The sequence below is a fragment of the Acinetobacter sp. MYb191 genome (genome assembly GCF_037572605.1).
GTDB lineage: Bacteria > Pseudomonadota > Gammaproteobacteria > Pseudomonadales > Moraxellaceae > Acinetobacter > Acinetobacter johnsonii.
This window is the reverse complement of record NZ_JBBGZP010000016.1, coordinates 1-115,343: the sequence shown is the minus strand read 5'-3', so window position 1 is coordinate 115,343 and position 115,343 is coordinate 1. Positions and strand designations below refer to the sequence as shown.

The 115,343-nt window shown below is 40.1% G+C and carries 115 protein-coding genes, 2 tRNA genes and 3 pseudogenes (1 of these 120 running past the window's edge); 26 read left to right on the top strand and 94 right to left on the bottom strand.

Annotated features, from left to right (window positions below):
• The 3 genes in view from WH214_RS11825 to WH214_RS11815 are tightly spaced (at most 33 nt apart) and all read right to left on the bottom strand, a layout consistent with a single transcriptional unit that may run on beyond the window.
• Positions 1-50, bottom strand: the start of a protein-coding gene (locus WH214_RS11825) for a helix-turn-helix domain-containing protein (RefSeq protein WP_339420885.1). The gene continues 874 nt to the left of window position 1, outside the view; the window shows 50 of its 924 coding nt (coding positions 1-50); it begins with the start codon at positions 48-50; the stop codon falls past the left edge of the window.
• An 11-nt stretch (positions 51-61) separates the two neighbouring features.
• The gene (locus WH214_RS11820) at positions 62-511 is read right to left on the bottom strand and encodes a phage regulatory CII family protein (protein WP_339420887.1); all 450 of its coding nucleotides are present in this window, start codon (positions 509-511) and stop codon (positions 62-64) included.
• A gap of 33 nt (positions 512-544) precedes the next feature.
• Positions 545-784, bottom strand: coding sequence for a Cro/CI family transcriptional regulator (locus tag WH214_RS11815; protein WP_339420889.1), 240 nt, complete (start codon positions 782-784; stop codon positions 545-547).
• A gap of 108 nt (positions 785-892) precedes the next feature.
• On the opposite strand from WH214_RS11815, the pseudogene WH214_RS11810 reads away from it, so the two are divergent.
• Positions 893-1,120: pseudogene (locus WH214_RS11810) on the top strand (helix-turn-helix domain-containing protein); the annotation flags it as partial.
• Positions 1,121-1,442: 322 nt separating this feature from the next.
• Here the strand turns inward: WH214_RS11810 and WH214_RS11805 are convergent.
• From WH214_RS11805 to WH214_RS11790, 4 genes are read right to left on the bottom strand one after another with little or no spacing between them, the layout of a single operon-like run.
• Entirely contained in the window at positions 1,443-2,480 is a 1,038-nt protein-coding gene (locus WH214_RS11805) for a hypothetical protein (protein ID WP_339420891.1), read from the bottom strand.
• A 6-nt stretch (positions 2,481-2,486) separates the two neighbouring features.
• Positions 2,487-3,548 carry a DUF262 domain-containing protein gene (locus WH214_RS11800; RefSeq protein ID WP_339420893.1) on the bottom strand — a complete coding sequence of 354 codons (1,062 nt, stop codon included), beginning with the start codon at positions 3,546-3,548 and terminating at the stop codon, positions 2,487-2,489.
• A gap of 20 nt (positions 3,549-3,568) precedes the next feature.
• Positions 3,569-4,540 carry a BsuBI/PstI family type II restriction endonuclease gene (locus WH214_RS11795; RefSeq protein ID WP_339420895.1) on the bottom strand — a complete coding sequence of 324 codons (972 nt, stop codon included), beginning with the start codon at positions 4,538-4,540 and terminating at the stop codon, positions 3,569-3,571.
• A 6-nt stretch (positions 4,541-4,546) separates the two neighbouring features.
• On the bottom strand, positions 4,547-6,031 hold the full coding sequence (locus WH214_RS11790; protein ID WP_339420897.1) for an Eco57I restriction-modification methylase domain-containing protein: 1,485 nt from the start codon (positions 6,029-6,031) through the stop codon (positions 4,547-4,549).
• 271 nt (positions 6,032-6,302) lie between these two features.
• On the opposite strand from WH214_RS11790, the gene WH214_RS11785 reads away from it, so the two are divergent.
• From WH214_RS11785 to WH214_RS11765, 5 genes are all read left to right on the top strand, one after another.
• On the top strand, positions 6,303-6,488 hold the full coding sequence (locus WH214_RS11785; RefSeq protein ID WP_339420899.1) for a hypothetical protein: 186 nt from the start codon (positions 6,303-6,305) through the stop codon (positions 6,486-6,488).
• Between the two features lie 3 nt (positions 6,489-6,491).
• Positions 6,492-6,824, top strand: a complete 333-nt coding sequence (locus WH214_RS11780) for a hypothetical protein (RefSeq protein ID WP_339420901.1) — start codon at positions 6,492-6,494, stop codon at positions 6,822-6,824.
• A complete protein-coding gene (locus WH214_RS11775) occupies positions 6,814-7,080 on the top strand; it encodes a hypothetical protein (RefSeq protein ID WP_110974749.1) in 267 nt (88 codons plus the stop codon). Before WH214_RS11780 ends, WH214_RS11775 begins: the two co-directional genes overlap by 11 nt.
• Position 7,081: 1 nt before the next feature.
• On the top strand, positions 7,082-8,224 hold the full coding sequence (locus WH214_RS11770) for a tyrosine-type recombinase/integrase (RefSeq protein ID WP_339420903.1): 1,143 nt from the start codon (positions 7,082-7,084) through the stop codon (positions 8,222-8,224).
• Between the two features lie 149 nt (positions 8,225-8,373).
• Positions 8,374-9,390, top strand: coding sequence for an SEL1-like repeat protein (locus tag WH214_RS11765; RefSeq protein ID WP_339420905.1), 1,017 nt, complete (start codon positions 8,374-8,376; stop codon positions 9,388-9,390).
• 398 nt (positions 9,391-9,788) lie between these two features.
• Here WH214_RS11765 and WH214_RS11760 read toward each other — a convergent pair.
• The 8 genes from WH214_RS11760 to efp form a co-directional block, all read right to left on the bottom strand.
• A tRNA-Val gene (locus WH214_RS11760) sits at positions 9,789-9,865 on the bottom strand.
• A gap of 43 nt (positions 9,866-9,908) precedes the next feature.
• A complete protein-coding gene (locus tag WH214_RS11755) occupies positions 9,909-11,900 on the bottom strand; it encodes a transglutaminase family protein (protein ID WP_339420906.1) in 1,992 nt (663 codons plus the stop codon).
• 10 nt (positions 11,901-11,910) lie between these two features.
• Complete coding sequence (locus tag WH214_RS11750) at positions 11,911-12,810, bottom strand: DUF58 domain-containing protein (RefSeq protein WP_339993410.1); 900 nt, start codon at positions 12,808-12,810, stop codon at positions 11,911-11,913.
• 16 nt (positions 12,811-12,826) lie between these two features.
• Positions 12,827-13,783, bottom strand: a complete 957-nt coding sequence (locus WH214_RS11745; RefSeq protein ID WP_422614520.1) for an AAA family ATPase — start codon at positions 13,781-13,783, stop codon at positions 12,827-12,829.
• 120 nt (positions 13,784-13,903) lie between these two features.
• Entirely contained in the window at positions 13,904-14,923 is a 1,020-nt protein-coding gene (locus tag WH214_RS11740) for a 2-dehydropantoate 2-reductase (RefSeq protein ID WP_339420910.1), read from the bottom strand.
• A gap of 253 nt (positions 14,924-15,176) precedes the next feature.
• Positions 15,177-15,479: a YbdD/YjiX family protein gene (locus WH214_RS11735; protein ID WP_004693572.1), complete on the bottom strand. Its 303-nt coding sequence runs from the start codon at positions 15,477-15,479 to the stop codon at positions 15,177-15,179.
• A 10-nt stretch (positions 15,480-15,489) separates the two neighbouring features.
• The gene (locus tag WH214_RS11730) at positions 15,490-17,592 is read right to left on the bottom strand and encodes a carbon starvation CstA family protein (protein ID WP_087011009.1); all 2,103 of its coding nucleotides are present in this window, start codon (positions 17,590-17,592) and stop codon (positions 15,490-15,492) included.
• A gap of 168 nt (positions 17,593-17,760) precedes the next feature.
• Positions 17,761-18,330, bottom strand: coding sequence for an elongation factor P (gene efp, locus WH214_RS11725; protein ID WP_004693574.1), 570 nt, complete (start codon positions 18,328-18,330; stop codon positions 17,761-17,763).
• Between the two features lie 309 nt (positions 18,331-18,639).
• On the opposite strand from efp, the gene epmB reads away from it, so the two are divergent.
• From epmB to WH214_RS11710, 3 genes are read left to right on the top strand one after another with little or no spacing between them, the layout of a single operon-like run.
• Positions 18,640-19,656: an EF-P beta-lysylation protein EpmB gene (epmB, locus tag WH214_RS11720; protein WP_259234250.1), complete on the top strand. Its 1,017-nt coding sequence runs from the start codon at positions 18,640-18,642 to the stop codon at positions 19,654-19,656.
• Positions 19,657-19,673: 17 nt separating this feature from the next.
• On the top strand, positions 19,674-21,419 hold the full coding sequence (locus tag WH214_RS11715; RefSeq protein WP_339422930.1) for a GTPase: 1,746 nt from the start codon (positions 19,674-19,676) through the stop codon (positions 21,417-21,419).
• A complete protein-coding gene (locus WH214_RS11710) occupies positions 21,401-23,527 on the top strand; it encodes a sensor domain-containing phosphodiesterase (RefSeq protein ID WP_339420914.1) in 2,127 nt (708 codons plus the stop codon). The genes WH214_RS11715 and WH214_RS11710 overlap by 19 nt, the downstream gene beginning before the upstream one ends.
• Before the next feature lie 142 nt (positions 23,528-23,669).
• Here the strand turns inward: WH214_RS11710 and rpmE are convergent, their stop codons facing one another.
• From rpmE to WH214_RS11690, 4 genes are all read right to left on the bottom strand, one after another.
• Positions 23,670-23,897, bottom strand: a complete 228-nt coding sequence (gene rpmE, locus WH214_RS11705; protein WP_004693579.1) for a 50S ribosomal protein L31 — start codon at positions 23,895-23,897, stop codon at positions 23,670-23,672.
• A 205-nt stretch (positions 23,898-24,102) separates the two neighbouring features.
• Positions 24,103-25,083 carry a bile acid:sodium symporter family protein gene (locus WH214_RS11700; RefSeq protein ID WP_339420915.1) on the bottom strand — a complete coding sequence of 327 codons (981 nt, stop codon included), beginning with the start codon at positions 25,081-25,083 and terminating at the stop codon, positions 24,103-24,105.
• Positions 25,084-25,250: 167 nt separating this feature from the next.
• A complete protein-coding gene (gene gloA, locus WH214_RS11695) occupies positions 25,251-25,652 on the bottom strand; it encodes a lactoylglutathione lyase (RefSeq protein WP_004693583.1) in 402 nt (133 codons plus the stop codon).
• 123 nt (positions 25,653-25,775) lie between these two features.
• Complete coding sequence (locus WH214_RS11690; protein ID WP_279043815.1) at positions 25,776-27,917, bottom strand: AmpG family muropeptide MFS transporter; 2,142 nt, start codon at positions 27,915-27,917, stop codon at positions 25,776-25,778.
• Positions 27,918-28,098: 181 nt separating this feature from the next.
• On the opposite strand from WH214_RS11690, the gene WH214_RS11685 reads away from it, so the two are divergent.
• The gene (locus WH214_RS11685; protein WP_339993405.1) at positions 28,099-30,732 is read left to right on the top strand and encodes a Lon protease family protein; all 2,634 of its coding nucleotides are present in this window, start codon (positions 28,099-28,101) and stop codon (positions 30,730-30,732) included.
• Between the two features lie 56 nt (positions 30,733-30,788).
• On the opposite strand, the gene grxD is transcribed toward WH214_RS11685, so the two are convergent.
• Positions 30,789-31,130 carry a Grx4 family monothiol glutaredoxin gene (gene grxD / locus WH214_RS11680; protein WP_004693588.1) on the bottom strand — a complete coding sequence of 114 codons (342 nt, stop codon included), beginning with the start codon at positions 31,128-31,130 and terminating at the stop codon, positions 30,789-30,791.
• A 162-nt stretch (positions 31,131-31,292) separates the two neighbouring features.
• Here grxD and WH214_RS11675 point away from each other — a divergent pair, with 162 nt between their 5' ends.
• A complete protein-coding gene (locus WH214_RS11675; RefSeq protein WP_339420922.1) occupies positions 31,293-32,504 on the top strand; it encodes an aspartate aminotransferase family protein in 1,212 nt (403 codons plus the stop codon).
• A 79-nt stretch (positions 32,505-32,583) separates the two neighbouring features.
• Here the strand turns inward: WH214_RS11675 and sohB are convergent, their stop codons facing one another.
• The 7 genes and pseudogenes from sohB to WH214_RS11640 form a co-directional block, all read right to left on the bottom strand.
• The gene (gene sohB / locus WH214_RS11670) at positions 32,584-33,555 is read right to left on the bottom strand and encodes a protease SohB (RefSeq protein WP_289844555.1); all 972 of its coding nucleotides are present in this window, start codon (positions 33,553-33,555) and stop codon (positions 32,584-32,586) included.
• Between the two features lie 285 nt (positions 33,556-33,840).
• Positions 33,841-34,755 (bottom strand): phosphate ABC transporter ATP-binding protein PstB, encoded by a 915-nt coding sequence (gene pstB, locus WH214_RS11665; RefSeq protein ID WP_004693593.1) that lies wholly within the window; start codon positions 34,753-34,755, stop codon positions 33,841-33,843.
• Positions 34,756-34,768: 13 nt separating this feature from the next.
• The gene (gene pstA, locus WH214_RS11660; protein WP_004693595.1) at positions 34,769-36,157 is read right to left on the bottom strand and encodes a phosphate ABC transporter permease PstA; all 1,389 of its coding nucleotides are present in this window, start codon (positions 36,155-36,157) and stop codon (positions 34,769-34,771) included.
• Entirely contained in the window at positions 36,157-37,536 is a 1,380-nt protein-coding gene (gene pstC / locus WH214_RS11655; RefSeq protein ID WP_339993403.1) for a phosphate ABC transporter permease subunit PstC, read from the bottom strand. The genes pstA and pstC overlap by 1 nt, the downstream gene beginning before the upstream one ends.
• A gap of 104 nt (positions 37,537-37,640) precedes the next feature.
• On the bottom strand, positions 37,641-38,666 hold the full coding sequence (locus WH214_RS11650) for a substrate-binding domain-containing protein (protein WP_004693599.1): 1,026 nt from the start codon (positions 38,664-38,666) through the stop codon (positions 37,641-37,643).
• Between the two features lie 1,089 nt (positions 38,667-39,755).
• Positions 39,756-41,288: pseudogene (locus WH214_RS11645) on the bottom strand (pyridoxal phosphate-dependent decarboxylase family protein).
• Between the two features lie 2 nt (positions 41,289-41,290).
• A complete protein-coding gene (locus WH214_RS11640) occupies positions 41,291-42,664 on the bottom strand; it encodes a diaminobutyrate--2-oxoglutarate transaminase (RefSeq protein WP_004693606.1) in 1,374 nt (457 codons plus the stop codon).
• Between the two features lie 472 nt (positions 42,665-43,136).
• On the opposite strand from WH214_RS11640, the gene WH214_RS11635 reads away from it, so the two are divergent.
• The 3 genes from WH214_RS11635 to WH214_RS11625 all read left to right on the top strand — a co-directional run bounded on the left by WH214_RS11635 (position 43,137) and on the right by WH214_RS11625 (position 46,952).
• The gene (locus WH214_RS11635; RefSeq protein ID WP_339420925.1) at positions 43,137-43,838 is read left to right on the top strand and encodes an SIMPL domain-containing protein; all 702 of its coding nucleotides are present in this window, start codon (positions 43,137-43,139) and stop codon (positions 43,836-43,838) included.
• 193 nt (positions 43,839-44,031) lie between these two features.
• Positions 44,032-46,227, top strand: coding sequence for a TonB-dependent receptor family protein (locus WH214_RS11630; protein WP_339993400.1), 2,196 nt, complete (start codon positions 44,032-44,034; stop codon positions 46,225-46,227).
• Between the two features lie 128 nt (positions 46,228-46,355).
• Positions 46,356-46,952: a phosphatase PAP2 family protein gene (locus tag WH214_RS11625; protein WP_004693616.1), complete on the top strand. Its 597-nt coding sequence runs from the start codon at positions 46,356-46,358 to the stop codon at positions 46,950-46,952.
• Between the two features lie 58 nt (positions 46,953-47,010).
• Here WH214_RS11625 and proB read toward each other — a convergent pair whose 3' ends face one another.
• The 3 genes from proB to WH214_RS11610 form a co-directional block, all read right to left on the bottom strand.
• Positions 47,011-48,144, bottom strand: coding sequence for a glutamate 5-kinase (proB, locus tag WH214_RS11620; RefSeq protein ID WP_339993398.1), 1,134 nt, complete (start codon positions 48,142-48,144; stop codon positions 47,011-47,013).
• Positions 48,145-48,170: 26 nt separating this feature from the next.
• Positions 48,171-49,385 carry an Obg family GTPase CgtA gene (cgtA, locus tag WH214_RS11615; protein ID WP_004980365.1) on the bottom strand — a complete coding sequence of 405 codons (1,215 nt, stop codon included), beginning with the start codon at positions 49,383-49,385 and terminating at the stop codon, positions 48,171-48,173.
• A 403-nt stretch (positions 49,386-49,788) separates the two neighbouring features.
• On the bottom strand, positions 49,789-50,169 hold the full coding sequence (locus tag WH214_RS11610) for a winged helix-turn-helix transcriptional regulator (protein ID WP_004980366.1): 381 nt from the start codon (positions 50,167-50,169) through the stop codon (positions 49,789-49,791).
• 112 nt (positions 50,170-50,281) lie between these two features.
• Here WH214_RS11610 and WH214_RS11605 point away from each other — a divergent pair, with 112 nt between their 5' ends.
• Positions 50,282-51,133 carry an SDR family oxidoreductase gene (locus tag WH214_RS11605; protein WP_339420930.1) on the top strand — a complete coding sequence of 284 codons (852 nt, stop codon included), beginning with the start codon at positions 50,282-50,284 and terminating at the stop codon, positions 51,131-51,133.
• Between the two features lie 52 nt (positions 51,134-51,185).
• On the opposite strand, the gene WH214_RS11600 is transcribed toward WH214_RS11605, so the two are convergent.
• The 6 genes from WH214_RS11600 to uvrB form a co-directional block, all read right to left on the bottom strand.
• Positions 51,186-51,866, bottom strand: coding sequence for a hypothetical protein (locus WH214_RS11600; RefSeq protein WP_339420932.1), 681 nt, complete (start codon positions 51,864-51,866; stop codon positions 51,186-51,188).
• Positions 51,867-51,874: 8 nt separating this feature from the next.
• Positions 51,875-52,591, bottom strand: coding sequence for an MFS transporter (locus WH214_RS11595; protein ID WP_339420934.1), 717 nt, complete (start codon positions 52,589-52,591; stop codon positions 51,875-51,877).
• Positions 52,592-52,882: 291 nt separating this feature from the next.
• Positions 52,883-54,340, bottom strand: coding sequence for a glyceraldehyde-3-phosphate dehydrogenase (locus WH214_RS11590; protein ID WP_004980374.1), 1,458 nt, complete (start codon positions 54,338-54,340; stop codon positions 52,883-52,885).
• Between the two features lie 323 nt (positions 54,341-54,663).
• On the bottom strand, positions 54,664-55,599 hold the full coding sequence (gene rarD, locus WH214_RS11585) for an EamA family transporter RarD (RefSeq protein WP_339420937.1): 936 nt from the start codon (positions 55,597-55,599) through the stop codon (positions 54,664-54,666).
• 147 nt (positions 55,600-55,746) lie between these two features.
• Positions 55,747-56,331, bottom strand: coding sequence for a lipocalin family protein (locus WH214_RS11580; RefSeq protein WP_078389000.1), 585 nt, complete (start codon positions 56,329-56,331; stop codon positions 55,747-55,749).
• A 104-nt stretch (positions 56,332-56,435) separates the two neighbouring features.
• Positions 56,436-58,457, bottom strand: a complete 2,022-nt coding sequence (gene uvrB, locus WH214_RS11575; protein ID WP_087011130.1) for an excinuclease ABC subunit UvrB — start codon at positions 58,455-58,457, stop codon at positions 56,436-56,438.
• 175 nt (positions 58,458-58,632) lie between these two features.
• On the opposite strand from uvrB, the gene WH214_RS11570 reads away from it, so the two are divergent.
• The 3 genes from WH214_RS11570 to WH214_RS11560 all read left to right on the top strand — a co-directional run bounded on the left by WH214_RS11570 (position 58,633) and on the right by WH214_RS11560 (position 62,062).
• A complete protein-coding gene (locus tag WH214_RS11570) occupies positions 58,633-59,424 on the top strand; it encodes an A1S_2505 family phage non-structural protein (RefSeq protein WP_339420940.1) in 792 nt (263 codons plus the stop codon).
• A gap of 431 nt (positions 59,425-59,855) precedes the next feature.
• Positions 59,856-60,275 (top strand): hypothetical protein, encoded by a 420-nt coding sequence (locus tag WH214_RS11565; protein WP_339420941.1) that lies wholly within the window; start codon positions 59,856-59,858, stop codon positions 60,273-60,275.
• 320 nt (positions 60,276-60,595) lie between these two features.
• Complete coding sequence (locus tag WH214_RS11560; RefSeq protein ID WP_339420942.1) at positions 60,596-62,062, top strand: sensor domain-containing diguanylate cyclase; 1,467 nt, start codon at positions 60,596-60,598, stop codon at positions 62,060-62,062.
• A gap of 42 nt (positions 62,063-62,104) precedes the next feature.
• Here WH214_RS11560 and WH214_RS11555 read toward each other — a convergent pair whose 3' ends face one another.
• Positions 62,105-62,284, bottom strand: a complete 180-nt coding sequence (locus WH214_RS11555) for a hypothetical protein (RefSeq protein WP_004693646.1) — start codon at positions 62,282-62,284, stop codon at positions 62,105-62,107.
• Between the two features lie 217 nt (positions 62,285-62,501).
• Here WH214_RS11555 and WH214_RS11550 point away from each other — a divergent pair, with 217 nt between their 5' ends.
• Complete coding sequence (locus WH214_RS11550) at positions 62,502-63,728, top strand: pyridoxal phosphate-dependent aminotransferase (protein WP_339420943.1); 1,227 nt, start codon at positions 62,502-62,504, stop codon at positions 63,726-63,728.
• Between the two features lie 102 nt (positions 63,729-63,830).
• Here WH214_RS11550 and WH214_RS11545 read toward each other — a convergent pair whose 3' ends face one another.
• Positions 63,831-64,700: a DMT family transporter gene (locus WH214_RS11545; RefSeq protein ID WP_339420944.1), complete on the bottom strand. Its 870-nt coding sequence runs from the start codon at positions 64,698-64,700 to the stop codon at positions 63,831-63,833.
• Between the two features lie 128 nt (positions 64,701-64,828).
• Positions 64,829-65,251, bottom strand: a complete 423-nt coding sequence (locus WH214_RS11540; RefSeq protein ID WP_004693653.1) for a GFA family protein — start codon at positions 65,249-65,251, stop codon at positions 64,829-64,831.
• Positions 65,252-65,592: 341 nt separating this feature from the next.
• On the opposite strand from WH214_RS11540, the gene WH214_RS11535 reads away from it, so the two are divergent.
• Positions 65,593-66,027 carry a PaaI family thioesterase gene (locus WH214_RS11535; RefSeq protein ID WP_339420946.1) on the top strand — a complete coding sequence of 145 codons (435 nt, stop codon included), beginning with the start codon at positions 65,593-65,595 and terminating at the stop codon, positions 66,025-66,027.
• A 69-nt stretch (positions 66,028-66,096) separates the two neighbouring features.
• Here WH214_RS11535 and WH214_RS11530 read toward each other — a convergent pair whose 3' ends face one another.
• Entirely contained in the window at positions 66,097-66,555 is a 459-nt protein-coding gene (locus WH214_RS11530; protein ID WP_339420948.1) for a hypothetical protein, read from the bottom strand.
• A gap of 251 nt (positions 66,556-66,806) precedes the next feature.
• On the opposite strand from WH214_RS11530, the gene WH214_RS11525 reads away from it, so the two are divergent.
• A tRNA-Asn gene (locus tag WH214_RS11525) sits at positions 66,807-66,882 on the top strand.
• Positions 66,883-67,696: 814 nt separating this feature from the next.
• On the opposite strand, the gene WH214_RS11520 is transcribed toward WH214_RS11525, so the two are convergent.
• From WH214_RS11520 to lepA, 9 genes and pseudogenes are all read right to left on the bottom strand, one after another.
• On the bottom strand, positions 67,697-68,350 hold the full coding sequence (locus tag WH214_RS11520; RefSeq protein WP_339420950.1) for a tRNA-(ms[2]io[6]A)-hydroxylase: 654 nt from the start codon (positions 68,348-68,350) through the stop codon (positions 67,697-67,699).
• 24 nt (positions 68,351-68,374) lie between these two features.
• Positions 68,375-69,100, bottom strand: a pseudogene (gene pdxJ / locus WH214_RS11515) (pyridoxine 5'-phosphate synthase).
• Between the two features lie 13 nt (positions 69,101-69,113).
• On the bottom strand, positions 69,114-69,824 hold the full coding sequence (recO, locus tag WH214_RS11510) for a DNA repair protein RecO (protein ID WP_004980401.1): 711 nt from the start codon (positions 69,822-69,824) through the stop codon (positions 69,114-69,116).
• A gap of 10 nt (positions 69,825-69,834) precedes the next feature.
• Complete coding sequence (locus WH214_RS11505) at positions 69,835-70,032, bottom strand: NF038104 family lipoprotein (protein ID WP_004693662.1); 198 nt, start codon at positions 70,030-70,032, stop codon at positions 69,835-69,837.
• Between the two features lie 35 nt (positions 70,033-70,067).
• On the bottom strand, positions 70,068-71,096 hold the full coding sequence (gene era, locus WH214_RS11500; RefSeq protein ID WP_004693663.1) for a GTPase Era: 1,029 nt from the start codon (positions 71,094-71,096) through the stop codon (positions 70,068-70,070).
• A gap of 6 nt (positions 71,097-71,102) precedes the next feature.
• The gene (rnc, locus tag WH214_RS11495) at positions 71,103-71,795 is read right to left on the bottom strand and encodes a ribonuclease III (RefSeq protein ID WP_176537507.1); all 693 of its coding nucleotides are present in this window, start codon (positions 71,793-71,795) and stop codon (positions 71,103-71,105) included.
• Positions 71,767-72,141: a DUF4845 domain-containing protein gene (locus WH214_RS11490; protein ID WP_238893983.1), complete on the bottom strand. Its 375-nt coding sequence runs from the start codon at positions 72,139-72,141 to the stop codon at positions 71,767-71,769. Before WH214_RS11490 ends, rnc begins: the two co-directional genes overlap by 29 nt.
• A 21-nt stretch (positions 72,142-72,162) precedes the next feature.
• A complete protein-coding gene (lepB, locus tag WH214_RS11485; protein ID WP_151837137.1) occupies positions 72,163-72,990 on the bottom strand; it encodes a signal peptidase I in 828 nt (275 codons plus the stop codon).
• 20 nt (positions 72,991-73,010) lie between these two features.
• On the bottom strand, positions 73,011-74,828 hold the full coding sequence (lepA, locus tag WH214_RS11480) for a translation elongation factor 4 (RefSeq protein ID WP_004693672.1): 1,818 nt from the start codon (positions 74,826-74,828) through the stop codon (positions 73,011-73,013).
• A 278-nt stretch (positions 74,829-75,106) separates the two neighbouring features.
• Between lepA and WH214_RS11475 the strand changes: the two genes are divergently transcribed.
• Positions 75,107-75,376 (top strand): phage protein NinX family protein, encoded by a 270-nt coding sequence (locus WH214_RS11475; RefSeq protein ID WP_336955078.1) that lies wholly within the window; start codon positions 75,107-75,109, stop codon positions 75,374-75,376.
• A gap of 77 nt (positions 75,377-75,453) precedes the next feature.
• Here WH214_RS11475 and WH214_RS11470 read toward each other — a convergent pair whose 3' ends face one another.
• Positions 75,454-75,633, bottom strand: a complete 180-nt coding sequence (locus WH214_RS11470; protein ID WP_119062839.1) for a hypothetical protein — start codon at positions 75,631-75,633, stop codon at positions 75,454-75,456.
• A gap of 379 nt (positions 75,634-76,012) precedes the next feature.
• Here WH214_RS11470 and WH214_RS11465 point away from each other — a divergent pair, with 379 nt between their 5' ends.
• Entirely contained in the window at positions 76,013-76,483 is a 471-nt protein-coding gene (locus WH214_RS11465) for a hypothetical protein (RefSeq protein ID WP_339420960.1), read from the top strand.
• Between the two features lie 115 nt (positions 76,484-76,598).
• Here WH214_RS11465 and WH214_RS11460 read toward each other — a convergent pair whose 3' ends face one another.
• Entirely contained in the window at positions 76,599-76,784 is a 186-nt protein-coding gene (locus tag WH214_RS11460; protein WP_339420961.1) for a hypothetical protein, read from the bottom strand.
• Positions 76,785-77,271: 487 nt separating this feature from the next.
• Between WH214_RS11460 and WH214_RS11455 the strand changes: the two genes are divergently transcribed.
• Positions 77,272-77,592 carry a GrlR family regulatory protein gene (locus WH214_RS11455; RefSeq protein ID WP_339420962.1) on the top strand — a complete coding sequence of 107 codons (321 nt, stop codon included), beginning with the start codon at positions 77,272-77,274 and terminating at the stop codon, positions 77,590-77,592.
• A gap of 805 nt (positions 77,593-78,397) precedes the next feature.
• Here WH214_RS11455 and WH214_RS11450 read toward each other — a convergent pair.
• The 42 genes from WH214_RS11450 to WH214_RS11245 form a co-directional block, all read right to left on the bottom strand.
• Positions 78,398-78,595 carry a hypothetical protein gene (locus WH214_RS11450; protein ID WP_004693376.1) on the bottom strand — a complete coding sequence of 66 codons (198 nt, stop codon included), beginning with the start codon at positions 78,593-78,595 and terminating at the stop codon, positions 78,398-78,400.
• A gap of 44 nt (positions 78,596-78,639) precedes the next feature.
• Complete coding sequence (locus WH214_RS11445) at positions 78,640-78,867, bottom strand: hypothetical protein (protein WP_004693379.1); 228 nt, start codon at positions 78,865-78,867, stop codon at positions 78,640-78,642.
• A 106-nt stretch (positions 78,868-78,973) separates the two neighbouring features.
• On the bottom strand, positions 78,974-79,189 hold the full coding sequence (locus WH214_RS11440; protein WP_004693381.1) for a cold-shock protein: 216 nt from the start codon (positions 79,187-79,189) through the stop codon (positions 78,974-78,976).
• A 709-nt stretch (positions 79,190-79,898) separates the two neighbouring features.
• Positions 79,899-81,308, bottom strand: coding sequence for a DUF1254 domain-containing protein (locus WH214_RS11435; protein ID WP_339420964.1), 1,410 nt, complete (start codon positions 81,306-81,308; stop codon positions 79,899-79,901).
• 61 nt (positions 81,309-81,369) lie between these two features.
• Entirely contained in the window at positions 81,370-82,389 is a 1,020-nt protein-coding gene (locus WH214_RS11430) for a DUF1214 domain-containing protein (RefSeq protein ID WP_339420966.1), read from the bottom strand.
• Positions 82,390-82,439: 50 nt separating this feature from the next.
• Positions 82,440-83,255 carry a transporter gene (locus WH214_RS11425; RefSeq protein WP_339420968.1) on the bottom strand — a complete coding sequence of 272 codons (816 nt, stop codon included), beginning with the start codon at positions 83,253-83,255 and terminating at the stop codon, positions 82,440-82,442.
• A gap of 44 nt (positions 83,256-83,299) precedes the next feature.
• A complete protein-coding gene (locus WH214_RS11420; RefSeq protein ID WP_339420970.1) occupies positions 83,300-84,238 on the bottom strand; it encodes a SphA family protein in 939 nt (312 codons plus the stop codon).
• Between the two features lie 405 nt (positions 84,239-84,643).
• Entirely contained in the window at positions 84,644-85,222 is a 579-nt protein-coding gene (locus WH214_RS11415; RefSeq protein ID WP_339420972.1) for a lysozyme, read from the bottom strand.
• Positions 85,223-85,314: 92 nt separating this feature from the next.
• Positions 85,315-85,749: a glyoxalase gene (locus WH214_RS11410; RefSeq protein WP_336955085.1), complete on the bottom strand. Its 435-nt coding sequence runs from the start codon at positions 85,747-85,749 to the stop codon at positions 85,315-85,317.
• A gap of 97 nt (positions 85,750-85,846) precedes the next feature.
• Positions 85,847-86,233 (bottom strand): hypothetical protein, encoded by a 387-nt coding sequence (locus WH214_RS11405; RefSeq protein WP_339420974.1) that lies wholly within the window; start codon positions 86,231-86,233, stop codon positions 85,847-85,849.
• A 61-nt stretch (positions 86,234-86,294) separates the two neighbouring features.
• Positions 86,295-86,525, bottom strand: coding sequence for a hypothetical protein (locus WH214_RS11400; RefSeq protein ID WP_004980417.1), 231 nt, complete (start codon positions 86,523-86,525; stop codon positions 86,295-86,297).
• Positions 86,518-88,527 (bottom strand): hypothetical protein, encoded by a 2,010-nt coding sequence (locus tag WH214_RS11395; RefSeq protein WP_339420976.1) that lies wholly within the window; start codon positions 88,525-88,527, stop codon positions 86,518-86,520. The genes WH214_RS11400 and WH214_RS11395 overlap by 8 nt, the downstream gene beginning before the upstream one ends.
• A gap of 11 nt (positions 88,528-88,538) precedes the next feature.
• A complete protein-coding gene (locus WH214_RS11390) occupies positions 88,539-88,931 on the bottom strand; it encodes a hypothetical protein (protein ID WP_339420978.1) in 393 nt (130 codons plus the stop codon).
• Complete coding sequence (locus WH214_RS11385; protein ID WP_087010926.1) at positions 88,928-89,284, bottom strand: hypothetical protein; 357 nt, start codon at positions 89,282-89,284, stop codon at positions 88,928-88,930. The genes WH214_RS11390 and WH214_RS11385 overlap by 4 nt, the downstream gene beginning before the upstream one ends.
• Entirely contained in the window at positions 89,274-90,473 is a 1,200-nt protein-coding gene (locus tag WH214_RS11380; protein WP_339420981.1) for a hypothetical protein, read from the bottom strand. The genes WH214_RS11385 and WH214_RS11380 overlap by 11 nt, the downstream gene beginning before the upstream one ends.
• 52 nt (positions 90,474-90,525) lie before the next feature.
• Positions 90,526-94,137, bottom strand: a complete 3,612-nt coding sequence (locus WH214_RS11375; RefSeq protein ID WP_339420983.1) for a hypothetical protein — start codon at positions 94,135-94,137, stop codon at positions 90,526-90,528.
• The gene (locus tag WH214_RS11370) at positions 94,127-94,540 is read right to left on the bottom strand and encodes a hypothetical protein (RefSeq protein WP_339420985.1); all 414 of its coding nucleotides are present in this window, start codon (positions 94,538-94,540) and stop codon (positions 94,127-94,129) included. The genes WH214_RS11375 and WH214_RS11370 overlap by 11 nt, the downstream gene beginning before the upstream one ends.
• Positions 94,540-97,710 (bottom strand): tape measure protein, encoded by a 3,171-nt coding sequence (locus WH214_RS11365; RefSeq protein ID WP_339993383.1) that lies wholly within the window; start codon positions 97,708-97,710, stop codon positions 94,540-94,542. Before WH214_RS11365 ends, WH214_RS11370 begins: the two co-directional genes overlap by 1 nt.
• A gap of 26 nt (positions 97,711-97,736) precedes the next feature.
• Entirely contained in the window at positions 97,737-97,964 is a 228-nt protein-coding gene (locus WH214_RS11360) for a hypothetical protein (RefSeq protein ID WP_336955097.1), read from the bottom strand.
• A gap of 13 nt (positions 97,965-97,977) precedes the next feature.
• Complete coding sequence (locus WH214_RS11355; RefSeq protein ID WP_339420989.1) at positions 97,978-98,256, bottom strand: hypothetical protein; 279 nt, start codon at positions 98,254-98,256, stop codon at positions 97,978-97,980.
• Positions 98,257-98,326: 70 nt separating this feature from the next.
• The gene (locus WH214_RS11350) at positions 98,327-98,893 is read right to left on the bottom strand and encodes a hypothetical protein (RefSeq protein ID WP_339420991.1); all 567 of its coding nucleotides are present in this window, start codon (positions 98,891-98,893) and stop codon (positions 98,327-98,329) included.
• Positions 98,890-99,222: a hypothetical protein gene (locus WH214_RS11345; protein WP_339400679.1), complete on the bottom strand. Its 333-nt coding sequence runs from the start codon at positions 99,220-99,222 to the stop codon at positions 98,890-98,892. The genes WH214_RS11350 and WH214_RS11345 overlap by 4 nt, the downstream gene beginning before the upstream one ends.
• Positions 99,179-99,922: a phage tail tube protein gene (locus tag WH214_RS11340; RefSeq protein ID WP_339420993.1), complete on the bottom strand. Its 744-nt coding sequence runs from the start codon at positions 99,920-99,922 to the stop codon at positions 99,179-99,181. The genes WH214_RS11345 and WH214_RS11340 overlap by 44 nt, the downstream gene beginning before the upstream one ends.
• On the bottom strand, positions 99,915-100,094 hold the full coding sequence (locus tag WH214_RS11335; RefSeq protein ID WP_339420995.1) for a hypothetical protein: 180 nt from the start codon (positions 100,092-100,094) through the stop codon (positions 99,915-99,917). Before WH214_RS11335 ends, WH214_RS11340 begins: the two co-directional genes overlap by 8 nt.
• An 8-nt stretch (positions 100,095-100,102) precedes the next feature.
• Positions 100,103-100,555 carry a phage tail terminator protein gene (locus WH214_RS11330; RefSeq protein WP_339420997.1) on the bottom strand — a complete coding sequence of 151 codons (453 nt, stop codon included), beginning with the start codon at positions 100,553-100,555 and terminating at the stop codon, positions 100,103-100,105.
• The gene (locus WH214_RS11325; RefSeq protein ID WP_339420999.1) at positions 100,548-101,096 is read right to left on the bottom strand and encodes a phage virion morphogenesis protein; all 549 of its coding nucleotides are present in this window, start codon (positions 101,094-101,096) and stop codon (positions 100,548-100,550) included. Before WH214_RS11325 ends, WH214_RS11330 begins: the two co-directional genes overlap by 8 nt.
• Positions 101,097-101,104: 8 nt before the next feature.
• Complete coding sequence (locus WH214_RS11320; protein ID WP_339421001.1) at positions 101,105-101,560, bottom strand: gp436 family protein; 456 nt, start codon at positions 101,558-101,560, stop codon at positions 101,105-101,107.
• Between the two features lie 8 nt (positions 101,561-101,568).
• Positions 101,569-101,922: a hypothetical protein gene (locus WH214_RS11315; RefSeq protein WP_339421003.1), complete on the bottom strand. Its 354-nt coding sequence runs from the start codon at positions 101,920-101,922 to the stop codon at positions 101,569-101,571.
• Between the two features lie 10 nt (positions 101,923-101,932).
• On the bottom strand, positions 101,933-103,012 hold the full coding sequence (locus WH214_RS11310) for a major capsid protein (RefSeq protein WP_339421005.1): 1,080 nt from the start codon (positions 103,010-103,012) through the stop codon (positions 101,933-101,935).
• A gap of 3 nt (positions 103,013-103,015) precedes the next feature.
• Positions 103,016-103,381, bottom strand: a complete 366-nt coding sequence (locus WH214_RS11305; protein ID WP_339421007.1) for a hypothetical protein — start codon at positions 103,379-103,381, stop codon at positions 103,016-103,018.
• 3 nt (positions 103,382-103,384) lie between these two features.
• Complete coding sequence (locus WH214_RS11300; RefSeq protein WP_339421010.1) at positions 103,385-104,350, bottom strand: hypothetical protein; 966 nt, start codon at positions 104,348-104,350, stop codon at positions 103,385-103,387.
• Positions 104,351-104,404: 54 nt separating this feature from the next.
• A complete protein-coding gene (locus tag WH214_RS11295) occupies positions 104,405-104,836 on the bottom strand; it encodes a hypothetical protein (RefSeq protein ID WP_339421012.1) in 432 nt (143 codons plus the stop codon).
• A gap of 223 nt (positions 104,837-105,059) precedes the next feature.
• Entirely contained in the window at positions 105,060-106,265 is a 1,206-nt protein-coding gene (locus WH214_RS11290; protein ID WP_339421014.1) for a phage head morphogenesis protein, read from the bottom strand.
• Complete coding sequence (locus WH214_RS11285) at positions 106,266-107,723, bottom strand: phage portal protein family protein (RefSeq protein ID WP_339421016.1); 1,458 nt, start codon at positions 107,721-107,723, stop codon at positions 106,266-106,268.
• Positions 107,724-107,731: 8 nt separating this feature from the next.
• Positions 107,732-109,141, bottom strand: coding sequence for a phage terminase large subunit (terL, locus tag WH214_RS11280; RefSeq protein WP_339421018.1), 1,410 nt, complete (start codon positions 109,139-109,141; stop codon positions 107,732-107,734).
• Positions 109,131-109,595: a DUF2280 domain-containing protein gene (locus WH214_RS11275; RefSeq protein ID WP_339421020.1), complete on the bottom strand. Its 465-nt coding sequence runs from the start codon at positions 109,593-109,595 to the stop codon at positions 109,131-109,133. The genes terL and WH214_RS11275 overlap by 11 nt, the downstream gene beginning before the upstream one ends.
• 58 nt (positions 109,596-109,653) lie before the next feature.
• Entirely contained in the window at positions 109,654-110,295 is a 642-nt protein-coding gene (locus WH214_RS11270) for a putative metallopeptidase (RefSeq protein WP_339421022.1), read from the bottom strand.
• Complete coding sequence (locus tag WH214_RS11265; RefSeq protein WP_339421024.1) at positions 110,255-110,692, bottom strand: hypothetical protein; 438 nt, start codon at positions 110,690-110,692, stop codon at positions 110,255-110,257. Before WH214_RS11265 ends, WH214_RS11270 begins: the two co-directional genes overlap by 41 nt.
• Positions 110,693-110,727: 35 nt before the next feature.
• Positions 110,728-111,417: a DUF6988 family protein gene (locus WH214_RS11260; protein WP_339421026.1), complete on the bottom strand. Its 690-nt coding sequence runs from the start codon at positions 111,415-111,417 to the stop codon at positions 110,728-110,730.
• Between the two features lie 305 nt (positions 111,418-111,722).
• Positions 111,723-111,926: an acyl-CoA thioesterase gene (locus WH214_RS11255; RefSeq protein ID WP_339421028.1), complete on the bottom strand. Its 204-nt coding sequence runs from the start codon at positions 111,924-111,926 to the stop codon at positions 111,723-111,725.
• Positions 111,927-111,959: 33 nt separating this feature from the next.
• Entirely contained in the window at positions 111,960-112,229 is a 270-nt protein-coding gene (locus WH214_RS11250) for a hypothetical protein (protein ID WP_339421030.1), read from the bottom strand.
• A gap of 95 nt (positions 112,230-112,324) precedes the next feature.
• On the bottom strand, positions 112,325-112,552 hold the full coding sequence (locus WH214_RS11245; RefSeq protein WP_339421032.1) for a hypothetical protein: 228 nt from the start codon (positions 112,550-112,552) through the stop codon (positions 112,325-112,327).
• A 565-nt stretch (positions 112,553-113,117) separates the two neighbouring features.
• Between WH214_RS11245 and xseA the strand changes: the two genes are divergently transcribed.
• Together xseA and xseB are read left to right on the top strand one after the other, a co-directional pair.
• Positions 113,118-114,380: an exodeoxyribonuclease VII large subunit gene (gene xseA, locus WH214_RS11240; RefSeq protein ID WP_339421034.1), complete on the top strand. Its 1,263-nt coding sequence runs from the start codon at positions 113,118-113,120 to the stop codon at positions 114,378-114,380.
• Positions 114,373-114,567 (top strand): exodeoxyribonuclease VII small subunit, encoded by a 195-nt coding sequence (gene xseB, locus WH214_RS11235; RefSeq protein ID WP_234953523.1) that lies wholly within the window; start codon positions 114,373-114,375, stop codon positions 114,565-114,567. Before xseA ends, xseB begins: the two co-directional genes overlap by 8 nt.
• 53 nt (positions 114,568-114,620) lie before the next feature.
• Here xseB and WH214_RS11230 read toward each other — a convergent pair whose 3' ends face one another.
• Positions 114,621-115,316: an SLATT domain-containing protein gene (locus tag WH214_RS11230; protein WP_339421040.1), complete on the bottom strand. Its 696-nt coding sequence runs from the start codon at positions 115,314-115,316 to the stop codon at positions 114,621-114,623.
• Between the last annotated feature and the right edge of the window lie 27 nt (positions 115,317-115,343).

The window sequence follows — 115,343 nt, the reverse complement described above, 5'->3', positions numbered from 1 at the left end:
GAACTGTCTACATCCGCTCTCCAAGCCCAAATCGTTGCATCTAAACTCATATGGGTTACCTCTATTTGTCGTCTACGCACTGGTGTATTTGTGCATCCAGTTCGGCCAGTATTTCGTGTAGTCGGTGAATGACCTTAGACATGTCTATGGCTTCTCCGCGTGTGATGCGTCCGTCTGCCATCATTTCTTTAAATAGCGTGTAGACGTTTCCGCCTTTCATCCCAAAGCTCAGCACTAAGTCTGTGAGTGCTGTATCTCTGCATTCGGGTATGTCAGGCAGATTGATTGCGACTTTGCCGTGCTGGGCATTGAGGCTTTGCAGTATTCGGTAGTCGTTGGTTAGCGCCATCAGCTTGGTTGCTTCTACTAGCGTCAAGTGATGGGTGTCTGTATTTGGATTGACTTTGCTATTGAGCACGGCGGGACTTTTGATACCCATTCGGGGTGCAAGTGCATTTGCTCCACCTTTGTAGTCGTGCACGGTGTGATAAGCAGCATCTAATATGTTCATAACGGCTTCCTTTGAACGTGTTTATTAGATGGCTTACCTAATAATATTACTAGCTCTGGTCGGTTCTCTTAATTCAATCCAAATATCAACATATGTAACTGGAAAGATTTCTTTACGAGTACTAATTCCATTTTCTTCGGCAATTACAGCCAAACGAATTTTTCGGTCAGTAGGAATCGCCTTCCAACCACTAACTGAAGAAGGCTTTATTCCCAATAAACGAGCAACGGCATTACATCCACCCAAAGCTTCAATGAGTTGGTTATCTGTCATATCAAGCTCCTAATTTTCTAAACCAATTATTAGGTATTCCTTATTTTAAATCAATAGGAATACCTAATTTAATTCATGTTAGGATTACCTAACTATTTGGATCAGATTATGAAAACATTAGCTGAACGTCTCAGATATGCAATGGAAATTTTACCGCCTAAAAAAATAAAGGGGGTAGATCTTGCTCGTGCAGTTGGTGTTAAACCCCCATCAGTAAGTGATTGGCTTAGTGGTAAATCGAAAACTATGGAAGGGGAAAATTTATTAAGAGTAGCAAAATATTTAAATGTAAATCCTGTTTGGCTTGCAACAGGTAAAGACGATGTTAATTCAAATAATATCTTACTTAAATGTCAATCTGAGAACCTAAAATCATCATCACGTAGTCAATCACTTGAGAAACTAATAAATACACTTGATGAGTTAGAGCAAAAAAATTCTTTAAATCCTGAAACTATTGAAGTATTGCTAAGCATAGCCTTAATTCTAAGTCAAAATAAATCTAAATCGTAATTTATAAATATTTCATGAGAGCACTACAATCAATAAAAAAGCCTCCAAAAAACGAATAAATGGCGGCCTTTAATTTTTTACATTAATTTAGATGAAGTTATATTTTTTACTTTAATCTAAAAATCCACAATCAAACAAAATACTATCAACCCATTGATTTCGAATTTATAAATTCAAAAGTTAGATAATTAGCTCCTTTTGCATTCATACACTTAGTTACTATTTTTTCATCTAAATCAAAATCATCCAAATCATCAATAAAAATTTTATTCCTTTGAGTTTTTTGAATGTATTTTAAAAGCTTTGAATCTTTCTCCTCCAAAAGTAGAGTCAATATAATATGATATATATCAACATTACGAGGCATGACTTCCACCTCAGAAATATAATCCTTAAGGATTTTATTTAAATATTCTCCATGAGATATTCCATTTTCAGCTTTAGGATCATTTGAAATTTTAAGTATTTTAAAAACATTTTCAATTAATCTTTTTTTGTCTTTTGGTAAAGAGTCTTCTTGCCAATAGGTAGAAATCACATCAAAAATTTCTTTCAAATAATCAAATTCTATATGACTTTTCTGAATTTTTTCTGTATTTTCTAGCATTTGGGTAACATTATGAATTGTCAATTCTGCATTTTCTAATAGAGCTCTAGTTTGATAAGCAATTCTGGATGCTCCCCAATCTAAAAAATCTCCTTTATATATTAAATCATGAGTCGCAATTCCCCAAGCATGTTGTAGAAAAGTTTTTATTTGAACTTCAAACTCCAACCCTTCAAATTTATGATATTTTTCTTGTAAATGCTCAGGAATTTTAAGAGAACAATATAATCTTAGATCATCAAAAGAAAAATCATATGGTTGCAAGTGGGTAGAACCATCTAATTTTGGTTTTCTACGATTAATAGTCAAAAAACTCTCAATAGCTTGAATAGCTAAATTAATACTAGCGTAGTTCTCTACAACAAGTGTACATGCAAAAAAATCTTCTAAAATAAACTCTTTATGATTTCCACTCTCTAACTTTAAGCAGAAGGACTCTTCTGCTTTTAACCTTGACAAATAATGCCAACTCTTTTTTTTATGCTCTAGCATCCTCACATCTACTAATTTTCCTAACTCAGAAAATAATGCTAAATTTATTTCATATAATGATCTAATATTTCTTGATATTTTCATAGAAAATTAGCCCAAGTAACCGCTTAAGGCTTCTAGGCGGCCTCTCCTTTGATTAAGCTCTGTACTTGCACCTGTACTATTATCTTGATAGGACTTGATAAAGTTTATTTTATCATTATTGATATCACCTGAATTATCCTTTTGAACTTTTTCCATGAACTCGAGATATTGCTCAGAAAAATCAATCACATTTAAACTATCAAAATCTTTATTAATTAAATAATTCCAAATTGTATAAAAATTATTATTCGTAAAATATAATTTAATACAACCATTATGATTATTCACTTTAAATATAAAATCCCTAATTTTCGAAAATAATATAGAGAAGTCATCTTCACTGAAAACAATATTATTTTCCTCGAGAGAGCTTAAATCATCATAAAGAGCATAATATTCATCAATTTGATCTTGACTAAATCCTTGCGTATTTTTAGATATGGTCATAATCATTAGTTCAGAAATGAATTGAGTATCCATCATTCGCTTATTACGAGAAACACTTGATACTCCAAGGGAGTTCCAAACATCTCTAATTTCACCGATATTAGTCTGATCTTCTGAGAATTTATTAAACCATCCTGAATATTTAGCGTGCCTTAGCTCTTGAGAATTAAGTTTCTTAGAGTTTCTATTTAGTCGATCAAAGATATCATTAACAATAACAGTATCATCATCATTGAAATCTAATTGTTCTACAGAGAAACTATAATCCCAAAAATCAGCTCTGATTTTAGAGTCACTAATATCCATCCAACGCTTATTATCTAAACGATCATTACTATAGCTATCATCTAATCTAATTTTATTACTAATAAACTCAAATATAGTTAAAAGTCTTTGTTTTCCATCTATAACATTGTAGATAGCTTTACCATTTTCATCCGTGTTTTTATGCAAAAAAATTGGAGGACATGGATAGTTATTTAATACGGTATTTAAAAAATATTTTCTATCTTTTGAAGTCCACACACTTCTTCTTTGATATGGTGGTTCTAGATTTAGAAGATTTCTGTTGTAGAGATCATAAAACCAGGATAGATCTTGCGCATTTATCTTTCTATTCATACTCATTTTCCTTTAATAAATTAATTATGTGGCCCCAAAAACCTATCGCCATTGAAATGAATCATATGATCAGGATTATCTGCAATCCAAACTTCAGTCTCCCATGCAATATCAGCTGCATTTTTTCTAAACTCTGCTCTATGCGGAAATGCTGTTACATATACTTTTCCAACTATACAAGTCGATAACGCAGCCTCTAATTCCAACCATCTTTTTGGTGAGACTGGACCATGACTAGTAACAGCTTCAATTAAGAATAACCATTTTCTTTTATTATCATATACGACTACGTCGGGTAATTTATCATGAGACATAGGAGGAACTCCTAATTCTGCTAATCTTGCGGTTTCCAAAATCATGAGTTTACCACCCTCGGCTCGACTACTAGCAGTATCTCCAATATAAAGAACCTCTCCACCCTCACCTATAAATCTTGGACAAAATTCATGAACTATATCAGCATGAAGTTGATTATGTTTTCCTGGCGAGAGTTTGATTTCTATTCCATTAGGTAATTTAATTGGAATTTTTTCTTTATCTAAAACCTTGCTATATAAGACTTGTAAGTTTGGTAAATCCTTTTGGTATTCCTTAATTTTTTCTTGCCAATCACCATTAGGATATACATTCAAAATATCTAAAATGGATTCATTTAGTGAGTAGTTATTATCTTTACTATTTGTAGCTCTAGTCGGATCATCTCGATTCCGATCAACAATTCGAGCCTGTTCAAATTGATGTAAAGTTTGACGTCGAATGGTTTCACGAGAATTAGGTTTATAATCTTGACCATAAAATTGTCGGATGAACTGCATAATTTCAACAGTAGGTAGAAGCGGTGCCTTAGCTTGTGCCCAATCATCTTCTGGCCTCAAAGAAGCTAATGCCAGAAATACCCAAGCAGATCTATTATTATATTGAGCAGGCGGTAAACCTAAAGCTTCTAATAATGCCTTTGTTTGCTCTAATTTTTGTGCACCGCTATTTTCCATATCGTTTTAGGCCTTCAAAATATCTCTGATTACTTTATCTATTGTTTCTTGTGTAGGGTTCAGATTGCCTGTTTCCAAGAATACAGCACCTAATTGATTTATCACTTCTCGATTTGGCATTTTAATTAACCGAATCTCAGTAGCATTTACTTGGGTATTTCCAGATAAGCATCTAAAATATCGATCAAGTAATGTCGAGTTAAAGAATACAGCTACACCGAAAATTTCAGCTACTGTAAGGTGCTCTGCTTTATGGCCAATATAATTAACATGATTTTCTAAAGCCATGTACTGTGAGTTATCTTTAGGTATGTATACCCCACCTACAAGTCTTCTTTTTTCATCTTTAGAGCTAAATCTTTTAAGTAAAAAATAGTTTTGGTTAATAATTAAATGCTTTTCAGACCCAGCTTTTAACTTAAAAGTTTCATCTTTTTTGTGGTCACCATTCCAGATAGCTTCAATACATTTAATATTGTGCATTCTCCATAGTGGAATAGTTGGCACAGGTTCTTCACAAACTATATATTCTTGTGTTCTATGCTCTACTACAGGACCAGTAGAAATAAAATACCTATTATCTTCAAAACTTGAAGGAAGATTTTCAATAAAATTGATTATTTTTGCATCTTCTCTGTCAGCAGGTATCCGTATTATTTGCTGCTCATTAGAGTAATCAATAATCATCTCCGAAGAATAGCTTTCAAAATTTAAATGATCAAAGTCTTCATATCCTTCCGAAGAGGATATTTGTATTTGTTCTTGTTGGTGAGTCTTTATGTAGCTACAGATAATATTTTCTTGTAATACGGAAAGCTCTTTAAAGAGCTGATTACGTGAATGAAAAATGTGTAGTCGATTTAGATTTAAATTTTTATTTAAATAATGACGAAAACCTTTAAAATACAAACCATTAGTAAAACTTCTTGGTACAATTGCAATCAATTGTCCATTAGGCTTTAAAGATGCACTGGCAATTCCCATGAAAGAAGCATATATATTAGGATTTCCTTTAAATAAATTAGAGGTAGCATCTGCATACGGAGAAGTTTTGGAGTTATATTTAAAGTACGGCGGATTGATAATGGCTAAATCAAAACTCGGATCCAACATGTCAGGTCCAGACAATACAAAATCATGAGTAAGAATCTCATAGCTAAAGGAAGCCTGTTCCTCTATAAATAAAGCCTCGAGTTCTTTTAAGTTTTTTTCTAAATGAGTGAGGAGCTCCAAATCAATTTCATATACAACAACATGAACTTTCTTAACCCCTATTTCTAATAATTTTAGTGATGCAGCAATCGCTAAAATACCAAAACCACCACCCGCATCTAAAATTTTTACTTCTTCCTGCAATGAATTACTTATTACTAAAGATGCCATAAATTTTGCAATAGCACTTCCAGTAAAATATTGTCCCAATTCTTTACGACTTGCCTCTGATTTTTCAAGCAAGTATTCAGTTTGAGCAATCGCAATAATATCAAGCATGAATTAAACATTTTTCTAAAAAAGAGATGTTAGGTTATATAAAACATAAAAGCAATTAAGACTAAGCTTAGTTGAAGTACAACTACACGAATTCCAGAAATTATTCTTGATGCCATAAAATTTATCTTTTGTTCAACTCGATATAAAATCCAAAAAATTAGGTAAACCTATTGACTATTTAATTAGGCATACCTAATATTGAACTTACAGACAATAAAAAGCCCCGTGCTCTTGGCGGATGAACGGGGCTTTGGATTAAAGCGAGATAAGTATGAAACAAAAGCCTATATCTAGTCAAACGACGCCTATCCTTTTCCAACATCCTGCAACTGCGGAATTACGCCCTGCACTTCGCTCTATCATTTGGGTGAACGTACGTGACTTTGCCCTTTTCCTTGGCCTAGCTTTTATATGCTGGTTAGTCATTACTGCAATTTTAATGTTAGTTGGAGGGTAAGACATGGAAGTTAAAGAAGTCCGAACTCACCATATTCCTGCTCAAACAGGTATTGATCCAATTGATCTTTTTATTGTTTGGTATGGTGAACATAAGTCACAAATTACGATTAGATGCTGGGATAGTGCTTGGACTGGATATCGCGGCAGTCATTGGACAGAAAAAGCTGAAAATCATTTAATTGAATGTATTGATGAAGGTATGACAGACCACTTAGTTCAATTATTTTCGAGAACACGTAGCCCTAGAGAAACAAAGTGGCTAACTCAAATTTTGGGAAGCATTCATAAGTATTTAAAAGAACTTGATAAGGAGGAAACTCCAAATGGCCGCTAATATCCAACGCCTCAAGCTCAGCGTATTTGCTGAACGCTATTGGCAAGATGAAGAATCCCGTCCATGCCGCGACACACTAGTGAGCCATATAAAACGTGGCTGGCTCAGTGGTAAAAAAATTGGTAAACAATGGTATGTCGAATGTACCAGTTGGGGTGCGCCGTTGTTCTATACAGATGAAGTGCCTAAGGTCGAGCTTAAGTCTCCACCTAAAACAGGTAACTCCATTGCAGACCGAATTTTAGCGGAGATTTAATATGGCTCCTCGAGGTCGCAAGTCGGGGAACTTGGACTTACCTCCCCATGTCGAAGTCGACAAAAAGCCCAATGGCACTATGTACTTCCGCTACCTTCTACCGAACGGACAGCGTAAGTCACTCGGTAAAGACCGTAATGAAGCTATTAAGGCAGCTCAGGCACTGAACACCGTGCTTGAGCGTAACCCAGACATTGTGTCTAAAATTCTATCTTCAGTAGAAAAAGCACATAAGCAAAGTAATATTCCAAACTTTGGCCAAGCATTGGATGAATATGAAAAGCTGCATTTACCCAAGAAGAAACTTGCCAAAAACACCTTGGTGAATGTCACGGCGAACATTGGTAAATATCAGGATATGTGGGGGCAGTTCTATTGCACCGACATTACCCTACTTATGATTTCTGAATACCTGAAACAGCAGACCGACTTTCAGGCAGAAAAGCACCGTTCACAGCTTATCGACATTTGGAAATACTTTGTGGCCAACGGCTGGGCACCTGAAAATATTGCAGAGAAAACCTTAAAGCCAATACGACCAGAAAAAGTCAGAACGCGACACTCCAACGAATCGCTTGAAATTGTAAAAGCTGTTTGTCCGCCTTGGTTAAAACTGGCGATTGATCTGGCATTACATTCTATTCAACGGCGTGCCGATCTGGTGGTGATGGAACGTTCAAGCATTAACATTAAAGACAACACCATGACCGTACTACAGCATAAATCGCTGAATTACGACAAGCCCGTGTTTATTGAAGTGGATATGCATCCTGAGCTACGAGAAGTCGTATTGCAATGTATAGAGCATTCTATGCGACTACGTTGCCCTTACCTGATTGCAACGCGACCAGACCGTATTAACGAGCAAATCCGTAATGCGAAACTGCATCCTTTTGCTGTAACGGAGGATCATATTACCAAGCAGTTTAAAAAGTATCGGGACTTGTCAGGCGCGTATGATCATTTGGAACCAAACCAACGACCATCGTTACATGACTTACGCGCTTTGGGTATTTATAACATTACACAGAAGTATGGGAAAAAGTACGCACAAGCACTGGCAGGACATGCAACTGTGAAGATGACCGACCACTATTTAGAAGGACATGAAGCACCTAAACCAGAGCGGATTAGCTACCGTTAGTCTTGCCAATAAAGCTGATGCTTCCATTTCATGGATCATCAGCTTTTGATTTCATATAAGCGCCAATATCTTAAATATAGATTCTTTACCAGTTTTAAGTAATATTGGATAAACTCATCCAGCTCTCATTTTTTATAAGATTTATTAATATGAATTACCAAAAAAATATTTTTTTATTCTTAATATTAGCATTTTCATTTAGTTATTCATTCGCTCAAGTTCCTAATTTTGACAAAACACTAGCATCAGCGGCTCAAGGGAATCCATCTGCACAAAGAATCCTTGGGCTAATGTATGTCAACGGTCAGGGCGTACAGAAAGATGATGCCAAAGCGGTTGCATGGTTTTTAAAAGCAGCAGCTCAAGGGGATGTAGATGCGCAATTTAACCTTGGGGGAATGTATGCTAATGGTCAGGGCGTAAAAAAAGATGATACAAAACTGGTTGAATGGTATAGCAAGGCAGCTGCTCAAGGATATGCACCAGCGCAAAATAATCTTGGAGGAATGTATGAGTACGGTCGAGGTGTACAGAAAGACGATGTCAAAGCATTTGAATGGTATAGCAAGGCAGCCGCTCAAGGCGATCCATCTGCGCAATTTAACCTTGGGGAAATGTATGAGTATGGTCGAGGTGTACAAAAAGATGATGTCAAAGCATTTGAATGGTATAGCAAGGCAGCCGCTCAAGGAGATGTAGATGCGCAATTTAACCTTGCGGTAATGTATCTCAATGGTCAGGGTGTACAGAAAGATGATGTCAAAGCATTTGAATGGTATAGCAAGGCAGCCGCTCAAGGAGATCTATCTGCGCAAAGAGCCCTTGGGCTAATGTATCTCAATGGTCGAGGTGTACAGAAAGATAATGTCAAAGCATTTGAATGGTATAGCAAGGCAGCAGCTCAGGGTGATCCATCTGCGCAAAATAACCTTGGGCTAATGTATGAGTACGGTCGAGGTATACAGAAAGATGATACCAAAGCAGTTGAATGGTATTTTAAAGCGGCAAATAATGGTAACGCAACGGCTCAGTTCAATATTGGTCAAAGTTACTTAAATGGGAGTAATGGGTTATCGAAGAATCGAGTAGAGGCATTAAACTGGCTTAGAAAATCAGCAAATAATGGACATGTCCAAGCTAAGTTAATACTTGCTGAACTTCAGTAATTTTAATTTTTCCTAAAATTAACATAATACGCGCCATACGTAATTCAATTTTTTATTTCATATAATTCAATGTATTAAATGACTTGAAAATCCCAATTCAGATGTATTGGGATTTTTTAATAGTTTATCGTGTTCCACGATTATTTATTAAACAATGTTCCATGGTTTTGTGTAGTCACATTTAACCCTAAAACAGAAAAAAGTGTCCAGATGAAATAAGAATAGATGTCCATGTTGTTATTGATTTAGCTACCGTTAGTCATCGTTTTTAAGTTTAAATGAACGAGTTTTCCACATTGGGGAATTACGCCATACCCCGAAAATACCCCGAATATTCCCCGAAAACAAAAAGCCCACTTTTTAAGTGGGCTTTAATGTGTTGATATATCAACGAATTTTGGTAGGTATATCCAGACTCGAACTGGAGACCTCTACGATGTCAACGTAGCGCTCTAACCAACTGAGCTATACACCTGAAGTAAAAGCATAATATTCACTTTTAAAAAGTATGACAAGCGCTATTTCTTGTTTTTTAAAGCAGATGCACAAGTTTTAAGCATTCGTTTAAATTGTTGAATATTTTTTGAATTCAACGTATTGGAATAACGCATTTGTTGATAATAATCAGCTGCCTGATGAAATAAAACTTGCTGTTCAGGTTTAACGTCTTGAGCTAAGCACAACAACCATTGATTTACCGTTTCGGCATCTTGCTTACGCTGCTCAGCCGTTAAGCTTCGCGAAAAAGACTGAATGACTACGTCATATTCAGAAGTTTGAGCACGTTTATGCCAAGATATAACACACCAGTATAGTAAAACTAATCCACCAATGCTAATCATAATCAGCAATACCAATGAATAACTGGATTGGAGTCCTAGCTTCTGTAACCAACCTCGTTGAGTCTCTGCATTATAACCAACCACCTTACTTTGCCATTGGTAACTTGCATAGTCGCTCCAAATGCGCATTTTGTTTAATACCGAATAGCGTTGTACATTCCATCGACTACTCTCCCCCCAAACACTGGCATCTTGGCTCATTAAATCTTGCATACCTTGTTCAATACGCTGTGGTGCAATCATCGCTGTTGGGTCATAGCGTTTCCAGCGCCCATCCACAAAGACTTCCGTCCATGCATGCGCATCTAACTGTCGAACTTCCCAACTTTTTGCATCTGGTGAAGGCTGGCCACCTTGATACCCAACCACAATACGCGCTGGAATTCCCGCATAACGCATCAGCATCACGAAGCTAGAAGCATAATGTTCACAAAAGCCTTGTTTGGATTGAAACAAAAACTCATCAATACGATGCTGTCCCAACAAGCCCGGTTGCAAGGTATAGCTAAAGCCATTGTTGCGATACCATTGCAAAACATTTTGGATATAACGTTTCGGGTTCTCGTCACTTTGCTTAAACAGCTGCTGTGCCAATTGCTGCGCTTTCAAGTCCATGTGCTCAGGCGCTTTTAAGTTTATGCTTCGTTGTATCTTAGATAATTCACTCTGGGAAAATTGAACATTTCCCATCCATTGCAATGCAATAGGTTCAACACGCTGCACTTGACGATAAGCCTGAATACTCCAATCCTGACGTAGCTGATAACGTCGCTCTAAGGGTTTTGAATATTCCAATGCCATAATCCACGGAATCGCGACATCAGCGGGTAAATATTGATAGTTCCATTTTTTGGATGTAGCGATTTGCGTTAATGTATCATCCGCAATGCTTTGTTGGTTAATAAAACTACTGGTCCACTTTTGCCCATCATATTGATCTAAGACCATCGCGCGCCAATAAAGCTCTGAACGATTGGGGAGCTGAGTGACATCACCGATAATACGAAAAGCCAAATGACTGGACTGGGATAATTGCGCAATATCTCCAGGTGACATACTGTCACTCATGCCTGTCACTGCTTTATTTTCAGGAATTGGAATATGCCAAAGTGGGGGTAACCGTGGAAAAAAGATAAACAACAGCACAAAAAAAGGCAGTGCAAGACCTACAAATTTAATGATGTGTTTTGCATCTTGCCTTAATGCCATACGATTCGAATTTTCAGATGCAAAAGAATGGGTTTGCACTCGATACAGCCCCAACAAACAACTCAATAAACAGAGTAAAACCATCACGGCCGTCATAAATGACTGACTATGTAGAAACATACTCGCCGCAACAAATAAAGCAAAGTTAAACAGAATAATCACATCACGCTGCGTTTTTGTTTCTAAGGCTTTAGCAAAGAGAAAGATACTTAAAACAGCTACGCCCGCTTCCACCCCTAAAAAGCTTTGATAGCTCCAAAAAGTGACAACTAAAGCAGCAAAGGTCAAAATGTAAATTGCCCATTTCGGGAAATGGTTTCCCGTGGATTTCATGAAATACCATAGACAGCCGATACAAATGGCGAAAATGACACTCAATAGCACAGGACTAAAACTTAGTTGTGTGATCCAAATCAAACTCAGTGTCAGTACAATGGCAATACGAATAGAAGAATGCATACTGTGCTCGCTATGCCTGCGCCAAAAGTAATTTGGCTTGAAGGTAGTGTTCTCGCCCTATCCCTTTGGCTAGTTCAGCATGGGGTAAATACAGTGCATAGGCATACTGCAACTGCTCACATTGTTCAACCAAGCCCATCATTAAGCTCAATTTTTCTTCATGTGAAGGGCTCGGCATATGTGCATAGTGGATGTCTAAACTGTGTTGATCCTGATGTTGTTCAAAGACTTTAATAAATAAACCTTGACCTTGTGCCACTTGTTTCCATGAAACAGCCTGTAAAGAGTCACCCTCTTTAAAATTTCGCAATTCTCGAAATTCATCCATGTCCGGTTCAAAACTGTGCTGTTGCTGTTTATTTTCTGCCGCTAAAGGCTTAGTTTTAGGCGCGATCCACAGGCTTTTCTGAATGAAAAAATAACTCCAAGCGCGAACAAGACCAAATGGATAAGTCGAATATATTTTAATCTCTGTAAAACTAAACTGTCCGCGCGCTTTTGGAAAAAAATTTAAATCGACCACCTGATGGGTATCTTGAATAAACAACTGTTCTATATGATCAGCATAAGTGAGCCAAAGGTATCGAGGCTGTGAATGATGTTGTTTGAAATGTATTTGTAATTGCAATGCACTCTCAACTTGCCCTATTTCAGGTAATACAAGGTCAATACTTAACCCATGTAGCTGTTTAAAGGTCAAATAAAAACTCAAACATAGTACGGCACTGATTAAAAAACAAAACGCTAAAATTAAGTTATTGGCATAATTCACCCCTGCAATAAAGGTGATTAAAATCAGCACCACATATAGATATCCTTGCTGATAAATAAAAACCAGTACATCTTTTTGGGTCAGTTGTTTTTCAGCCTTAAATTGAAAGCGTTTATTTATCCAGTTTTGCCACAGCATGTGTCAGCTTATCCTATCAGTGAACTTTGACTTGCTTCATGAGCTGCTCAGTTTCGGCTTCACCCAGCCCTATTCGATGCGCGGTCACTGCGACAAATACAGCCTGTACATCATCGGGTGTAACAAATGCACGGGCTTTAACCAAAGCATATGCTTGAGCTGCTTTCTTCAAAGCCAGTACGCCACGTGTAGATAACCCATGTCGACCTTTACGGGTCTCAGCCGCCAAATCTAGAATATAATCCAAAACTTCCTCAGACAGATAAATCTGTGGCACCAAAGTTTGTAAGGTAAGGATATCTTGCTCTGAAAATACCGTCATCAACTGCTGAATCAAGTCATGACGGGATTGTTGCTGCAATAAAGCCTTTTCTGCCTGACGGGATGGATAACCCAAAGATAAACGCATAAGAAAACGGTCGAGCTGTGACTCTGGTAGTGCATAAGTTCCACTTTGAAAAAGTGGGTTTTGCGTTGCAATTACCCAAAAAGGCTGCGGTAGTACATAACGACTTGCATCGATTGTCACCACACCCTCTTCCATCGCCTCTAAGAGCGCACTCTGCGTTTTCGGACTACAGCGGTTAATTTCATCTGCGAGTAAAATTTGAGTAAAAATTGGCCCTTGCTTAAACTCAAACAGATGTTCTTTTTGGTTAAACATATTCACCCCAATCACATCACTTGCCAGCATGTCATTGGTAAACTGAATCCGTTTAAATTGAAGACCCGCCAAATGCGCCAAGCTACTGGCCAAAGTGGTTTTGCCTAAACCGGGCAAGTCTTCAAACAAGATATGCCCACCTGCTAACAGGCTGCATAAAGCCAACTGGGTTTGTTTATTTTTATCTAAAACGATTTGATTGACTTGATTGAGGAATTCTTGGACTTTTGGATAAAAAACACTTAACTGTGATTCATCGAGCATGGCAAGTTGCTGCGTTTCTACCGTTTTTTCTTTTCCCCAAAGCACCTTATTCTCCCCAATCAAAATATAAATCAAGGTTTAACATACAGGTTTTTCAAACATACTCAAAGACGATCCTTATAAATCTTCAATGATTTGCGTATGAATGATTTCCCTCGCCTCAAACTATTGTTTCGCTGCAGATTTCAACTGATCTTTTAAAGCATCTGCACTCATTGAAAATGAAGGAGATGATTTCTCTGCTTGCTTAATCAATTCTATGAGTCGTGCATTGATTGGAGCCTGTCTACCACATTGCTCTGCGAGTTTTAGAACCTCACCATTAATCCAGTCGACCTCTGTGGGGCGACCTGCAATTAAATCATCTTGCATAGATGACCGAGCCAATGGATCGATTGCCAACATTTTACGGCTTAATAATTTAAATAATGGACTGGGTAAACTCAGCAATTTGGGAATCAAATGAGTCGGAACTGCAGTTAATTTTGCAGGTGTAATTTGTGCGTAATCAAGCAGTGCTAAAGCTTCTTGCTGCGCCATTGCCACACATTGGCGATATTTACGAATCGACAATTGTTCCTTTAACGGTTTTTTTGACAATGCATTGATTGAATTATTTAAATTGAGTAAAAGCTTGGCCCACTGCACAGCCAGCATATCTTTTTCAAAAACAATCTCTAAACCTGCTTTTTGAAATGCATTCTCAAGCAAATTTTGATTTGGATATTGCTTAACACTTAATGCACCTGATGTGCCTTGATGATAATGCCCAGCTTCTTGCGTGGCGACGTTAAAAGGAACCATTCCCTCTAAAATCATCGGCCCTTGCAAAACTCTTTTTAAAATAGGGACATTGCTTAAGCCATTTTGAAAGCTGATGATCAGCGGTGTTTTAGCCCCTAAATATTCTTTGATTTCATGCGCAACTTGTTCGGTTGCCGCCGATTTCACACAAATTAAAATAACATCGGCATCCACAACCTGAGTAGGATCGATCGTTAGTTTTAGTTGATGAGGTGTAAGTTTGATATTTTTGCCTAAATAATCGGTTAAGACTAAGCCCCATTGGGAAAGCTCTGCATGAATACGTGGACGCGTGATAAAAGTAACATCACTACCTGCTGCAGCCAAACTTCCGCCTAAATAACATCCAATGCTTCCAGCACCATAAATATATATTTTCATTCAATTTCCCTTTGCAAACATTCCAGTATTTTAAGAGCTATAACAATCAAAAGCTGTCAAATATACAACATGAACCTTTTATGCCTCACACTCTGTGATCGTTATGATTTAATCTACGATGCAACCACTTGCTTCATGTAAAAAAGTACACTGTCGAATCTAACACGTGCAACCGCATTAAATTGAATATTTTCACTCTATTTTTCACAAAAAAAACGACACCGAAGTGCCGTCTTTCAACTGATTAATTACATTAACAAGGGCACTTTTTCATGCCATTCGTTGCAGATGGATAACGCGCATCCACACAATGACGATAAAAAGTTTTAGCATCCATCGCTTCTAAATCAGGATGGTGCTTTTTCATATGCTCCAAATAGTTTGGATAATCAGGCACCCCCACCATCAAGCGGAAACTTTGCTGCAAACGTTGCCACAGCGTCGCAATTCGAGACCAATTTTTAGGGTTCAGAATCAAATCTTTCTGCGACATCACGGTCATTTTAATGATTTTATAAATCATCGTTTTTCCACTTTTAGCAAATTTTAGATTCATCTGATTCTCCTTAATGTCCAGCTTTTGATGGCTGAATGTCCTCAGGATCACGATAAATGGCTTCTGCCTCATGCACAGTCGGAACTGGGCTTGCCAATGCACGACGAATTACTCTAATCGCAGCAAAGAGCATCACAATCGCCACAATCATAAAGAATCCACACAGTGCAGCATTGATCTGATTCGACATCGCAACAGTTTGCATTTCAGCAACCGTTTTTGCTGGTGCTAAAATTTCATTGTTTGCAATTGCATTGTTAAAGCGTTCAGCTTGTGCCAAGAAACCAATTTTTGGATTTTCGTGGAAAATTTTCTGCCAGCCTGCGGTCATACAGGTTACCAACAAGAATACTGTCGGGATAATCGTGACCCATACATATTTCTCTTTCTTCATTTTGAAGAGGATAACCGTACCTAAGATCAATGCCATTGCCGCAAGCATCTGGTTACCTACACCAAACAGTGGCCATAAGCTATTAATGCCCCCGAGCGGATCAACGACACCTTGGTAAACAAAGAAGCCCCACCCTGAAACCGCAACTGCTGTACCCAACAAGTTTCCGAAGAAGTTATGTGAGTTTTTCACCGCAGGAATCACAATCCCAACTGTATCTTGCACCATGAAACGACATGCACGCGTACCCGCATCAACTGCTGTTAAAATAAATAGTGCTTCGAATAAAATGGCAAAGTGATACCAAAACGCCATCATTTCACGGCTATTGAAAATTTCCGTAATGATGTGAGCCATACCAATAGCAAAAGTTGGCGCACCGCCAGTACGTGAAAGAATGGTACTTTCACCCACTTCTTGAGCCAGTAAAGTTAATGTTTCTGGAGTAACAACAAAACCTAAGTTACGAACAGCTTCAGCTGCGGTGTCGACACTTGTACCCAGTAAAGCGGCTGGTGAGTTAATCGCAAAATATACACCCGGATCAAGCACTGCTGCACAGATCAAGGCCATGATTGCAACAAATGACTCCATGAGCATACCGCCATATCCGATCATACGAATATCACGCTCATTGTTCACAAGTTTCGGCGTGGTTCCAGACGACACTAAAGCGTGGAAACCTGAAATTGCGCCACAGGCAATGGTAATAAATAAGAATGGGAACATTGAACCTGCAAATACAGGGCCAGTACCATCAATAAACTGCGTGAATGCTGGCAACTTCATTTCTGGCATTGCGAAAATAATACCGACTGCCAAACCTGCAATAACCCCAATCTTTAGGAAGGTTGATAAGTAATCGCGTGGCGCAAGCAATAACCACACAGGCAGTGCCGAAGCCACGAAACCATAAATAATCAGCGCCCAAGTCAATTGAGTGCCCGACAGTGTAAAGAACGCCCCCCAATATGGATGCTGTGCAATATTTTCACCGTAGACAATGCCGAGCATCATCAAAACGAAACCAATAATAGATACTTCTGCAATTTTACCCGGACGGATAAAACGCATGTAAATCCCCATAAAGAGTGCAATTGGAATCGTTGCCGCAATACTAAATACGCCCCATGGGCTGTGTGCAAGTGCTTTGACCACGACCAGTGCCAAAACAGCAAGGATAATAATCATTACCCCCAACGCACCAAGCATAACCACAATACCTGCAAAAGTTCCAAGCTCTTGTTTTGCCATTTCACCGAGTGAACGTCCATCACGACGGGTAGAAATAAACAACACCAAAAAGTCTTGTACTGCACCTGCAAGCACTACACCGACAAGTAACCAAATCGTGCCAGGTAAATAGCCCATTTGCGCTGCTAAAATAGGCCCTACTAATGGACCTGCACCTGCAATCGCTGCAAAGTGATGTCCAAATAGAACACTTTTGTTGGTTGGAACATAGTCCAGACCATCATTCAAACGATGCGCGGGAGTTAAGCGACGTTCATCAAGCTCAAAAACTTTATTTGCAATAAATAAACTATAGAAGCGATAAGCAATACTATAAATACAGCCCGCAGCAAGTACGAGCCAGATGGCATTGACATGCTCACCACGACTCAGTGCCAATATCCCAAAAGAGACTGCACCGACGATGGCTACCAGTAGCCAGATGATTTTTGAAGTCAGGGTTGACTTCGGCTGAACAGATTCCATTTCAATCCCTCATATTTGTTGCATTCAATCAGCGTCTTTAATTATTCGAGGTACTGCTGTTTTCCTTTGCGACTTTACTCTGCATCTCCTTGTTTTGATCTAATACTTTGGCATAAAAAAAGGGATGATTTTCATCATCCCTTCCGATAATAGTCTATTTTTAAACCATTATGCACGTTCTAAATAATCGCCAGTACGAGTATCTACACGAACGCTTTCTTCTTGCTGTACAAACAATGGAACACGTACTACAGCACCTGTTTCCAATTTTGCAGGTTTACCACCACCGCCAGAAGTATCACCACGTACACCCGGATCAGTTTCAACAATTTTCAAAACTACGAAGTTTGGTGGGTTTACTGTTAATGGCACGCCATTGAACAACATAATGGTACATTTTTCATTTGAATCGTCTTTTAACCATTTTGCAGCATCGCCCATTGCTGTTTTGTCAGCAGCGATCTGTTCAAATGATACAGGATCCATGAAGTTCCACATTTCACCGTCGTTGTACAAGTATTCCATTTCTACTTCTACAATGTCAGCCGCTTCTAAAGAATCACCAGACTTAAATGTTTTTTCTAAAACTTTACCAGAACGTAAATTACGTAGTTTTACGCGGTTAAATGCTTGACCTTTACCTGGCTTTACATATTCATTTTCCATGATTGAACATGGGTTACCATCAAGCATAACCTTAAGGCCTGACTTGAAATCATTCGTAGAATAATAGGCCATGACTGGCGCACTCCAAACTAACTAACTTAAATATTTATGTCTTTATCTTAGACACCAAAGCTTTGAAAAGCAGGGCCATAAAGATAGGGCATCTTTTTTGATGCCTCGTATTGTAAATGAGCAAGGTGTTATGAAGCAATGAAAATCCACTGCCTATAAGCCGAAGATCTTGATAAAATAGCCCCGTTCCGCATGTTTTTGTGTATTGAAAAAGCCTTTTTAGACCGCACACATCCGAACAACTCGTTTCGACATCACCCGATTTGATGACCTAACTTTCTTTTGACCTAGTATTTGACCCCTTATTGCATGACTCATTATTTGTACCAAGAGCAAAATTGGCAAGCTCAACTCAGTGATTTAATTACTGACCCTTTAGAATTACTTAATATTCTAGAGCTTTCTCCTGAGCAACTGCTGTCAGGCGCACTGCTTGCATCAACCCAATTTAAACTCCGTGTTCCCCGTGCTTTTGTGACAAGAATGCAAAAAGGTAATCCGCTTGATCCTTTACTCCTTCAAGTCCTGCCCCATCATCTTGAGCTTGAAGAACATCCCGACTTCGTGACCGACCCCTTGGGTGAGGAACAAGCCAACCAACAACCTGGTGTTTTGCACAAATATAAAACTCGTTTCTTACTTACGCTGACTGGGGCATGTGCCGTTCATTGTCGTTACTGTTTTCGTCGACATTTCCCCTATCAAGAGAACCTACCAAAGTCAGAAGATTGGATCAATATTCAACACTATATTCAGTCACAACCCGACATTAATGAAGTCATTTTGAGTGGCGGAGACCCCTTAACGCTGTCCAATCGTAAAATAAAATTATGGATTGAACGCTTAGAAAGTATACCCCAACTTAAATTTTTGAGAATTCACTCACGAGTTCCTATCGTAATGCCTAACCGTGTCGATGATGAGCTAATTTCCATCTTAAAAAACAGTAGGCTGCGCATTATTCTAGTGGTACACTCAAATCATGCATCGGAATTGGATGATCTTACCTGCCGTCAATTACAGCAATTAGTCGCAGAAAAAATCACCGTTTTCAATCAGGCGGTTTTATTGAAAGGGGTCAATGATCACGTTCAAATTTTGACAGATTTGAGCTACCGTTTATTCGATGCAGGTGTATTGCCATACTATTTACATGTTTTAGATAAAGTAAAAGGGGCTCACCATTTTGATTTAAACCCGCAAGACATTGATTTCTTATATCAAGGATTATTGGCGAATCTACCCGGCTATCTGGTTCCCAAGCTGGTCAGGGAAATTGCGGGAGAAAAGAATAAGACACCACTTTTCGGGGTTTCAACTTTTTGAGTTAAATAATAACGATGATGACGACGAGTACTTCAGATATCTTCCAAAAACCAACCGAATTAAAGTTGGATAAGCTTAGTTTTTGCCCAAGCACAGTCAAAGGCTTACAAGAATGGTTAGCAAACTTATCCATTTTACAATTGGGTGACTCTTCTCGTTCCTTATTTCAAGCTTTACTTGAAGTCTCCGAGCTCCAAGTCAGCGAAACACTTCGCTTTGATTTAGTTCAAGTACTGCATCCAAATTTGGAAAATGTGCTTACCAGTTTAGAGAAACATTTTTTTAATCAGGGCCTCATCACCACTGATCGAAATGACCATATTATTGAGCTTGCCTTATTAATGCGTAGCCATTTTGCAAAAGTCTATATCGACATTGCAAAACGTGTTTCTCAGCAAATCACTCAAAATAAGTTTTCTTTATTTGCTTTTAATCAAAAAAAGAACTTACAAACGGCTCGAACCGTATCGAGTTATTATGCTTTACAACAACTGTCCCTGTTGTTGTACCAACAACACTTGCTCTATAGTTCACCGATTCCAGGTCAGTGGCTAGCAGCTCATCAGCTCTTAGATTCTGCTATCCAAAATAACTTCTATTTGACCAACATTAATCAAATACAAGGCACGCAGCATCAACTGAACAATATTAGCCAAGCCTATGCGCAGCTCATTCTATTGGATATTTTTAATACCCACCAAATCCGTCCGGGTGAAATTCAAGGGCTGTTTTTGTGTAGCTTTGATTGGGCGAAACTAATTCAAATTTTACCTAAAGAAACCACCTTATCTCGCTATATTGTCGATGCATCAAAAGACTATCCACCGACCTATAATTCTCAAAAAAACAGTCACATTCAACCGAATATTTTTATATCAACACAAACCCTTCTTGATCATCTCTCAGAGATGCAAACCAAACGTGCTGAGCCACTGTCGCGCGATGAGAAAATTTTCCTTACCCCTGCTCTGCATTTTCACATTCATAACTTATTGACCAATAATATTGAACGTAAGCATGAGCGTTATGAATACTCTGCTCAATTACAAATTTGTTTTGGCCTGTCAGTCGCACATTTCTACTTGTCTAAAGGCAAGAACTTTAATGAAACTTTAGAGCTAGAAGGTAACTACAACTTTCAAAATGAAAGTCACCTGATCAACTCCATGAACAGTAATATTCCTGTAGAAACAAGTTCTGCTCGTATGATTGATCGTGAATCGAAACAAATCTACCCTGCCGAAGTTTTAGATATTAGTGTGAATGGTTACCGTATTCGTTGGACTGGACCAACACCTGCACATTTAAAAACAGGTGAGTTTATTTTGGTCCAAGAAAATGCGCATAGCCAATGGCGCGGTGGTGTGATTCGCTGGATTAAACAATCAAGTGAAAAAAGCTTGGAACTAGGGTTAGAAATCTTAGCGCAAGATCTTTTCCCATGTGCTGTTATGGTAAAAACAGACCGAACCACTCAGAACTATCAACCTGCGTTATTGGTACAAACGTCCCAGCTAGATGAAGTACAGACCAGTCTCATTGTGCCAGGTTCGAATATGTACCGAGAAAAACAAACCATCCACTTACGTTTAGGTGATGAAGATCTTAAAATTTATTTAGTAAAAGCACATTTAATTACACAAAGTTTTATTCGTTTTGATTATGAATTGTTGAATGACCAACAAGAACCATTGGTTCAAAGTTTTATTCAAAAGCAAATGAATGCTATTAAGAATCACGATTTATGGGAAGCATTGAAGTGAGAAATCCATTATTATCTAAAAAGTTAAAACGTACGGAAACACGTTTACTCATTATTGATGATAATCAGATCCGTTATAACCAAATTCGTGACCTTTTAACTTCTAGCGATCATCAAGTTCATGCCACTTTACTGGATGACTTACAAAACTTTGAAAAACAGCTTCATCTACCTTGGGATGTGGTGATTTTTGGTCGCGCTTATGACCTAAAGTATGAACAAGCACTGACTTTGATTCGCAACTCTAACCAAGTCAATTTACCACTGATTTTATTAAAGCCCGATGAATATCAATCAACCCAATACGCAAGTTTTATTCGTAAAGGGATCTATGATATTTTGGACTTAGAAGAAGCGGATAGCTTTTACTTAGGTCTATTGCGTGCACTTTCATTAAGTCGTTTATTGCAAAGCCAACAACAACTCATGAATGAGCTTGAAACGGCTCAAAGCCAAGCACAGGCTTTAGTTGAAGAAAGTAATAAAGCCATTGCTTTAATTCAAGAAGGGATTCATGTTTCAGCTAATGCTGAATACTTACAACTGTTCGGCCTAAGCTCTGAAGATGATATTATTGGTCAACCGCTGCTTGATATTCTCCAGCCGAAAGATGTAAACGATTTCAAAATCCGTTTTAAGAAAATTTCACAAGGTCAGTTTGATTTAGGTGCTTTTGAAGTTGCTACTCTCAATAATAATGCCCAAACTCAAAATCCTTTAAAGGTTGAATTTTTAGCTGCACCTGAAGAGGATGCGCTCCAACTGACGATTGAAGTCGAATCTGAACGCCCTGCTGCTCCATCGGTCAACACTGAAAAACACGCGATAAAACCTAATACGTATCAACAAATTAACCGTGCTATGACCAAACAGCCTTCTGATCAGAATGCTTTGGTTAGCTTTGCACTCAGCTCTTGTCCAGATGAAATCTTTAAAGCCAACTGGGCAACCACACGTGATTATTTTAACAATATTTACAGCTTTTTAAATGAACAGACCCATATTCCTCTGTTTAAGGCGGGTGGGCAAACCATCGTTGGTTTATTCCAAGCAGAATCACAGGCTAAACTCGAATCTAAACTGATTGCGTTAAATGCGCTCACCAAACCACAGCTCATCACGGTAGAAAACAATAGCTATCCAGTAAATTTGCGCATTGGCTACACTTTACTGAAAGGTGAAATTTCAAATCAAGATCAGTTTGAAAACTTATTGTGCTCAGCCTTTAGAACCGCTTTACCGACCAATCAAGACGATTGCGAAATTGAGCAAAAAGCCAGTATTGACATGCCTGTGATTGAGTTGATCAACCCTACTGTCAGCGATACTTTAGACACTCAAAAAACAGCAAATGAGCCTACGGTACTTAAAGCTTTACATCTAGCTTTGGAGCGTGGTGAGATTCATCTTAAATATCAACAGCTTTACGACAAAGAAGACACTAATTTATACACCTATGAGGTTACCAGTGGCTTTATTTATGGTAATACGTGGAAAGATATATCAAGCCTCAAAGAGTTAAGTGAAGATCACGAACTGTCTATTAAACTTGACCGCTGGATTTTAGTTGAGTCGTGTAAACAACTACACAATTTTATCACTCAGTATCCTGAAGCAAAGTTGATTGTAAACTTAAACAAAGCCGTACTCTTGAATGACCGCTCTTTCCCTGAATTTATCGCCAAACTGATTACCATTGTACGCAGTAAGTTAAGTCATCCAATTATCCTTCAGTTCTCTGAGGATGATATCAGCCAAAACATTGCTGAAGCGCAAAAATATATTGCCCAGCTTCGCCAATATGGTGCTGAAGTTTCGATTCGTGACTTTGGTAATAGTATTTATAGTGAATCTATCTTACGTCAGCTCGATATCAACAATCTCACCTTACACGAAAACTTAACTCGCATGCTCAGTAGCGACGCCAACACGGAAGAGTTGCAAGAAAAAGTTGCGGTATATCATCAATTGAAAAACATTCAAATTATGCTGCGAGATCTGAATGATATGACGTCGTTTGCCAATGCATGGAATGTCGATGCCCGCTTTATTCAAGGCGATTATTTCCAGAAGAAACTCGATCATCTGATTGACGTGCAGGATCAGTAAAGGTTTGACCTTGGATACTAACTTCTAAATTTTAAGGCCTCTATATGGGGTCTTTTTATGTTGTCTAGCTATTTGGCCTATGACTCTGTATCCAAATCATAGGCATAAAAAAACGGGCAAATGCCCGTTTTTTCTTTTGCTATTAGTCGCGTTTGATAGAACGTGACATGCCAGCAAAACGTTGTTTGAACTTGTCGATACGACCGCCAGTGTCAACGTTCTTTTGCTTACCAGTGTAGAATGGGTGGCAAGCTGAACATACGTCTAGGTAAACAGTTTCTTTACCAAGTGCTGAACGAGTTTCGATTACGTTACCGCAAGAACATGTAGCAACTAAAGTTTGGTATTTTGGGTGAATATCGGCGCGCATGGTCGATTACTCCATAAAAATTAAAGAAGGTTTTGCCGTCATCGCAATTGATCACTCTCAAAATTGAGGAAAGGGCCACTTAATTAAATTAAGTTGCAGATCAACACCATAACAGACCATTCTTTTGGCCCACCGAGACGGATACCGTCAGAGCTAAGCACAACAAGTGGCAAATATTATACGAGATATAGTATCAGATAGCCAATTATTCTTTCGTTTCAATTTCAGATTGCTTGGCCCAATAGTTAGCAATAATCCCACACGCCATCAGCTGTATTTGATGAAAAATCATAATCGGTAAAACAATCATCCCCAAAGGTTGTCCAATAAAAAGAATCTGTGCCATTGGAACACCACTAGCCAAAGTCTTTTTAGAGCCACAGAAAAAAATGGTTTTCTGATCGGCACGGTTAAAGCCTAACCAACGTGGTAAAAACAACCCAAGCAACATAATAATCGTCAATAAGACCGAACACACAATAATCAATAGGATTAAAGTACCGACACTCACCTCTTGCCATAAACCCGCTACCACAGCACTGCTGAAAGCACCATACACCACCATTAATATCGAACCCTGATCGAATGCTTTGACGATGCTTGGCATTTTTTGCATATACGGAAAGACATATGGTCGAAGTAGCTGTCCAAGAACAAAGGGAACCAATAGCAATAAGGTGATTTGAAGTATAGACGAGGTCGGATCAAAACCATGCTCTGATTGCCCCAAAATGAAAAAGGCCACCATCACAGGGGTAATAAACATCCCGATCAAATTTGAGAATGACGCACTACATACCGCCCCAGCCACATTGCCTTGTGCGACCGAAGTAAACGCAATTGAAGACTGTACTGTCGATGGCAAAAAGCACATAAACAAAAAGCCCCAATACAGCTCCTGTCCAAGTAGTGGTACCAATACAGGTTTAGCAAGCAAACCTAAAACGGGAAAAAGGATGAAGGTAAATGCAAAAACCAACGCGTGGAGTTTCCAATGCATCATGCCCTGAATCACGGCTTCACGGGATAATTTAGCCCCATGCAAAAAGAATAATATCGCAATCGCGACCGTCGTCAGTACACCAAATACACTGGCCGCTTGACCTGAAACAGGGACAAAGCTGGCTAAGAGCACCATAACAAATAGCAATAACGTAAACCGATCGAGTGCCAATAATTTCAACATACCAACATCCTGTCATTCCTCTAAAAATGAAAAAGCCCAGTGACTAATTTACCTTTGGGTAAATTCATCTTACTGAGCTATATAAATAAAGCTAGCTTTTACAGGATATGTTCAATATTTTTTTAATTAATACTGTGCATACACGCTGCATATGGCCTAATAACGGCTTAGTTATTACGTGCATTATTATCTTGTTGAATCAGTTCAATTTTATAACCATCTGGATCTTCTACAAAGGCAATAACCGTTACACCACCCTTCATTGGTCCAGCTTCACGTACAACATTGCCACCGCGCGCTTTGATTTCCTCACAAGCTTTATATGCATCGTCTACTGCAATCGCTATATGACCATAAGCATTGCCCAGTTCATAACTGTCCGTATCCCAGTTATGTGTCAGCTCTAAAACCGTATGATTTTCTTCATCACCATAACCCACAAATGCCAAAGTAAAACGACCTTCTTCATAATCACGCTTACGAAGTAAAGTCATACCAAGCACTTCAGTATAGAACGCCAAAGATTGTTCTAAATTGCCTACACGTAGCATGGTATGTAGCATGCGCATTGGAATTTCCTCATGATTTATTCTCAGCCCCCAATATAGGCAAAGCCGTCCTATATTTCAAACCTCAACCATAAAAAAAGCAGCCACAAGGGCTACTTTTTTAATTCGAGACAAATCGATACTTTAACTTTGCTCAGCGGCATGCTCTCGTAGAAGTTTCGCTACCCAGACCACTAAGATTAAAATTGGGATTCCAATGAGTGTGGTCAGCAAGAAGAAATTTGGATAGCCAATATTGGACACAATTGTCCCTGAATATCCACCTAAAATTTTAGGTGTCAACGTCATCAATGAACTAAAAATCGCATACTGAACAGCAGTGAAAGATACGCTGGTCAAACTTGATAGAAATGCAATAAATGCAGCACCTGCTAAACCTGATGCCAAGTTGTCGACAATAATCGCAAAATACAGCCAGTTTGAACTATATTCCTTAATCACCTTCCCTTTAACCTCTAACTGTCCATCAACCGCTTTATTCAAGTTGATTGGCTGAAGATCAACATCTAGAGTTACAGATTTTGCAGCTGCGGGATCCACCTGATAATTCAGCGCAGTGTGTTGTTGCGCACGCTCATTTTGCATCAATATGGCATTCAGCTTTTTAGAGTTTGAATCAAGAAGCAGTTGAGCAGGGATTGCTGCGCTAAACACACCTTCTTTGTCTAACTTTGCATCAAAACTTTGACCATCTAAGCTCAATTGAATACTTTGGTTTTCAGCCAGTGTAGCAAGGTATTGACCTCGTACCACAATACTTCCGTCAGACTCTCGTTGATTAATCACATTATCAGCCGTGATCGGAAGCAACAGTAATGCCGTAGATGCACCCGTTTGACTGATATAAGGCAATGTGACCGAGACAGGCTGTGAAGTATCATTTTGAAAACTGGCCGTTGCAGTTAGACTTTCATGTGCCTGAAGCTGCTCAACAGGAACATTAATTGCCCATGCACCTGTCTCATCCGCTTGAGCTTTGAAACTTTGCTCACCAACATTGATCACAACATCATTTAAAGGTTGTCCTGATTTGACCAAACCAATAAAGATGAGATTGGTTGAACTGGCCAAGATTGCTCCGACAAACATCAACTTCATGATGTTCATGCGCTGCGCCAGCAGTCCACCTAAAAAACCACCAACCAAGCTAAAAATCACCCCATAAACTTTCACCGCTTCAGCAATCTGCTCTTTAGTAAAGTTTAAGTCTTGATAGAACACATTAGAGATCACACCTGCAATAATGTCGGAAATACGGTAAAAACCAATCAACAATAGTAATACCAACGCCAATTTCACGCCATAACGCTTAAAAAAGTCAGCAACAGGATTCACCCATGTTTCATAGGCCATTTGTTTGTTCACAGCGCCCATTTTGACTAGGCTTGAACCCACTAAAAATGCAACAGCACCAGAGCCAATAAAACGTAAAGCCTCAAAACAAAACAGTGCAAAACTATCTTTGATCGACCAGAGCTGAATTAGCATTTCAGTTAAGTTGCCTGAATAAATATAGCTCAGTACAAAACTCACCACAGACACAAAGAAAACGGCCACTAAACGATAATAATCTACTCGTTTATATTCTTTACGTACCCGATCAACTTGTGGCTCACGTATGCATAAAGTGGTTGCGATCCCGACCAACATGACCGTCGCCATTGCCAAATACGTCCACTTCCATGCCTCATAAATATAGTTGCCCTTGGCTGTACCCAAATAAGCCGCTAAAAATAATGCGCCTGCACCTGCAACGATCATCCCGATGCGGTAGCCTGCGTTATAGGTTGAAGCCAACACCGTTTGCATTTGCGTTTCTGCCAGTTCAATACGATAGGCATCAATCACAATATCTTGTGTCGCAGCAGAAAAACCTAAAAGCACTGCACCCGCAGCCATTTGGTAAAGATAGCTCTGACCAAGAGACGGATCTGAAAAAGCCATGATAGAAATGGCACAGATAATTAAGAGTTGTGCGATCAATAACCACGCACGGCGACGACCCAATAATTTGGTCAGCACTGGTACAGGTAATTCATCGACCAAAGGGGCCCAAACAAATTTGAATGAATAACCCAGAGCAGCCCAACTAAAAAAAGTCACAGCGCTCTTATCGATACCTGCCTCACCTAACCATAAAGATAAGCTCGAGAAAATTAACAGGATTGGGATACCTGCTGAGAAACCCAAAAACAGCATGATCAACGCACGGCGATCTAAAAATGCAGTAAAGGCGGATTTCCATCCTGAAGATTGTGTTGTCATTACGTTTTTGTTGTCTTAAAACCAATGCTGCTATTCAAACCCTTAATACAATTTGTTTCAACCTGATTTATAAAATCAATGTTCTATTTTTGTCGACAAACACTGCGACTTTGCTTGATCTTTTGCATTAAACCTGTATACCTTTAAGTTTCTAACGCAATCTTTAGTTTCGGATTTCAAAGTGACCCAAAAACACGATCAAATGAGCTCTTCTTTATCTGTACCGCCCGCATTAAATAGTCAAGAAAATCCAGAAAACAACCTTAGTTCAGCATTTGACCAACCCGAAATTCAAACGACCTTAGCAAAGACACAACTTCAAGCAGAGCAACTGACGCACACACCTGCTCTGGATAAGATTCCAGCCTCAACGCGTCGTATTAAACCGCTCAATAATTTTTTAGGGCAAGACCGCGCACGTGCTTCAGTTGAAGCAGGCATTTCCTTACCTTACTCTGGCTATAACATCTTTGCCGTAGGAACAGCTGGCTTGGGCAAGCGCACCATGGTCAAGCGTTTACTCCAGCAACACGCCAAAAATATGCCGACACCGAACGATTGGGTTTACGTTTATAATTTTAAAAGCCCACGTCAACCGATTGCTTTAGAATTACCTGCGGGTCAGGCGGTAAAATTTCAAACCATGTTACATCAAACATGGCAAACCACTTTAAAGCAACTTGAGCGCCGCTTTACTGCTGAAACCTACCACAACCGTATAGAAGCCATTCGCCAACAAACAGGTGATGTTCAGCAACAAGCATTGATTGAATTGACCCAAGAAGGTGAAGAACTCGACCTCAAACTAATCTCTCGTAATGATGAGCACTGCTTTATCCCCGTCCAGTATGTAGACGATAAAGTATTGGAAATGACGCAGGCCGACATCAATGCTTTAAGCTCTAAAGAGCGTTCTGAAATTAATGCCAATATACGCCATATGGACAAAAAACTTGAGCGTTTAGGCATGCATTTAGGCGACTTGGAGGAAGATGCCCGCGATAAAGTTCAAGTGTTGAATCGCGATATTGCCAAGCAAGTTTTATTACCTAAAGTCGAACAGTTACTGACTAAGTTTGCTGAGGTTGAAGGCTTAAAAGACTACTTAAAATATTATGCTGAAGACATTATTAACAATGTCGAGGTGGTACTCGAACAAGAAGAAGATGACTTCACGCCTGGCCTGTTTAGTCGTATCCCTTCGCGCTATCAAGCCAATGTGATTGTGTCGCATAAAACCAATGCTGGTGCACCAGTTATTTTTGAAGACTTCCCAACTCACTACAATTTGCTTGGCCACGTAGAGCAACTGACTCAACATGGCACCATTACTACAGACTTTACCTTAATCCGCCCAGGGACATTACATAAAGCCAATGGTGGTTTTTTAATGTTAGAAGCAGAACAACTGCTTGAACAGCCTTATGCATGGCAAGGCCTAAAACGCGCTTTAAAATCAGGCCAGTTAAAACTTTCTTCACTTGAGCATATGTTGACACTGACAGGAAGTATCTCAATTGAACCTGAAGCAATCCCACTGAATTTGAAAGTGGTTTTACTGGCTGAGCCTGAAATTTATTATGAAATACTTGAAGTAGAACCTGAGCTTGGCAGTGTCTTTAAAATCCGTGCCGACTTTACTGATACGTTGCAGCGTAATGAAGTAAATGAACAAGCCTATATGCAACTGATTGCAGACTATGTACAGGCCGATAAACTACTTCCTTTTGATCGATCTGCCCTTTCTGCACTTTTGACTGATTCTAGCCGTCAAGCCGAAGACCAAAGCTCCTTATCTCTACATGCCCTCACATTGGGTGATTTGATTCGTGAGGCGCATCATCACGCCTTCCAATCAGGCGATAAAATGGTCTCGGATCAACACATTAATATGGCATTAGATCATCGCAAATATCGCTTAGGCTATTTACGTGAGCTCTATTGGCAGGATTTGTCACGTGGTACGCAGCTCATCGAAACGCGCGGACACCGTCTCGGTCAAATTAATGCACTTTCGGTCATTCACTATGCAGATGTTGAGTTTGGCTTACCATCACGTTTAACAGCCTCTGTGTATCAAGGCGGTGGTGATATTCTAGATATTGAGCGTAGTGTCGAGCTCGGTGGCTCTCTGCATGCGAAAGGTGTGCTGCTGATGTCATCGTTCTTAAAAGCACATTTCGGTCGTGAGCAAACCCTACACTTTTCTGCCGCACTTGCCTTTGAACAAAGCTATGGTCAAGTCGATGGTGACAGTGCTACGGTTGCAGAACTCTCTGCTTTAATCTCAGCGATTAGCCAACTTCCGATTGATCAGTCTTGGGCGATTACTGGCTCAATGAACCAATTAGGTCAAGTTCAACCAATTGGTGGTGTCAATGCGAAAATTGAAGGCTTCTTCGATGCATGTAAACTTCAAGGTTTAACTGGTAAACAAGGTGTGATTATTCCGCGTCAAAATATGCAGCATTTAATGTTACGTAAAGATGTGATTGATGCGGTTTCAAAGGGCCAGTTCCACATTCATGCTATTGATACGATTGATCAAGCGCTTGAACTACTTATGGCTCGACCAGTCGGTACTTTAGACAAAAAAGGACGCTACACCAAGAAGTCCATTTATGCGGCGGTGATGGATCAGCTAGATTATTGGCAAGCCATTGAAGATGGTGCTGAGTTTGAAGAAGAGCCGAAGAAAAAGAAAAAAAAGAAGAAGGACAAAAAAAAGGCAAAAGCTGAAAAGAAGACCGTTGCAACTGAAAATGCAGCGGAACACACTTCTGAAGCTGTAAGCACTGTAACTACAGCGTATTAACCCTTTCCCTCAAAAAAAAAAAAACGCCTCAATGGCGCTTTTTTTACAACTGAAGATTAAGCTTCAGGTGCTGGACTATGCTGCTCAACTAAAGGTTGTAATTCACCTTTTTGGAACATGTCTAGAATAATGTCACTACCACCAATCAACTCACCGTTGATCCATAACTGTGGGAATGTAGGCCAGTTTGCAATTTGTGGTAACAAAGCACGAATATCTGGATTTTCAAGAATATTCACATAAGCAAACGGACGACCAATTTGACTAAGCGCTTCTACAGCACGTGCAGAGAAACCACATTGTGGAAACTGTGGGGTGCCTTTCATATAAAGAAGTACAGCGTGTTTTGCAATTTGGTCACGAATTAACGCTTCGGTATCGCGTGCTTGTTCAGTCATTGATCAATCCTCAACTAATCTAACCCGCATTATACCCAAAACGTAGAAAAACAGTATGCCTAAAGCAATATTTCGACTTTTATTTAGATTTAGGCTTTAAAACTACAAGCATAATTGCTTAATATTGGATTTCACTTACCCTCTAACAGATAAGAGTTAGTCATGAATAACATTACCCTTGCTCCTGTACAAACTGATCAACCCTCACATTTGATGCCAGTATTTGGCCGTCAGCCGATCAGCTTTGTCCGAGGTCGAGGCTCTTATCTGTACACGGAGGACGGTACTGAATACTTTGATGCGCTAACGGGCATTGCAGTCTGTGGTTTAGGCCATGCACATCCTGTCATTGCAGAAGCGATTGCAGAACAAGCTATGACTCTCATTCATACCAGTAACTTGTTTGAAGTGCCTTGGCAAACGGCTGCAGCACAAAAACTTGCTGAAGTTGCTGGCATGGAAGAAGTGTTCTTCTCAAATAGTGGTGCAGAATCCAATGAGGGTGCAATCAAAATTGCCCGTAAATTTGGCTACATGCAAGGCATTGCCAATCCAAAAATCATTGTTGCAGAACACTCATTCCATGGTCGTACCATGGCAACGTTATCAGCAACAGGCAACAAAAAAGTCCAAGAAGGCTTTGGTCCATTGGTTGAAGGTTTTATTCGTGTTCCATTCGGTGACATTGAAGCTATTGAAGAAGCAGCAATTCATCATCCAGACATTGTCGCATTTTTTGTCGAACCAATTCAGGGCGAAGGTGGTGTCAACACTGCTCCACAAGGCTTTAGCTATTTGGAAGAGATTCGTCAAATCTGTAATCAACACAACTGGCTGATGATGTTGGACGAAGTTCAAACTGGTAATGGTCGTACGGGCGAATACTTTGCCTACCAACACACCAACATCATTCCTGATGTACTCACCACAGCCAAAGGTTTAGGCAATGGCTTCCCCATTGGTGCGGTGATGACTCAAGGTCGTGGTGTAGGCGTGCTGACCGCAGGTAACCACGGTTCAACATATAGTGGCTCAGCATTGGGTTCGCGTGTGGTGTATACCATCATCGACATTATGCAAAAAGAAAACATTGTACAAAATGCGGCTGAACAAGGCGCTTACATCGTAGAACAACTGCGTAACCAACTTGCCGATCAAAATGTGATTGTCCGTGGCTTTGGTTTGATGATTGGTGTTGAACTACCAAAAGCATGTGGTGACTTGGTGAACATTGCTCGTGATGAATACCACACCATTATTAACGTTACTGCGGGTTCTGTGGTGCGTTTACTGCCGACCTTGAATATTACCAAAGATCAGGCGGATCAACTGATTGAACGTCTAGTGAAAATGATTAAAGCGTACTTAGCTTAAGACAAAAAAGTCTGGTTCTAAAATTGCTTTTTGCATATTTAGGAACCAGACTTTTTGAAATGAATCGGCCAACTAAATATTAAAGTTTTGGATCACGCATTTGAACCAAACTTGCATTGGTTTTAGTTAAGGTTTCTATCACTTTATTCATGACTGCTGGTACCAAGGCATCTGCCATTTGCGCAGCTTGTAAGCCTAACTTCTCACCTAAAGTCGGTTTCTTACGCGTTGAGATGACATAAACATCATGATCGGTCAGTAAATTAAGTAAATAAGCATCTGAAGTTTGTAACTGATCGACCAAATTCAAATCTAAAGCATCTTGTCCATACCAGTGCTCACCTGTCGCCACTTTCTCAACATTGAGCTGTGGACGATATTTTTCAACAAAGTGTTTAAACAGCACATGTGTCTGTTGTAACTCTTCTTCAAACTTCGCCTTACCTTCTGCTGTATTTTCACCAAACATCGTCACTGTACGTTTATATTGGCCTGCTGTGTACAGTTCAAAATCGATATTGTGTTCTTTTAGCAGACGATTAAAATTAGGGACTTGCGCGACCACACCAATTGAACCGACAACCGCAAAAGGTGCAGCAATAATCTGATTGGCGATACATGCCATCATATAACCGCCACTCGCTGCAACTTTATCGACGCAGATAGTGAGATTGAAACCTGCATCACGTAAACGTACCAATTGTGCAGCAGCCAAACCATAACCATGCACCATACCACCTGGGCTTTCTAAACGCACCACAACACGATCACGCCCTGCTTTGGCTGTCGCTAAAATCAAAGTAATTTCTTCACGTAAGCTTTCTACCGCTGTTGCCGCAGTATCACCTTTAAAATCTAGAATATAAACTTTTTGATTGGCTTTTTTACGGTGACGAGACTCTTTCGCTAACTGCTGAGTCAGTTGCAATAGCTCCAATTTAGATGCTGTAGTTTGCGCAATTTTTTTACGTTGTTCATTGATACGCGCATTTAAATGTGTAATTCGAATTTCAGCGGGAAGTTTCGGTAAATGAAATAACATAGAAATTATATTCTCTAAAATAATACGTCGGTATATGACCTAGATTAGGTCAATGGCATTTTTTTTCAATAGCCATTTTTTGTTTTATTCTGTAATGCGTTACCTTTCACATTTAATCATTTACAAGATGAGTCTATATCTCAGACGGCACATCTTCGCATCTATTGTCCAATATAACGGCAATACACAATGCCCATTATCATGGCTGTTTTAGTCACCAGACTTAATATCTGCTTATAACAAAAAAACAGAGCACTTACGCTCTGTTTTTTCAAATATTTCAAGTTATGCGTATTAACCGAAACGACCTGTAATATAAGCTTCAGTTAGCTGATGATCTGGCTGAGTGAAGACTTTCTCGGTTGAGTTCACTTCAATCAAGTCACCTAAATGGAAGTAAGCGGTACGGTCTGATACACGTGCAGCCTGCTGCATTGAGTGCGTCACAATCGCAATCGTATACTGCGTTGAAAGCTCAGAAATAAGCTCTTCCACTTTCGCTGTCGCAATCGGGTCAAGCGCTGAACATGGCTCATCCATCAGAATCACTTCTGGGCTTACCGCAATGGTACGCGCAATACATAAACGCTGCTGCTGACCACCCGACAAGCCTGTGCCCGGTTGATTTAAACGGTCTTTGACTTCATCCCAAAGACCCGCTTTACGTAAGCTGTTTTCTACAATTTCTTCTAAGTCATACTTATCACGCGCCAAACCATGGAGTTTAGGGCCATAAGCCACGTTATCAAAAATTGACTTTGGGAATGGGTTTGGTTTCTGGAATACCATTCCTACTTGAGCGCGAAGCAGTACCACATCTAGGTTTGGGTCATAAATATCTTGATTATCCAACATCACTTTACCCGTCACACGACAGCTATCAATGGTGTCGTTCATACGGTTCAAAGTACGTAAGAAGGTCGATTTACCGCAGCCTGATGGCCCAATAAATGCAATCACTTCATTTTCGTAGATATTCAGATCAATCCCTTTAATCGCTTCAGCTTCGCCATAGTAAACATGTACATCTGAAGTGCTGAGTTTGACTTGTCCTTGTGCCTGATCTTTCTTAGCAGAAGTCTGTGTATCGAACTGCGACACAAAAGAAGTACCCTGCTGACCTGAGGTCGTATTCGGGTTTGTAAATTGAGTGTGTTCTTGATTCACTGTTTGATCCTGATCTAAGGAATTTTTAACAACGGTATTCATATTTTGCCCTCACTTACCAACGGACTTCAAATTTCTTACGTAACCAAATTGCAATACTGTTGAGTCCAATCATCATTGCAAGCAGAACAATAATCGCAGCTGCTGTACGTCCTTCGAAGAAGTTACGCAGCTCATTACCTTGCCACAAGAAAATCTGTACAGGTAAAGCACTCGATTGATCAAATGGAGTTGTAGGTACACTTGCAACAAATGCGCTCATACCAATTAATAACAGCGGTGCAGTCTCACCTAATGCTTGTGCTACACCAATAATTGCACCCGTTAGAATCCCTGGTAGTGCAAGTGGTAAAACGTGATGAAATACAGTTTGTACACGTGAAGCACCTAGCCCTAAAGCTGCCTGACGAATTGAAGGTGGTACAGCTTTCAACGATGCACGTGTTGTAATAATCACCGTTGGTAAAGTCATTAAGCTCAGCACTAAACCACCGACCAATGGCGCCGAAAGCGGTAAATGCATCCAGCCAATAAAGATCGCAGCACCGAGCAAACCAAAGACAATTGATGGTACAGCCGCAAGGTTGTTAATGTTGACTTCAATGACATCAGTGATCCAGTTTTTAGGCGCAAATTCTTCAAGATAAATCGCAGATGCCACACCAATTGGAATCGAAATAATGATCACGATCAGCATCATGAACAGTGACCCCATGAATGCCCCTGCTAAACCTGAAGTTGCAGGAGAACTACGCGAGTCTGGACTGACAAAGATGTTGGTATTAAAAGTATTTTCCATGACCCCGGAAGCTTTCATTTCATCGGCAAGTTGACGAACTTCTGGGCTCAACTGTTGCTGTTCATCAGGCAAACTACGGTCAATATTTCCTGCAAGCCAAACATCAACGTTTGCATCGGCAAGCACTTTAATGTCTTCTTTCTTACCGACTAATGATGGATCTTTCATCACCATATCACGTAAGCGATATGCTTCAGAACTGGTGTACAAAGAAGCTAAATCATCGCGTTTAGAAGCAAGTGCTGGGTCTTTTGCAATCATGGCATTCACGATTAAAGCATCCCAATCCACCATGCCCATTTCAGTTTGCCAAGCAATAAAACGCTCTTCAAACTGCGCTGGAGATTCGCCTGCACGCTGTACAGGTTTTGCACCTGTCGTAATAATGGCAGGGTCAAAGTACACGGGTAAACTCATGCTACTTTGCCAAAAAGCTGGTAAGCCTTTCGATAAAATACTGCCAAAAAGTAGCGCGACAAAGAATAAACCTGCAATCACTGCCGAGAAACCAAAGAAACGAAAGGTTTTTTCTTTACGGTGACGTTTTGCCAATGAATTACTGATCGTTTGCTTACGCTTTTCTCGTAATTCTGCCGCATGTTGTGGATCAAATACTTGATCTGCTGTGCTATTAGAAGTCGTCATTAGTCGTATTGCTCACGATATTTACGCACGATGTACAGTGCAACAATGTTCAAACCAAGCGTAATTACAAAGAGGGTCAGACCTAGTGCAAATGCCACCAAAGCTTGCGGGCTTGCAAAGTCAGTATCACCAGTCAATTGGTTTACGATGGTAATGGTCACAGTTGAAATGGCTTCAAGTGGATTGGCATGCAATAAAGGACTATTCCCTGCTGCAAGCACCACAATCATGGTCTCACCAATGGCACGTGATGCTGCAAGCAAGAACGCGCCGATAATGCCTGGAAGTGCTGCTGGTATCACTACCTGACGAATGGTTTCTGACTTTGTCGCGCCTAAACCTAATGAACCATCACGTAATGCACGTGGTACCTGCGTGATAATGTCGTCAGACAGCGATGAAACGAAAGGAATAATCATGATACCCATGACGAAGCCAGCAGTGAGTGCGCTGGTTGCGTTGATGTGTAAACCAACGGATTCGCCAAGCATTTTAAAGAATGGGCCAATGATCATCAGTGCAAATACACCGTAAACAATGGTTGGAATTCCTGCGAGCACTTCAATGGTTGGTTTTGCCCATGAGCGGAAACCAGAAGATGCATATTCAGCAAGATAGATCGCGATCATTAAACCCACTGGGACTGCAACTAAGAGTGCAATACCACTGACCATTAAGGTGCCCCAAAGTAGCGGAAGCAAACCATAACTGCCATCTGCACTACCTGAAGTACTAAAGCCGGGGTTCCATTCTGTACCGAAGAAAAAGTCGAGTGGACTCACGAAGTGGAAGAATCGCATCGCTTCGCTGAACATCGACATCACGATACCAATCGTGGTTAGAATCGCGACACCAGAACAGAGTGCAAGTGCAACATTAATGGTTTTTTCAACTTGGTTACGAGCGCGGAACTGAGTTGCAATGCGCTTTTTCGCAGCGACTAAACCTGCCAGTGCAGCACAAATCACCACTGCAATTTTTGCAAATGTTCCAATGCTTTGAAACTTCGCCAGTTGCTCCGCAGCAGCAAGCTCATACGCAGCTGGTGTATCTGTTACACCAAAACCTGAGGCAATCGCTTCTACACGGTTAATCAACACATCCGTACTAGCAGCATCTAAGGTTGCAGCGACTTGTGCTGGCACGTGATTTAACACCACATGATTCAAAACATTTGGTTCAACAATATTCCAAACAATCAAAATTAAAAAAGCAGGGATACCACACCACAAAGCCACTAACGCACCGTAATACCCCGGACGTGAGTGTAATTTTTCAGAATTATTTCCCTTACCTGCTAAGTTACGGCTCTGACTTAAGCCCATTTGATAGGCTATGGCGATCAGTGCCAATAACACACCTATAAGTAGCAGATTCATGTATTCTCCACGGTTCTTTCAATTTTCATTATTTGAAAAAACTTAATCCTAGTAAAAAACGTCAAAGGTAGGACTTGCCTACCGTTGACTGTTTCTACGCTTAATTACTTAACCGCTTTGCCTGCTTTGAAGTTCGCAAGAACTGCTGCACGCTCTTTGTCTGACATTGAGATCAAACCAGCACGCTCAAGCTTAGAACCTTTACCTGATACTTTCTTGCTGATGAAGTATTCAGTATATTCTTTTAAGCCTTTGATTGATTTCAAATGCTCGCCTTTTACGTAGAAGAATAATGGGCGAGAAACTGGGTATGAACCATTCAAAATTGTCTTTTCAGATGGTGCAACATTGTTCACTGTAGCTACGCGTAACTTGTCTCGGTTTTGGTCGTAGAAACCTAAACCAAACACACCTACTGCGCTAGGCGAGGTTTTTAAGCGCGCTAAAGTTTCAGTGTAGTCACCCGCAATCTCAATCACTTTGCCGTCTTTACGGAAAGTTGAACATGCTTTCTTTTGTGCATCTTTATCCATTGCTTTGATTGCTGCATAAGTTTCGCAGCCTGCATCAACCATTTTTTCTTGGAACACTTCACGTGTACCGTGGTTTGATGCTGGAATCACTAAAGTGATTGGTTCATTTGGAAGGCTTTTGTCAATTTGATTCCAACGTGTATATGGGTTTGCAACCATTTTACCGTTAGATGGTAACTGCGCTGCTAAAGCTGCATAGACGTGCTGTGGACGTAATTTGTATGCTGCTTTACTTGCATTTGAAGCGAACACAATACCGTCATAACCAATTTTGATTTCGATCACTTGGTTCACACCAGCTTTCTTACAAGCAGCTAATTCTGTATCTTTAATTTTACGAGATGCGTTCGCGATATCGATGGTGTTGTCACCTACACCATTACAGAACTGTTTTAAGCCACCTGAAGAACCGCCAGAACCAACAACTGGTGCTTTAAATTGTGGGAAAGTATTGCCAAACTCTTCAGCAACAATACTTGCATACGGTAAAACTGTTGAAGAACCCGCAATTTGAATTGTGTCACGAGCTGCGTTTGCCGTGGTTGCTACAGCTGCCCCAGAAACTACTACTGCAAGTGCGATATGGTTTAAGCGCATATTTGTTATCTCACATATTAAACATTTTGGAGTACGCCACTTTTTATTCAGTCTTGTACTTTTTTGGATAACTGCATTTTGATTTCAGAATATGACAAGCAAGTTACAGCATTGTGACACTTTCATGATGTTTATTTTTATTTGTCCATGATTCGTTACACTTTGTTCAATTTCACCCAGTTTAAACACGTAAAGAATTTTTCTTATTTTGATATAACACGAGTACGTAGTTCATTTTACACCAACTTTTTTTCAAACTTTTATAAGAAATAAAAACTTTTAAAATCAATGCATAAAATAAAAAAACTTCATCGGTTTTTTATTTCTTAAACATTTAATAGCCCTACTAATCTATAAAAATTTGCGTATACCCATATGCAGAATCCATATAAATTTTCGCCATTTGTCAGAATTTCATAACCCATAAATGACAAATGAGTGGTGTCATATTTAGAAAATTGAGCATCATTTAGGTCCTAATTTTTACCTTTTATCCCTTATTTATTACTGAAAAATAGCATGCTCATCTCAAATACGAGAGCCAATTTATGACTTTTAGACTCAGACACCTTTCTGATTTTTAGAAATATTTGTCCGAATAATGGGTATTTCTGACGAAACAGCTTTATCTTTTTTCTAAAAGATAGCTCTAAGAAGGAGATTTTGGACTTCTCCTCCCCTTACTGCCGCCTTAACCATTCATTTTTCGTAAGAAGCGTGACAAGTCATATGAGTGCGACATTTCCCATGACCACTAGCCAAACACATTTATTTCCCCCTAATTGCCATGATTATGACAAGGACTTGCCTGTCGTGCAGGTCATACCTTTAACTTGAAATTTCGTGAAGAAAATCATTTACCTGTTGAAAATCAAAAGCCCGAATATTTAGCTCTAGTCTTAAGCATTGAAGCACATTTTCCTGATAATCATAGTTCAAGCAGATATCGAAAACTACTTCATAGAAAAATAAAGCATCTCCAACATAATTAAAATTAGATGCTTAGCCAATAGATGTTATCCATTTTAATATTTCCAACACATAAAAAAAGGAGCTGATATCAGCTCCTTTTTTAACACAAACAATCGATTAAGCAATTGCAGGTGTATAGGTTCCATCTGCGATTGAACCTTTGATACGATCCGCTTCTGCAAGGACAAGACCAAGCAGGTTCTTCACGTTATCTAAAGTCGCAACTGGGCTTAAAGTCGTCATTTTCAAAGATTGATTTTGACCTACTTTAGTTACGCCAATATTCGCTTCACCACGTGCAAACAATTCGTCTGCAACGTTTTGGTTTAAGGTATCAAGCAATTCTACTGGATAGCCTTCTGGAACCACACGGAACAATACAGATGCAAATTGTGGATCAACCAACATCTCTAAACCGGCAGTTGCATTGATATAATCAGCAACGTCACGAGTTAAAGTAACGCCGTGGTCAATCATAGAACCATACAGTTCTTCACCAAGCGCTTCAACAGTCATCCAAAGCTTCAACGCATCGAAACGACGTGTTGTTTGAAGTGACTTAGACACGAGGTTAGGCACGCCATGCTCTTCGTCATAAGCAGAGTTTAAATACTCAGCTTCATAGTGCATGAAACGATAGTTCGCTTCGTCTTTTAACAAGAACGCACCACAAGAGATGGTTTGGAAGTAATGCTTATGGAAATCCAGCGTAATTGAGTCAGAAAGCTCAATACCATCCAACATATCGCGATGATTGTTCGATAAGATTAAAGCACCGCCCCACGCCGCATCGATGTGCATCCACGCGCCATATTTGTTGGTGATTTCACGAATTTGCTTCAGTGGATCAATCGCACCGGCATCGGTCGTACCTGCAGTTGCAACCACACATGCCACGATTTTACCTTCAGCTTGAAGGTGTGCCATGGTTTTTTCAAGTGCATCCACATCCATCTGTGCGTTCTCGTTCACAGGAACGGTTACGACTGATTGGAAGCCCATGCCCATCATCGCCATGTTCTTTTGCACAGAGAAGTGTGGATTTTAAGAACAAATGACTTTGACGTTACGCATCGCATCGCCTGGCACGCCATCACGCTGTACAGACCACGGATTACCGTTTTCGTCTTTCCAGTTTTTCGCGATACATGCATCACGTGCAAGCAATACACCCATCAAGTTTGACTGTGTACCACCAGAAGTGAACACACCAGCTTGACCTGCACCATAACCCACTTTTTGACGAAGCCAGTCAATCAACTGAACTTCCATCAATGAACCTGCAGGACTTTGGTCCCACGAATCCATCGATTGATTCGTTGCATTGATCAGCACTTCAGCAATTTGACTAGTCACCATAGTTGGGCAGTGCAAATGCGCGAGCGAGTGCGGGTGATGGACTTTTAAGCTTTTGTTTAAGAAAAGCTCAACCATACGTTCAAGTGACTTTTGTACACCCAAACCTTCTTTAGAAGGATTAAATGCAATCGCACTGCGGAGCTCTTTAATGCTACCGCCTGTGTACATTTTGTCGTTTTGCAACCATGCTGCAACTGCTTTAGTCGCTTGATCCATTGCTGACGAGTAGTCAGCAATAGATGCAGCATCATTGCAGAGTAACGCCTTACGGTGTTCTGCAAAATCAACCATGATTACGCGCCTCGAGTTGCAACAAGTGCTTCAGCAATTGCTTTCTTGAAGCGAGAAACCGCTTCAACACATTCATCATGAGTGATGATAAGTGGGCAAAGTAAACGAATGACTGTACCGTTACGGCCACCTTTTTCTAACAACAATTTGTTGTTAAAGCATGCCGCTTGAATCGCTGCTGCCAATTGACCATCTGCAGGTAAAGACCCCATATGATCTGCTGGTTTACGCTCATCAACAATTTCAACACCAATCATCAAACCACGGCCACGCACGTTACCGATACATGGGAACTCTTGAGCAAGCTTTTTAAACTCAGCTTGTAAGAAATCACCACGTTCTTGTGCATTTTGCGCAAGGTTTTGTTCTTTGATGGTTTTGATCGTTGCAAGACCAGTACCCATTGCCAATTGGTTACCACGGAAAGTACCCGTGTGACCTGCTGGCTGCCAAGCATCAAACTTACGTTTAATACCTAATACAGCAAGTGGTAAGCTACCACCAACGGCTTTAGACATCACCACTACGTCAGGTTCAATACCCGCATGTTCAAATGCGAACATTTTGCCTGAACGTGCAAAGCCTGCTTGAACTTCGTCAAGAATTAACACAATATTGTGTTTTTCAGTCACTTCGCGGATTTTTTTCAACCATTTGGTTGGCGCTGTGACCACACCGCCTTCACCTTGAATTGCTTCAAGAATAACAGCAGCTGGCTTGGTTACACCACTTTCAACATCTTCAATGAAGTTTTCAAAGAAATATGTCAAAGCATCCACACCCGCTTCGCCACCTAAACCAAGTGGGCAACGGTATTCATGCGGATACGGCATAAATTGAACGCCTGGCATTAAACCATTTACAGCATTTTTCGCAGACAGGTTACCTGTCATTGCAAGAGCGCCGTGCGTCATACCATGGTAACCACCAGAGAAACTAATCACTGTGCTACGACCGGTATACGTCTTCGCTAATTTAATTGCTGCTTCCGTGCCATCTGCACCAGATGGACCACAGAACTGTAGACAATACTCTTCCTTACCGCCTGGTAATTGTTCAAGTAATGCTTCAGTAAATGCATCTTTTAAAGGTGTCGTTAAATCCAAAGTATGTAAAGGAAGACCACTTGCAAGTGTGTCTTGAATACTTTGAATTACCGCAGGATGATTATGGCCCAAAGCCAATGTTCCTGCCCCAGCTAAACAATCGAGGTACTCTGTACCTTCAACATCAGTAACCCAGCAGCCTAATGCTTTGGCTATCGCTAACGGCAATTTCCGTGGATAGCTACGAACATTGGATTCCATCTGACTTTGGCGAGTCAAATAGTATTCGTTAGTAGTATTAGTGGCAGGGTTTACAGAAGAAACGCTCATATCGAATTACCATCTCTGATATGGGTTGAAAGAAATAAGTCGGGTGACTTTTGGTCCTTTGACTCGGCGCTTTATAAATCTAGTCAGATAGCGTTTGGATACTTCATAACTAGGAGGCGGATGATACAGAAATTTTCAATAAAATAAACAGCTTTTGGACATTATCTACCAGAAATTTACTAAAAAAATATATCATGCCAAACCATAGCTTAAATTATCCTCTTATAGTGTGACAACGTAAAGAAAAGCCGATGAATTTATTTATTTTTCAACTTCGCCACAAAATTTCAAAATACTCACCTTGGTCAAAAAATAAGTTTTTGAAATAAATAACTTTATCTAGTTTTTTCTGAAAAATATTTTGTACCTTTTTTTACAATCGAACCACAATATTTTCGCAAATTCACCACAAATTGGCTTTAAGCTTTTTACAAATGTTGCAAAACTCCTCCTAAATAAAAAAGGAATAAAAATGCGTCAATTCTTCATCCCAGCAATCGCTCTTAGTGCTTTATTTAGCTCAGCAGTTTTTGCTCAGTCTGAGAACCAATTGAACTACAATATTGTCAATGTTCAGGCTGAGGCAACACGCCAAGTATCTAATGATTTAATGAATGCAACGCTTTACATTGAACGTAGTAACAAACAACCTGCCGAACTCGCAACACAAGTTACGCAGCTGATGAATCAAGCAACAGCTTTAGCACGTAAATACCCAAGCGTAAAAGTCGAAACGGGTTCTCAATCCACCTACCCTATTTACAACGATGACAACCAAAAGTTAAAAGAATGGCGTGGTCGTGCTGAAATTAATTTAGAAAGTACCGATTTTAAAGCGGCGAGCCAGTTAATTGGTGAGCTACAGCAAAACTTCCAAACCCAGTCAATCGGCTTTAGTGTATCTGACACACAACGTAAGAAAGTGGAAAATGAGCTAATTATTGAAGCATCGAAAAACTTTCAACAGCGTGCGCAATCGTTAGCGCAAGCATGGAGTAAGTCAGGCTATAACTTGGTGAACTTAAACATTAATACCAGCAACTACTACCCTCGCCCAGTTATGATGCGTGCAGAAAGTGCAAAATTTGCAGCAGCTGATGCACCAATGCAAGATGTTGCAGGTGGTGAATCTAAAATCACTGTGAATGCAAATGGTACTGTTCAACTTAAATAACAGATTTCATTCAAATTCATCTAAAAAGCCATGTTAAACATGGCTTTTTTATTGTGTGCTCCATTAAGAATACTTTAATTCGCCTATTAATTTTAGCATTTTAATTGCAATAAGTGATAATGGTTATTATTTGATTTCAACAAGGTTCAGCATATGATAGCCGCGCTATTTATTATGGATTGCGCACAAAAGAATGATTTCATCACGTCTTCATCTGCAGGATCGCAGATTATTCAAAGCCAAACAACTCAGTATTGCGATTGGGCTTTCTATGAGCTGCTTGACCTATGCACAAGCAGAAGAACTCACTGAAGCAACGAGCAGCAATGTGCTTCCGACTATCAAACTTGAAGCACAAGGCAACTGGTTAGAAGATGCCAATGCAGAGAAAGTGCAAAAGCATGCAGGCGCTCGTACGATTATTAATCGCAATCGCTTAGATGAAGTTGCTGCGACTTCAATTAAAGATGCCCTGAAGCAAGTCCCAGGTGTTCAAGTTCAAGAAAATAATGGTACTGGTGGCAGTGATGTTTCACTCAATATTGGGGTGCGTGGTTTAGCCTCTCGTTTATCTCCTCGCTCTACAGTACTGCTTGATGGTGTCCCGCTATCATTTGCGCCTTATGGACAGCCTCAGCTTTCTCTAGCACCAGTATCATTAGGCAATATTGAATCTGTAGATGTGGTTCGTGGTGCAGGCTCTGTACGTTTTGGACCGCAGAACGTTGGCGGTATCATTAACTTTGCAACTCGCTCGATTCCTCAAGAGTTTGAAGGTAATGTCAGCCTAACGACCGAATATGCTTCGGGTACAGATCAAGTCAAATACAGCCCGAACTTATTTGTAGGCGGAACCTTAGATAACGGTTTAGGCCTTGCTTTACTGTATTCTGGCACAAAAGGTGATGGCTACCGTAAAGCCAATAATAAAACTGACATTGACGATGTCATGTTAAAAACGGCCTATCAAATTACAGATGCTGATGCGATTGCCTTAAACCTACATCACTATGAAGGTTATGGTGAAATGCCTGAAGGCTTAACTGCCGAAAAATATGCACAAAACCCTTATCAGTCAAATAAGTCACGTAATTATTTCTCTGGTCGCCGCTCAGATGTGTCATTCCGCTATATACATCAAGATGAAAAAAATAACTTTGAATTGCTGACCTATTATATTGACTCATTTCGCACAAGCGACTTAGAGACAGATGTTAGTGGGACCACTTCGCGTATGGATACCTCTCCACGCGACTATAAAGTTTTTGCCATTGAACCGCGCTGGTCTCGTGCATACCAATTAGGTAACTCAAATAGCGAATTTACTATCGGCTATCGTTATTTAGATGAAGATAGTTCTGAGTTCTCAGGTCGCTCATCGACATATGCATTGAATGCACCTGTGACCGAAATTAAAGCACGTACCACGAGTGAAGGTGGCACTAAAGCACATGCGATTTATGCAGATAACCGCTTCGATTTAGGTAACTGGGTCATCACACCGGGTCTACGTTTTGAATCAATTGAAACACATAACAATTTTACTGCCTATAACCAAGGCGTTGCAGTTAATACCGTTTCACCCAAAATTGATTCAGATGAGTTTTTACCCAGCCTATCGGTTATGTATAAAGCGACAGACAATTGGAACATTTTTGCCAATGCGGGCGTTTCATTCGGCCCACAGCAATACAACCAATTGGCACGTTTAGAAGGTGGGGTTGCGCAAAGCACAACTGATGGCTTGCATCCTGAAAAGTCCAATAACTATGAAATTGGGACGAAGTATTTAGGCAATGGTCTAAATGCAGAATTAACCGCGTTTTATTTAGACTTCAAAAAAGAGTTAATTTTAGAACGTGATGCCCAGAACAATGGCATTTGGACAGACTTAGGCGCAACCAGCCTCAAAGGTGTAGAACTTGGTCTGGCTTATGACTTTGCTTATTTGACCGATGCGCTTGAGGGCTTAAAACTCTATAGCAACTACACGTTCACCAAAGCTGTGGCTGAAGCAGGTGACTTTGAAGACAAAGACCTTCCTTTCTACTCACGCCATACAGCAAATGTTGGTTTAGGCTATAAAGTGAATCAATGGAGCGTCAATGCAGATATGTTTGCCCAATCTAAGCAGCATTCTCCAGGTTCGGGTGATACCTATCAAACTGACGAATCGGCTGATGGAAAATTAGGTGATATTCCAGGTTATTCCACTTTTGCCGTGCGTACAGCCTATGACTTTGGTGAGCAATTCCACGGTTTAAAAATCGCGGGTGGCGTTAAAAACGTGTTTGATAAACAATATTTCACACGTTCTACTGACTCAACAGGTGGAAAATATGTAGGGCAACCACGTACCTTCTACCTTCAAACGTCATTTGATTTCTAAACCAGAAAGCCAATTCGTTCAAGCACATTGAACTGTTAAAAAAGACTACATTTTTGTGGTCTTTTTTATTTTAACAATATGACAAAATTATGACTCTCTTTCGTACTTGATAAACACAATCCACTTTCATGACTCTTTCAGAACTTAATTTATCGCTTTTTTCATGGATTAATGCTTCTCCTGAAGCCAGTAATACCAGCATTCATTTTGCCATATTCATCGCCAATGACCTGCTCTATTGCATGATTTTACTGTTTGCTTGGTTTTGGCTACGTGGTAACTACGACACTAAAAAACAGATATTGAAGGCGTTTATTTTTACCAGCATTGCCATTTTGATCAGCCAATGTATTTCTCATGTGTATTATCACCCGCGGCCTTTTGTCATGGAGGTCGGACGCACTCTCATTTACCATGCACCCAATGGCTCTTTCCCAAGTGACCATATGTTGATTTTTAGCAGTATCGCCTTTTCTTATCTATTCTCTGCGCAGCGTAAACTGGGAATTTTTCTCTTGATTATGGCTTGGCTGGTTGCATGGTCACGTGTCTATCTTGGTGTGCACTTCCCTTTAGATATGCTCGGGGCTTTTCTATTGGCTTTTGCCTTAAACTTCTTTGGATTAAAGCTTTGGAATCTCTATAAAGATAAAATCATGCAATGGGCACTCACCCTTCACTTTTACTTATTTAAGCCCCTCATTCAAAAAGGCTATATCAAATAACTTTTGCTTCAAAACAAAAAATCCCGCTCGAAAGCGGGATTTTTTTAATGCATTTAAATCAGTAGATCGCCATATGATTGCGATGAATCATCTCAAGTGAACGTGCTTCACCTAGAACTTGGTGAACTTTATCTGACGCCAAGCCCTTTACCAGCTCCGCAGAACGCGAACTAAAGTTGACACGTCCGACCGCAACACGGCCACCTTGGATATCAACACATTCAACCACGTCACCGCGTTCAAAATGCCCTTCCACAGCTTTCACACCAACAGGAAGCAAACTACGATGATTGTCTTTAATCGCTTTGACAGCACCATCATCCAACACCAAACGCCCCGCAGTTTGTAAGTGAGCCGCCAACCACTGCTGATGAGCGGTAATGCGGTCATTGTCAGTAATAAACAATGTCCCAAGCATTTCACCATCCATCAAACGTGCAAGCACATTGTCACTTTCACCACTGGCAATCAGCGTTGGACAGCCAGACTTTGCAGCTAAACGTGCAGCACGGACTTTGGTCAACATACCACCACGCCCAAACTTACCGCCACCGCCAGCCATATCAAACAAACTCTCATCTAAAGCACGCACAGTATGGAACATTTTAGCGTTTGGATTTGAACGTGGGTCTGAGTCGAACATCCCCTGCTGGTCGGTCAAAATAATTAACAAATCAGCATGGACTTGTCCTGCAACCATCGCAGCCAACGTGTCATTGTCACCAAAGCGAATTTCATCGGTCGAAACCGTGTCATTCTCGTTGATTACAGGAATCACATACCATTCAATCAAGTTCTGTAAAGCATCACATGAGTTCAAAAAACGACGGCGGTCTGCCAAGTCATCATGGGTTAATAACACTTGCGCAGTCTGAATGTGATGTTTTTCAAGCACACTTGACCATGTATGAATAAGGCCCATCTGACCAATGGCAGCACACGCCTGAAGACTGGGTAGATCGGTGGGTCGGCTGTCTAGCTTCATACGAACCATACCTTCAGCCACAGCTCCTGACGACACAAGAATAATCTCATGTCCTGCATTGTGTAGATCTGCAATTTGTTTCGCCCAATGCGAAATTGCATCTATATCTAAACCTTGCCCATTTGCTGTGAGTAAAGATGATCCGATTTTAACAACGATTCGTTTACAAGCTTCGAGCTTACGTTGCCCATCTACCACTTCTATCATCTTGTCCTCAGTTACTCATTACGAGCTTAACGTACGTAAAACACTTCCATTTCGCCGTCATCTTCATCATCGTCTTCATCATCATCAGCCAACAGGCCTGCAAGACGTTGTTGGCGACGCATTTCACGATATGCTTCTTTAGCGGCAATAGTTTGTTCGCGTGTTTCAGCTTCAAGCTGCTCACGGAATGCTTTCACTTCTGCTGCATAATCAGGATCTTCAAGCTCACGTTCACGTTGTTGCTCAATTTGATCCATCAGGTAATACACAACTGGTTTTGTCCCTTCAGACATCAAACCTGAAGTTTTAAATACAGGGCCATCCCACTGCATTTCATCTAAAATATGCTGACACCATTCATCACGCGTATCGTCTGCAAGTTGGTCAACTTTGTTTAACACTAGAACGATAGGTAACTTTGAAAGTGTCGGAGAGAATTTCTCTAATTCACCCAAGATCGCTTTTGCATTGTATGCAGGATCAGAACCATCAATCGGCTGAACATCCACAATGTGAAGTAAAATACGCGTACGCGCCAAGTGCTTTAAGAAACGAATACCAAGACCCGCACCTTCAGAAGCCCCTTCGATCAAGCCAGGAATATCCGCCATTACAAATGAACGGTGACTGTCTGCATCAACCACACCAAGGTTTGGAACCATCGTAGTAAACGGATAGTCTGCAACCTTAGGTTTTGCTGCTGATACGGCACGAATAAACGTCGATTTACCTGCGTTTGGCATACCCAGTAAGCCAACATCGGCCAGTACTTTTAGCTCTAAGCGAATTTCACGGAATTCGCCTTTAAAACCGTGGGTACACTTACGTGGCGAACGGTTCGTCGATGATTTGAAGTGAGTATTACCCAAACCGCCATCACCACCCGCTGCGACAAGCACACGCTGACCACTTTCAACCAAGTCGCCAATAATGTCACCCGAGTCAGTATCAACAATGGTTGTACCTACAGGAACCTTTAATACAGTGTCTTCACCACCACGGCCTGCGCAGTTTGCACCACGACCATTTTTAGCTCGCTCCGCACGAAAGCGGCGCGTATAACGGAAGTCTACAAGGGTACTGGTATTATCATCAGCTTCGATAAATACGCTACCACCACGACCACCATCACCACCGTCTGGACCACCAAAAGGTACGAATTTTTCACGGCGAAAACTGGCTACGCCATTGCCACCGTCGCCAGCCTCTACGGTAATGACTGCTTCATCAACAAAGCGCATGCTGCCAATCCTCTAAATACTTTAAAACCGCATATTCTGCCATATTTTACAAAATTTCTCGAATAGAATTATTCAGCGAAACATGAAATTTAGTCACAAAAATACCAAAATCTAACTTTTCGACACTTTTCACCTGATTTTATTCATTTTTTAATTTAAATGTGCTGACCATTTAGTCGTTAGATCACTCTTCGACTCATTTTATTCAATCCTCCTCAACTTTTACTTTCAAAAAGGATTTTCACATCAAAATAGCGCACTAAAAGAATAGCTTGTTTGATAACAAGACTTTTTCACAGGCTGAAATTCTAATCAGCTCTAAACCACTTCCGCACGCCTGAGGAGTTCACTCTTAAAATGCAATTAAGGATTCTCACAACCAATCCACAATACTTGTCATCTTTTATTTTAAAGCTGCTACTCGCTCCTTGCTTTCTAGAATTTCAGGCAAACTTTTTTCAATCCAACCAATCAAATACATGGTTTTCTCAGCGGCTTGAGAACCCAAGATCGTCAATTGGTACTCTACTTTGGGCGGCACCACAGGATAGACCGTCCGTAGAATAAAGCCATCATGCTCAAGCGTTTTGAGCGTCTGAGAAAGCATTTTCTCACTCACTCCTTCTATACGCTGCTTGAGTTCACTAAAACGATGTACGCCATCACTTAAACAGCGCAACACCAATACCGACCATTTACTCGTAAGATGCTCCAAAATTTCACGAGACGGACACTCCGTGGATAAAACTTGACCTAACAATTTGCTTGTCGCATAGGTGTGCATCATTTCTCTCCATTTGGTTTATTACTTACTTTTTGGTACGTACTTACATTTAGTAAGTTAACAGATTAAGATACAACCATCAAGTATAGAAAACAACCAACATAGGTGAATTATGAAAATTGCAATCACAGGCGCAACAGGACAACTCGGCAACCTCGTTATAGAGCAACTTTTGCAGTTAACTGCTGCCCAGAATATTGTTGCGCTGGTTCGTAATGTAAATAAAGCTGAACATTTCAAAGCGCAAGGTATTGAGCTGCGTGAGTTTGATTATGACCGCCCTGAAACATTAGTTCCTGCTCTATTAGGAATAGATAAGTTATTACTCATTTCAGCCAATGAAATTGGTCGCCGTACACCTCAACACCAAGCAGTGATTGATGCTGCGAAAGTGGCTAGCGTACCTTATCTTGCTTATACCAGCTTACTTCGTGCAGATACGTCCCCACTCGGCTTAGCCCAAGAACACCGTGAAACCGAAAAACTAATTCAAGACAGTGGAATCACTTATACCTTCTTAAGAAATAACTGGTATAGCGAAAACTACCTTGCACGTGTTGCTCATACCATTGAAATTGGGACGCTTTTTGGCGCAGCTCAAGACGGTCGAATTAGCTCAGCATCGCGTATAGATTATGCTGAAGCTGCAGCCAAAGTCTTAACCTCAACAAATCATGAGAATAAAACCTATGAATTGGCAGGTTCTGAAAGTTTTAGCCTCTCAAACCTTGCAACTTTGATTGGCCAAGCAGCAAGTAAAGACATTATTTATCAGAACCTAAGTGCGGAAGAATACACTCAAGGCTTAACTCAAGCAGGCTTACTTGCTGGCTTAGTTGATGTAATCGTTGATGCAGACATCCAAAGTATTCAAGGTGCAATGTATAGTGACAGTAAAGACCTAGAACAATTGATTGGACATAAGACCACCAGTATTCAAGATGCGATTAAAGCCGCACTTTAAGCCAATAATTTAATCTTCACATTCAAACACCACCAATGGTTAGTGGTGTTTTTTATGGATGAATATTCTTCACCGGTAGTGTCATATTCATTTCCAAATTTGCGGTCGTGCTTCGCTCTATGTTGTGCATGGTGGCATTGAAGCTTGCTATTTTGCGCATAGTCATTGGGTCATTCAAATTTAACTGTGGTGCAAACTGATGTAACACATGCAGACGCAATTGCTCATCAAACTCAAAATAAACCAAGCCATTAAACATAATTTTGATCGGGACCTGATAATCTTGCTTTAAATGAAATGGCACAGCCAGTTTAATCGGAATATTTAAAGTGAGTGGAAATTTAGGCAACAGTTTATTTTGATAAATTAAATCCGTATTGGTCTCCAACGGCATGTTCTCATCAATGAGTACCTCGGTTTGATAATCAACAGATACTGAAACGGGTACTTCTACTTCAAACTCTAAATTTGCCAAATATTTCCCAGTCAAAGGCAGATTGATTTTTTGATCGATTTTCAGTTGCGTATCTAAAGTCCCAACGGATTGGGTTTCTAAATAATTACCCACTTGGATTTTTGTCGGTAAGGAGTCTGATAGTTGAATTTGGGCTTCACACGCAGACACTTGCATACTGGCTTGAATATTCAGGTACAACCAAAACAGCGCACCCACTAAAATTACAACACACACAAAACTCAATACAAGCCGCTTCGCAGACTGGAATATCCACATACTCCCTCCTATCGCTTCACGTGTTCTTGAGGTTGAGGTTTTTCACGCAGTAATTGCAAGCTATTGAGTGGAATTTTCAACTCACCCTGCTTGATTTCAATTGGTAATGTATTTTGCACATCCACCGAAGCTTTCAATGCCGTTTTAATTGGAACGTTTAAATGTCCCTGTATTGGAATATTAGTTTTAACCACTGTATTGACTGGAATATGCAGGTTTTCTTTCAGTACGGTTTTTACAGGCGCATCAAATTTGAGGTGTACTTGCTGTTCAAGTGGCACATCGATATGAATCGGCACATCCAACTGAATGGGAATATTTCCTTTTAAAGGCAAAGTCACATCTCGCCCCATGACTTTCACTTGTACCTTAGTATCCACAGACATGCTCTGATTAATTTTCAAGGTTTCACGCACTGGAATGGTAGTTTTAATCGGAACCTGATTATCAAAATACACCCGTGGAGTCAGAGTTTGGGTCAGGGGAATATTCAGGTTTTCACGAATCGGAATTTCTGCATTGACACGCCCTGTCACATCCACATCTAAGGCATCATGAATTTTAACCTCAGCTTGTAAAGGCTCTTGCAGATCAATACTGACTTTTTGGTTTTCTAAGGGAATATAAATATTAAAGTGTTTAAACATCCAAATAGCGATAAGCGCACCGCATACAGATGCCAACACAATGAATGCCAATCCACTTAGCACATGCTTCACTTGCAAATTCAAATTCCTTTTGTTTTATTTTCTTTTATCTGACAAATATCATCCTTTTTGTCAGCTTAGAAAGTCTAAGGGGACGGTATACCAACCAGACTCTTTAATTTTTATCGTCCTATTTTACACAGTACATTTTGATTATTCTAAGTAAATTAGTAGGGGTTAAACATTGGCAACTCTTACCACTCAAGCGAATACTTATGTCACCCCCAATGCACCTGATCAGCCTCACCCCACAACAACAGCGCAAAAAAAAGAGCCTCAATTGAGGCTCTTTTTAGTCGCTATTACAAATTATGCATTTGTTTCAGCTGGAATTTTTGGATAGCTTACGCCGCCCATTTGCTCTGCAATACGTAAAACTTGGCAGCTATAACCAACTTCGTTATCGTACCAAACATATGCAGTTAAACGGTTGCCCGAAGTGATTGTTGCTTGCGCATCAAATACACCTGCTGTACGCGAACCGATAAAATCAGATGATACAACTTCAGTCGAGTTGGTATAACCAATTTGACCTTGAAGGCTAGAGCTGATTGAGATTTTACGAATGTATTCGTTCACTTCATCACGATCAACTTCTTTATCTAAAGTTAAGTTCAAAATCGCAAGTGAAACGTTTGGTGTTGGAACACGTACAGAGTTACCTGTCAGTTTACCTTGAAGTGCTGGAAGTGCTTTCGCAACTGCTTTAGCCGCACCTGTTTCAGTAATTACCATGTTCAACGTTGCAGCACGACCACGACGGTCTGCTTTATGGTAGTTGTCGATTAAGTTTTGGTCGTTTGTGAACGAGTGAACTGTTTCAACGTGACCATTCAACACTGTGTATTTGTCATGCAATACTTTAAGTGTTGGTGTAATTGCGTTGGTTGTACAGCTTGCAGCAGAGATAATGGTATCTTCATCAAGAATGTCAGCTTGGTTTACACCAAATACAACGTTCTTCATGTCGCCTTTACCAGGTGCAGTCAAGATCACACGTGCAGCGCCTGGGCACTTAAGGTGTTGAGCAAGACCTTCAGCATCACGCCATTTACCCGTGTTGTCGATCACTAACGCATTGCTAATACCATAATCGGTATAATCAACTTCAGTTGGGTTCGACGCATAAATCACTTTGATGAATTGGCCGTTGGCAATGATTGCTTCGTTTTCTTCATCAACAGAAATCGTACCAGAGAATGGACCATGGATTGAGTCACGGCGTAATAAAGATGCACGTTTTTCCAAATCACCATCAGATGATTTACGAACCACAATCGCTTTTAGGTTCAAGCCACGGCCAAGACCAGACTGACCAATCATTAAACGTGCAAGAATACGACCGATACGACCAAAACCGTAAAGAACAACGTCACGACCTTCTACTGAAGTCGCACGACCTTCTACAGATTTAACAGCTGCTGCAACAAATGCGTCAACATCGCCACCTTGCTCTTTAAACGCAACGGCTAATTTGCCTAGATCAATTTCAGCAGTACCGATATTTTCAATTTTAGCCAACGCTTCAAGAATTGGGAACGTGTGTACAACTGAAAGCTCAACGTCCATCATACGAGTGAAACGGTGCGCTTTTAAAATTTGGATAACTGAACGGTTAACTAAAGAACGTCCAAACACTGAAACCACAATATTTTTTTCACGGTAAAGCTGACCGATCAAAGCGATCATTTGTTCCGCGATTTCTTCACGGTTTTTCCAGCGACCTTGGTGTTCTGCGTGTAGGGCGATGATAGTCTCTTTGCTCACAGATACGTCCTCTAATTAATTTAATCTAAGCGTAAATTTTAAAACCCAACAATTGTAAAGGATTTAGCGCCAAGTTTGAATCGAAAGCTGTAAATGCATGATGTTTTTTGTCGTATATCCATTATTAATTTAAGAAATGATTGCATTTAGTCTTATGATTTTGCAGTATAAAAATTAAAAAAATATTTTTTTAGATAAAAAATAAACAGTTACACAAATGATGTTTTATCAAACAGTCAACTATTCTAAAAGGGCAAGAAACAAATCAGAAACTTGCTTATCGCCCAAATTCCAGCGCAATGACAGCTCCGAATATCATCAAATTAGTCTGAATGTTGCTGTTTTTCAAAATTCTTAATATTTCGTTCGAGCTGTTTTTTATTTTGTTGCTGCTTATATAAATGCAACACACCTTCAATAATAAGCAATAAGACTGCGAACCAAATTGGAATATAAGTAAACCACTCACCTGCCTCTATACGCTCCCCCATGGCAACTGATGCTCCTGCTAATAAAACAGGCTCCAAATAACTCAGCAAACCAAAGATCACAAAAGGTAAATAACGACTCGCAAGTATATAACTTCCAAGTCCCATCGCACTTAAGAAACCCAGTCCGATGACCGCCAAAATCAGGTGTGGAAACTGTTTTATCAAAGCCAAACTATCGCTATGCACAAAGCCCAAATAGAACGCGACAGGTAAAATTAAAAACAGATCCCACCAGAAGCCACCCAAATGATCCGTTTTACAAACACGGCGCAGGAAGAAATACAAAGGATAAGCCAAAGCGATATAGACTGTTTCCCATGCCATGCTACCAATACGCCAAATTTCATGTCCTACCCCAAGCACAGCAAAGGCTACCGCGGCCATTTGCCAGCGGGATAGTTTTTCCTTGTAAAGGATGCAACCAACCAACACCATGACCAAAGGCAGTAAAAAATAGCCGAGCGACACTTGTAGACCGCGACCATTCATGGGTCCCCATAAAAATAGCCACAACTGCGTGGTACATAAAACCGAACTAAACAATAACCAAGCAATCATCCAAGGTTGTTTAAAGATACGCTTAAACAACTCCGAAATGAGTTTTAAATCACCACTCCACCACATGAATGCGGTTAAAAAGGGTAAGGTCGAGAGCATACGCCAAGCAAAAGTTTGCTCACTATCTAAGGGCTTTAAAAAAAAGGTATAAAAATACAAAACCCCAAAAGTGACGGATGCTAAAACCGATAGTGCAACACCTTTATACATCCTTCACTCCACATTGATTTACACGATTTTAATAGACGCCGATTATAAAGCGTTCGACTGTATAAAGCTTTATTATTCAAGTTTTAAAATACGTATATGAAACTAAAAAAGCCATGCTTCAGCATGGCTTTCAAGACTTAATAAATTTTACTTTTGCAATTGTTTGGTATGAATCAGATCATTCAAGTCATAACCCACTGACTTTGCATATTCTAAGTATTCATTAATGACTTTTTGGTCTGGTTGAGGCGAGCGAGAAAGTACCCACATATATTTACGGCGTGGCTCACCCACTAAAACCGTTTCATAGTCATCATCAATTTTTAAAATCCAATAATCCCCGCGTGCCACAGGTAACCAACGCACCGCCTCAGGTAAAAAACTCACTTTCAACTTACTATTAAAAGGTGGGTTTTGTACAAATGCTTCACCTATAGACTGCATCAGCTTACCATCTTGAGCATAACAGCGGTTATCTACTGTCACATTGCCATTTTCATTCAGGGTATAAGTAGCCGAGACATTACTTCCGCATTTATTTTGGAAGTACATGGGCTTACGTGCAATTTCGTACCAAACACCCAAATAACGGTCTAATTCAACCTTATCCACCACAGCTAAGGGTTTGCTCTGGGCGTAAGCCATGGTTGCCATGCCTAACCCGACTAAAACAGCACCACCTACAGCAATTTTGGCAAGCGTAAAACCCGCCTTTGGAAGATTTGCAGACATAAACTGTACCTTTTAATATTTCAGAATTTATGATCTAAAAATAAACATCTCTTTAAAAAATAATGCTTTCTGCCCAAATTACTGTAGCGTTATGTAAATGCAACTTAGGTTAGAAGTTGTGCTTTTAAGCGCAAAATTTCATCTCGCAGACGCGCAGCTTGCTCAAATTGTAACTCTTTAGAAGCTTTTAACATTTCTTTTTCCAACTTGCTTAAATGCTTGGCAAGAAGTTTCGGATCGGACAGCAAGTGCTGCTCATCTGCACTGAGCGTTTGGTGTTGATCTGTGATACCACTTTCAACTTGATCATCTGTCAGCACTTCGCCTGTATCAATATCCTTTTTATTTTGTCTGATAGTGCTACGCGGAATAATGCCATGCAGCTCATTAAAGGCCATTTGTTTTTCACGACGACGGGCTGTTTCATCGATGGCTTTTTGCATCGAATCGGTAATCCGATCACCATATAAAATCGCTTTGCCTTTTACATTACGTGCTGCACGACCAATGGTTTGAATCAAAGAGCGCTCAGAACGCAAGAAACCCTCTTTGTCCGCATCTAAAATAGCCACTAAAGACACTTCAGGCATGTCCAAGCCTTCACGTAGTAAGTTGATCCCGACGAGAACATCGTAGACACCTGAACGTAAGTCATGAATAATTTTCACTCGTTCAACGGTATCAATATCTGAGTGTAGATAGGCAACTTTGACGCCATACTCTTTTAAATACGAGCTTAAATCTTCTGCCATACGTTTGGTTAAGGTGGTAACCAAGACACGCTCGTCTAAATCTTTACGGATATTGATCTCAGACAAGACATCATCAACTTGAGTCAATACCGGACGTACTTCAATTTCGGGGTCAATCAACCCTGTAGGACGAACCACCTGCTCAGCTATTTGCTCGGCTTTTTCAAGCTCGTATTTGGCTGGTGTAGCACTGACATAAATCGTTGCTGGCGTAATCCGTTCCCATTCTTCAAACTGCATTGGGCGGTTATCTAAAGCACTAGGAAGACGGAAACCATAATTCACCAAGTTTTCTTTACGCGAACGGTCACCTTTATACATCGCGCCAATTTGCGGCACAGTGACGTGTGACTCATCAATAATCAGTAAGGCATCGTCAGGAACATAATCAAATAAGGTTGGCGGCGCTTCGCCCGCGGGACGACCGGATAAATGACGTGAATAGTTTTCAATACCGTTGGTATAGCCCAACTGCTGCATCATTTCTAAATCATAACGGGTACGTTGCTCAATTCGCTGTGCTTCAAGCAATTTGTCATGTGCACGAAAGAAACCTAAACGCTCTTTTAACTCTTCACGAATCGTGCCGATGGCGCGCTCTAGATTATCTTTAGGTGTTACATAGTGACTTTTTGGGTAAATGGTTACACGCGGAACTTTACGTACCAGTTTGCCTGTCAGTGGATCAAACCAACGAATCGAATCGACTTCATCATCAAACAACTCAATTCGAATCGCATGCTGGTCTGACTCCGCAGGGAAAATATCGATAATTTCACCGCGGATACGATAGGTACCGCGTAAAAACTCAAGCTCATTACGGCTATATTGCATTTCCACCAAACGACGAATGATGTCATCACGTGCAATACGATCGCCCTGTACAATATGCAGCAACATGCTCATATAGGCATTGGGATCACCCAAACCATAAATAGCAGAAACTGAAGCAACAATAATTGCATCGCGACGTTCTAAGAGAGATCGTGTTGCAGATAAACGCATTTGGTCAATGTGGTCATTGATCGCTGAATCTTTTTCAATGAATGTGTCTGAAGATGGCACATAGGCTTCAGGTTGGTAATAATCATAATAGCTAACAAAATATTCGACGGCATTGTTCGGAAAGAAAGATTTGAACTCACCATAAAGCTGTGCAGCTAAGGTTTTATTATGTGCCATGACAATGGTCGGACGTTGCGTCCGTGCAATCACGTTGGCCATGGTATAGGTTTTACCAGAACCCGTAACCCCAAGTAACAACTGGTCGTGATAGCCCTTTTCTATTCCAGCAACAAGCTTTTCGATGGCTTGCGGCTGATCACCTGCGGGTTGGTAATTGGTGACTAAATCAAAAGGTTGTTTCTCACTCACAGACATATCCCAAGATTTGCTTCTTCAACCGCCTATTTTAACAGATTCAATCCCGAGCAATTCTTGCTTTTAGATTTTTAATGTAATTTACTGAAAATATTACAAAGATTTTTCACTTGACCCCCCCGTATTTCAAGGGCAACATGAAGTTAAGAAGAGCGAAAAATCAGAGCCTATGACATACCAATATCATGACGAAAGCATCGTCAAAAACCTAGATGGACATACCGTATTTGTGTTTGGTAGTAACATGGCAGGTCAACATGCGGATGGTGCTGCCCGAACTGCACTTGAACACTTTGGCGCAATAAAAGGCGTCGGACGTGGTTGGTCAGGGCAAAGTTATGCCATTCCCACTATGAACGAACACTTACAACAAATGCCGCTCTCGCAAATTCAACACTATATTGATGACTTTAAAATCTATACCAAAAATCATCCTAAAATGACTTACTTTCTAACCTCTATAGGCTGCGGTATTGCGGGATATAAAGTTGAAGAAATTGCTCCGATGTTTAAAGGCATTTCTCATAATGTTATTTTCCCTGCATCATTTCGCCCATTTGTGGAAAGAACACTGCCACGTCTAAGTAAAAAGTTTTTGCATACCATTTTTAACGATGCTGTGATTTTCAGCACTCAAAATGATGACATGCTGATTCAACATTTGGCCTTAACCGATAATGAAAAAAGCTTAGCCAAAATTATCCTCAACACACGCATGTATCCAACTGACAGTAATGGTCGCGATCGTGTGTTTGAAATTGAAGATATTTTACATGCGCTGTCTGGGAAAATATTTGATTTTGAGACCAACGCTGAGGGGCGCATGCTTTTTGGTGGTGCCATTCTAGCGCTGTTGGAGCTTTATAATATCAATGAACAAGACTTCATTGAGGTTTGGCAAGGCACACGAGAAATTTCACCACCGAAGCCCGAACATCGTGCGCGAAAAGCCTTACGTTAAGCCCCAATCTTTTCAAAAAGCCAATCCATCAGATTGGCTTTTTACTTAAAAATAATACAGTTATTGAAATCTCCCCAATCGCCAACTACTACAAAAAAAATGTGGCGGTACTGTTTCCGCTTTTCTCTTTTTGATCTTTAAAAGTTCACTTACACTCTGAATCATAATCATACTTTTCAAAATTTAAAAAAATCATGAGAACAAATAGACAGCTTGAAGCCTTAAAATCCAGAAGAAACAAGCATGCCGTTTTTAGTATGGTGGTTGCCGTTGTCATGCTTATTGCATTTTATCAACTGCCTCAGTTTCAAGATTTTAATTTTATAAATCTATCCCCTGTATATTTTATCTTTGTTATTTGCTTATCCTTCCTCAAAAAGACAAAGAACGAACAACCAAAAAAGAACAACCTCCTCTTAAATATTTTATTCATGACGGCACCCTTCTTCATCATTAATGTTTTTGCACTTTCCAGTCTCAGCAAATTTACTGACTATTCGGCTGTACGTATTGCAAAACATATACCTAACCCACAACACATCGAGGGCCAAATTCGGTTAAATAGCTACACTGTAGGCTCTGGGCGAAATAAATCACATTATGAAGATGTTGTATTAAATGAACCTTCTCAGCAGCAACCACTAAGACTGGTCTGTAATTTCATGGATCGCTTTAAAAGCTGCCCGCTCTTAGAAGACTTTCAACAACAAAAAGTCAGTATCCGTTATTACACAGACAGCCGTCAGTTTATCTACCCAGAAGTTTTAGTGTTATCGGTCACAACAGACAACACAACCATCAGTAGCCAAGACTTCATGCAGATCTACAACGACAACGCAGCAGTTTTTTGATTTATTTATTCTTCATGGTATTGATTCCAAACCTGTTGGTGATCAATTTATTTTGGCGTGACCATCAATATCAACAATTTCAAACTTTTCGCTATCGACCTCAAAGCATTTAGCGCTTATCACTATCAGCATACACACTCTTTTCAGTTCCAAAACCATTTGAGCTTATGCACTTTCTATGCGCAATAAATATGCATTTTTTGACTAAATCCCCCATAAACTCACATAAATTTTAAAAATAACTTTTTTTATCACATTATTTTAAAAAGTTTTTTTAGCGCTTATACTGCTTGAAATTCCAACATAAAAACGAGATATAAATGCAATTATTGGACTCTCCTATTTTTGAATTATCTCCCATTGCCATGTGGTTAGAAGACTTTAGCGAAGTACAAAAACAATTCGATCTTTGGCGGAGTGAAGGTGTTGAAGATATTGCGTCGTTTCTGTTGGAAGACAAATCACGTATTTTAAGTTGTGCGCATAAAATTAAAGTCCTGCATGTCAACCCGCAAACCTTAAAACAATTTGAAGCCCAAAGTTTTGAAGACTTAACCGCAAACCTTGCGCAAATTTTTAAAGCAGATATGTCAAGCACTCATTTAAATGAGCTGGTCGCACTTTGGAATGGTGAGACCTTATTTGAAAATACTGCTGTAAACTATACGCTTACAGGTCATCGCCTTGACATTCGCCTGCGAGGGACAGTGCTCCCTGGTCATGAACACGATCTTTCATTGGTTTTGATCACCACGGAAGACATCACGCCTTATGCCAATGCACAACGTTTAGAAGAAAAAAGTCGTTTAATTGCTGAAGCACGTTTTCAATACTCGCCTACTTCGCTTTGGGTTGAGGACTTTAGCCGAGTCAAAGCTCGATTAGATCATTTACGTCGTTTGGGGATCAGTGACTTTAAAACTTTCCTTGATGTCCACAATGACTTTATTAATGAATGCCTTAGAGACATCATGGTTACCGATGTCAACCAAGCCACACTCGATTTGTTTGCTGCGCGTGACAAAGACCATTTACTTAAAAATTTGCATAAAGTCTTTCAGAACGAAACCCAACAGACCTTTCGACATCAGCTGCTCGAACTGTGGGATGGCAATATTCAACATAACTGCGAAGCAGTCAACTACGCGCTCGATGGAAGTATTCGCCATGTGCTGTTACATTTTGCCGTGTTTCCAGGCTTCGAAGACGATTGGGGTATGGTTCAACTGGCGCTCACCGATATTACTGCACGCAAAAAAGCCGAAAATTATCTTGAGTACTTAGGCAAACATGATGTCTTAACCAAACTTTATAACCGCTCTTTCTATAGCACAGAAATCAACCGACTTGAACGCAATAACCTGCGCCCTGTGTCTTGTATTTTCCTAGATATGAATGGCTTAAAAGCTATCAATGACAACCTTGGTCATGATCAAGGCGATAGCTTATTACGCCGTATGGGTAATACCTTGAATCAGTTAATTGAAAATACGCAATACTCTGCTTCAAGAATCGGTGGTGATGAATTCGTGGTGCTATTACCTGCCGCCGATGAAGCCGCATTGAACCACTGTATTGAAAGTTTGCATGAACTTTTAATGGTGGATAATCAATTTAATAATCATCAACCGATTAGTGTGTCAGTTGGCACTGCGACCAGCCATCCAAATGAGCGGGTTGAAGATATGCTTAAACGTGCCGACACTGCGATGTATGAACACAAAAAAACCTACTATGCAGAAAATGATCGACGGGTTAGCAATTACAACCCAGCGAATGATCAATAAAAAAGCGCCCTAAATAGGGCGCTTTTTTATCTCAATGGCGAATCAACGTTTACCCATTGAACGACGGGTGCCACGTGGTGGCATCCAAGTACGATCTGCATATTGTTCAGGTTTTGGACGAACCTGATTATGTGCAACATCGTCAGCACTTTGTTCTGCATTTGGCATTGGGAATGGGAGATTCACCAAAGGTTTTTTTGAAGTAGGCTGTTGCTTACTCATGACCATCACTCTCATCAAATTGCGCTTATTTTAAAGTTTTTTTCATAAAGATGCGAGAAACTTCCTAATTCTGTACATTTTTGAAATCATTACTTCAAAATTGAATTTTTTTTATGTTTTTTGCAGAAAATCTGTGTTTTTAAACGCCTTGCTTGAGTTTTTTAAGCTAAGATAGTGTGCTTTTTATTTTTTAAACCCTATAAGAAGGAATACTGCCGTGGACGTACGTCTCTCTGATCGTGTGAATGCCATCAAACCGTCCCCAACTCTTGCTGTTACCAACAAAGCTGCTGAATTAAAAGCGGCTGGCAAGAACGTTATTGGCTTGGGCGCAGGTGAACCTGACTTCGACACCCCACAACACATCAAAGATGCAGCAATTGCAGCGATTAACAACGGTTTCACAAAGTACACCGCTGTAGATGGTACGCCTGGCCTTAAAAAAGCGATTATTGCAAAATTCAAGCGTGACAATAACCTTGATTATGCTGCAAACCAAATTTTGGTTTCTTGTGGCGGCAAGCAGTCATTCTTTAACTTAGCATTAGCTTTGTTAAACAAAGGTGATGAAGTGATCATCCCTGCACCATTTTGGGTAAGCTACCCAGATATGGTGATTATCGCTGAAGGTGTTCCTGTTATTGTAAAATGTGGTGAAGAACAACGTTTCAAAATCACACCTGCTCAACTTGAAGCAGCGATCACAGACAAAACTCGTTTAGTGGTTTTAAACAGTCCATCAAACCCGACAGGTATGATCTACACCAAAGCTGAATTAGAAGCTTTGGCTGACGTTCTTCGTAAATACCCAGAAGTTTATATCGCTTCTGACGACATGTACGAACCAATCCGTTGGGATGACGAATTCTATAACATCGCAACTGTTGCACCAGACCTTTATGACCGCACAATCGTGTTAAACGGTGTGTCTAAAGCGTATGCAATGACTGGCTGGCGTATTGGCTATGCAGCGGGCCCTGTTAAGCTGATTGGCGCAATGAAAAAAATCCAATCCCAATCAACTTCAAACCCAACTTCAATTTCCCAAGTTGCTGCTGAAGCTGCGTTGAATGGTCCTCAAGACGTTCTTGAGCCAATGATTGAAGCATTCAAACGCCGTCATGACTTAGTTGTTAGCGGTTTGAACGACATCAACGGTATTTCTTGCTTACCTGCTGATGGTGCATTCTATGCATATGCAAACATCCGTCCATTAATTCGTGCGAAAGGCTTAAAATCTTGCACAGAATTCTCTGAATGGTTATTGGAAGAAACTGGCGTTGCCGTAGTTCCTGGTGATGCATTCGGCTTAGGCGGTTTCATGCGTATTTCTTATGCAACTGCTGATGAAGTACTTGTAGATGCGCTTGCACGTATCAAGAAAGCGGCTGATTCAATCGAAGGCGTAGATGCTGCGATTGCTTCAATTGCTGCTGAAAAATAATTTAACCCTTTAAAGTTAGATTAGAGAAACCCGCGAACTTCGCGGGTTTTTTATTTTTAAACAAAATCTGAAAAATTTGCTCTTAAGCCTGTTTAAATAATTTTAGAGCCGTGTAGTACCAGCAGAATCTATTGTATCTACGTCTTTATTGCTAGATGACGCCGAGATCACCAAGGCAATGCCTGCCAGAATAATCGTCGCAGAAATAATGATTCGAAAGCTCAACGTTTCACCAATAAACAATGCCCCACCCAGAATCGCCAAACAAGGCACGGACAATTGCACACTACTGGCCGTGACCCGGTCAATTTTTTTCACTATGGCATACCAAAGTACATATGCCCCACTCGATGCTAAACCACCAGATAAGAGTGCCAACAGCATACCTTTTGGGTTAATAAAACTCTGTGTGTAAAACAACAAATAGACCAAGACAACAAAAGGAATCGCCACTACAAAATTTGCCAAGCTACTGGCCAGTGGATTATGCATCTTTTTACCTGCGATGCTATACATCGCCCAACCTATGCCTGAAAGCACCATCAATGCAGCATAACCCAAAGGAGGTGCCGAAGCCCCTGGCAGCAATAAAATCAAAAGACCTAAAATAGCAATCGACAGCCCCAACCTGCGTCGCAAATTGATTTTTTCACCATGACACAGGCCATAACTGACCATACTTAACTGCACTGTCCCAAACAGTAGTAATGCACCTACACCCGCATCGATATGCAAATAGGCCAGTGAAAAAGCCACAATATATAAGGCAAGAAAAAATCCGTTTTTTATACTCCACTCTATTTTGGCCTTATGAGTAGAGAGCATATACAGTAGAAATAACACCATTGCACCGCTACAGACCCGAAGTAAGCTAAAACTCATCGGGTCAATCTGCTGCTCAGCCAACGCTAAACGACATAGCACTGAATTGGCTGCAAAGGCCAACATCGCAATGGAAATTTTAAGCAGCATGTTTGAGCATCCTTATTCAACAGCCTGCTTTAGATATATCGAATATATCTTATTAAATCTAGAGAGTTTTGCTCATGCAATTTATCAGCAATATCAATGTGCAACTCAGATGATTCAACCTGAATACCTTATTTTTTAGCATCATCTGGTGAAAATAAAGCAATCACATCAGCTTCCGTGAGCTGCTCGGTAGAATACTTGAATTGGTAAAAATCAGGCTTATTATCAATATAAATTTCTGTTGTAAGCTTTAAATCTTTTGGCTGTTCTTCCATCGCAAATACATTGATATTGCAATAACTGCCGTCCTGTGTTCGCCAAAAAAGCGACGTGCCACATTCGCTACAAAAACCACGCTCCCCCCAATCCGACGACTTAAATAATTTTAAATATTCTTGATTGTCAAACTTTAAACTACTGGGTTCGACATCAATACTCATGAGCACCCCGCTCGACTGCTGGCGGCACATCGAACAATGACAAGCATGGACATCATGATTTTTGAGTGCGGCTTGGAACTTGGTTTTACCGCATAAACAGGACACGTTCATTGTGAGTTCCTTCTTCATGTGAAGACTGTGTAAAATTACTAAAACTTTGTTTATCTTATATATAAATAAAAAACAAAAGAGTGTATAAATTTTGTGCGCCACATCAAAACAATAATCACGTCTAGGCTGCTCCGTTCTATCAACACTCAACTCATCAAAATGAATACGCTTACACCATTTGCGCACAATATGTTCACAGCATGAGCTCCATCCGTGATTACGATTTCGTTGATTTTGTACTGATCAATCCAAAGCTATATATTGACGAAAAGACTGAATTTTGTTTAATTGGTTAACAAGTTCCAAAAAGGAACTCATAGATAAATATAGGAATGAACAAGATGAATCCCAAAGAAATGACAGGACTACAACTCTTAGAAGCCATGTGTACAGGAAAAATTCCACCTGCAAGTATCAGTGAAACCATTCCCATGCAGCCTTTTGAAGTTTCTGAAGGGAAAATTAGCTTTAAAGCAAAAGCAGATCATCGCCATTTAAACCCGCTTGGTGGCGTGCATGGTGGCTTTGCAGCAACAGTACTCGACTCAGTGACGGGTTGTGCCGTACATACTATGCTTGAAGCTGGTGTTGGCTATGGCACCATTGATCTGAATATTAAAATGTGCCGACCGATTCCAAGAGACAAAGAACTACTTGCCATCGGCAGCGTGATCAACATCAGTAAGAACTTAGGCATTTCTGAAGGTAAAATTGTAGATGAAGACGGTAAACTCTACGCCCGTGCCACAGCCACCTGTATGATTATTCGTCCCTAAAAACGAAAGGCACTGATAAATTTCAGTGCCTTTTTTACGCCAAAGCAAACTTTACTTCAGCATGACAGATCAAATTGCGGTTTTAAACGTCTTCAGCGTCTGCAATTTTGAGGCATCAGGACGCTCAACTCCTTTATAAATACAATAGTATTTAAACGCGCTGTCTAAACTTACGTCTAAGCTTTTACCTTCAGCAGCGGACCAGACTTTTGAACGATTATTACCTGATAAAGCACTGCCTGACAACTGATACAAATACAGATCATGTTCTCGCTGCACAGTCTTTTTAAGAGTAGTCGTCGACTGTGTTGAAAGCAACTGACAAGGACTGTTGACCAGCCAACGCTCACTAAACCAAAGTTGTAATAAATCACCCAAATACAAGTCTGTACAACCGACTGGCCAAACATCAATATAGGCAGACTCTACAGGGGTATAGTATTGTTCAGGGTTTGAAATAATAAAGAGATACTGATCTTGATAATCAGCTAGGTTTGCAAAAATATCGGAAATGGTAAGCGTATTCATTCGCTTTCTCCTGTTTAGCCATTTTAGTGCTGGCAAGTTGGTTATAAATCCACACTGTTTAAGTTTTCACTTAAACGCTCTGTTGTTGAAATCAGACTATCAACGACTTTTCAACATTGCAAGCACTTCAATACGATTTTTTTGAAAATGATTTTTTTTGTTCAAATAAAAAGCATCCAATATAAAAATGACAGCAACATGACATTTTAGACTTGACCCACTATGAAATGTCCTTATAATCGCATGCAGATTCTCCAATAGCTCAGTCGGTAGAGCGACGGACTGTTAATCCGCAGGTCCCTGGTTCGAGCCCAGGTTGGAGAGCCAAATTCAAAAAGCCCACTATATGTTGTGGGCTTTCTTCTTTTCTACGTCTTAAAAGTTTCGCTGCTTAAGATGTAAATCTTCCAGCTAAACCCAACAGAAAGCCAGAACTAAAGCATTCTCGAAAAATAACTTATCTTAGAAACACTAAAAAATGATTCACAAGAAAAATCATGAGCATATTTAAAATACATATGGATGTTCGTTCAGATCACTTCCCGATCACAGCAATTGAAATGAAAAAATGAGAGGAGCAAATTTTTGGTGAATTTTTAGCCCAACATCTTGCTAAACAACTCAATCAACAACAACTCGAAATCTCTACAATTCACAATGAAGATTGAGGATACTTACTTAGTTTTAGTCATCCCATTTTATTAGATGTAATCGTTATGAGAAAAATGACAACTTATTTTTAATTTTTATTCACCCATCACAACCAATCATTAAAAAATATTTTTTTAAGAAAATAGATCTTTCAACCCAATTAAGTCATGTCTCTGAGACTTTGTGAAATACTCTTTCTGATGCAACAATTTTTCATGACGTGCAATGGTGGAACATTGAAGATATAAAAAAGTACAATAAATCATCGTCAAAATTCTAAGCACACCTACTCAAATAACTCATTCCACTGACTCATATTTCGCGATTTTATTGAAAGAAATTACAGCTCTCAATACATCATATCTACCCTTCTTTAATAAAAAAGCCCAATCGATAAAGATTGGGCTTTTTAAAATTAGTCAGGACCATCTACACTGAAAATCTGCAACGTCGAACAGTCTATAAACTGTAGCATTCACCCACTTTATTCCTAAGCCGCTTCCACAGGCACACCACTATGGAAACGGAACACATCATCAGGTGTACTAATTAGCTCTTTTTCGACATTACGGATATGATCAATACGGGCTTGAATATCTTCTTTCGGATTTTTCAATTTCCCCGTTTGCGCAACCTCTAAAGCCAAAGCCAAGTAGTCTTCATAATGGCGTGATTCAGACTTTAGCAAGTAGCGATAGTAACGACCTAATTCTTCATCCACCAAAGGTGCTAACGCGTAGAAACGCTCACATGAACGTGCTTCTACAAAAGCACCAATGATTAAAATATCAATTAAAGCCTCGGGCTCATAAGTCCGCACTTCTTTACGTAAACCACCCGCATAGCGCCCAGCACTCAGATTGCTCCACTCTAGCCCGCGCTTTTTCATAAATTCAAGCACTTGCTCATAATGCAGCATTTCTTCACGAACCAGTTGTGCAAGCTTGACTTGCAAATCGGTAAAAAAACTATAGCGAAACATCAGGTTCATCGCTGTACCTGCAGCTTTCTTCTCACAATTCGCGTGGTCTTGCATCAGCACATCAAGATTATTCAGTGCTTCAGTCAACCAAGCTTTAGGTGTTTCACAACCCAAGAAGTCCATGACGGGCTTCATGAGTTCATCATAATTGATATTCGACATATTCAAATCTTAAAAACTTTAAAATTAACGTGCAGCTTTGATCACTGCTTTCATTTCGCGTACAGCTTGTTCCAAGCCCACAAAAATAGCATCGGCAATTAGTGAGTGTCCGATGTTTAATTCGTGGATCTGTGGAATTTGTGCAATTGGGGTCACATTTTCAAGGTTGAGCCCATGCCCAGCATTCACCACTAAACCTTTTGATGCTGCATACTCAGCACCTTTTACAATACGTTCAAGCTCATGTTGCTGAGCTTCAGGTGTTTCTGCATCAGCATAAGCGCCTGTATGAATTTCAATGGTTGGTGCACCACAAGCAACTGCTGCATCAATTTGTGCAAAGTCAGCATCAATAAACAAGGACACATCACAGCCAATCTCAGACAAGGCTTGAGTCGCCGCTTTGACATCGTCAAAATGTCCAACCACATCTAAACCACCTTCAGTCGTCACTTATTGGCGCTTTTCAGGAACAAAACATACATGGTGCGGTTTAATTTCTTTGGCAAATGCAATCATTTCATCTGTAACTGCAAGTTCCAAATTCATACGTGTTTTAAGCGCTGGCCGCATACGACGTACATCATCGTCCTGAATATGACGACGGTCTTCACGTAAATGCAAGGTAATCCCTTCCGCCCCTGCTTGCTCACAGATCAGTGCTGCATTGACTGGATCTGGATAAGACGTTCCACGCGCTTGTCGTAAAGTTGCCACGTGGTCAATATTTACACCAAGTAATGCAGCCATATTCATTTCCTAATTACGATTGAGTTTGAGTGTTCTGAATCCACAACTGACGACTTTTTAACGGGCGATCGCCCAACAATGAACTGATCATTTGTCGATACAACTTGGTCAGCAATTGTAACTGTTCCAAACCAAAATCCCTACCCTTTTCATATTGGCACATGCTTAAAATTTGCTGTCCATTTAAGGTCGCTCGCGAAGCTTGTGCAGTAGGAATAAAGCCTTCATTCAGCTGGAATATATAGTTGAGTGATGCTTGAATTTCTAGTTGATTGGCATCGGTCGAAAAATCTAAGGCATAACCTAAATCTTCCAGCAGTTCATGCTCAAACTGTCTTAGAATTTGTTTTAAAAACTGATTAGGATCGGCTTGCTGCGCCAGTTGTTGTAATTGCGTTAGCGTATGCGCATATTGAGCAAAACTTTGCTCCATTTGTACTTCGAGAGGACACAGCCTGAGTAGGATCTCATTGAGATAAAAACCTGAAAAAAAAGCATCCCCGAAGAAAAAAATCGGCTGATTGACAATTTCAAGTTTTGTAAAATTTTTGAGCTCAGATTTGCCCGAAGCTTGTAAACAAATCGGCTGATATTGTGGCGGCGGAGTTTGTCTTAAAATACCATCAACTCGCCCATGCTCTTGGGTAAATAAATGCACAATATGACTACGTTCACGGTATTTTCTATGGTGAATTAAATAACCATGCAGTACTTCATTGCGCATGAGAAATTAACTAATCTTTTTTATCTTTATCATTCTGTTCACTGTCTTCATCATCCCCATCTGGGATAACAGCACCAACCACAGCTGCGGTTCCTTTCACCACGCCTTTTGTGGTTTTATACGCAATCTTTACAGGAACGGTGACGATCTTGTGTATACAACCTTGCAAAAACAACATACAAGCCATTACTGCGAACACTTTGACCATAACACCATCCCTATAAAAATTTGTTTTCTTAAAACTTAGATATCGCTATAACCTAAGCTTTTCAATGCACGTTCATCATCAGACCAGCCGCCTTTCACTTTAACCCAAAGTGTCAACATGATCTTTTGTTCAAACATTTTTTCCATATCGATACGGGCATCCATACCAATTTTCTTAAGCTTAGCGCCTTTTTCACCAATCACAATCGCTTTTTGGCCTGGGCGGTCTACAAAAATCGTTGCATCAATATACGTACACGCTGGTTTTGGACGACCTGTTTTTTCATTCACCGTTGCTTCTTCAGTCTTAAACGACTCAATTTGCACGGTTAAATCATAAGGTAGCTCTTCACCCAACTGACGCATAATCTTTTCACGGATAATTTCTGATGCCAAGAAACGTTCAGAACGATCTGTCAATTGATCCAATGAATACATCGGTGGTTGAAAAGGTAAATATTTTTCAATGGTATCGCGCAGATGGTCTAAGTTTGCACCACGTAGTGCAGAAACAGGAACAATCTCAGCAAAATTCATTAATTTTGCACGCTCTTGAATCAAGGGTAATGCATGGTTTTTATTTTCAAGTGTATCAATTTTATTGATCACTAGAATCACTGGCATCTCTGCATTTTTGAGTTTTTCCAAAACGAGCTCATCGTTTTGAGTCCACTTGTCTGCATCCAGAACAAACAATACCAAGTTGACATCACGCAATGCAGAAGACGCAGCACGGTTCATCATTTTGTTGATGGCGCGTACTTCTTTTTTATGCATCCCTGGTGTATCAACAAAGACCGCTTGAGATTTTGCACGTGAATCAATTCCCACAATTTTATGACGTGTGGTTTGTGGTTTACGTGAAGTAATCGATAATTTTTGACCCAATAAATGGTTCATCAACGTAGACTTGCCTACGTTTGGACGACCTACAATTGCCACAAAGCCGCTACGAAAATCCGTTGGGATTTCTGTGCCTTGTTCGCTAAAAAACTGGCTAATTAAATCATTACTGTCGCTTTGCGACTCGTGATCAGCATCGATGTGATCGGAAGAATTTGACATGGCAGATTACTGCTCCAAAAGTTTTAAAATATCCGCCGCAGCAGCTTGTTCAGCAAAACGGCGACTGGTGCCCTCACCACTTACAACGGACAATCCATCCACTTTACATTCCACTTTGAAATGCTGATTGGGTGCATCACCTTGAATATCAACCACATCATAAACTGGGAGAGCTTTTTTTCGTGCTTGAAGATATTCTTGTAAACGAGATTTAGGATCTTTGAGTTGATCGGTTGGCTCGATATGGTCTAAATATGGCTCGTACCATTTTAACACAATCGGCTCTAACACCATTAAATCACTACAATCCACATAGATTGCACCAATAATCGATTCAACCGTATCCGCAAGGATGGACTCGCGATGATGTCCACCTGATTTTAACTCGCCTGTACTTAAAATGAGTGACTGGCTCAGTTTTAAATCATTTGCAATTTTACCTAAAGCTTCCTGACGAACCAAGGTTGCACGCATACGCGTCAAACGGCCTTCGTTCTCAGCTGGATAAGCTTTATAGAGATAATTTGCAATAATCATCCCTAACAAAGAATCGCCTAGAAACTCTAGGCGCTCATAGTTGTATTTGTGGCTCACCGATCGGTGGGTCAGTGCAAGCTGAAGTAATTCAGGTTGTTTAAACTGATAACCGATACGGCTCGCTAAGCGGGCTTCACTTAGCTTGGACTGAGCTTTGATCAAAACTTTTCTCGAACTTTAATACTAAATCTATATTCAGCAAGAAGGGTTTTCTTACCTCATACTCCTTTTTCACCTGCAACCCTTCGGTATTGGTGACTTGCATAATTTCTTTAATCTTCACATCACGAATACTATTCATTTCCAGACGTTTTGAAAGTTGCTTTTCAAACTCAGCAGGCTGAATGTTTTTCGGGCTGCTTTGAAATACTTCCTCAATTTGGCTATTGATCATCCGATCATCAAAATAAGGAGCCCAAACTGCAATTGCCACTTTCGCCATAAATGCAAACCCCATGATTGCAAATAAAATGGCGATATAAGATGCCCCTTGTTGATTCTTGCGCATTTTTTATTTTCCGAATCTATATTAGTCAATGCTACCGTTACGGTTAAATGACGGCAACTTAAAGCCAGGTTCTTTATGCATCCAAATATAAAATGCACGACCTGTTAGGTTCTGTTCAGGAACCATTCCCCAGAAACGACTGTCAGCACTTTGATCGCGATTATCCCCCATCGCAAAGTACTCACCTTCTTTTACTTTCACTTCCCAATATAAACCATTTTCAGCAGAGTATTTACCATTTTCTACAAAGTTAATATACGGTGCTTGGCGTGCCACATTAACACCTTCTAACTCACGCATAGTAAAGGTATGCTTGCCAATGGTTTCTTTATGATATATCGAAGTAGGCGTATCTAAACTGTCTTTTTCACGGCTAAATTCTACAGGCACTTTAGCAATTTTTTGACCATTAATGGTTAATTGGCCATGATCAAAAACAATGTGATCGCCAGGAATACCAACCACACGTTTGATATAGCTGATCGTCGGTTGCGGTGGATAACGGAAGACAATCACATCGCCACGCTCAGGCTCACCTACATCAATCACTTTTTTATTCACAATCGGCAGGCGCACACCATAGTCAAACTTGTTGACCAAGATGAAGTCACCAGTTTCTAAAGTCGGCACCATCGAGTCCGAAGGAATATTAAAAGGTTCATAAAAGAATGAACGTAGACATAGGACAATCGCAAGGACTGGCCAGAAATCATAAGCCCACGTAATGACAAAATTTTCATTTCCCTTGCCTTTCGTCGCTCGTTGTTTAAATACAAACTTATCGAGCAACCACACCAAAAAGAAAATCAGTGTGACAGGAACAAGTATCAAATTAAAATCAAAATCCATGGGCTTATATTCCTACCTTTTTATCTTTCTACTTTCAACACAGCCAAGAACGCTTCTTGTGGGATTTCTACACTTCCCACTTGTTTCATGCGTTTTTTACCTTCTTTTTGCTTCGATAGCAGTTTCTTCTTACGAGAAACGTCACCACCATAACATTTTGCCAATACGTTTTTACGCATTGCCTTTACGGTTGAACGAGCAATAATTTGTGCGCCAATGGCCGCTTGAATTGCCACATCAAACATTTGACGTGGAATCAAATCTTTCATTTTTTCAACCAATGCAATACCTCGGTGACGGGCATCTTGACGGTGACAAATCATTGCCAAGGCATCGACTTTATCGCCATTGATTAGAACATCGACTTTTACCAATGATGAACTTTCAAAGCGTACAAAGTTATAATCGAGCGATGCAAAACCACGTGAACATGACTTCAATTTATCAAAGAAGTCCATCACCACTTCCGCCATTGGAATTTCAAAGGTAATTGAAACTTGGTTCGCCATAAACTTCATGTCTTTTTGAACACCACGGCGTTCCACACATAAAGTCATGACATTACCTAAATACTCTTGCGGTACAAGGATATGACACTCAGCAATCGGCTCACGTAAGTCTTCGACCGTTGAACCATCTGGCATTTTAGATGGGCTATCGATATAAATCGTTTCACCATTCTTCATCACCGCTTCATAAATCACTGTCGGTGCAGATGAAATTAGGTCTAAATCATACTCACGCTCTAAACGCTCTTGTACGATTTCCATGTGTAGCATGCCTAAGAAGCCACAACGGAAACCAAAACCTAAAGCATCTGAGCTTTCAGGTTCAAAGAATAACGCCGAGTCATTGATCTGAAGTTTATGCAAAGCTTCACGGAACGGTTCAAATTCACTTGAATCAATTGGGAACAAACCTGCATAAACCTGCGGCTTCACTTTTTTAAAGCCTGGTAAGGTTTTGACTTCTGGTGTGTTGGCAAGGGTAATCGTATCACCCACTGGCGCACCAAAAATGTCTTTAATCCCTGCAATTACGAAACCAACTTCACCCGCTTCAAGGATGTCTGTTTCTGTATGTTTAGGATTAAAAATACCCACAGAAGTAATAATGTGTGTTTGGCCTGTTGATTTCATCAACATCTTGTCGCCCTTACGCACACGACCTTCTTTCACGCGCACCAAAGAAACAACGCCTAAGTAGTTATCAAACCAAGAGTCGATAATTAAAGCTTGTAATGGCGCATTACGATCACCAGTAGGTGCAGGAATGACATTGACTAGGGTTTCTAAAACGCTATCAATCCCAAGACCTGTTTTTGCCGAACAGGTTGGTGCTTCAGTCGCCTCAATACCAATAATGTCTTCAATTTCTTGAATCACACGTTCAGGTTCAGCCTGTGGTAAATCAATTTTATTCAGTACGGGAAGAACCTCAAGACCTTGCTCAATTGCGGTATAGCAGTTCGCAACCGACTGTGCTTCCACGCCTTGCGCCGCATCTACAACCAACAATGCACCTTCACAAGCTGCCAATGAACGTGACACTTCATATGAAAAGTCGACGTGCCCTGGTGTATCAATAAAGTTCAATTGATACTCTTGACCATTTGGATGAGTGTAATACAAAGTAACCGACGCAGCTTTAATGGTAATACCACGCTCACGTTCAAGTTCCATGGAGTCAAGTACTTGTGCTTGCATTTCACGATCTTGCAAACCACCACAGGTTTGAATAAAGCGGTCAGCGAGCGTTGACTTCCCGTGGTCAATGTGAGCAATAATGCTAAAGTTTCGTATATTATTGATATCTACAGACTTTTTTACAACTGCCATAAACTACTCTAAAAATATGTACACAATCATGTACTCAACTGTAAAAGTACAAACGACGTGCAAAAAGAATGTTGCTAAAAACTTCGCACAGTATAAGCAGATAAGTGTTAAAAATATATATTGTGATTGAGAAAAACTATCTTACAGAACAAACTGAATACAACTCTGACCAAAAGCTATAGCTTTGCCCTTATCCACACGTCCGCATGCAATTTTCGTTTTGATTTTACTTATATGTCATCGTAATTTTTGTGGTTGATAAATGGAACTCATTAAATATGAATGTATCAGATCTAACACCAAGTCAATTACCGTACGCTCTCGCTCAAGCAATGAAAGTTAAATCAACACCAGTCATTGATTGGGAGTTATGTGGAAAGCTAATCGAAAATGAAAAAATTAGCTTGGTGCGTTCGTACTCAAGGTGGACTGCTTTTTATGTTGGCCCACGTGCAGACAGTCGAGAAGCGGAACAAGTTGGTGATACTGCAATTGAAGCTGTAGTGAAGTGCTACATTGAGAAGAAATTGGGAGCTGATTTCAATTGACATTTTGATCATTTGAAAAAGCCATTAAGAAGTAATGGCTAGATAGCTCATGTAATAATACTTTTATTAAGATCTATTTACTTATTTAACGACATTACTTCTTCTTTGAACTCTTCATGGTCTATCTGACCTGTCAAGTAGCGTTGATAAAGAACCTCGTGCTTATAGGAAATCTCCAAATTATATTTTTTATTCATTTCTTTTTGTGTATTAACTACTTGTAAACGCTTGTTCCACTCTTCCCCAGAAAAGTTCATGATCTAGAATTCTCCCTCATTTTTTCAAATGCTTGTGTTCAAAAAGACTTTTCATAGAATATTTATTTTATTCAAGATGCATTGATTTTCAAGAGAAATTTTAAGATGATTAATGTCTTTAGTTGGACTACTATTTAAGCATTAGTTATAAAAATTAGAAAGGATAAGTCTAAGTGCTCAAATGTCTAAGAAACTGGAAATTGAAATCTAATGTCTTACATCAAAGTAAGTCTTAAATTAGATATTAGTTATCACTTGTTTAACGCATATTCTTGGTGTTCGTGATTCAATAAATAGCTTATCTTAGTAAACTTGAATTTTTATAGCATTTTAGTGATAAAATTAAGGGAAGCCCACACTATCATGTAAAGAGCAAAAAATGTGGTTATTCTTTTCTATCCTGTTGATTATAGCAATTACTTTTTTTGTTATGGTTAACTCGAATGAAAATTTCAAATTGTCTGGCAAATTCAAACATTTAAAAATAAATAAATTTCAACATAAAATTCATAATGGTGCATTTTATCAAGGGTCTTTCATCGAAATCATTGGCCCTAAATTAGACAGTTCTGTAGAAAAGGTAGTAACTGCATTTTTAGTTAGAGACTTCAATAATAAAGACCAAAAATGTGCGGTAATGGTTTTAGTTAATGATTTAAAATTAGGATACCTTTCTGATGAAGATGCGATTAAATTTACGAGACTATTAAAGTTAAATAATTTGACTGAGGAATCAGGTATTAATGTCCAAGCCTTGATATATGGCGATTGGGGTACAGATGATATTGATGGGAATTTTCAGATCAATCTAAACATTTCTAAGGATCTGTCTGATTCTGATATTATATAATTTTTTTAAAATATAATTGAAAAACAACATATTAATTATAAACTAAATTCCAAAATAAAAAATTAAAGGAGTTTCCCCCTTTAATTACAATCAAAATCTTAAGTCAGCAGATGTATTATTTATTTTTTTGATCTTGCTGTTGTTCTTTATTATCATTGGGTTGTTTCTGGTTTGACCCATTTTTACCCTGATCTTGATCGCCTTGTTGATGTTTCTGGGTTTGGTTTCCCTGATCACTATCAGGCTGTTTTGGTGCTTGCTGACCCTGATTCGAGCCAGGTTGGTTAGTAGTATTTGACATAACTATAATCCTTATTTGTCATTAGTATTAATGACAGATACATCATGTACCTATAATACCAATTAAGATACTTCCATAATGTATCAAAACATATTTAAACACCAAATAAAGTTAAATATTTATATTTAATATAGTCTTATAAAACACATATAATTATTTCTTTTATGTACCATTAGCCAATTACAAAAAAACATACTAATAAATAAAAATAACTGTTATCAATTGAGATCAATATTTTATTAAATTCGAGAAATTCCATGAAAATATTAACATTAATAGGTATTGGCTTGGTAGCTCACTACTGCTATAAAACCATGAAATCTAAAAAAAATATTAAAAACTCCGATGTCAATTTACCTGAAAGTGAAAAAAAACTTCAGGAATAAGTAGCAATATCGATTATTACTAATATTGCATAATTAAGATATTAGTTAATAAATCACTATATTTGTACCAATTAATCAAACCCCAACATCTTGAGAATATTATGAATAATGGTATTTATTTTCTCACATTTGAAAGCCAAAATAAGGATTTTGGCACTGGACTATTAATATTGAACGATCCAGTAGTTTACGGAGGTGATTCTTTTTATTCTTATCAGGGTGTAATTGAATCCGATAGAGTTATTATAAACCTTTTCAAACATACTTCTACAGCACATTCATTTTTTGGAGATTATGATAAAATTAAACTAAATTTAGTCTCTCACTCAGCATCGGGAGGATATCTACTAACAGGAAATGTTGAGAATTTACAAACAGTCCCATTAGTAGTCAAGGCTAAATTCATTGGACAAGTACCATAGTTTTTAAATGATTACGCATGCAATTTGAAATCGTAAAGCTTATACAAAATAGCCCTCACTTGAAGGGCTTTTACATTACTACAGTACGGCAGACACTTATTTCTTAAAGTATGAGCGACATCCTTTAATGAACGCTTCATTTATATTTATTTTAGGATCATCTTTCTTGTCATCGCATTGATCCTCATTCTTCAGGTTGTTATCACGTGCGTATTGATAGCCGTAATACTCTTCTGTGCCTTCCTTAAAGCCACCAAGTTTGTCTGGTCTCATTTGGTATTGGAAAAAATGAATGCAGCAATGCCAATGACTGCGAGTACTGCGTTGACGATCCTAAACTGTTTTGAAATCATTTTTATTCTTAGTTGGGTTATTATTTGAGCAATGATCATAAAGAATAAAAAGGGATAAGTCTATGTGCGCAAACTTCTAAAAATTGGAAAGTAAAATATAATAACAAACATGTGTATGAGTTATGAAGAGGCAACAAAAAAACCATGACAGAGGGAGGGATATGTCATGGTTTCAGTATTCTATAGATAATTGAAAATAATAGATTTTTAAGGGCTACAAATTTCAAATATGGACTTTATAATTTTTACATGCAGCAAAAAAATAATTCTAAAAACAATAAAAAAATTTAAAATAGTCAAAATAGTATCAACAACATCATTGTGTATGATACTAGTTAAAATAATAGATGCAAATAAAATAAAAACTAACACATATGATTTTAAAATAAAAAAAACAGGTTTAATACATTTTAAATCAAATAAAAAATTCAAATTTTCTTTATATATAGACATTAAATTAACTTAAAAATCTTACTACTTTCAAGGCTCTGAAAAAACATTTCAAAACTAGGGCGAATATCCTCACCTTCAAAAGTAATATATTTTAAATTTGAGTGATCTTGTAGGTCTACAATAGACTTATCAACTGTTGCTAGAATATTATATTCAGTACCAAATTGATCTTTTACGGTGACTTCTTTTTTTAACATAGATGGATCCTTAATTTAAATTATTTAGAAATTATATAACTTGATTAAATTACTTTATAATTTAACTTAAACATCTGATTTAAAGACGTATAAAAAGTTCTTCCATCTAGGTTCAAATCAACTTCTTTACCTGATTGAAGAAGTATTCGCTTACCCACTTCTATAGTTTTTAACCCATTACGAGTATTTTGTATTTTATTTAAAGGGATGAGCGACACTATAATTTCTGTACCATTTTTTGATTTTGCAATTAAATCGTTTATTTTTAACAACTTGTATCCTATTCCTGAAGGTTTTCTCGATTTGAAAAAACTTTAAAACTAACTTTCAATTTATAAAAAGCACTGTTTAGTGCTTTTTATTACTGTCAATTATTGCTTAGATAGCAACAATATTTACAGCATTTGGTCCTTTTTGACCTTGAGCTACACTAAACTCAACCATTTGGCCTTCAAACAGTGTTTTGAAACCTGAATTAGCAATTTCGCTAAAATGGGCAAAAACATCTGGACCTGATTCTTGCTGGATAAAACCGAAACCTTTAGTTTCGTTGAACCATTTTACAGTACCTTTAACAACATTTGAGTTTGACATAATAAATCCTACTGATTTTTTAATAATTGTGAGTCATTTGATTGACTGTTTATAACTTTGAAAATAATAAATTTTGAGACTTAAAATCTGAAAAAAACGAAGGATTATGACTAAAACTGCGATACTTAAAGAAGATTTACTGAAACAAGACTTTTTTCTAGTTAAGTTAACTATACACTAAAAATTAATTTAATCAAGTTTTCTTATATATATATTTATTTGCCTTATATTTTTTGATTTTTACAATAAAATTAAACCTTTATTGTAAATACAGTAAGATGTTGTTACTCTGAAGCTCAGTAATATTGATAAGTAATGAATGCGATTTTATAACTCTGTAATAACAATTCTAGTTTTTTTAGTTTCGGGAATGATGATTTTTTCCCATATACAAAGCTCCTACCACCCTGCAAACTTTATTACTGCATATATTGATAAGTAATTAAATTCAAAATCAATCAGACACTCAAACACTTTTAGTAGTATCAATAAATTAATTTAGAACTCTTATTTCGCTCACGATAAAACTTATAAAAAAGCCCTCACTTAAAGGGCTTTTTTCAACAATTGAATTCACCGCCACATGTGTTGCTATTGTTTGATGAATCATGGGAGTTTGATGCGGGATTACTTTAGTTAGGAAGGTAGTTGGTTACGGGAAATGTTATTTTCAAATAAAAAGAGGCCAATATGACCCCTTTATATACGCTTATTTCAAAGTTTTGATTAGTTTAGGCTCTTTCCATGTGCCATCAAGCACCGCCTTTTCAGGCCAGTAAATACGCATAATCGATGCAAATGGCCCCGCAGGGGCAGGAAGCCAGTTGGCTTTTTTATCTGCAGATGGTGCTTCATTCTGTAAATACAATGTGATTGAGCCATCTTTATTTTTGACTAATTTATCTGTCATTGATGAGTTAATAAGGTAGCGGTTTAGCTCATTGTCATAAAGTAAACTGTCTGGCATGGTGTACATAGTTAATGACCAGAATGATTTTGCTGGCGGTAACTGACCCGCTGGGAATGTTAATTGATATTTGTTTTTTCCATCTAATGGCTGACCTTTTGAGTCAACAAAGTACGTTGGATAAATTGCTTCTTCAGCGCTGTTACCATAAATACCAAAAACAGCCCCCATCATACGATCCAGATAGCGGCCGTTAATATCTTTACGAGTCCCAAATCCATCGGATGATTTGATTAGACCTTTATCCAAAAAATTAACTTTACGATCCTGTAGTGCAGTCCATGCTTTTTCAATCCCTTTTGGGATCGCTGCTTGAACAACAGGATCAAGTTTATCGTATTCGAAAGTTTTACCTGGAACTACGCCAATTTGTTTAAATGAGTCAATCAGCTTTTTCTCATCAGGATGAACATTGGCATATTTCAAAGTAAAGTTCATGATATTAAAAAATTCAGGTGAGTTTTTTTGTTTCTCTAGTGATAATGGTTTAATAAAGTTAATTTTAGGGGCGTCTTTAGGTACTGTGGTGGTTGCTAAAAACGTTGAAAGTGGCGTGATTTTATAACCCGCTTGAATTTTTTTTACGTTATCAATATCTTGATCTGAAAATAATTGTGTTCGATACAATAAAAAGGCTAAATCTGTTTCAGAATGAATGACAGCTTTAATGCCTGCTGGTTTTTTACCTTTCCAGTCTGGACCAACCAAGAGGAAATTACCCGCTTCGTTTCCGGTTGCTCGACTACCAATATACGCAAAATTATGGGTATACATATCAATCAGTTGGATTGAGTAATATCGATTCGCATCTATTTTTGGAACTGTGATCACCACAGGTTCTGTGCGTAAATCTGCACCTACAAAAGAATATGGCGTATCAGAATTTGGGGTTTGAATTGCCGTATCTTTAGGTGTAAAGACGCGCGCAACATTATGCACTTGATTCCAATCGCCTTTGTATTCAGGGCTTTGTTTGTCTATAAAATATGAATACTGCACACGGTAACTGTCTACCATTGGATAACCAAAAATATAAGCTTCTTTCACTAAATTTTCGGCTTGCTGTTGTGTCAGTTTTGCTAACGTTACAGGACTAAGGCCTAAACTACATCCCAGCAACGCAATCATTAAAATTTTATTTTTCATCATCATATTATTTAATTCCTATATAAATGCAGAAAAAAGGAAGTCTGAGACCTCCTTTTTGATTTGATTATTTAGGTTGCGCTACTGGGAATTTCCATGTGCCATTCAGAATAGATTCTTGAGGTTGATACAGGCGAACCATGTAGTTCCACCCTTCAGAGGTTGGTATACAGTTAACTGTAGATTTTGTACAACCGCCGAACTGGATTTTGTAACTGCCATCTTTCTCAGTTTTAGCTGTAATGTTATTTAGCGTATAACTATTCAAATCATTTTTTTGGAAAAATCCTTCTTTATCATAAACACTGATTGACCAGAACCCATTGACTGGGACATCTTTTGGCACAGTCATAATATAAACAGTTTTTCCATCATTTTTAGTTGGATAAACATTCAGGTAAGTTGCATCACGTTGTGGATTCCCCCCCCATGCTGAAGCAGAACCGATTAAGTGACGAACAGGCTGTACTTCCTCTTTTGTACCAAACATAAAATTAGTATCTGGCAAAGTTTTATTCAGTGTTAAGAGAGCATCACGCACTGTTTTTTGGCTAGCGTGATCCCACTCTGGCAGTTCAATTTTTCCAGGACCTCCTGGCTGTGAAACCTTAATTTTATCCTGTATTTTTTGTGCTTCTTTTAAATCTTTTTCAGACATTGGATTAACAAAAGTACGAATTGCAACGGTCACATAGCGTGTACCTACATTTTCCTCAGACAGTGTGTAACTACCAGCTTTATAGTTGACCATTGGTGTGTAGTGATCTTGGTTGATCACCTGCATAGATATAAAGCGCTTACCAGCATCTGGCAAGGTAATAGTGACTGGGCCTGCTTTCAAGTCAAATATAGCTGAAGAGTAGAGTGTGTCACGATTTAAACGAATAACTGTTTGATCATCAATCAAAGAGGGTGAACGAGTATGATCAAAGCCCCCAAAGCCATTTGGCTTAGCTGCTAAGGCTTTGATATATAAATCAGTTTCGGCACGCACAAAATTATCAGGAGTGACTTTAATTGTGGATGCATATAATTGAGTTACACATATGGATAATGCGGTAAGTAGTGCGATTTTTGAATATTTCATGTTTATAAGTACTCGGTGGTTTTTAAATAAGTTTTTAAGATTATTAAGGATTATTTAGGAAAAATGAATGAGGCAATAAGTCGAACGCCAAAATCTTTAGCACTGCTGTCTGTGTCGTGAATCCAGTAGCGGAAACCACCACCAATACTAATTAACTGCTTGTCTATTTTGACAATTTTTGTTGCAGTTAAATTCACTGGAATGGTGTAGTCATCGGTATTCCAGTCATAGGTACTTTCGGTATTGAGTGAATACGTCACACTAGTTGGCGTTGTATAATTGACGAAGGGTTGTAGAAACGTACTATTAATGCCTTCAGCACCTTCTTTCTTTTCTACCGCCCAAAGGTGATTTGCCAATGCACCAACCGTCCAGCCATGACTTTGTTTTGCGATTACTGCCGTTGGACCTAACGCATATTGGTCTGGGCCAAATACTTTTTCAGAGGCTGTTGGTAAATAAATTACAGGGCCAAAGCCAATGATGAGGTCATCAGGACTTTTTGGTGTTGGGGTAAAAAAGAAACTTTGCGTAATATCACCCACACCCCAATCAGTGCTTTTATCCATCCCGTCATATTGCTGCACAATAACAGGTAGAACGGTACGAGAAATAACATTCCAGTCATCATTTAATTTAATTGGAATCACCGGTTGAATGTTGAGTTGATAACGCTCCGTATTTTTATCAGTACCAATATTATTGTCGTAGTTTAGCTGAAAAGGCATGTTAATGATGTCTGCAACAGGGTTAGATAGTTTCTTAGCTAATTCAGCGGCATCATCAGTCGCAAATGTAGTTTGGGTACATGTTAAACATCCAGCAATAACCGCAGAGCTTAATATTTTTGTAGAATTTTTAAGCATTATATTTCCCTTTGGACTTAATCTTTTTATTCAATTTTTCAGTTTTAGTATTGATAATTAATACTGAATTGATAGGCTTCACCTTCAGGACGGTTTTTTACATCAAACTCGTAAACACCGCGTAAAGATGCAGAAATTCCGGATGTTTTACTCAATTTCTTGTCATAAGTTAGAATTGGGCCAGCACCTAAAGCACGACCTTTGAAACCATTTAAGCGGTCAGCTAGTCGGCCTTCATCATCAGTGGTTTGTTCAATATAACCAAAGACAGCACCAAGACCCAAACCATCTCCCCCCACCTCGCCAAAGCGTTTTAAGCCCAATAAATCAAGGCGGAAAATATCACCATTGGTATAGTCTGTAGCATCATTTTTAGTATAAAACTCATACGCCATATTGGTGGTAATTTCAGCGTTCATTTTTGGAAGAATGGTGGTAAATGCAATGTTGGGTACAAATGTCCATGTATTTTGCCCAGCATTACTGAGTTTGCTAGCATCATAACTACCTGTCGGTGCATAAATTGAAACCCCGAATAAGGTATGCATAATTGGATTAAGGTGATAGTTGACCATTAATGGAGAAAACATGGCATCGCCAATTTTGGTTGAGCTGTCTTCAAACTCACGATTGCTTAAGTAAGCATGAATTTTAGTATGTTGAATAGGGATGCCTACAGTTGTTGCTAAGCTCCATTTTTCACTGGTATTCCAGATAAAGACTCCATTGAGCATATTGTACGACACCCCATAGTCCAGACCGCCTGTTAGCTCCCCAGCGATAGGGACATTACGTGAGCGCTCAAAATTACCGTCATAGTAAATACTGGAAAGTGTAAGAACACCGCCTTCTTCAGTTGGTAATAAGCCATTCAGTGGTTGAACCTGCATCCCTGTAATAGGACGACCAATACCGCCTTCAACTGCCAAGGCATTTTGAATGTAAAACGTAGATAGTAAAATTGTCAGAGAAAGCTTGTACATTATTTTGAACCCTCTTCTAGTAAGAATTAATTTTTTTATTTGAATAATATATGATCCATAATATACACATATGCATTATGTAAATACACATTAAAACTACAAGATTTTGATTATTATACAAACTATTTTTATTAGGCACTTCTGCTTAATTTATGCATGAAATATCTTAATATCTTAAATCTGTGATATTTAGCACAAGCGGCATACAAGCATTATTTTATTTAATCCAAGGTTAGTTAAAAACTCTAGTACATCTAATATTTAATATAAAGGACTTATACAAAATTGCCATCATCAAAAGGCTTTCTCAATTCATACACTGAACACATACAGTGACATGCACCTTTGTCGAAATCGAATGCGCTGTACAGCCTGATAGCAGGATGCACAGCAATAAGGCTTTGATCATGATAGAAACAAAGCCTTTTCTTTAGCACGACGATTAACAAGACCTTGCATGCGCTTACCACCCGCATTCACCCATACATCAAACTGATCCGCTGCGCCGCGAATATCATTGGCATTCAGCTTTTTCATCAAAGTTGATTTGCTAAATGAATTAGTCCCAATGTTGTAGGCAAGTGATACCAGTGCATCGAATTGATTTTGGTTGAGAGGCACAGTCACCGCATTATTTACAGCTGCTTCAAATTTCTTTAAATCATGGGCCATGTAAGCCTTAGCTTGTACTTCTGTACAGGTGTCACCTTTTTTGACTTTGATACCATTGGGATAAACTGTGGTACCGAATCCAATCGTCCATACCCCCACACCATCGTCATATGCAGCAAGTCGTTTACCCTCAAAACCACAGATGAGATCAACACCAAAAAGACTAACCACCATCTGGTCGATCGCAAGACCCAGCATATCAGCCACCGCTGAATCTGAAGCTGTTGCAATCACTTGATTAGCAGCATCAACTTGTTTTTGAGTGAGTGTCCCACCGCTGATCTTTCTTAAAAAATCAAATATCGACTTCATTTCACTTTCCTTCAAATATTAAAAAACCGCCTTAAGGCGGTAAATAGGATAAAAATAGACCAGAAAATTGGTCAGCTATAGGTTTGAAATTGCTATGACTTAGAAACTCGTAGCCAAGGCGTTACTGTTAAGCCAATCAGCACCCCCTCAGGGCTCAGAAAACGAGTAACTGATTGTCCCCAAGGCTCTAGACGATTATTCACAAGTAACTGATGACCTTTAGAAACCATGTAAGCTGAAGCTGCTGAAATATCTTCAACTTCAAACTCAATCCAACTCTGAGGGATTGTAAGTTCAGATGGCCATTCTTTTATACCAAAGCAAGACTCAGCTACCTGAGCTAAAGGCCATAGTGCAAAATGCTTAACACCACCTAGATCACCATCGCCAGTGCTCATATATGATTCATTACCTTCCATTGCTTTAATTGGAAGATCTAAGGTGTCTCTGTAGAGCAATTTGCTTTCTTGGTCTGCTATTGTAATAGGTCCAAACCCAGCTACAAACAGAACGTTAATAGGGTGCATTTCAATGACTCATTCTTATAAAGTAATTGGCTCTTTTATACTTCAAACTGTTCACTTTTAAAACATGAAATATTTTATGCATAAAAACTCAATTAATTTATTTGGTTAATTCATCCTTTGAACTTTTAAGCTCTTTAACCACTTCAATAATCGTCTTCCCCTCCTGCTTATTGATGAAGTTAAACGTCCAACGAACAATAGCCCAACCCGGTAACCCGCAGACAAAGAAGAATCCACCTAAGGCAATCATCCCCCAGATATCCGTTACCCACTCATGTAAACCCCATTTCACGATAATGAAAGCTCCACCAGTCAGACTGGATACAACTGTACAAATCAAACCCACGGCCCACTCTTGTGGTGAGCGTGGCAAACGCATCATGATCACAACCGTTGCAACAAGTGCTATAGCTAAAGTAACCATAATCGCTGCACCGTAGAACTTTAAAAACGCAGCAAAACCGCTTGTGGACACTGGTTCCATTTATTCCCCCTAATTTTTGGCAATAAAAAAGCACCCTTCGGTGCTATATACTTTTCTAAACTTAAACTTCGATTTGAATCACTTCACCCAATGGCGCGAGTCGCTTGATCTCACCATCAGATACAAATACGGTTGCTCCTAGGTTGTAACGTGTTGAACTGGTGACTAGATTTAATCCCGATCCACCCACCACCAACACTTTGTAATTGGGATGGTCCACGCTAGTAATCGTTCCTACAAACTCTGCAGCAGTAGGAAGTAAATCAATTAAACGCTGTAATGCATTACTCACGATTGACACGCTCCACTTTCACAGTTTGATTGACGATCGCATGGCTGAACGAGACGCTAACACTATCTACAATGCCCCACCATTCCGCATTAAATGCCAGCACCTCTCCTGGTACACATTCACCTACTTCAGGCGAAATCGGCATGCTGTAGGTGTGTGTTTCGACCATTCCTGCTTTGGCAAGTTTGGCTTTGCCATAGGCCTTCATGCTGACATAGTTGAACAACGGATTGTTTTCAGGTTGAAGTAGAATATCAGCACTAGTGCCAGTACGTTTTACCTGAGCTGGTGGTCCTTTACGGTCATTTGTCAGCGTAATGCCGTTGTAATCAGGATAGATCTGATAATCAGTCGATTGACTCACCACCGCAGACTCAGGCAGCATGCGATCATACTCAGCGATCGATAGCACATCCCAAAAGGTCTTTTTATACAACGGTTTAATGGTCAGCGTATTGCTACCCTTTTCGCTATAAATAAACCCACCACCGCTTTCAACCACCATCTTGATGGCATCTATCGGTGCTAAATTGGAATAGCTCAAACATTCACGTTCAACGATCCAGCCTAAGGCATCGATCAACTGCCAATTCAGTACCGTATCGCTAAAAACGCGATCCAGCTCCGCCTGACATAACTGGACGGAGGTTCGATCATTTTCTTGTAAGAATGAACGTAAAGGCGCTGTCGGTGCAGCAAGCAGTGCGGTTTGACTGCGACCAATTAAAGTATAGGTATCTTGGGCGAATTTACGAGAACGTCGGCGGTTCTCAAGCAACATTTGATGCTCGGTACCATTCACGATAATTTTTAAAATCACAGGTTGGCCATTGATGGGTTCCAGTTTGCTAACCTGGGATGCCGGTACGGTCAAACTATAGGACCAACACCAGCAGCTGCGATCAGTACTGTAATTCCCATCATAGACTTGAATCTCTACACCATTGTCTAGGCGTGTCACAGATAAATTATTCAATATGTACCACCAATTACGATTTGGTATGCCAGGTATGCAATCATCTGCACCGAAGTTGAGTTCAACATTGTGCACATCCAGTTCATCACATAAGCACACAAACTCGAGATCCCCTGTGCCTTCATATTCAGGAATTTCAGGCTCTGGCCATGGTTGAACGGGATGTTTGCGGTAATGAATGGATTTGGCTTTATCCCATGGGATCTCATCCTGTGTGACCAGCTCCAGCCCTTTATCCCAATCAAAGCTAAAGCGCTTTTCAAAGACGTGTGCGACCTGATGTGAAAATGAGATGTTGCGGCGTTTACGGATCATCTCCTGATGGGAGAATTCACGATTCAATCGAAGTTTGATCGATTCATCAAAATACAAATCACGCGCAATACGAATTTTGAGATTTTCTTGCCAGCGCACGCCTTGGTTTAGACTGAGATTCGCGCCCTGGTCAAATGCCGCATGAATGGATTCAGATAGTGTTCGTCCACGCTGAAAGCCAATGTCATTGCCATGGTTGAGCACCAATCCACGATCGTAAAAAAAGGTGTCATTTGACACCCTTAAGACTGGTTTCGCCCACGGTATTTCTGTTGATCCAAGCTGGGGGATTGCACGCTCAAATACAGCACTGAATCTCAGCTCAACACCGAGCTGATGATTAATATCAAACAAGGCATCAAAGGCGGGATTGAATGACGTATTGATCACTGCATCGAGGGAGCAATACGCATTAATCCCCACCACGTTCAGCTCAGGGGTAAATCCTGTATTGATAGTGGCTTCAAGCTGTGCAGTTTGACCCGATACCGCTTTTAACTCTGCGCGGAATGAAACATTGAACTCAGCTTCAAGCGCATTAAAATCAAAACTCTGCGCCTGAATCAGTGCTAAAAATGAGGTATCAATCGTTGCTTCAAGTGATGCAAGGTTTTGTTCATCCGCACCAAAGTTAAGATCGGCAGAGCCCGTCGCAATGTCTTTAAAATTAAGATTTACATGATGTGCATCAGGTGGAATATAGTTCGCCACATGTCCACCTCTTATGTAGATGGTTTGAGGATCAAGGAGTTCATCATCAAGGTGCTGCCTAAAACCAATTCAGGATTGGCCAGTTCAATATCCGTACCCACGGTAAAGTCCGCAACGGCTTCACCAGCACCATTGAGTAAGCGTGCCCATGTTGCAACACCTGCCTTCGTTACCGTTGCTGCATCAGTTTGATTCAGCTCGATACGGTCAGCATGCATCGTCTTTAAGCATGGCTTAGGCAAAGTTAGGATCACCAGTTTTGCAGCATTATTCGCTGCCACCGACACCGAAGCAGGTTTCGCATCATCATAAAAAACAAAGGAAGCATTTGAGCTTCCTTGATCGAGATATGCGGCCAGTGCTTGCAGTTGTGCCAGACTGGCTTTTAAAGAGGGTTGAATCATTTGGCCACCAATTTATCTGAGATGACTGCGTTATATTGTCCATTAGGATCAAAGGCCACCACAAAGCACTCCAGTCCTACGGCAATGTTCCGAAACGAATAAGTACCATCAGGCTTTGAAACTGTTTCCCAAAGTAACTGCCGAGTACTTCGCTTAAAACAACATACAGGCACAGGTGAGTAGTTTTGACCGAGCTTTTTTGTTGTTCCCTTGACCACTCCAAAGCCCTGATCGCTACTCAGCACGGTGATCATAGGTTTCGGCAGAATGCCAATCTTATAGCCCAGTTCAACCAACTTTTGAGGGTTAGCTGTGTACCCACCCCAGAAGAATTTAGACAGTTTAAGAGTCAATTTTGATCTCCTCAATCGGCAGACAAAAATAGGTGTATGAGCTATTTCCGAAATAATGTGTATACAACTTTGCTGTATTTACATCTTCCCCATATGCTGGAGTAACAGTCTTGTCCGTGGATGGTTTGTTGTTGTTACTATACATACAGAGATACATCCCATAGCAAAACCCTAAAAATTGCGATGTTGCGTATTCATAAATGGGAATTTGATTAGCTGTGGTGGTATTAAATGCATCTATTGACGCAGATAAGAAGGATTGCGCTGCTAATGGACTTGCTATCAATTGAGTTGGGGCTGTTACAGTAAAATTATCTAAACCACATCGAATATTTCCAATATATGCACGGCCTGTCACATTTTGATCGTAATTCCATGTATTGATATTAGAAGCACCTGAATTTTCAGCGATTAAGAGTGGGTAGTCTAATTGGGCATAATCATGAGTCGCGTTCGGTAAGATAGCATGTATTCTCCCACCTCCCGCTTCAAAATTGGTCAGTAGTGCAAGATGATAGATACTGCCGAGCATGACAGCCTTACCAAAGCCAGCATATGCTTGACTATATGTTGCCGAGTTATTAGTTGACGGATAAAGTTGGAATTCCCATTTAACTCCATTTGTTGGGCTTGCTATGGCACGTGTTTCATTGAGTGCTAAGGGATCATTAATGACTCCAGTTACCTCATCATAAGACTTCCCTATACACGGACTAACACAATTCCGACTCCCCGACACATCTTGAAAACATAAGCGTAAGAATAGGTCACTATCATCCAAGGCTTTAAATTTATAAACATGCACATTGCCTTGTTCATAAACCAGTGAATAGCCCAGTGAAGCAATCTTGGTCGTAAACCCTCCTAGAATCGATGTCGGTGCACTATCAATGGTCAAAGTAACTGAAGTTGCTGTAACAGCATCAATCCAAAACTCTCCACCATTAATCGCAGCTAATGCCCCAGAGTTCACTTTTAATACGCGATCAGCTGTATAGCCATGTGTTACACCATAATTCAGCGTCACTTGATTCCCTGATACGGAAACACTAGCTACTGTCTGTTGGTTATAACCCAGCGCCAGCATTTTTTTAAAACGATCAGGAAAAAAGGTCTTTGAGACCACACTAAAATCCAAATCTGTGTCGCCAAAACTAAAGAGTTTGGTCTGTGTTTGCTTCATTGCCATTATGTTTTACCCATAAAAAAGACCGCCGAAGCGGTCATATTTGAATTTAAGATTAGGCAACTCGGTCAATGTCACCGCGTAGCATGATTTGGAATGAATCAGACAATACGGTAGGTTCCGATTGCTTGACTGTACGAATTACCCAAATAGGATGATTGGCTGCAACGGTATTGAAACGCAGTACGTTGCCACTCGCCCAACCATTGCCCCAACCTTCTTTTTTAATGCTGAAATAAGGGGCATTGGTGACTGGATTGATTGGGGAACAATCTTCAGTACGCACTCCAGTTCCGATCTGGCCAGAAGTTTCACCAATGATCCGGAATGCATCATTCGAGGTAAAGACAATCGCCCAACGTTCTTGAATATTGCCCTTGTTAGTAACATCAATCGGGTACAGAGTGTCGTTGTAGTTGGCTGAAATGGCAGCACCCACCGCCTCATCCTTCCAAATGCTATCCCACGTCGACTGAACAAACTTACGTGTATAGCGAGCTCTCATATCACCAATCACCAGTGCTGAACCGACGATAGTGTGAGCAGGATCATAGTTGTGCGTCAAAGGCTTGGTGAAAGTCACTTGGCCATTGATTTTGACATCACGCACTAAACCCATATCTTGATAGCGATACTTGGCTGAGATAGGTCCAGTTAAATTACCTAAGGCAAAATCACCGTTTAAAGTCACTTTGCCGTAGTCATAATCAACCACATACATATCAAATGGAATTTTAATGCCATCGGCATCTTCAAGTTCACACCAGGAGATCCGTGCATCATTCAATGGGTAGGTCTGGCCAGCAATATAATCAGGTAATTCCTGCGACTTACTTGCACTCACGATCCCAATCTCTCCTGATCGGAAAATCGGTACCCGACCATCAATCGGCAACCGTACTGCGGATAAACCCAGCAATTCAGCATCAATCGGGATATAGCTATAACCCACTGCACTGTATTTGATGGTTTCAGGCAAGACCATAATCGGCTTGTGAATCCACTGCTTGCCATCCTTGGTATATTCCAGCTCAGCCACATACCAATCCTGCGCCATAATTTCAGCACGGTTAGCAGAAGTCACTTCAATCTTTTGCCGAAAAACAAACTGGCCATAGCCTTGGTCAAAGTTAAAGAAACCATCACACTCTGCGGTATCAATGGTACCTGAGCCATCAGGGGTGATATTCAACACACCACCTTCCACTTTGGTTGCGGACAAAGTTAAGGACTGCGCCCGGATCGGGATCATCGGTGCACGGTATGACACTTGGTTGGTTTGCACGCTTTCCAATTGCGTCACCAAGGTCTCTAAGGTCGGGTTATTCACCCCACCCACATCCCAAGCGGATAACTCGACCGCGCCATTACCATAATGGATCTGACCCGCTACCGTTCCTGCGCCTGTGGTCGCCGATGGATTCCGATAAAGCGATCCAAGTTTATCAACATAGGTTGAGTTGGCTAAGGTAAAGCGAACCGAACCTGCAAGAATCTGCTCGGCAAAGCCTTCAGTTAAATCCGTTTTTAGAACAGAACCCATGATGGTATCCGACCAAGATTGAGCCGCAGAACTATCACGATAGGACACACTCACCGTCACTGCAGTCGCCACTTCATTCAGGCTTAAAGTATGCGTCTCACTGGTATTTTCATACTTAATGGTCATCCCTAACATGCCTGCAGCAATCGCCTCTTGATCGGTATTATATTTGCCATAAAACGGCTGCATAATCTTCTCGCGTTCGATCGCTTCAAGTGTGGTGCTTGGGGTGATATTCATGGTCCGAGATGCATAGTTGATGGTGCCTTGTTGCTGGCCTGCACCATTGATTAAGCGCCCTGTGGTGGCATCAATCGGCATATCACGCAGCTCAACCTCACCTAAGTAGTTCATGTATTTGACGGGTACACGGACTTTCACAGACTTGGGGATCAACGCAGCAGATCCATTGTCCAATTCAATTGAGATCGTACCGCTAGTTGGCACTGCAGTCACTTGAATTGAAGACTTAGTCCCTTTCTGACCTGAGACATTGAACGTGGTACCGCCATTGGGTAATAAGGTCGGCATCAACTTCGCTACACCATCTGCATAATCAATCGTACCTGTAGCATCACCTGTAAATTGCCCTTGGCCGTTATCGCTTGCTGACTTGGTAATACCATTCAATAACCAGTCAACGGTTAAGGTACCTGCCACAATCGAATCATTTACAGGGATTTCGACATAGGCTTTATTGATGGTTAATCCTGAACGCTCCTGAGCCGTGATCATATTGCTCCACGTCATCAGGATTGCACTGCCGACATCAGCGAGTTCACCTGTCGTGAGTGCCATGGTACCCGTGTCGTAATCAATACTGCCTGAGCCAAAGGAAGAATCAGCACCGCGTAATTGCCCTGCACCATTGTCTCGAAGCGTGTAGACCTGATTCTGAACCAAATACGATACTTGCAAACTACCCGGAGATGGCAGCGGGACCAAATTACGTAACCAGTTAAAACCAATGTTTTCCTGATTCACATAGATCAGTTCAGACTCAACTGGGGCTGTCACTGCTGCAGCAGGCATAAAGTTTATCGTTAGGTTAGTAGTTCCCGTCCCCGCGCTTGCATTCCAAGCCATAGAGCCGTTTTGATAATTGATGGTACCAATGGATGTACCAGCAGCATTCTTAATTTCACCGCCGACGTCGCTAATCGCTGAGCCAAATAAAGTAAACTCTACTGACTTCGGCATGACAGACGAGCCGAGATATAAGCTCGACACAGTATTGATCGTGACATTATTAAAAGTCTTGGACAGAACCTCATCTTTAGCTTTAACAAACGCCACAGAGTCACCTGCAGCATTGATATTCACCATGGGGGTTTCTGTCTGGGCTGAGGGAACCAACTGCGTATAGACATCCTCTGCAACCACAGAATAGTCACCGACTTGTGCAGCTTCTTTGAGATTCGCGCTGGAGTAATACTTACCCGTATCCGCCACAATGGTGTCACGGATGATGGTGGTACTCTTTTCACCGCTATACCATTGCTTCGCAGATAGCCCCACAAAATCGGCTTTTAACGCATCACTCAGGCCATAAGTGGCAATCTTATATTCCACTTGCTTTTGGTCAACAACCATAAATGCTGTACGTGTAGACACCTCGGTGATCCGCAGGAATTGCTCAATCTCTAAAGCTTTACCTTCATTCGAGAGCAATACAATTGACTTGCCGATCGATGTTTCAGACTCCTGGGGAAACATGGCCACTTGTAGAGACTTCATGCCTTTCCAATGCGTGTCCAACGGTGTGCCGGCAATCTGTGCACCTTTGGCATTATAGTTTTCAATACGGTTCTGCGCTTCTTTACGCTCATCCGTCCAGCTATCGGTACTGAATAATACGGCTGAGACATTCGGATCTTGCGCATTTTGAGAGATGAATACTGTCGCACCCATTAAGGCATCGGTATCTGCTGTATCGACTGCAGCATAAATCTTTTGGATAGAAGTACGGCCCGTAGTGCGGTCCATCTCGGAAATATCATTAAACAGGTTATTACTTTGACCGTCGATAATTTCACGGCCTGAGTATTTACCTCCACCATCCTCAGCATCTGTACGAATACGCTGTGACTCAAGGAGCTTTAAATTATGGGTTTCAATTGGCATCGCTTACCTCAATGAATCGCATGGTGACGTTAAAATAAGTATCAAGTGATGTTGCTGGAGTGCCTTTAACTGTAGAGCTTTCCAGCGCACCGTCTTTATGATTCCAAATCACATTGAACTCACGCTGGTCATGTGGCCATTCATACTGAAGCATGAATTGCTCCTGCAGGTTCTGCCACAAGCGAAGCGTGTTCAGATCGCGCAGTTTGATCCAGCCCTTAGTTTTATTGGCTGGCTGTAAGGTAATCGGTCGACCTGCTTGCTTACGTCCTTCTTGAATAATCAAAGCCCCACTAATGGCATACTCCTGGTTCTGTTCAATCACAGACCAGTTTTCATCAGACCAAAAAAAACCATCCTCTAGTTGGATGGCTTCTCCGGTTGACTTTCGTGTTAATCGCATTACGATCTTCCTTTAATTGCTTCAAGTTCTCGCATCATTTCCTCAAGAGCTGTGGCTTGATCGGGTGCCGCTGATACTGTCGCTGTCTGCCCTGTTCCCATATCAATTTTGATTTCCACACTTTGCTTTGTCTCCATACCTTCGATTGGTTGAATATCAAGACTAGTCGCGATAAGTGGAGCATCCGGCACGGCTGAGATTTGCTGAGTTGAATCCCCACCATTCGACAACAATGAGGCGTTTCCACCACCTGAACTACGTGCTTGTGATATTGCATTCAGCTCATCGGTACGCGCTTTCATTTTGGCCTTGAAATCATCCCAATGGTCATTGGTAGCCTTTTGTTCAGCACTGATCTCGGGTTGCTCACGAGAAGTCGCTTGGCTGACTTGGCTCACAGTACGCTGAGTCTCGATTGCTGCTTGCTGGATCTCACCCAGTTTAGTAACGGTGGCTTTGCCTGTGGCATCCAGTTGCACTTCAAGTCCCAAATAAGCGGCCTTAGCGTTAGCTGCAGCAATGACTTGGGCATCGCCCGAGGCATAAGCTAAACGAATGGTTTCTTCATATGCTTGTTGCAGAGCATCTTGAGTAGCCTCACCACTTTTTAAAATGGTATTGAAGTCATTCAAGGCGAGATCTGCTGCAAGTTTAAGTTGCTCTTTGGTTTTAATCCCTAACCGCTCAAAAGCTGCTTCGACCCGTGATAGGCTAACGGGAATTTCTTGCACGGCGCGTTTTACAGCCTGCATTCCCATCTCAACTTGTGAAGTTGATAATTTCCCTTGTTCACCTAACAATTGAAGCTTGGCTTTTGCTGCCTCTATCTCAACTTCAGACTTTGCTAATGCTAACCATTTCTCCCAGCCCATATACAGTGCATTAGCAGCTTGCTCACCTTTTAAGCCCAGCTCATCAAGGCCATTAGCGTAATTGGTCAAGTGATTTTGGTTAGCAGCAAATTTTTCAGAAATACGGTTGAGGGCAATATCAAGATCAACTCCCAAAGCCTCGGCGCCTTTACGTGCTTGTACGAGTGCTTTACCAGTGTTATTCGCACCATCAGTGGCTTGATTGAAAGCTTGTACTGAAACTTTTCCAGTTTGATCCATGGTGACCATATAGCCTTTTGCTATTAGATCAGCCTGCATCATGCCATCCATGACGCCTTTATTCGCAGCAATAGCAGCTTCAGCATAAGCCGTAACAGCCTTTAACTTTTCATCCTCGGTGACTTTCTTGCCATTCAACTCGGACTGCTGATTAGCAAGCATTTGGTCCAAGGTTGCTTTAGATTGAGCCAGACTTTCAGCATTTTTCTGATCTTGGGTTTTACCGATCTCATCAAGAGCTTGCACACCTTTGGATTTAAACTCTAATGCACCATCTGAAGCTTTCTTATAGTACTCCTGAGCTTTTGTTGCCATTGCATCCATATCAGCAATAGCTTGCTGCTTAACATCCCCCCACGTGAACTTTGAAACTAGTTGCACCCATGCGGCTGCCAAATCATAAATAATTCCAACAAATAGATTTGCAGCAATTTGAATTCCTTTAAACCCATCACTAACAAAACCAATGGCAACATTGAATGCTTGTAGCACCTTGGTAAAGCCATTCGTTTTAGAACTTGCCTCATCGATTCCGTTATTGAAATCATATAAGCCGCTTAGTACATCATTTAGGATATCGAGAGTGATGACAAAAGCCTCACCCAAGGTTTCACCTAGTGTTTTGATTGCTTCATAAATACTGGTTAGGGCAGTTTTTAAGGCAATAATCGTAGTTGTATCAATTCTCTTAAATTGGTCACCAACCCAAATAAATCCTTTCCCAATATCATTTAATAAGCTTTCAACAACATCCATGTTGGATGCAATAGTAACCAGCCAATCAGCGACGGTTGCACTCGCGCCATTAGACTGATCCATTTTACCAATCAGAATCTCCCAACTGGTTGAGATACGCTGTAATGCATTCCCAATAGTTGTTGGGAATTGATCAAAGGTTTGTTGAACTGCATCCTTCTGACTCAATAGGGCCTTATAGACACGCTCTGCACCAAGCTCCCCATTGTCAGCCATATTCTTAAGTTCACCAGTGGTGACACCCAAACCCTTGGCTAACGCCTCTGCAACTCCAAAACCATTCTCCATCATGGAGTTGTATTCTTCGCCTCGAAGCGTACCTTGCTGCATGCTCTGGATGAATTGCTGTGTAAATGCCTCGCTTGCTTGTGCAGATACACCACTGATTTGAATTGCTTGATTAATGGTCTTGGTTAAATCAAGGGAACTCTGCTGGGCCATTCCCAAGTCTTTGCCAACAGCGTTCAATCTCGTGAATAAATCACCTGTTGCACTCAAGCTTGAGTTTGTCATCAAGGCAACTTGGTGTACGCCAGCCATTGCAGACCTAAAGTCACCACCATCCTTAGTCGCAATATTGATTCTTGCAGATAGGTTAGTGTAGGAGTCTGATACTTGGCTTAATTCACGTATTCCCAGCCCAACACCTAGCGTAGCCATAGCTCCAGCAAGAGCATTTACAGCAAACTTTGCACCATTCAATCCCGTCTGTGCAGTTTGTGCTGAGGTATCTGTATTCTTTAAAGAATTATTTGCCTTACCTACTTCTGTGTGAAAATCAATAAATGCACTTTCAGCTTGTTGAACTTCTTTTTCGAGTTGATCTACTTCTTTTTGAGCAATCTCAATATCTGCAGGAGTAGCTTTTGTTTTTGAAAAGGCCTCAAGTCTAATCTTTGCCTTTTCTAAATCTGATTTTAAGAATGCCAAAGCTTTTACAGACTTATTACCAAAATCAGTGAAGTTGCTTGCAGCGCTTTTGGCGTTGTCTCCAGCATCACGAATGATCTGAGTTGCACCGCTTAAAGACTTGGTAAGACCTTCTGCCAATTCTTTGCTTTTCTCTGGGACAATACTCCCAAGAGCAATAGCCGTAGCAGCACTTGTTTGTTTCAGTTGATCCGCTTCAGTCTTAATCGTTTCAAAAACTTTTTTAGTAACACTTTCGGATTGCTTTGCAGCTGTTACCAGCCCTTTACTATCACCATCCATGATGAGTTTAAAAGTTAAGTTTTTTCCAGACATCATGACCTCAATTTTCAGGTATAAAAAAACCACCTTGAGGTGGTTAAATTTAGGCATTAAAAAAGCACCCTGAGGTGCCTTGATTATTTACCGCATTGAGAACAAACCCAACGATTTGCTACGGCTGAAGCTGGTTTGGCAATCATATGCCATAGAAGCATTAACACCCAAATAATTAACCAAATCCCTCCGGTAAAGATTGTTAAAACTAGATGCATCAACCAACTCATTTCTTTGATATTTTTTTGATGCAGCGTCTGCTTTCCACACGACTTACAAAACATCATTTGTTGGGCTACTTTAGTTGCCATTTCAGTATTCCCCTCAACGCCCACTACGAATCGTTGTAACTTTGCCATCTTCAATTACAACAGTAAAAGTTTTGCTGCCATCTACATAGCTTAATTCACGCACTGAAACTTCCTTACCACCCACGTTTTTAACGTAGTCATAATGAGATACAGGCTGGCCTGCAGCTGCAACGACTTCACCATAGCTTTGGCCTTTACGAACTTGTTTACCGTTAATGCTTGCCCCTGCTAAATTTGCATTTGCTAATGTAAAAACAGACATCAAAGCAGCTGTAATTAGTAATTTTTTCATGAATTTACCCAGTTATTTATATTTAACGGCTAAATCATAACGTGCTCAAATTCACATCACAATGTGAAAATTACTGTTCTTTCTCAAGACTCTTAATGAATTCATTGAACTTCTTATTGATTGCGTTCTGCGCCCTAGTTGCGATCGCTAAATTACGCATCTTAATTCTTTCGGCTTTTTGAGCTGCTTTAAGATAGTGTCGGAATGAACCGTAGCTCATTTGCATGATGCTTTCATGTGAGTGGCCATTGGATGCCAGCAACTGAAATACATCATACCAACTGCTCTTTTTACGCGGATCCACATCGTCCCGGTGTTTAGGTTTTGGCTCGGAAAAGAATGCGTCATTTACATTGATCACAACATTCAATAACAAGATATTGAGTTCACCCTCTTTTTTGAATAGATCGATGACCTGTTCGATACTGTGTTGCAAACAATGGGCTATCAATTGCGTCGATTCAAACGAATGAGCATCAAAGATCATTTGTGCGGTTTCATCTGGATGATTATTCAAAAAGTCTTTGATGACCTGCGCTGCACCCGACCACTCATCAAAGTTATGCATCTGCAGCTGGTGCACAGATAGCTCACCAACTTTGACGGGTCGATTTGAGGCAATAAAAAAATCATTCATTGAAATACCTTAGCTAAAGCCACAAATGCATTAATAATGTTTGAGAGTTGCCAGATGAAAATACCCATCAAAATGGCACCTGTTACTTTCCAATAACCATGTTTTTCCATTACAACCTCTACTTTTTGTAAAACTACTGCTATAATTTCAACCACAAGTTTCTTTCCCTTGCTTTTATCTAGTGGGTGGAAATAAAAAGCCCAACGATTGCAGTCGCTGGGCTTTTGCTTTTTATGGACACAAAAAAAGATGCTTAATGCATCCTGTTTAAGTGCCTGTATGTGTTTATGCAGCTTTAGGGATTTGGGTGTAATAACCGTATAAGCCAAGCGCACCATCTTTGTCTTTGGTCAGATCACCCAAAGCATCACCGCTAATTTCGTATGAACCAAATTCTTCATGAATTAGGCCAAAGCTTGAATCAGGTGTCTTCACTGTACGGTGCAGGGCTAAGAACACTTTGTCTTTGCTGATCTTATCAATCCCCTCAAAGAACAATGCATATTCAGCACCAAAGTCTGATGCGATCGTAGTATGTGTCACGGCGCCAGTCGTGTATCCAATAACAACCTTCGGCAAATCATCAAGAAACTCAATCGTGCCATAAATTGCATCTAGCTTATATTTCGTTGATTCAATAGGAACTGGTGTTGATGCTCCATCAGTCACTGTTGGTACAGTCAAATTAAACCCATCAAGCTTGATCTTTTGCCCTTTCGTGACTGCACCTAAATCATGGTCAGCTACTGTTTTCGTTGCTACTGCGACATTTTTACCCGACAGGATATACGCCAGGTTATCAGCGTCAACCTGCTCAAGTGTGCCACTGAACGAAACTGCGGTAGTGTTGTATAGCACTAAATCAGTTGTATCATCACCTGACATGGACTCGGTATGCTCAATTTTGTCAGCCGTAATTTCCAGCGTAAAGTCTGGGATGTTTCCAAGCTCTCGCATTGCCCCCACAACGCCTTCAACAATCAGGGCAAGGGAGAACTTACCACGCAATGAAATGTACTTCTTAGCCATTTGCAGGCACCTCTTTTGTTTTTGGTTTAACTTCTGCTTTTACCTCAGGCTTGATTGCTTCAATCACACCATCCTCTAAAAGCTGTTTAATTTTTTCTTGGGGCAAATCCCCTACAATTTGATCTTTCACCCAAGGGCCAATGGGCTTTAGGGCTTTGTATTGCGTTTTCATAAGGTTCCTTAATCAGGTTCAGTTTGAATGAATAGCTCGGACTCTAAAACCACGGTTGAGTAGACACAGCTTTTAGAAATGTCTTCCTCCGTATTCATATAAATCAGTGGTTCAGTACTGGATTCAGGTTCCCAGCCACTCAGTTTTTTGATGATCTTAATAGTTAGATCACCAGCCATATCGAATGCTTTAGAACCATCTGTCACCTGTGATGCTGCATGCTTACAACAAGCTGTCACTTCCCAGACCACTTTCAGCTTAAGTGCATCGCCTTTACTCACCACTCCCGCACTTTTAGTACGGCGGAAATTCACTTGAATGTTGGGGGTGATTTGGGATAGCTCAGTCGTCACACCTAAGTTTTTAGGGGTATAGATCTTCTTTACACCCCACTCATCCATGAATTGCTCGAGGCGCGCTACTATCTCATCACGTACCGCATATAGATTTTCATCACTCATCTAGCACTACATCCTCAACAATGTTTAATAAATCCTGCTCGTCATCTACAGTTAAACCCAACCAAGCACGTGCAGGCATTTTCACGGCATAAGCACCAACGGTCACGTCTTGAGCAAAGTTAGATCGTGTTTGACGAACAAAACGATTACCGACAACACCGGTCCTTTGGTTCTGTCGGAAGTAAACCGTGCTTTGACGTGCCTCATGTTTGATTTCACCGCCAAAATGATGGATCGCTCCATACTCAACGTCTGTACCCACTTCAAAACCATTGCTGATGGTGTTATTGGTAATAGAGTTCATTAGACGCGATTTATCTCGCAGTGTTGTACCGCCTTGGCGCATCACCCTGACGGACAATGGCCACTTGCCGTATAAGCCCTCTCCACGAGACCAGCGATCGCGGATATTCTCCACCAAGGCTGCACCCATGCGCTCATAAAGTCTGGACTGACGCTCTTCAATGTCAGCATACAAACTTAAAGCCTTAGAGATCGCAGAGTCACCATCAGCACGGATTTCAATAACTGCACCTGGCATCCATCACCTCACTTAATGCTCGGCATTTTTCCAAGGACATCGTCACCAAAAACACCACCTGTATAAGTCGTGCCTATTGGTGCTGTAGATGGTTTGTTTTTGGGTGTGTCATCTACAATCTGGTTGGTTTCCACATTTTGAATTTGCAAATGTGCTTTATTGGTAGCAACCAGCTTTAAGAAATTGACTGCTTCCTCATAAAGCTTGGTGATATGTTCAAGAGGCTCTTCAGTGTAAAGACGATAACGTGCGATATCACACGCTATACGTTTTAAGTTGGAGGGTACGCTTGCAAGTGGCAAAGAATAACGGCTACCGATGTAACCGTTAATTTCTTCCTCCGCATCCTGCAGTGCGACTTGCACAACATCAACAGGATCTACCCCACCTTCACGCCCCAACTTAAGATCATCAATAACCTGCGCACCAAACCGTGTTTTTAAGTCAACTTCAGTCGCGTACATAGATCACCTTACTTATCAGCAGTAGCTTTCTTGGCTTCGGTAGTGGTTTTCTTTAAAGCAGCTTCGGACGTAGCTAAAGCCTTTTCAAGTTCAGTAACTTTGGTTTTAAGCCCATCATTCTCCTGATCAGACTTGGCTTTCTCTTCAGTCATGAGCTTGATAGTTCCTGCTTGTTCAGCATTTTCCTTTTCAAGTTCAGCTAAGCGTGCAGCGGTACCATCCGCCTTAGGTTGTTCTGGAGCTTTTTCTTCTTCAACAGCTCCAGATGCTAAAAGGGCCTGAATACGATCTGCATTCAAGCCCTTGATTTCGTCACCCGGCATAAACTGCCCGATGGATTGCTTTGCAATGTACTTTGGCATTTATGCCCCCTTATAGAGTGATGAAACCTGTACCACCACAGATACCGTTTTTATTGCTCGGTACAACAAGTGGTGAAGATTCGGTTAAAAGCATAATTCCACTTGGATCTTCTTCATACCATTGACGATCGAAGTACTCCAACGCTAAACCATTTGCATGAATGTTTTCAATTTTACACTGGGTCACATAACCGTTCGTGTCGGCAATCAATGCAAAATAATCATGCGGAATAAAGCGCTTAGTCTGGCCTTTATTTTTGTAGGTTGAATCGTAAGTCCAGATCTCAATATCCCCCAAGTAACCTTTAAACTTGGCTGAACGTGATGCACTGAGCTCTGGGCGATACGGAACGCTAATACCGGCATAAGGTGCTACAAATTTTGCTTTAAAATCTGCATTTTTTTCTAAGACTGACCAAACTTTAGCAGCCGTTAGAATCATCTTAGCTTCGCCACCATTTTCATCCAACATGCGCTGAGCCATAAGATCAATATCTTCGACAGGTTTTGCACCCGCTTGATCCCATGCAATTGCTGGAGTAAATGCCAGTGATGCACTACGCCCATAAGAAACAACGTTCTTCGTGTAGTCATCTGACTCAAGCACGATCTGACCTGTAATAACCAATTCAGTGGCCATAAGAATCTTACGATTATCGATAGAATCGTGATTGCGCTTCATGGTTTCAACTTGAGCAATCATATATTGCTCAGCTGTGCTTAACTGATTGTTGCCTGTCGAAATGATACCAGCATCGCGCATACGAGCTAACAGTGCAGTATCCCATGCTGTTGCAGGGGTTACCTGATTTTTTGGCTTTAAGTATGCCGGGTTGACATGACTCACTTGAATCGCAGTTGTGCGATCAAATGGTTTACCTGGTACTTGCGGAGCCACCAATGGCGCAATATCAGATTCAGTCTCAAGCTCAGCGATAGGCACTGTACTCGTCGTGAACGATTTGCGACGTGGGAAAAGCTTGTCCAAAAGCCATGTATCCATAGGCGCATAATTCGAGTGAATTAAAGCCAATTCATCAACGCCCAACAATTCAAGTGGAGCGTCATTAATTACAAAACTTTGTGGCATGGTTTACACCTTTGATAATTCAATGTTGTTTGTTGATGCTTTAGCGCGAGCAGCATCATATTTATTTGCAGCTAAAAGAGTGCCTGAGATTGAAACAGCCTCAACGCTAAACACCCCACCAATGAAGTACGGGATTTCAGTTCCCTTCGCAGCTGCTTCAGTGGCTTGTTCCGCTGTTAATGTTGCACCGCAAATAACATCCCAAGTTGATTCGTCTGTGGCATGAGTAAGAACATTTGCCGCAGATACCACCAGCAAATCACCCTCTTTGTATGCAGTTGCTGTAGTCACCTTCCCGTTTGCACGGCGCGTTTTACCCACATCCAAATTAAATGGGCGTGATTGATGTGATGTTGTAATAGTGGTCATGTATTAAACCCCTTTCTTCTGTGCTGCAAATGCCTTAGCACCTGCAGCGAATTGATGTTCTTGGCCCTGCTGACTGCCTTGCCCACCCTGACCACCTGTAGCTTGGTGACTAAACAAATGATTAAGGTGTGATGGAATTTGTTGCTGCTGTTGTTGACCAGCTGGTGGCTGAGTACCTGCTGAGAATTGACGAAGTTGTTTAGCTGAAAATGCAAATGCAGAGTCATCTAGCGCTTTCATTTCCGTAATATCTTCCGCACTAAACTCTTTACCAAGGTCTTTACCTAAAGCGGTAATTTCTGCTTCACGCTTTGCTGCTGCAAACTGCTTGTTTTGGTTTTCAAGCTCAGAGTTTTTAGTCTCCAGCTCTTGAATACGGGCTTGCGCCTTTTCTAATTCGGTCACGTCTGTGTCCTCTGTAGGTTGATTTGTTGTACCAGGTTTTGCTGAGAATGCGTTTACCGACGTTGTTCGATCTGCACCTGTTGAGCAGATCGTAAATTCACGGATGCGGTTATTTCTGAATACTGCGACTGGCCCAGTGAAAGTCTGTCCATTTACGACAACGCTCACGCCTTGCCCCACCTCCTCTACAGAACCAGGATCAATGAACATGGACATCTGAAACGGATAGCCATCATCCGCGTCATCCACAACTTCACGTGCTTTCGCATTGCGGAGAAAGTCACCAGTCACTGTGATGTTTTGATTAATACCGACTTCTTTCACCACACCAACTCGGCTTGTACTGAAGTGCTCTTCTAGTAAAGGTGTGGGGGTTGGAATCTCAATTCCTTCAAGATCGAAAACAACACCATTTCGACCCCAAAACCAATGACCATCAACACGACCACCACCATAAGCCGTGCCTTTAAAGGTTCGCTTCTTATCCCCTTCAACCTGAGGAACAATGTCCACGGCGGATAGTGAGAATAGGTACTTGCCCTGCTCTTCATTAAGTTCAGGCATTTTCATGCTCCATAAAAAAAACCACCTACAAAGGTGGTCTTGAATGTTTGTGTTTTAAATACTGTGGATTAAGGCTAAAAGCTTCTCTTCAGTATCTTTAGTGTGGTCATAAAATACTGATCTTTCATTCTTAAGAGCTGATGCCAATGTATCAATGATTCGCAGCTTCTCCTCAAGTGAATAATCTTGCTTAAGGATAGCTTCTGAAGTATTACTATCCGCTAATGCGTTACTCCCATTAGACTCAACACCTAAAGCCACATTTCCATTTGACACATCTGAACTTTGACATAAAGCATTTGATCCAAAGTCACGCCCCATTGAATGGCAGCCGTCTTTATCAACTTTTAAGGCACCTGTTAAAAATAATCGTAACTGTTGCTCTTCTTCTGCAGTTTCAATTTTTACTGTCCGGATGAACTTAGGTAGCTTCGCGCCTTCTTCAACCACCACTGAATTTGAATCATCAATACCCATTACACGCATTTTCTTATCCTCAATAAAAAACCGCCCTTTAGGCGGCTTCAGTTAATTTTTACTCATGGTTTCTTTGGTGGTCGCGATAGAACGCAGCACATGGCACGTACTAGATTATTCACTCTTGATGGGCTACCAATCACAACTACTTTTTTCCCACAACTGCATGGCGAATAACCATTTCCATAACGACCATTCAAACCACGTCGACACGATTCACATTTTTCAGTCATTAATTCACCAATGCTTTAAGTGTGTAAATCATCTTGCCATTCAGCGCTTCAATCGAAACTACTTCAAACGACAAACCCATTGGCATTAATACGCCATGACCAGCATTCAATTCGTTTAGATCGATGCCTAAGCCTTTCGCATTCTCAATTTGCAAAACCACATCGGAAGCATTCTCTGCTAACAGTAATGGCGAATTAAATTGAACGGTTTGGCCAACTTCATAAGCAACTACATGCTGCAAGGTCACACCACCTGTCACGATTGAAGCAGAATTACTCGCCACGGCGCTTAATGCTTGCATGTCCTGTCTGAGCCACTGCTTTAAAACATCGTCCGCTTTTGAGCTTACAGACGCATTTAGGTAGTTCGTGATTGCAGCATCATTGCCCTGCACATAATCCAAGAAAGTCTTGATTGCACTTGGTCTAATGGATGGATCTAAAGGAATAACCGTATTGGCCACCGTGTTGAATAGATCTCTCGATTTATCATCCATTGGGGTTAACAGACTGGTGAGCTTTTTGGATGCAGTCCATTCGGCCTTAATTGCTTCTTTCTGCTCCAGTAGATATTCCTTATCCAGTAATGATTTAGAAATCTTCTGATCCACCAATGCCTCAAACTCTCCAAATTGCAACGGATGTGAACTCCAATCCAAAGCTTCGGCAACCTCTGGCAACTTGTCATCTGGTGTGATGCCGTATTTAAGCGCTTGGGCTTCAGTCAAGGCTATACATGTGCATCTACAGCGAAATCCAGTGGGAGGGTAATGCGTTAGCCAAAACGGATGATCAATCGGTAATACAATTCGATTCAATGCCAAATGTGCTGGACGCACACGTGAATCATTGATTGCCGAATACATTAGATACTGACGTTTATCTTTATTCCGTTGCTGTTGCTGCCAACGCCCATGACCATATGCACTTTGGATATTGGTGCGGAATACATTGTCTAGGTAGTGCTTGGGTAAAACGATTTCAGACTCAGCTACGAGCTTTTGAAAATCATTAAAGGTGCCACCCGATGCTAATGTTTTATTGAGTGACTTAATCACCGACTCAACTTGCTCAAGACTCGACATAAAACTAACTGTAGTCGCCATCTGTCGTGTCTTAAGATCCATTGAGTAAAACTCATCAGGCAGCACCACTTTCTTACTGTGCGCATACTGCAGCGCTTCAAGAAACGTGACTGGTTGCATCTATTTCCCCTTAGCAGCTGTTGCGTACCCCAATACATCTCCTGCATACAAAGCCTGATCTAGATTCGCTGCAAATTGCGACTTTGTTGCATCAGGTATCAATCGAGACAAATTGAACAGCAAAGCCTCTGGTGTCTCGGACTCAGCCGCTAACTGTTTAATTTGCTCATTGGTTAATAGCTGTAAATCATCTTGAGCATCTGTCAGTTCATCCACCTCTTGCTGTTCAGGTGACTGCTTTTGCAATGATGCCTTAAAACTAAATGCTTGATGAGGTAGAGCAGAGAATTGGGTACTTGGAACCACTTGCTCAACTGGCTTTAAATCTCCATCTTGCAAGTTGTACTCACGAATGAAGTATGACTCTGAAAGATTCGCACCGGCATTCTTTAAGTGCGTATCCCTCTCTGCCTGTTCTTTATTCAATGGCTTTGTTTTTTCACCTAGAAGTACTTTGTGCTCAGACCAATTGTTCAAGATGCATAGGGCATCAACAACAGCTTGGAGTGTAGGGGTAACCAATCGAATATCGGACTTAAGTTTGTCGCCACGGACATTTTCATGGACTTGACCTAATGCATAACTCCCCTTGCCATCTGTTCCACTTGTAAGTGTCTGCCCAAGTACAACCTCTTGAATCTGTTGCGCTAAAGTCTTGTTAAATGTCTCAAACGCGCCATTAGCAGAACCAGAGCCCTGAGTCGATAGAACTTGAACATCATCCTCAATATCAATTGAAAGTACACTTTGCGCATGAGCATTGAGTAATGCTTGGCTCATATCATCGGTTTCAGTGTCTTTGCATTTACCCAGTAAAATAGGCGTACCAAAACGCTCCAAGAACTTGGCCCAGAATTTAAATCCATTCTGTTTGAAGAAGAACAGCCAATAAAGTGTTGCCAGTAATGCCTTGCCATAAGGCTGTTCAAATGTAGCCTTGCGACGAGTGAGGAAGAACTTTAGAAATTGATCAACCTCCCGATCTGCGCCACCTCCATCTTGACGATAGATTAAACGTCCATCGTTTTTAGGCTCAAACCATTGCATTGGCTTTTCACCAATCCACTGCAACCCTAGATATCCCTCTTGTTTTACTTCATATACAGCCTCTTGGACTGAATAGCCAAAGAACAAAGCATTTAAGGCTCCTGCTGCGATCTCAAAGTACCATTCATCAAGTTCAGCTTTTAGATGTACAGCCTCAGGAGTATCACTAGGCTCAATGCGAAACGGCGTAGCTAGTAATGCATCGATGCGAGTCTCTACAGCCTGAGCAATTTCATCATCATCCAGTAATACAGATAAGCGATGACGAGTGATACCTGCTTTGCGCAATACCTCGTCATTGTCAGTGCGTCGTCCGAAGTGTGTGAAAAAGTTAGAAATCGCTTCTTGAGTGTATAGACCACCTTTAGACAAAGCCTTCTTTGACGCTTTGTCCTTTTTAGACTTTGCCATGTGTTTTCCTATTGATATGTACGACTTCCAGCACCAGCTGGTTTCTTACCGATTCGAGCTTCATTAAGCTCCGTAAAGCCATCACTACACCCATCCACTTGGTCGTCATGCGTACCATTTGGAAAGTTACGTAGCTCCTCAATGAGAGCTTTATTCCAGTCACCACGGAGCATCTTCACATTGCCGATATTGACCTGAGCGGCGAATGGTTGTGCACGGGTAATCTTGTCACCTGATACCGTCTCTGCTTTAACGCTAAAGCCTGAAAGCATCGTGATGAAGTTTTTAGCTTGTGACTTCCCAGCTTGACCAGGATCTTGAGGTAATCGAATTGAAACAGACTTACCATCCATTTGAGCTGTTTGCTTAATCGTGTTTTCCACACCATCAGGCCCCCATCGCCCGCGAACCATGTCTACGATGTAAATCATATTTTCCTTGGTCTTTAGCATTCTTGGACCTGCAGTCCAGTCACCTTCATTTTCAGAAGCTGCTAAGTCCCAAGCACGAACTTCTTTGATGAATTCCGCTGGTAACGCATCCACAATTTCAATTCTGTCAGGCTTAAAAAAACCACCCGCAGGTGGTGATGGTAACTGTCGATACTGACCAGAGAAGACATACGGCGCTGCATCCTCCATGACCCTTAATCGCTCAATACTATGTTTTTCTGGCCAGAGTGCTGAGCCATCGGGCTGAATTGCAGGTAAACACAAATGTTCCCACTCTTCGCCATTCCCGCCATCTAACAACCAACCTGCAAGGTCTTGCTCATGCAAGCGCTGCATAATGACGATAATGGGCGTATCAGGTGAGTTTGTTCGAGATTCCAAAGTGTTTTGAAACCATTCAATCACATTGCCACGAATCGTGTCTGAGCTTGCTTCACTGGCTTTATGCGGGTCATCAATAATAATGGCTCCACCAAACTCTTTTCGAATCTTACCTGCACCAAAACCAGTGATGGTACCGCCCGTACCTTGCGCGTAGCAGACACCACCAGCAACTGTTCGCCAATCATCTTTCGCTTTACTATCATCCCTTAACTTAAATTCAGGAAATACTCGCTTAAAGGCAGTTTCTTGAACTAGGTTTCGCGTCTGGAATGCGTTATTAGCCGCTAAGGTTGCCGAGTAACTGATATGAATAAACTCACAATCAGGAACTTTACCAAAGCACCAAGCCATGAAGTTAATTACAGCCAGCTCCGTCTTGGAGTATCGAGGCGGAACGTTAATGATTAAACGCTTAATCTCACCACGGAAAACTCGCATCAAAGCATCACAGACAACTCTATGGTGCCAGTTGTGCATCCACTTGTACTTACGACGTTCTTTGAACATGTATCGAGAAAAGAAATACAAGTCCTCTTGAGCTTCAATACGTATCGCAAGTTCGCGTGCTGGATCAGTACTCATCTAAAACCTGCTCCCTCGCTTCAAGGTAGCTCTCAGTTGAAACATTGGAATTTACAGTCTCGATTGGCTTGCCATCTTTGCCCGTGATCTCTTGCTTTGTTACTCGGCCATCCGTTTCTTGGAAGGCTTGTTTCAGTAAATTCTGTTTAAGCCGTTTGTTTTTTCCTGAATCATCGTACATACCTTGAAGCTCTTTCAAACGAAATGCCTTGTTAGCTATCGCAATGTCTTCGATATTTGCTCGAAAGTCTTTGCGAGAGCGCTCAAACAGATCCTTTAATTTTTTACTTAGGTTACGTCCAGCAAACTTTGTTGGGTCATAGTTTTCACATTGCCTGCGATCAATTTCAATGCCATATCTTTGCATGACAGCATCCGCTACCTGTTGGGGTGTTTCAAAGCATGCAAGAGACTGAACTATAAACATTTTTACAGGCTCTTTTAGTGCTGCCATAAACTCACCTTTGTCATGCTACGTCATGCAAGATAACCAAAAAAAAGAGCCCTAAGGCTCAATTGATCACACAGTTCCCACAACACGCAGATACATTAAATTTAGACACAAACGGCGCATTCTTTGTGATTTCGACTAAGCGCTTAACACTTTCGCTTGCACCCCAACGCTTGACCACACCGTAGAACTCTTCAACATCGTGACCAGCTAAGTAATGCTTTGGTAAGCCAGTATTGTCGCTATAGATGATCTCATCATCTTGGTCACGTTCTACACCAATGTGATAAAGCTCGTGCTCTATCAAGGCACAGAAGTCATGATCTGAAGCTTGCTCACAGAATGATGCATCTATAGTGATTAGGTAAACAGGTACACAACCAAACCAGTCACGCATCTGCTGTTCTTGCCGGGCTTTCTTCCATCCACCTTGGTTAAACATCAATTTTTCACATTGACCGAGTACCATGCGCTTTTTAGCCATGCATGCAGATGATGCCCAAGCAAATGCTAAAAAGGTTTCATCATCGTGTAGTAGTTCAGAGATATGGTCATGATCTGGATTGTGGAGCTGGCCACCAATGGTCAGATAGTTTTTAATCACCCATTCTTTTAATTCCACGGCGGGCGCAAGGCGAATTGCTTCTTCTTCCTCAGCCTGGTCAATGAGATCCGTCGGTGGGAATGGTCTGATCTGCTCCATCTTTCAAACTCTTTAATTGACTTAGAATCCAGTTAATCGCATAACCCGACTCAATTGTATGTGGCTCAAAACGCTCAATCTTGTAACCCATATCTTCAGCCAGATCATACTTATTAAATGCGTTTGCTATCTTTTTCTCACCACGACCAACTGACCACGGACTACCAGCTATTTCGATAAGAAGTCGCAACTTCACTACATAAAAATCAAATCGCCAGTTTTTAGTGGATTCAAATTGAAATTTACGCTCATAGCCAATCAGGTGTTCTTCTAATTCTTGAAATAGGGTTTCTTCAACTTCTAGATATTTTTCTTTTGCCTTTGGTAAAGGTTTAGAGCGTGGTTTTGTTTTAGGTGGACGCTTTTTGGTTTTCCAGAAATAATCGTCTGCGTTCATAAAATTCGCCCATAAAAAAACCTCCAGAAGGAGGCTTATTTTAATTTTCCATCAGTGTAATATTTTTCAACCCTTGCTTTCATAACGGGATCAACATCATCTTCCAAGTAAAAACAAGATCTATACTTTTCTATTAGATATTCAATAAACTTTTGCTTGTCAGGAACAGAATGCTTCAGCATTATTTGTGCCGCAACAGTAATTAAGTTGTTTGACTGCCTCATTTGAATTAACAGCATCTCTTCCTTGTACCCCATAACATCTCTTGTGAATGTTTGTTTTCCAGTATGTACAAATGAATTAAGTTGTTTTAAATGATATTTTTTAAACTGGCATAAGTGATCAATCACTGGCTTAGCAAGAAGATTTGCATTACTCAGTCTATCAAGCATGTCGCTTAACATTGGACAAGTATCACTTTCGAACTGCTCTTCAAAGGTATAACTAAAATTTAGCTTGGATACTTGATGATTCGTAGCAATAAATAAAAGCCAGTAGGCCCTAACCACTGCCTCAAATTGAGACCTTAACAAAATCATTGCTTGCGTTGGCAATCCGGCCGCAAGTAAGCCATTAACCCCTATGCCATGCTCAAATGAAATGTAGATACATTGCTCAACCAGTTCTAATCTAGGTCCACAGTCCAGAATATCACTCTCAATAATCTCTTGCTTAAGCTCAGTGATCATTTGTAACGATAATTCAAATAATTTTTCTTTGTTCACAATTACTTATTTGCTTGTTAAAAACCCATCTTATACTTTGGCCAATTAAAAAACCACCCGAAGGTGGTTCGCTTAAAACAACACCGACATTTGCCCAAACTCATAAATCGTTAATGCAAGGACAAAGGCCGAAACCGAGATTACAAGCACATCTTGTGAAGCCATACTTTTCTCCCTTTATTGTTCTTTTTTTATACTCTCACAATTAAAATAATTATCAACACCGAAAGAATACATTTCTCACAATTTACAGTGATAGACATGTAAGAGATTATATAAAAGTAGCTTATTTACCAGTTAAACGTCTAAGTGCTTAAAAATTTCCGTAGTTGCTTTTGTCTTCTTGTAAGTCCAAGCACCTCTTTTCGATTAATAATTTCATCTTTAGTAAATGGCAATTGGTTGATAAGACCCTCTATAGGCATAGAACTATTTTCAATTAAGAAACTGTCCTGTTCGATTGTCCAGTTTGAGTTTATGTGCTCAGATTTTTTACGATGTCTTTTCATAAGATGAAATGATACCAAGTCATTAGACAAAAATCATAGATTCAAAGCTTTATGGGCCCATTTCAGAAATTTATCTTTATCGTTGAAATGCGGAACATTCAATAAATTGATGTAGGAAACTTCACCAAAGTTTCCTGAGATTTGATTTGATTCAAGAACTGTAAAATCTTCTTCTTGCCCTACATGTACTTCTCGAAAAAACTCCGTAACCTTCCGATCAAGGTTTAGTGAGGTAAACCCCTCTCTCTCAACTAAAAAGTCATAGATCTGGCTAATCACATGTAGTTCAAATTTTCTATTCATTGTCTTCCGTTCTCATAATTATTTTAACAATTGGTTTAATTTAAACTAATTTCATTTACGGATAAAGGTAATAAAAAACCTACTCTCATGGACATTTAAATAGATTTTCGCTTAGCCTTTGCTAGTAAGATCTCTATTCGTTGAGTAACTTCCCACAATTTAAGCTCAGTATCACGCCAAAAATAGTAGACGTCACCATCTATTACATACATTTGCTTAATGTAGTTTGTTGATTTTGTCTTGTTTACTTCTTTAGCATTAAAAGATGGTTTATCAAGCACTATTACCCTGCCATCTAAATCACCACCGATACAAATATTCATTTCTATTCTTCTTGTTGTAAGCAATGATTAAACTATATCACAAACAAAAAATCGCAATTATCTGAACGAACTTTATCTACTAAGTATCTGATAAATTATTAGAATTTATACCAATGCGATTTAAGTTAAGCTGCCATTAAAAAAGCCCTACATCTCTGTAAGGCTTTTCCCCTTGGTCATGTGCGCTGATACAAGGAATCGTTGTTTTTATTTACAACAAAATAATTAAATCATTAATTGCATAAAAAATGAAGCAAAAAAAACCTACAACTTGGGGAAGGTGCAGGATAAAACTGATATTAACTATCATGGAGAACTTAATACCAAGTAATATACTTGGTTTATATTGAGATCTCATTCACATTTTATTCCAAATTATCTAGCAACAAAAAAAGCCCATCAAATGATGAGCTTTTTACGGTAATTAAGTGAATTTCCATATGTACGTCCACTATAGCAGAAATATGCCATATACCTTGATCAAGGTCAAGTGAGCATATTCTCAATTTGCACTTATAGCTTTGCTTTAATACTATTCACTTAAGCACTTAAAATAATTGACCTAATGTCTGAACCTCAGTTTTCTCTCAGTGATTATCTATCCACAGTACAGGAAGTAATTCAAATTACTTTCAATGAACCTGTATGGGTTAAAGCTGAGATCCGCAATCTTAGTATTAAGGGTGGGCATTACTATCTTGAGTTAGCTGAAAAGGATGAAAGTACCGACAAAGTTATAGCGAGTTGTAAAGGAACCATCTGGAAATTTACAGCTCAGAAAATGGTGCTTAAGTTTGAAAGGGAAAGCGGTGTAGAGCTTTCAAAAGATTTAAATGTCCTGGTAAAAGTCAGAGCCAAGTTTGATCCACAGTATGGCTTTTCAGTTAATGTTGAAGATATTGATTCAAGCTATACCCTTGGAGACATTGCACGGCGTTATCAACAAATATTAGAAAGACTAACCACTGAAGGTCTGTTAAATAAAAATAAGCTCATTCCTACTCCATTTGATATTCAGAATGTCCTGGTAATTGCTCCTGAGAATGCGGCAGGTTTAGGTGACTTCAAAAAAGATGCTGATGCTTTAGAAAAATCTGGTGTATGTCATTTCAAATACTATTCAGCCACATTTCAAGGGAACACGGCAGCACAGAGTATCATCACTTCTCTAAGTAATGGTCTGAGACAATGGGCTACTGATTTCAATACGCCACCCGATCTCATCGTGATTATCCGTGGTGGCGGTGCTGTGAACGACCTTGCCTATTTAAATGATTTCGAACTGGCAGCATTGTTGGCCAAACGAACCGTTCCGATTTGGGTCGGTATTGGTCACGAGAAAGACCGTACGATATTGGATGAAGTTGCAAACCGTTCATTTGACACACCAAGTAAGGTAATTGGTGGTATTCGTAATCTAATTGCTGAACGGACTCAGGACGTCTTAGATGCTTTCCAAACCATCAAGTTATTATCTCAACATCAAATCACGGCGTACCAAAGCCAAAATGATCAATACATGAGGATGATTAAGACGCTTGCACATGGGCAAATCAATGAAGCAAATAAGAGCGTCGCTTTGATGAGAAGCACCCTACATTATTTAGCCCAGCAACAGATCAAACTAGCAACGAATCAAGTCGAATCGCTGATGCGTGAAACACTTATCCAAAATCCACGAAACGTGATGGCTAAAGGTTACGGTATTGTCCGTAGTGAAGGGAAAGCTATTCGCTCTATTCAACAAATCTCAGGTGATAACATCCAGGTCGAATTACAGGATGGCACCATTCAAGCAAATGTAACGAAGGTAATTAGTAATGAGTAAAAAAGAACTCTCTTTCAAGGAAGGCTATGAAGTCCTTAAAAAGAATGCTGAACTATTGGAATCACAGGAAGAGCCGGACATCGACAATTTAATGAAAATCGTTGAAGAGTCTATGGTTGCGTACAAAGCCTGTAAAACACGTGTAGATGCAGTTCAACAGGCTTTGAATGAGACGTTTAAGGAGTGAGTCTTGCTCACAAACTTTAGACACTCTCATTTAATTCAATTATTAAAAATAGTCTAATGTAGGAATGCAAAATAAGAAGTTATTTTAAACATATCTGTGATAATAAATAACTCTAACGCAATTAATATGACTACAGGAAAGTAGTTCATGATTAAGATAAAGAAAATATATATTCTTAATTTTAGCCAACAGAGAATACTAATTTGATATAGATCTCTATACCTTATGATTGTTAATGAGAAATCACATCTTTGATGGTTCTCTACGTCTGCTACAATTATTGCATACCTGCGCTGGATATCTTCTACAACTTCTTTTGGAGCTTCTCCTCCAGCGGCCTCACGTTTTAATTCTCGGATTAAATCTTTAACTTTATCACCACAATCATTTAAATTTTCACATCGAGTTTCATATTTCGCAGTACCAATTATTACAGAGTAAACTAAAACAGCTACGGCTAGAAAAATTTGAATCGCACTCAAAACATCATTACTAAAAGATATCTCAACCTTTGCTAGTTGCATCAAAGGTATAAAAATAAGACCTAAAGATAAAACTGTAGTAGTTAAAAATGCGATTTTACTTTGCCAAGCAATTCTTGTTGCTGCATGGTATCTACTTACAGCTGTAGTCTTCATAGATGCAATTACCCTTTTAGTTGCACTATTTCCACAATCAACTTCTTCAATACTTAAATTTAAAATTTTTTCATAAAAATTCTTTAAAAATTTTTTGTTTATTACAATCATAATTAAGTTACATTATAAAACTATAAA

Bases quoted from the DNA above. Each gene is read 5' to 3' on its own strand.
- WH214_RS11545 (WP_339420944.1), bottom strand. From the start codon at position 64,700: ATGCTGCTTAAAATTTCCATTGCGATGTTGGCCTTTGCAGCCAATTCA.
- WH214_RS11340 (WP_339420993.1), bottom strand. From the start codon at position 99,922: ATGGCTAAGAAGTACATTTCATTGCGTGGTAAGTTCTCCCTTGCCCTG.
- WH214_RS11380 (WP_339420981.1), bottom strand. From the start codon at position 90,473: ATGGCAATGAAGCAAACACAGACCAAACTCTTTAGTTTTGGCGACACA.
- WH214_RS11555 (WP_004693646.1), bottom strand. From the start codon at position 62,284: ATGAGTAAGCAACAGCCTACTTCAAAAAAACCTTTGGTGAATCTCCCA.
- WH214_RS11750 (WP_339993410.1), bottom strand. From the start codon at position 12,810: ATGCTGTGGCAAAACTGGATAAATAAACGCTTTCAATTTAAGGCTGAA.
- WH214_RS11790 (WP_339420897.1), bottom strand. From the start codon at position 6,031: ATGCTTGATATTATTGCGATTGCTCAAACTGAATACTTGCTTGAAAAA.
- terL (WP_339421018.1), bottom strand. From the start codon at position 109,141: ATGAGTACTGATCCAGCACGCGAACTTGCGATACGTATTGAAGCTCAA.
- WH214_RS11390 (WP_339420978.1), bottom strand. From the start codon at position 88,931: ATGATTCAACCCTCTTTAAAAGCCAGTCTGGCACAACTGCAAGCACTG.
- WH214_RS11255 (WP_339421028.1), bottom strand. From the start codon at position 111,926: ATGAAAAGACATCGTAAAAAATCTGAGCACATAAACTCAAACTGGACA.
- WH214_RS11475 (WP_336955078.1), top strand. From the start codon at position 75,107: ATGAATGTATCAGATCTAACACCAAGTCAATTACCGTACGCTCTCGCT.
- WH214_RS11490 (WP_238893983.1), bottom strand. From the start codon at position 72,141: ATGCGCAAGAATCAACAAGGGGCATCTTATATCGCCATTTTATTTGCA.
- WH214_RS11370 (WP_339420985.1), bottom strand. From the start codon at position 94,540: ATGCGATTAACACGAAAGTCAACCGGAGAAGCCATCCAACTAGAGGAT.
- WH214_RS11465 (WP_339420960.1), top strand. From the start codon at position 76,013: ATGTGGTTATTCTTTTCTATCCTGTTGATTATAGCAATTACTTTTTTT.
- WH214_RS11330 (WP_339420997.1), bottom strand. From the start codon at position 100,555: ATGAGTGATGAAAATCTATATGCGGTACGTGATGAGATAGTAGCGCGC.
- WH214_RS11505 (WP_004693662.1), bottom strand. From the start codon at position 70,032: ATGGTCAAAGTGTTCGCAGTAATGGCTTGTATGTTGTTTTTGCAAGGT.
- WH214_RS11795 (WP_339420895.1), bottom strand. From the start codon at position 4,540: ATGGAAAATAGCGGTGCACAAAAATTAGAGCAAACAAAGGCATTATTA.
- WH214_RS11675 (WP_339420922.1), top strand. From the start codon at position 31,293: ATGAATAACATTACCCTTGCTCCTGTACAAACTGATCAACCCTCACAT.
- epmB (WP_259234250.1), top strand. From the start codon at position 18,640: ATGACTCATTATTTGTACCAAGAGCAAAATTGGCAAGCTCAACTCAGT.
- WH214_RS11805 (WP_339420891.1), bottom strand. From the start codon at position 2,480: ATGAAAATATCAAGAAATATTAGATCATTATATGAAATAAATTTAGCA.
- WH214_RS11425 (WP_339420968.1), bottom strand. From the start codon at position 83,255: ATGCTTAAAAATTCTACAAAAATATTAAGCTCTGCGGTTATTGCTGGA.
- WH214_RS11315 (WP_339421003.1), bottom strand. From the start codon at position 101,922: ATGCCAAAGTACATTGCAAAGCAATCCATCGGGCAGTTTATGCCGGGT.
- WH214_RS11700 (WP_339420915.1), bottom strand. From the start codon at position 25,083: ATGTTGAAATTATTGGCACTCGATCGGTTTACGTTATTGCTATTTGTT.
- WH214_RS11365 (WP_339993383.1), bottom strand. From the start codon at position 97,710: ATGCCTAAATTTAACCACCTCAAGGTGGTTTTTTTATACCTGAAAATT.
- WH214_RS11405 (WP_339420974.1), bottom strand. From the start codon at position 86,233: ATGGAACCAGTGTCCACAAGCGGTTTTGCTGCGTTTTTAAAGTTCTAC.
- WH214_RS11285 (WP_339421016.1), bottom strand. From the start codon at position 107,723: ATGGCAAAGTCTAAAAAGGACAAAGCGTCAAAGAAGGCTTTGTCTAAA.
- WH214_RS11715 (WP_339422930.1), top strand. From the start codon at position 19,674: ATGACGACGAGTACTTCAGATATCTTCCAAAAACCAACCGAATTAAAG.
- WH214_RS11785 (WP_339420899.1), top strand. From the start codon at position 6,303: ATGAAACAAAAGCCTATATCTAGTCAAACGACGCCTATCCTTTTCCAA.
- WH214_RS11250 (WP_339421030.1), bottom strand. From the start codon at position 112,229: ATGAATAGAAAATTTGAACTACATGTGATTAGCCAGATCTATGACTTT.
- WH214_RS11735 (WP_004693572.1), bottom strand. From the start codon at position 15,479: ATGAATCTAAAATTTGCTAAAAGTGGAAAAACGATGATTTATAAAATC.
- WH214_RS11740 (WP_339420910.1), bottom strand. From the start codon at position 14,923: ATGAAAATATATATTTATGGTGCTGGAAGCATTGGATGTTATTTAGGC.
- WH214_RS11305 (WP_339421007.1), bottom strand. From the start codon at position 103,381: ATGACCACTATTACAACATCACATCAATCACGCCCATTTAATTTGGAT.
- WH214_RS11455 (WP_339420962.1), top strand. From the start codon at position 77,272: ATGAATAATGGTATTTATTTTCTCACATTTGAAAGCCAAAATAAGGAT.
- WH214_RS11295 (WP_339421012.1), bottom strand. From the start codon at position 104,836: ATGCGTGTAATGGGTATTGATGATTCAAATTCAGTGGTGGTTGAAGAA.
- recO (WP_004980401.1), bottom strand. From the start codon at position 69,824: ATGCGCAATGAAGTACTGCATGGTTATTTAATTCACCATAGAAAATAC.
- rpmE (WP_004693579.1), bottom strand. From the start codon at position 23,897: ATGCGCGCCGATATTCACCCAAAATACCAAACTTTAGTTGCTACATGT.
- WH214_RS11580 (WP_078389000.1), bottom strand. From the start codon at position 56,331: ATGTCTGCAAATCTTCCAAAGGCGGGTTTTACGCTTGCCAAAATTGCT.
- WH214_RS11350 (WP_339420991.1), bottom strand. From the start codon at position 98,893: ATGAATGATTTTTTTATTGCCTCAAATCGACCCGTCAAAGTTGGTGAG.
- WH214_RS11270 (WP_339421022.1), bottom strand. From the start codon at position 110,295: ATGGAGCAGATCAGACCATTCCCACCGACGGATCTCATTGACCAGGCT.
- WH214_RS11565 (WP_339420941.1), top strand. From the start codon at position 59,856: ATGACGGCACCCTTCTTCATCATTAATGTTTTTGCACTTTCCAGTCTC.
- grxD (WP_004693588.1), bottom strand. From the start codon at position 31,130: ATGACTGAACAAGCACGCGATACCGAAGCGTTAATTCGTGACCAAATT.
- WH214_RS11635 (WP_339420925.1), top strand. From the start codon at position 43,137: ATGCGTCAATTCTTCATCCCAGCAATCGCTCTTAGTGCTTTATTTAGC.
- proB (WP_339993398.1), bottom strand. From the start codon at position 48,144: ATGATAGAAGTGGTAGATGGGCAACGTAAGCTCGAAGCTTGTAAACGA.
- WH214_RS11460 (WP_339420961.1), bottom strand. From the start codon at position 76,784: ATGTCAAATACTACTAACCAACCTGGCTCGAATCAGGGTCAGCAAGCA.
- WH214_RS11605 (WP_339420930.1), top strand. From the start codon at position 50,282: ATGAAAATTGCAATCACAGGCGCAACAGGACAACTCGGCAACCTCGTT.
- WH214_RS11360 (WP_336955097.1), bottom strand. From the start codon at position 97,964: ATGGCAACTAAAGTAGCCCAACAAATGATGTTTTGTAAGTCGTGTGGA.
- WH214_RS11300 (WP_339421010.1), bottom strand. From the start codon at position 104,350: ATGCCTGAACTTAATGAAGAGCAGGGCAAGTACCTATTCTCACTATCC.
- WH214_RS11325 (WP_339420999.1), bottom strand. From the start codon at position 101,096: ATGCCAGGTGCAGTTATTGAAATCCGTGCTGATGGTGACTCTGCGATC.
- gloA (WP_004693583.1), bottom strand. From the start codon at position 25,652: ATGCGCATGCTACATACCATGCTACGTGTAGGCAATTTAGAACAATCT.
- WH214_RS11430 (WP_339420966.1), bottom strand. From the start codon at position 82,389: ATGAAATATTCAAAAATCGCACTACTTACCGCATTATCCATATGTGTA.
- WH214_RS11610 (WP_004980366.1), bottom strand. From the start codon at position 50,169: ATGCACACCTATGCGACAAGCAAATTGTTAGGTCAAGTTTTATCCACG.
- WH214_RS11640 (WP_004693606.1), bottom strand. From the start codon at position 42,664: ATGAGCGTTTCTTCTGTAAACCCTGCCACTAATACTACTAACGAATAC.
- WH214_RS11630 (WP_339993400.1), top strand. From the start codon at position 44,032: ATGATTTCATCACGTCTTCATCTGCAGGATCGCAGATTATTCAAAGCC.
- WH214_RS11265 (WP_339421024.1), bottom strand. From the start codon at position 110,692: ATGAACGCAGACGATTATTTCTGGAAAACCAAAAAGCGTCCACCTAAA.
- WH214_RS11290 (WP_339421014.1), bottom strand. From the start codon at position 106,265: ATGCAACCAGTCACGTTTCTTGAAGCGCTGCAGTATGCGCACAGTAAG.
- WH214_RS11520 (WP_339420950.1), bottom strand. From the start codon at position 68,350: ATGTCGAATATCAATTATGATGAACTCATGAAGCCCGTCATGGACTTC.
- lepB (WP_151837137.1), bottom strand. From the start codon at position 72,990: ATGGATTTTGATTTTAATTTGATACTTGTTCCTGTCACACTGATTTTC.
- WH214_RS11540 (WP_004693653.1), bottom strand. From the start codon at position 65,251: ATGAACGTGTCCTGTTTATGCGGTAAAACCAAGTTCCAAGCCGCACTC.
- WH214_RS11275 (WP_339421020.1), bottom strand. From the start codon at position 109,595: ATGGCAGCACTAAAAGAGCCTGTAAAAATGTTTATAGTTCAGTCTCTT.
- WH214_RS11625 (WP_004693616.1), top strand. From the start codon at position 46,356: ATGACTCTTTCAGAACTTAATTTATCGCTTTTTTCATGGATTAATGCT.
- WH214_RS11770 (WP_339420903.1), top strand. From the start codon at position 7,082: ATGGCTCCTCGAGGTCGCAAGTCGGGGAACTTGGACTTACCTCCCCAT.
- WH214_RS11780 (WP_339420901.1), top strand. From the start codon at position 6,492: ATGGAAGTTAAAGAAGTCCGAACTCACCATATTCCTGCTCAAACAGGT.
- pstB (WP_004693593.1), bottom strand. From the start codon at position 34,755: ATGAATACCGTTGTTAAAAATTCCTTAGATCAGGATCAAACAGTGAAT.
- WH214_RS11600 (WP_339420932.1), bottom strand. From the start codon at position 51,866: ATGTGGATATTCCAGTCTGCGAAGCGGCTTGTATTGAGTTTTGTGTGT.
- pstA (WP_004693595.1), bottom strand. From the start codon at position 36,157: ATGACGACTTCTAATAGCACAGCAGATCAAGTATTTGATCCACAACAT.
- WH214_RS11410 (WP_336955085.1), bottom strand. From the start codon at position 85,749: ATGCACCCTATTAACGTTCTGTTTGTAGCTGGGTTTGGACCTATTACA.
- era (WP_004693663.1), bottom strand. From the start codon at position 71,096: ATGTCAAATTCTTCCGATCACATCGATGCTGATCACGAGTCGCAAAGC.
- WH214_RS11710 (WP_339420914.1), top strand. From the start codon at position 21,401: ATGGGAAGCATTGAAGTGAGAAATCCATTATTATCTAAAAAGTTAAAA.
- WH214_RS11530 (WP_339420948.1), bottom strand. From the start codon at position 66,555: ATGAATACGCTTACCATTTCCGATATTTTTGCAAACCTAGCTGATTAT.
- WH214_RS11420 (WP_339420970.1), bottom strand. From the start codon at position 84,238: ATGTACAAGCTTTCTCTGACAATTTTACTATCTACGTTTTACATTCAA.
- cgtA (WP_004980365.1), bottom strand. From the start codon at position 49,385: ATGCGCTTTGTTGATGAAGCAGTCATTACCGTAGAGGCTGGCGACGGT.
- WH214_RS11355 (WP_339420989.1), bottom strand. From the start codon at position 98,256: ATGAAAAAATTACTAATTACAGCTGCTTTGATGTCTGTTTTTACATTA.
- pstC (WP_339993403.1), bottom strand. From the start codon at position 37,536: ATGAATCTGCTACTTATAGGTGTGTTATTGGCACTGATCGCCATAGCC.
- WH214_RS11320 (WP_339421001.1), bottom strand. From the start codon at position 101,560: ATGTACGCGACTGAAGTTGACTTAAAAACACGGTTTGGTGCGCAGGTT.
- WH214_RS11570 (WP_339420940.1), top strand. From the start codon at position 58,633: ATGACATACCAATATCATGACGAAAGCATCGTCAAAAACCTAGATGGA.
- WH214_RS11245 (WP_339421032.1), bottom strand. From the start codon at position 112,552: ATGAATATTTGTATCGGTGGTGATTTAGATGGCAGGGTAATAGTGCTT.
- WH214_RS11755 (WP_339420906.1), bottom strand. From the start codon at position 11,900: ATGCATTCTTCTATTCGTATTGCCATTGTACTGACACTGAGTTTGATT.
- WH214_RS11765 (WP_339420905.1), top strand. From the start codon at position 8,374: ATGAATTACCAAAAAAATATTTTTTTATTCTTAATATTAGCATTTTCA.
- WH214_RS11535 (WP_339420946.1), top strand. From the start codon at position 65,593: ATGAATCCCAAAGAAATGACAGGACTACAACTCTTAGAAGCCATGTGT.
- WH214_RS11690 (WP_279043815.1), bottom strand. From the start codon at position 27,917: ATGACAACACAATCTTCAGGATGGAAATCCGCCTTTACTGCATTTTTA.
- WH214_RS11375 (WP_339420983.1), bottom strand. From the start codon at position 94,137: ATGCCAATTGAAACCCATAATTTAAAGCTCCTTGAGTCACAGCGTATT.
- WH214_RS11650 (WP_004693599.1), bottom strand. From the start codon at position 38,666: ATGCGCTTAAACCATATCGCACTTGCAGTAGTAGTTTCTGGGGCAGCT.
- efp (WP_004693574.1), bottom strand. From the start codon at position 18,330: ATGGCCTATTATTCTACGAATGATTTCAAGTCAGGCCTTAAGGTTATG.
- WH214_RS11730 (WP_087011009.1), bottom strand. From the start codon at position 17,592: ATGGAATCTGTTCAGCCGAAGTCAACCCTGACTTCAAAAATCATCTGG.
- xseA (WP_339421034.1), top strand. From the start codon at position 113,118: ATGTCTGAACCTCAGTTTTCTCTCAGTGATTATCTATCCACAGTACAG.
- WH214_RS11775 (WP_110974749.1), top strand. From the start codon at position 6,814: ATGGCCGCTAATATCCAACGCCTCAAGCTCAGCGTATTTGCTGAACGC.
- WH214_RS11230 (WP_339421040.1), bottom strand. From the start codon at position 115,316: ATGATTGTAATAAACAAAAAATTTTTAAAGAATTTTTATGAAAAAATT.
- WH214_RS11415 (WP_339420972.1), bottom strand. From the start codon at position 85,222: ATGAAGTCGATATTTGATTTTTTAAGAAAGATCAGCGGTGGGACACTC.
- WH214_RS11450 (WP_004693376.1), bottom strand. From the start codon at position 78,595: ATGTTAAAAAAAGAAGTCACCGTAAAAGATCAATTTGGTACTGAATAT.
- WH214_RS11815 (WP_339420889.1), bottom strand. From the start codon at position 784: ATGACAGATAACCAACTCATTGAAGCTTTGGGTGGATGTAATGCCGTT.
- WH214_RS11435 (WP_339420964.1), bottom strand. From the start codon at position 81,308: ATGATGATGAAAAATAAAATTTTAATGATTGCGTTGCTGGGATGTAGT.
- WH214_RS11335 (WP_339420995.1), bottom strand. From the start codon at position 100,094: ATGAAAACGCAATACAAAGCCCTAAAGCCCATTGGCCCTTGGGTGAAA.
- WH214_RS11310 (WP_339421005.1), bottom strand. From the start codon at position 103,012: ATGCCACAAAGTTTTGTAATTAATGACGCTCCACTTGAATTGTTGGGC.
- xseB (WP_234953523.1), top strand. From the start codon at position 114,373: ATGAGTAAAAAAGAACTCTCTTTCAAGGAAGGCTATGAAGTCCTTAAA.
- rarD (WP_339420937.1), bottom strand. From the start codon at position 55,599: ATGTATAAAGGTGTTGCACTATCGGTTTTAGCATCCGTCACTTTTGGG.
- WH214_RS11440 (WP_004693381.1), bottom strand. From the start codon at position 79,189: ATGTCAAACTCAAATGTTGTTAAAGGTACTGTAAAATGGTTCAACGAA.
- WH214_RS11820 (WP_339420887.1), bottom strand. From the start codon at position 511: ATGAACATATTAGATGCTGCTTATCACACCGTGCACGACTACAAAGGT.
- WH214_RS11800 (WP_339420893.1), bottom strand. From the start codon at position 3,548: ATGAATAGAAAGATAAATGCGCAAGATCTATCCTGGTTTTATGATCTC.
- WH214_RS11560 (WP_339420942.1), top strand. From the start codon at position 60,596: ATGCAATTATTGGACTCTCCTATTTTTGAATTATCTCCCATTGCCATG.
- WH214_RS11470 (WP_119062839.1), bottom strand. From the start codon at position 75,633: ATGAACTTTTCTGGGGAAGAGTGGAACAAGCGTTTACAAGTAGTTAAT.
- lepA (WP_004693672.1), bottom strand. From the start codon at position 74,828: ATGGCAGTTGTAAAAAAGTCTGTAGATATCAATAATATACGAAACTTT.